At 51.2% G+C, this 115343-nt stretch carries 110 protein-coding genes, 1 tRNA gene and 3 pseudogenes; 53 read left to right on the forward strand and 61 right to left on the reverse strand.

What is annotated here, in order from left to right:
* The first annotated feature begins 269 nt into the window (after window positions 1-269).
* Window positions 270-950 carry a hypothetical protein gene (locus tag NDI45_RS08300; protein WP_348247030.1) on the forward strand — a complete coding sequence of 227 codons (681 nt, stop codon included), beginning with the start codon at window positions 270-272 and terminating at the stop codon, window positions 948-950.
* The gene (locus NDI45_RS08305) at window positions 947-2152 is read left to right on the forward strand and encodes a choice-of-anchor Q domain-containing protein (protein WP_348247031.1); all 1206 of its coding nucleotides are present in this window, start codon (window positions 947-949) and stop codon (window positions 2150-2152) included. Before NDI45_RS08300 ends, NDI45_RS08305 begins: the two co-directional genes overlap by 4 nt.
* A gap of 200 nt (window positions 2153-2352) precedes the next feature.
* Here NDI45_RS08305 and NDI45_RS08310 read toward each other — a convergent pair whose 3' ends face one another.
* The 4 genes from NDI45_RS08310 to NDI45_RS08325 form a co-directional block, all read right to left on the reverse strand.
* Window positions 2353-2490, reverse strand: a complete 138-nt coding sequence (locus tag NDI45_RS08310) for a photosystem II reaction center protein K (RefSeq protein WP_036531950.1) — start codon at window positions 2488-2490, stop codon at window positions 2353-2355.
* A 112-nt stretch (window positions 2491-2602) separates the two neighbouring features.
* Window positions 2603-3076 (reverse strand): hypothetical protein, encoded by a 474-nt coding sequence (locus NDI45_RS08315; protein ID WP_190793037.1) that lies wholly within the window; start codon window positions 3074-3076, stop codon window positions 2603-2605.
* 150 nt (window positions 3077-3226) lie between these two features.
* Window positions 3227-3409 carry a hypothetical protein gene (locus tag NDI45_RS08320; RefSeq protein WP_190793036.1) on the reverse strand — a complete coding sequence of 61 codons (183 nt, stop codon included), beginning with the start codon at window positions 3407-3409 and terminating at the stop codon, window positions 3227-3229.
* Window positions 3410-3446: 37 nt separating this feature from the next.
* The gene (locus NDI45_RS08325; RefSeq protein ID WP_190793035.1) at window positions 3447-4529 is read right to left on the reverse strand and encodes a PIN/TRAM domain-containing protein; all 1083 of its coding nucleotides are present in this window, start codon (window positions 4527-4529) and stop codon (window positions 3447-3449) included.
* Window positions 4530-4797: 268 nt separating this feature from the next.
* On the opposite strand from NDI45_RS08325, the gene hemW reads away from it, so the two are divergent.
* Window positions 4798-6018 (forward strand): radical SAM family heme chaperone HemW, encoded by a 1221-nt coding sequence (gene hemW, locus NDI45_RS08330; RefSeq protein ID WP_348247149.1) that lies wholly within the window; start codon window positions 4798-4800, stop codon window positions 6016-6018.
* 194 nt (window positions 6019-6212) lie between these two features.
* On the opposite strand, the gene ctpB is transcribed toward hemW, so the two are convergent.
* Window positions 6213-7547 carry a carboxyl-terminal processing protease CtpB gene (gene ctpB / locus NDI45_RS08335; RefSeq protein WP_190793034.1) on the reverse strand — a complete coding sequence of 445 codons (1335 nt, stop codon included), beginning with the start codon at window positions 7545-7547 and terminating at the stop codon, window positions 6213-6215.
* 511 nt (window positions 7548-8058) lie between these two features.
* Window positions 8059-8958 carry a heterocyst differentiation master regulator HetR gene (gene hetR / locus NDI45_RS08340; protein WP_190793033.1) on the reverse strand — a complete coding sequence of 300 codons (900 nt, stop codon included), beginning with the start codon at window positions 8956-8958 and terminating at the stop codon, window positions 8059-8061.
* Between the two features lie 1047 nt (window positions 8959-10005).
* Here hetR and NDI45_RS08345 point away from each other — a divergent pair.
* Entirely contained in the window at window positions 10006-11412 is a 1407-nt protein-coding gene (locus NDI45_RS08345; protein ID WP_348247150.1) for an IctB family putative bicarbonate transporter, read from the forward strand.
* 130 nt (window positions 11413-11542) lie between these two features.
* Here the strand turns inward: NDI45_RS08345 and NDI45_RS08350 are convergent, their stop codons facing one another.
* Together NDI45_RS08350 and NDI45_RS08355 are read right to left on the reverse strand one after the other, a co-directional pair.
* Complete coding sequence (locus tag NDI45_RS08350; RefSeq protein ID WP_348247032.1) at window positions 11543-12940, reverse strand: TldD/PmbA family protein; 1398 nt, start codon at window positions 12938-12940, stop codon at window positions 11543-11545.
* A gap of 71 nt (window positions 12941-13011) precedes the next feature.
* Window positions 13012-13320, reverse strand: coding sequence for an NIL domain-containing protein (locus tag NDI45_RS08355; RefSeq protein WP_190792016.1), 309 nt, complete (start codon window positions 13318-13320; stop codon window positions 13012-13014).
* A 438-nt stretch (window positions 13321-13758) separates the two neighbouring features.
* Here NDI45_RS08355 and NDI45_RS08360 point away from each other — a divergent pair, with 438 nt between their 5' ends.
* Entirely contained in the window at window positions 13759-14331 is a 573-nt protein-coding gene (locus tag NDI45_RS08360; protein ID WP_190792017.1) for a hypothetical protein, read from the forward strand.
* On the opposite strand, the gene NDI45_RS08365 is transcribed toward NDI45_RS08360, so the two are convergent.
* The 3 genes from NDI45_RS08365 to NDI45_RS08375 all read right to left on the reverse strand — a co-directional run bounded on the left by NDI45_RS08365 (window position 14309) and on the right by NDI45_RS08375 (window position 16271).
* The gene (locus tag NDI45_RS08365) at window positions 14309-15475 is read right to left on the reverse strand and encodes an extracellular solute-binding protein (RefSeq protein ID WP_348247033.1); all 1167 of its coding nucleotides are present in this window, start codon (window positions 15473-15475) and stop codon (window positions 14309-14311) included. The genes NDI45_RS08360 and NDI45_RS08365 overlap by 23 nt on opposite strands.
* A 64-nt stretch (window positions 15476-15539) precedes the next feature.
* A complete protein-coding gene (locus NDI45_RS08370; protein WP_242067339.1) occupies window positions 15540-15722 on the reverse strand; it encodes a hypothetical protein in 183 nt (60 codons plus the stop codon).
* On the reverse strand, window positions 15723-16271 hold the full coding sequence (locus NDI45_RS08375; protein ID WP_348247034.1) for a phycobiliprotein lyase: 549 nt from the start codon (window positions 16269-16271) through the stop codon (window positions 15723-15725).
* 227 nt (window positions 16272-16498) lie between these two features.
* Between NDI45_RS08375 and NDI45_RS08380 the strand changes: the two genes are divergently transcribed.
* A complete protein-coding gene (locus tag NDI45_RS08380) occupies window positions 16499-16876 on the forward strand; it encodes a hypothetical protein (RefSeq protein WP_190792019.1) in 378 nt (125 codons plus the stop codon).
* Window positions 16877-16999: 123 nt separating this feature from the next.
* On the opposite strand, the gene cobT is transcribed toward NDI45_RS08380, so the two are convergent.
* From cobT to NDI45_RS08400, 4 genes are all read right to left on the reverse strand, one after another.
* Entirely contained in the window at window positions 17000-18133 is a 1134-nt protein-coding gene (gene cobT, locus NDI45_RS08385; RefSeq protein WP_190792020.1) for a nicotinate mononucleotide-dependent phosphoribosyltransferase CobT, read from the reverse strand.
* 2 nt (window positions 18134-18135) lie between these two features.
* Window positions 18136-18963 carry a DUF2232 domain-containing protein gene (locus NDI45_RS08390; protein WP_190792021.1) on the reverse strand — a complete coding sequence of 276 codons (828 nt, stop codon included), beginning with the start codon at window positions 18961-18963 and terminating at the stop codon, window positions 18136-18138.
* Window positions 18964-19073: 110 nt separating this feature from the next.
* The gene (locus NDI45_RS08395; RefSeq protein ID WP_348247035.1) at window positions 19074-19226 is read right to left on the reverse strand and encodes a hypothetical protein; all 153 of its coding nucleotides are present in this window, start codon (window positions 19224-19226) and stop codon (window positions 19074-19076) included.
* 235 nt (window positions 19227-19461) lie between these two features.
* Window positions 19462-19794, reverse strand: a complete 333-nt coding sequence (locus tag NDI45_RS08400; protein ID WP_190792023.1) for a hypothetical protein — start codon at window positions 19792-19794, stop codon at window positions 19462-19464.
* Window positions 19795-19884: 90 nt separating this feature from the next.
* Here NDI45_RS08400 and aat point away from each other — a divergent pair, with 90 nt between their 5' ends.
* Both aat and yidD read left to right on the forward strand, forming a co-directional pair.
* Window positions 19885-20463 carry a leucyl/phenylalanyl-tRNA--protein transferase gene (gene aat / locus NDI45_RS08405; RefSeq protein WP_190792024.1) on the forward strand — a complete coding sequence of 193 codons (579 nt, stop codon included), beginning with the start codon at window positions 19885-19887 and terminating at the stop codon, window positions 20461-20463.
* Window positions 20464-20577: 114 nt separating this feature from the next.
* The gene (gene yidD / locus NDI45_RS08410; protein WP_190792025.1) at window positions 20578-20808 is read left to right on the forward strand and encodes a membrane protein insertion efficiency factor YidD; all 231 of its coding nucleotides are present in this window, start codon (window positions 20578-20580) and stop codon (window positions 20806-20808) included.
* 60 nt (window positions 20809-20868) lie between these two features.
* On the opposite strand, the gene NDI45_RS08415 is transcribed toward yidD, so the two are convergent.
* The 3 genes from NDI45_RS08415 to NDI45_RS08425 all read right to left on the reverse strand — a co-directional run bounded on the left by NDI45_RS08415 (window position 20869) and on the right by NDI45_RS08425 (window position 24663).
* Window positions 20869-22626: an ABC transporter ATP-binding protein gene (locus tag NDI45_RS08415; RefSeq protein WP_348247036.1), complete on the reverse strand. Its 1758-nt coding sequence runs from the start codon at window positions 22624-22626 to the stop codon at window positions 20869-20871.
* Window positions 22627-22710: 84 nt separating this feature from the next.
* Entirely contained in the window at window positions 22711-23790 is a 1080-nt protein-coding gene (locus NDI45_RS08420) for an ElyC/SanA/YdcF family protein (RefSeq protein ID WP_190792027.1), read from the reverse strand.
* A gap of 195 nt (window positions 23791-23985) precedes the next feature.
* Window positions 23986-24663, reverse strand: a complete 678-nt coding sequence (locus NDI45_RS08425; RefSeq protein ID WP_190792028.1) for a sugar transferase — start codon at window positions 24661-24663, stop codon at window positions 23986-23988.
* Between the two features lie 497 nt (window positions 24664-25160).
* On the opposite strand from NDI45_RS08425, the gene cobN reads away from it, so the two are divergent.
* A complete protein-coding gene (gene cobN / locus NDI45_RS08430; protein ID WP_348247037.1) occupies window positions 25161-29027 on the forward strand; it encodes a cobaltochelatase subunit CobN in 3867 nt (1288 codons plus the stop codon).
* 91 nt (window positions 29028-29118) lie between these two features.
* Here the strand turns inward: cobN and NDI45_RS08435 are convergent, their stop codons facing one another.
* From NDI45_RS08435 to NDI45_RS08485, 11 genes are all read right to left on the reverse strand, one after another.
* Window positions 29119-29844: a rhomboid family intramembrane serine protease gene (locus NDI45_RS08435; RefSeq protein ID WP_348247038.1), complete on the reverse strand. Its 726-nt coding sequence runs from the start codon at window positions 29842-29844 to the stop codon at window positions 29119-29121.
* A gap of 403 nt (window positions 29845-30247) precedes the next feature.
* Entirely contained in the window at window positions 30248-30631 is a 384-nt protein-coding gene (petE, locus tag NDI45_RS08440) for a plastocyanin (RefSeq protein ID WP_190792030.1), read from the reverse strand.
* A gap of 68 nt (window positions 30632-30699) precedes the next feature.
* Entirely contained in the window at window positions 30700-31263 is a 564-nt protein-coding gene (gene psbV2, locus NDI45_RS08445) for a photosystem II cytochrome PsbV2 (RefSeq protein WP_348247039.1), read from the reverse strand.
* Window positions 31264-31406: 143 nt separating this feature from the next.
* Window positions 31407-31898 (reverse strand): photosystem II cytochrome c-550, encoded by a 492-nt coding sequence (psbV, locus tag NDI45_RS08450; protein WP_190792991.1) that lies wholly within the window; start codon window positions 31896-31898, stop codon window positions 31407-31409.
* Between the two features lie 270 nt (window positions 31899-32168).
* Complete coding sequence (locus tag NDI45_RS08455; RefSeq protein ID WP_348247040.1) at window positions 32169-32579, reverse strand: DUF202 domain-containing protein; 411 nt, start codon at window positions 32577-32579, stop codon at window positions 32169-32171.
* A gap of 22 nt (window positions 32580-32601) precedes the next feature.
* On the reverse strand, window positions 32602-33093 hold the full coding sequence (locus NDI45_RS08460) for a YajQ family cyclic di-GMP-binding protein (RefSeq protein WP_190792989.1): 492 nt from the start codon (window positions 33091-33093) through the stop codon (window positions 32602-32604).
* 159 nt (window positions 33094-33252) lie between these two features.
* Window positions 33253-33675: an MAPEG family protein gene (locus tag NDI45_RS08465; protein ID WP_190792988.1), complete on the reverse strand. Its 423-nt coding sequence runs from the start codon at window positions 33673-33675 to the stop codon at window positions 33253-33255.
* A gap of 91 nt (window positions 33676-33766) precedes the next feature.
* On the reverse strand, window positions 33767-34270 hold the full coding sequence (locus NDI45_RS08470) for a DNA recombination-mediator protein A (RefSeq protein ID WP_348247041.1): 504 nt from the start codon (window positions 34268-34270) through the stop codon (window positions 33767-33769).
* 134 nt (window positions 34271-34404) lie between these two features.
* Window positions 34405-35088 (reverse strand): FHA domain-containing protein, encoded by a 684-nt coding sequence (locus tag NDI45_RS08475; RefSeq protein ID WP_348247042.1) that lies wholly within the window; start codon window positions 35086-35088, stop codon window positions 34405-34407.
* A 503-nt stretch (window positions 35089-35591) separates the two neighbouring features.
* A complete protein-coding gene (locus NDI45_RS08480; protein ID WP_190792985.1) occupies window positions 35592-36467 on the reverse strand; it encodes an alpha/beta hydrolase in 876 nt (291 codons plus the stop codon).
* 93 nt (window positions 36468-36560) lie between these two features.
* Complete coding sequence (locus NDI45_RS08485; RefSeq protein ID WP_242067436.1) at window positions 36561-37502, reverse strand: ABC transporter ATP-binding protein; 942 nt, start codon at window positions 37500-37502, stop codon at window positions 36561-36563.
* Between the two features lie 160 nt (window positions 37503-37662).
* Between NDI45_RS08485 and NDI45_RS08490 the strand changes: the two genes are divergently transcribed.
* Window positions 37663-37851 (forward strand): hypothetical protein, encoded by a 189-nt coding sequence (locus NDI45_RS08490; RefSeq protein ID WP_348247043.1) that lies wholly within the window; start codon window positions 37663-37665, stop codon window positions 37849-37851.
* A 120-nt stretch (window positions 37852-37971) separates the two neighbouring features.
* On the opposite strand, the gene NDI45_RS08495 is transcribed toward NDI45_RS08490, so the two are convergent.
* Window positions 37972-38217, reverse strand: coding sequence for a hypothetical protein (locus NDI45_RS08495; RefSeq protein ID WP_190792982.1), 246 nt, complete (start codon window positions 38215-38217; stop codon window positions 37972-37974).
* Window positions 38218-38453: 236 nt separating this feature from the next.
* Between NDI45_RS08495 and NDI45_RS08500 the strand changes: the two genes are divergently transcribed.
* The 5 genes from NDI45_RS08500 (at window position 38454) to NDI45_RS08520 (ending at window position 42004) form a co-directional block, all read left to right on the forward strand.
* Window positions 38454-39467: an NAD(P)H-dependent glycerol-3-phosphate dehydrogenase gene (locus NDI45_RS08500; protein ID WP_190792981.1), complete on the forward strand. Its 1014-nt coding sequence runs from the start codon at window positions 38454-38456 to the stop codon at window positions 39465-39467.
* Window positions 39468-39553: 86 nt separating this feature from the next.
* Entirely contained in the window at window positions 39554-40261 is a 708-nt protein-coding gene (gene trmD, locus NDI45_RS08505) for a tRNA (guanosine(37)-N1)-methyltransferase TrmD (RefSeq protein WP_348247044.1), read from the forward strand.
* A gap of 138 nt (window positions 40262-40399) precedes the next feature.
* Complete coding sequence (ndhC, locus tag NDI45_RS08510; RefSeq protein WP_190792992.1) at window positions 40400-40762, forward strand: photosynthetic/respiratory NAD(P)H-quinone oxidoreductase subunit C; 363 nt, start codon at window positions 40400-40402, stop codon at window positions 40760-40762.
* Window positions 40753-41484 carry an NADH dehydrogenase subunit K gene (locus NDI45_RS08515; protein ID WP_190792979.1) on the forward strand — a complete coding sequence of 244 codons (732 nt, stop codon included), beginning with the start codon at window positions 40753-40755 and terminating at the stop codon, window positions 41482-41484. The genes ndhC and NDI45_RS08515 overlap by 10 nt, the downstream gene beginning before the upstream one ends.
* Window positions 41477-42004 (forward strand): NAD(P)H-quinone oxidoreductase subunit J, encoded by a 528-nt coding sequence (locus NDI45_RS08520; protein WP_348247045.1) that lies wholly within the window; start codon window positions 41477-41479, stop codon window positions 42002-42004. Before NDI45_RS08515 ends, NDI45_RS08520 begins: the two co-directional genes overlap by 8 nt.
* 208 nt (window positions 42005-42212) lie before the next feature.
* On the opposite strand, the gene NDI45_RS08525 is transcribed toward NDI45_RS08520, so the two are convergent.
* From NDI45_RS08525 to sufR, 3 genes are all read right to left on the reverse strand, one after another.
* Window positions 42213-44174 carry a calcium-binding protein gene (locus NDI45_RS08525; protein ID WP_348247046.1) on the reverse strand — a complete coding sequence of 654 codons (1962 nt, stop codon included), beginning with the start codon at window positions 44172-44174 and terminating at the stop codon, window positions 42213-42215.
* Window positions 44175-44396: 222 nt separating this feature from the next.
* Window positions 44397-44804, reverse strand: coding sequence for a hypothetical protein (locus NDI45_RS08530; protein ID WP_190792976.1), 408 nt, complete (start codon window positions 44802-44804; stop codon window positions 44397-44399).
* Between the two features lie 17 nt (window positions 44805-44821).
* Window positions 44822-45472, reverse strand: a complete 651-nt coding sequence (sufR, locus tag NDI45_RS08535; protein WP_348247047.1) for an iron-sulfur cluster biosynthesis transcriptional regulator SufR — start codon at window positions 45470-45472, stop codon at window positions 44822-44824.
* Window positions 45473-45718: 246 nt separating this feature from the next.
* Here sufR and NDI45_RS08540 point away from each other — a divergent pair, with 246 nt between their 5' ends.
* The 8 genes from NDI45_RS08540 to NDI45_RS08575 all read left to right on the forward strand — a co-directional run bounded on the left by NDI45_RS08540 (window position 45719) and on the right by NDI45_RS08575 (window position 53685).
* Window positions 45719-46081 carry a ferredoxin-thioredoxin reductase catalytic domain-containing protein gene (locus NDI45_RS08540; protein ID WP_190792974.1) on the forward strand — a complete coding sequence of 121 codons (363 nt, stop codon included), beginning with the start codon at window positions 45719-45721 and terminating at the stop codon, window positions 46079-46081.
* A gap of 91 nt (window positions 46082-46172) precedes the next feature.
* The gene (gene sufB / locus NDI45_RS08545; protein ID WP_190792973.1) at window positions 46173-47609 is read left to right on the forward strand and encodes a Fe-S cluster assembly protein SufB; all 1437 of its coding nucleotides are present in this window, start codon (window positions 46173-46175) and stop codon (window positions 47607-47609) included.
* Window positions 47610-47915: 306 nt separating this feature from the next.
* Window positions 47916-48203 (forward strand): hypothetical protein, encoded by a 288-nt coding sequence (locus tag NDI45_RS08550; RefSeq protein WP_348247048.1) that lies wholly within the window; start codon window positions 47916-47918, stop codon window positions 48201-48203.
* 15 nt (window positions 48204-48218) lie between these two features.
* Window positions 48219-49001 carry a Fe-S cluster assembly ATPase SufC gene (sufC, locus tag NDI45_RS08555; protein ID WP_348247049.1) on the forward strand — a complete coding sequence of 261 codons (783 nt, stop codon included), beginning with the start codon at window positions 48219-48221 and terminating at the stop codon, window positions 48999-49001.
* Window positions 49002-49004: 3 nt separating this feature from the next.
* Window positions 49005-50360, forward strand: coding sequence for a Fe-S cluster assembly protein SufD (gene sufD / locus NDI45_RS08560; protein ID WP_190790289.1), 1356 nt, complete (start codon window positions 49005-49007; stop codon window positions 50358-50360).
* Between the two features lie 53 nt (window positions 50361-50413).
* Window positions 50414-51676, forward strand: a complete 1263-nt coding sequence (locus tag NDI45_RS08565) for a SufS family cysteine desulfurase (RefSeq protein ID WP_190790290.1) — start codon at window positions 50414-50416, stop codon at window positions 51674-51676.
* Between the two features lie 179 nt (window positions 51677-51855).
* Entirely contained in the window at window positions 51856-52260 is a 405-nt protein-coding gene (locus NDI45_RS08570) for a YkvA family protein (RefSeq protein ID WP_190790291.1), read from the forward strand.
* A 276-nt stretch (window positions 52261-52536) separates the two neighbouring features.
* Window positions 52537-53685: a spermidine/putrescine ABC transporter substrate-binding protein gene (locus NDI45_RS08575; RefSeq protein WP_348247050.1), complete on the forward strand. Its 1149-nt coding sequence runs from the start codon at window positions 52537-52539 to the stop codon at window positions 53683-53685.
* Between the two features lie 78 nt (window positions 53686-53763).
* Here the strand turns inward: NDI45_RS08575 and NDI45_RS08580 are convergent, their stop codons facing one another.
* Window positions 53764-54228 (reverse strand): DUF2996 domain-containing protein, encoded by a 465-nt coding sequence (locus NDI45_RS08580; protein ID WP_348247051.1) that lies wholly within the window; start codon window positions 54226-54228, stop codon window positions 53764-53766.
* Window positions 54229-54577: 349 nt separating this feature from the next.
* On the opposite strand from NDI45_RS08580, the gene NDI45_RS08585 reads away from it, so the two are divergent.
* Window positions 54578-55612, forward strand: coding sequence for a two-component regulator propeller domain-containing protein (locus tag NDI45_RS08585; RefSeq protein WP_348247052.1), 1035 nt, complete (start codon window positions 54578-54580; stop codon window positions 55610-55612).
* Between the two features lie 36 nt (window positions 55613-55648).
* On the opposite strand, the gene rimM is transcribed toward NDI45_RS08585, so the two are convergent.
* Together rimM and NDI45_RS08595 are read right to left on the reverse strand one after the other, a co-directional pair.
* Window positions 55649-56248 carry a ribosome maturation factor RimM gene (gene rimM, locus NDI45_RS08590; protein WP_348247053.1) on the reverse strand — a complete coding sequence of 200 codons (600 nt, stop codon included), beginning with the start codon at window positions 56246-56248 and terminating at the stop codon, window positions 55649-55651.
* Between the two features lie 301 nt (window positions 56249-56549).
* On the reverse strand, window positions 56550-58136 hold the full coding sequence (locus NDI45_RS08595; protein ID WP_190790296.1) for a glucose-6-phosphate isomerase: 1587 nt from the start codon (window positions 58134-58136) through the stop codon (window positions 56550-56552).
* Window positions 58137-58748: 612 nt separating this feature from the next.
* Between NDI45_RS08595 and NDI45_RS08600 the strand changes: the two genes are divergently transcribed.
* Window positions 58749-59435, forward strand: coding sequence for a hypothetical protein (locus NDI45_RS08600; protein WP_348247054.1), 687 nt, complete (start codon window positions 58749-58751; stop codon window positions 59433-59435).
* Between the two features lie 369 nt (window positions 59436-59804).
* Window positions 59805-60173, forward strand: a complete 369-nt coding sequence (locus NDI45_RS08605; protein ID WP_348247055.1) for a hypothetical protein — start codon at window positions 59805-59807, stop codon at window positions 60171-60173.
* A 121-nt stretch (window positions 60174-60294) separates the two neighbouring features.
* Here the strand turns inward: NDI45_RS08605 and metH are convergent, their stop codons facing one another.
* From metH to NDI45_RS08630, 5 genes are all read right to left on the reverse strand, one after another.
* On the reverse strand, window positions 60295-63927 hold the full coding sequence (gene metH / locus NDI45_RS08610) for a methionine synthase (RefSeq protein ID WP_348247056.1): 3633 nt from the start codon (window positions 63925-63927) through the stop codon (window positions 60295-60297).
* A 252-nt stretch (window positions 63928-64179) separates the two neighbouring features.
* Entirely contained in the window at window positions 64180-64437 is a 258-nt protein-coding gene (locus tag NDI45_RS08615) for a peptidoglycan-binding domain-containing protein (RefSeq protein ID WP_190793256.1), read from the reverse strand.
* Window positions 64438-64802: 365 nt separating this feature from the next.
* Entirely contained in the window at window positions 64803-65060 is a 258-nt protein-coding gene (locus NDI45_RS08620; RefSeq protein WP_348247057.1) for a peptidoglycan-binding domain-containing protein, read from the reverse strand.
* Window positions 65061-65311: 251 nt separating this feature from the next.
* On the reverse strand, window positions 65312-66094 hold the full coding sequence (locus NDI45_RS08625; protein ID WP_348247058.1) for a tryptophan-rich sensory protein: 783 nt from the start codon (window positions 66092-66094) through the stop codon (window positions 65312-65314).
* 137 nt (window positions 66095-66231) lie between these two features.
* Window positions 66232-66657, reverse strand: coding sequence for an HHL1-like protein (locus NDI45_RS08630; RefSeq protein ID WP_190793259.1), 426 nt, complete (start codon window positions 66655-66657; stop codon window positions 66232-66234).
* Between the two features lie 311 nt (window positions 66658-66968).
* Between NDI45_RS08630 and NDI45_RS08635 the strand changes: the two genes are divergently transcribed.
* A tRNA-Pro gene (locus tag NDI45_RS08635) sits at window positions 66969-67042 on the forward strand.
* A 127-nt stretch (window positions 67043-67169) separates the two neighbouring features.
* Here the strand turns inward: NDI45_RS08635 and NDI45_RS08640 are convergent.
* Entirely contained in the window at window positions 67170-67727 is a 558-nt protein-coding gene (locus tag NDI45_RS08640) for an SseB family protein (RefSeq protein ID WP_348247059.1), read from the reverse strand.
* 211 nt (window positions 67728-67938) lie between these two features.
* Here NDI45_RS08640 and NDI45_RS08645 point away from each other — a divergent pair, with 211 nt between their 5' ends.
* The gene (locus NDI45_RS08645; RefSeq protein ID WP_190793261.1) at window positions 67939-68460 is read left to right on the forward strand and encodes a photosystem I assembly protein Ycf3; all 522 of its coding nucleotides are present in this window, start codon (window positions 67939-67941) and stop codon (window positions 68458-68460) included.
* Between the two features lie 46 nt (window positions 68461-68506).
* Entirely contained in the window at window positions 68507-68812 is a 306-nt protein-coding gene (gene gatC, locus NDI45_RS08650; RefSeq protein ID WP_190793264.1) for an Asp-tRNA(Asn)/Glu-tRNA(Gln) amidotransferase subunit GatC, read from the forward strand.
* Between the two features lie 17 nt (window positions 68813-68829).
* Here the strand turns inward: gatC and NDI45_RS08655 are convergent, their stop codons facing one another.
* Entirely contained in the window at window positions 68830-69609 is a 780-nt protein-coding gene (locus tag NDI45_RS08655; protein WP_348247060.1) for an ABC transporter permease subunit, read from the reverse strand.
* A 313-nt stretch (window positions 69610-69922) separates the two neighbouring features.
* Here NDI45_RS08655 and NDI45_RS08660 point away from each other — a divergent pair, with 313 nt between their 5' ends.
* Complete coding sequence (locus tag NDI45_RS08660) at window positions 69923-72457, forward strand: response regulator (protein ID WP_348247061.1); 2535 nt, start codon at window positions 69923-69925, stop codon at window positions 72455-72457.
* 168 nt (window positions 72458-72625) lie between these two features.
* Here NDI45_RS08660 and uvrA read toward each other — a convergent pair whose 3' ends face one another.
* Window positions 72626-75670, reverse strand: coding sequence for an excinuclease ABC subunit UvrA (gene uvrA / locus NDI45_RS08665; RefSeq protein WP_348247062.1), 3045 nt, complete (start codon window positions 75668-75670; stop codon window positions 72626-72628).
* 400 nt (window positions 75671-76070) lie between these two features.
* Between uvrA and NDI45_RS08670 the strand changes: the two genes are divergently transcribed.
* Window positions 76071-76973 carry an ion channel gene (locus NDI45_RS08670; RefSeq protein WP_348247063.1) on the forward strand — a complete coding sequence of 301 codons (903 nt, stop codon included), beginning with the start codon at window positions 76071-76073 and terminating at the stop codon, window positions 76971-76973.
* A gap of 34 nt (window positions 76974-77007) precedes the next feature.
* Here the strand turns inward: NDI45_RS08670 and NDI45_RS08675 are convergent, their stop codons facing one another.
* Window positions 77008-77745, reverse strand: coding sequence for a DUF928 domain-containing protein (locus NDI45_RS08675; protein WP_348247064.1), 738 nt, complete (start codon window positions 77743-77745; stop codon window positions 77008-77010).
* A gap of 261 nt (window positions 77746-78006) precedes the next feature.
* Here NDI45_RS08675 and NDI45_RS08680 point away from each other — a divergent pair.
* Together NDI45_RS08680 and NDI45_RS08685 are read left to right on the forward strand one after the other, a co-directional pair.
* A pseudogene (locus NDI45_RS08680) lies at window positions 78007-78099 on the forward strand (Uma2 family endonuclease); the annotation flags it as partial.
* A gap of 66 nt (window positions 78100-78165) precedes the next feature.
* The gene (locus NDI45_RS08685) at window positions 78166-78426 is read left to right on the forward strand and encodes a hypothetical protein (protein WP_190789926.1); all 261 of its coding nucleotides are present in this window, start codon (window positions 78166-78168) and stop codon (window positions 78424-78426) included.
* Between the two features lie 188 nt (window positions 78427-78614).
* Here the strand turns inward: NDI45_RS08685 and NDI45_RS08690 are convergent, their stop codons facing one another.
* The 3 genes from NDI45_RS08690 to NDI45_RS08700 all read right to left on the reverse strand — a co-directional run bounded on the left by NDI45_RS08690 (window position 78615) and on the right by NDI45_RS08700 (window position 81771).
* The gene (locus tag NDI45_RS08690; RefSeq protein WP_348247065.1) at window positions 78615-79259 is read right to left on the reverse strand and encodes a calcium-binding protein; all 645 of its coding nucleotides are present in this window, start codon (window positions 79257-79259) and stop codon (window positions 78615-78617) included.
* Window positions 79260-79357: 98 nt separating this feature from the next.
* Window positions 79358-81235: an ArsA family ATPase gene (locus NDI45_RS08695; RefSeq protein ID WP_348247066.1), complete on the reverse strand. Its 1878-nt coding sequence runs from the start codon at window positions 81233-81235 to the stop codon at window positions 79358-79360.
* A 119-nt stretch (window positions 81236-81354) separates the two neighbouring features.
* Window positions 81355-81771 carry a S1 RNA-binding domain-containing protein gene (locus tag NDI45_RS08700; protein WP_348247067.1) on the reverse strand — a complete coding sequence of 139 codons (417 nt, stop codon included), beginning with the start codon at window positions 81769-81771 and terminating at the stop codon, window positions 81355-81357.
* Between the two features lie 291 nt (window positions 81772-82062).
* Here NDI45_RS08700 and NDI45_RS08705 point away from each other — a divergent pair, with 291 nt between their 5' ends.
* The 7 genes from NDI45_RS08705 to NDI45_RS08735 all read left to right on the forward strand — a co-directional run bounded on the left by NDI45_RS08705 (window position 82063) and on the right by NDI45_RS08735 (window position 88554).
* Complete coding sequence (locus NDI45_RS08705; protein ID WP_348247068.1) at window positions 82063-83907, forward strand: AAA family ATPase; 1845 nt, start codon at window positions 82063-82065, stop codon at window positions 83905-83907.
* Window positions 83908-83914: 7 nt separating this feature from the next.
* A complete protein-coding gene (locus NDI45_RS08710; RefSeq protein WP_348247069.1) occupies window positions 83915-84172 on the forward strand; it encodes a hypothetical protein in 258 nt (85 codons plus the stop codon).
* A gap of 644 nt (window positions 84173-84816) precedes the next feature.
* Window positions 84817-85035: a gas vesicle structural protein GvpA gene (gvpA, locus tag NDI45_RS08715; protein ID WP_190503885.1), complete on the forward strand. Its 219-nt coding sequence runs from the start codon at window positions 84817-84819 to the stop codon at window positions 85033-85035.
* Window positions 85036-85156: 121 nt separating this feature from the next.
* Complete coding sequence (locus tag NDI45_RS08720) at window positions 85157-86215, forward strand: hypothetical protein (protein ID WP_348247070.1); 1059 nt, start codon at window positions 85157-85159, stop codon at window positions 86213-86215.
* Between the two features lie 107 nt (window positions 86216-86322).
* Window positions 86323-87576 (forward strand): gas vesicle protein GvpN, encoded by a 1254-nt coding sequence (gene gvpN, locus NDI45_RS08725; protein ID WP_348247151.1) that lies wholly within the window; start codon window positions 86323-86325, stop codon window positions 87574-87576.
* On the forward strand, window positions 87573-87944 hold the full coding sequence (locus NDI45_RS08730) for a gas vesicle protein (RefSeq protein WP_348247071.1): 372 nt from the start codon (window positions 87573-87575) through the stop codon (window positions 87942-87944). The genes gvpN and NDI45_RS08730 overlap by 4 nt, the downstream gene beginning before the upstream one ends.
* Window positions 87945-88065: 121 nt before the next feature.
* Window positions 88066-88554, forward strand: coding sequence for a gas vesicle protein K (locus NDI45_RS08735; protein WP_348247072.1), 489 nt, complete (start codon window positions 88066-88068; stop codon window positions 88552-88554).
* Between the two features lie 77 nt (window positions 88555-88631).
* Here NDI45_RS08735 and NDI45_RS08740 read toward each other — a convergent pair whose 3' ends face one another.
* Window positions 88632-88757: a hypothetical protein gene (locus tag NDI45_RS08740; RefSeq protein ID WP_348247073.1), complete on the reverse strand. Its 126-nt coding sequence runs from the start codon at window positions 88755-88757 to the stop codon at window positions 88632-88634.
* Window positions 88758-88784: 27 nt separating this feature from the next.
* Here NDI45_RS08740 and NDI45_RS08745 point away from each other — a divergent pair, with 27 nt between their 5' ends.
* Window positions 88785-89519 carry a GvpL/GvpF family gas vesicle protein gene (locus tag NDI45_RS08745; protein WP_348247074.1) on the forward strand — a complete coding sequence of 245 codons (735 nt, stop codon included), beginning with the start codon at window positions 88785-88787 and terminating at the stop codon, window positions 89517-89519.
* Between the two features lie 21 nt (window positions 89520-89540).
* Window positions 89541-89804, forward strand: a complete 264-nt coding sequence (locus NDI45_RS08750; protein ID WP_190790200.1) for a gas vesicle protein GvpG — start codon at window positions 89541-89543, stop codon at window positions 89802-89804.
* Here the strand turns inward: NDI45_RS08750 and psb29 are convergent.
* The 3 genes from psb29 to NDI45_RS08765 all read right to left on the reverse strand — a co-directional run bounded on the left by psb29 (window position 89789) and on the right by NDI45_RS08765 (window position 92279).
* Complete coding sequence (gene psb29, locus NDI45_RS08755; protein WP_348247075.1) at window positions 89789-90499, reverse strand: photosystem II biogenesis protein Psp29; 711 nt, start codon at window positions 90497-90499, stop codon at window positions 89789-89791. The genes NDI45_RS08750 and psb29 overlap by 16 nt on opposite strands.
* Window positions 90500-90643: 144 nt before the next feature.
* A complete protein-coding gene (gene argB, locus NDI45_RS08760; RefSeq protein WP_190790202.1) occupies window positions 90644-91537 on the reverse strand; it encodes an acetylglutamate kinase in 894 nt (297 codons plus the stop codon).
* A 175-nt stretch (window positions 91538-91712) separates the two neighbouring features.
* Entirely contained in the window at window positions 91713-92279 is a 567-nt protein-coding gene (locus NDI45_RS08765) for a shikimate kinase (RefSeq protein ID WP_348247076.1), read from the reverse strand.
* A 320-nt stretch (window positions 92280-92599) separates the two neighbouring features.
* On the opposite strand from NDI45_RS08765, the pseudogene NDI45_RS08770 reads away from it, so the two are divergent.
* Together NDI45_RS08770 and NDI45_RS08775 are read left to right on the forward strand one after the other, a co-directional pair.
* Window positions 92600-92830 (forward strand): annotated as a pseudogene (locus tag NDI45_RS08770) (DUF433 domain-containing protein).
* A pseudogene (locus NDI45_RS08775) lies at window positions 92827-93158 on the forward strand (DUF5615 family PIN-like protein). The pseudogenes NDI45_RS08770 and NDI45_RS08775 overlap by 4 nt, the downstream one beginning before the upstream one ends.
* 267 nt (window positions 93159-93425) lie before the next feature.
* Here NDI45_RS08775 and NDI45_RS08780 read toward each other — a convergent pair.
* The 4 genes from NDI45_RS08780 to NDI45_RS08795 form a co-directional block, all read right to left on the reverse strand.
* Window positions 93426-94682, reverse strand: a complete 1257-nt coding sequence (locus NDI45_RS08780; RefSeq protein ID WP_348247077.1) for a CBASS cGAMP synthase — start codon at window positions 94680-94682, stop codon at window positions 93426-93428.
* A 4-nt stretch (window positions 94683-94686) separates the two neighbouring features.
* Entirely contained in the window at window positions 94687-95709 is a 1023-nt protein-coding gene (locus tag NDI45_RS08785) for a CBASS cGAMP-activated phospholipase (RefSeq protein ID WP_348247078.1), read from the reverse strand.
* Window positions 95710-96312: 603 nt separating this feature from the next.
* Complete coding sequence (gene recQ, locus NDI45_RS08790; protein ID WP_348247079.1) at window positions 96313-98175, reverse strand: DNA helicase RecQ; 1863 nt, start codon at window positions 98173-98175, stop codon at window positions 96313-96315.
* A gap of 143 nt (window positions 98176-98318) precedes the next feature.
* Entirely contained in the window at window positions 98319-99317 is a 999-nt protein-coding gene (locus NDI45_RS08795) for a glutathione S-transferase family protein (protein ID WP_348247080.1), read from the reverse strand.
* 180 nt (window positions 99318-99497) lie between these two features.
* Between NDI45_RS08795 and NDI45_RS08800 the strand changes: the two genes are divergently transcribed.
* The 3 genes from NDI45_RS08800 to NDI45_RS08810 all read left to right on the forward strand — a co-directional run bounded on the left by NDI45_RS08800 (window position 99498) and on the right by NDI45_RS08810 (window position 101507).
* A complete protein-coding gene (locus NDI45_RS08800) occupies window positions 99498-99776 on the forward strand; it encodes an HU family DNA-binding protein (RefSeq protein WP_190792848.1) in 279 nt (92 codons plus the stop codon).
* Window positions 99777-100166: 390 nt separating this feature from the next.
* Window positions 100167-100835, forward strand: coding sequence for an AAA family ATPase (locus tag NDI45_RS08805; RefSeq protein ID WP_348247081.1), 669 nt, complete (start codon window positions 100167-100169; stop codon window positions 100833-100835).
* Between the two features lie 75 nt (window positions 100836-100910).
* A complete protein-coding gene (locus tag NDI45_RS08810; RefSeq protein ID WP_348247082.1) occupies window positions 100911-101507 on the forward strand; it encodes a pentapeptide repeat-containing protein in 597 nt (198 codons plus the stop codon).
* Window positions 101508-101551: 44 nt separating this feature from the next.
* On the opposite strand, the gene NDI45_RS08815 is transcribed toward NDI45_RS08810, so the two are convergent.
* The 4 genes from NDI45_RS08815 to NDI45_RS08830 form a co-directional block, all read right to left on the reverse strand.
* Window positions 101552-103015, reverse strand: a complete 1464-nt coding sequence (locus NDI45_RS08815; protein WP_348247083.1) for a glycoside hydrolase family 13 protein — start codon at window positions 103013-103015, stop codon at window positions 101552-101554.
* 102 nt (window positions 103016-103117) lie between these two features.
* A complete protein-coding gene (locus NDI45_RS08820) occupies window positions 103118-103774 on the reverse strand; it encodes a Crp/Fnr family transcriptional regulator (protein ID WP_190792852.1) in 657 nt (218 codons plus the stop codon).
* Between the two features lie 656 nt (window positions 103775-104430).
* Window positions 104431-104886 carry a GNAT family N-acetyltransferase gene (locus NDI45_RS08825; protein WP_348247084.1) on the reverse strand — a complete coding sequence of 152 codons (456 nt, stop codon included), beginning with the start codon at window positions 104884-104886 and terminating at the stop codon, window positions 104431-104433.
* 118 nt (window positions 104887-105004) lie between these two features.
* Complete coding sequence (locus NDI45_RS08830) at window positions 105005-106588, reverse strand: anthranilate synthase component I family protein (protein WP_348247085.1); 1584 nt, start codon at window positions 106586-106588, stop codon at window positions 105005-105007.
* Window positions 106589-107210: 622 nt separating this feature from the next.
* Between NDI45_RS08830 and NDI45_RS08835 the strand changes: the two genes are divergently transcribed.
* The 3 genes from NDI45_RS08835 (at window position 107211) to NDI45_RS08845 (ending at window position 110874) form a co-directional block, all read left to right on the forward strand.
* A complete protein-coding gene (locus NDI45_RS08835; protein ID WP_190792855.1) occupies window positions 107211-107447 on the forward strand; it encodes a hypothetical protein in 237 nt (78 codons plus the stop codon).
* Window positions 107448-108274: 827 nt separating this feature from the next.
* A complete protein-coding gene (locus tag NDI45_RS08840) occupies window positions 108275-109513 on the forward strand; it encodes an aminotransferase class I/II-fold pyridoxal phosphate-dependent enzyme (protein WP_348247086.1) in 1239 nt (412 codons plus the stop codon).
* Window positions 109514-109569: 56 nt separating this feature from the next.
* Window positions 109570-110874, forward strand: a complete 1305-nt coding sequence (locus NDI45_RS08845; RefSeq protein ID WP_190790059.1) for a glycosyltransferase — start codon at window positions 109570-109572, stop codon at window positions 110872-110874.
* 259 nt (window positions 110875-111133) lie between these two features.
* On the opposite strand, the gene NDI45_RS08850 is transcribed toward NDI45_RS08845, so the two are convergent.
* Window positions 111134-113185 carry an elongation factor G gene (locus NDI45_RS08850; RefSeq protein WP_348247087.1) on the reverse strand — a complete coding sequence of 684 codons (2052 nt, stop codon included), beginning with the start codon at window positions 113183-113185 and terminating at the stop codon, window positions 111134-111136.
* A 348-nt stretch (window positions 113186-113533) separates the two neighbouring features.
* Here NDI45_RS08850 and NDI45_RS08855 point away from each other — a divergent pair, with 348 nt between their 5' ends.
* From NDI45_RS08855 to NDI45_RS08865, 3 genes are all read left to right on the forward strand, one after another.
* A complete protein-coding gene (locus NDI45_RS08855; RefSeq protein ID WP_348247088.1) occupies window positions 113534-114301 on the forward strand; it encodes a hypothetical protein in 768 nt (255 codons plus the stop codon).
* A gap of 44 nt (window positions 114302-114345) precedes the next feature.
* Window positions 114346-114984 (forward strand): imidazoleglycerol-phosphate dehydratase HisB, encoded by a 639-nt coding sequence (gene hisB / locus NDI45_RS08860; RefSeq protein WP_348247089.1) that lies wholly within the window; start codon window positions 114346-114348, stop codon window positions 114982-114984.
* 114 nt (window positions 114985-115098) lie between these two features.
* On the forward strand, window positions 115099-115263 hold the full coding sequence (locus tag NDI45_RS08865) for a metallothionein (protein WP_190790063.1): 165 nt from the start codon (window positions 115099-115101) through the stop codon (window positions 115261-115263).
* Window positions 115264-115343 lie beyond the last annotated feature (80 nt).

The following is a 115343-nucleotide window of genomic DNA, read 5'->3' on the forward strand; positions in this document are numbered from 1 at the left end:
CGTTTGACTGCCTCGATTGCTTTAGTGCGGAGGTCGTAGCTGTAGGGGGCGGACATGAGCATTTCCCAACTCTCTTCTAGCCTCTATGTTACTGTCCTATCTCTGTTGCGTAGGGCTATACAATTCAGTTTGCTGCAAATTTAGCGAACCAAACCATTACCTTAACGAGCGGACAGATTGAAATTGCTGCCGGAAAAAATATCACGATCGACGGCTCCACGGCTGCCGGATTGACCATTAGCGGCAACAACAGCTCCCGTATCTTTTGGGTGAAATCCAACCAGGACTTTCCCACAACCATCACGTTTAAAAACTTGTCGCTGGTCAACGGCTATACTGCCGAAAACGGCGGCGCGATTCGGGGAGAGCACAAAGCTAATCTCACCGTTGAGAGTGTCAAGTTCCAAAACAACGTGGCAGACAAAGGGGGTGGGGCAATTTATAGTGCCTGGGAAAATCAGCTTACGGTCAACAGCTCTCAATTCAACGGCAACAAAGCTACTGCGGGAAATGATGAGCGCGGTGCAGGGGCGATCGCTTTTGTGAGTTCGGGAAATTTCACGGTTCGTAACAGCAGCTTTACCAACAATCAGGGCATTAACGGCGGGGCAATCAATAGTTTGAATGGTAAGCTGACGATCGAAAACTCCCGCTTTGTCAACAACAGCACACTAGCAGCCCAGTACGACGCCGGAAAAGAGAATCCAACCCTGCGGGGTTATGGCGGTGCGATTTACACCGATCGCGCCAGCAGCACAAACGAGCCATCGGGAAGAATCCGCATTAGCGGCACGCTCTTTGAGGGCAACAAAGGCAAAGCAGAAGGCGGCGCAGCCTATCTCTATACAGGTACACAGGACAGCATCGAGATTCATCCAGCACTTTCAAAAACAACGAGGTTCAGGCACTCGCTCAGGGCAATAGCGGCAATGGCGGTGGACTGGCGGTGATAAGCAATTCGCCCAACCAGGGATTAACGATCGCCCAAACCGCATTTGTGAACAACACGGCATCGAGCCAGGGCGGCGGAATGTGGCTGATGGGCGCACCTGCAACGATCCTCAACAGCACCTTTTCCGGCAATCAAGCCCCTGGAACCGTACCCGGCAAAGTCGTGGGTACAGATTACTATCCGCTCGGCGGTGCGATGGCTCTCTACAGCGATGCCAAGCTGATCAATACCACGATCGCCCACAATCAGGCAGGCTGGGTCGGTGGTGGCATCAGTGTTGCTGGCGGCTCCAAAGTCTCATTGCAAGACACAATCCTGTACAAAAACACGGCAGCCAACGGCGGCAACCCTTGGGGCATTCAGCAGCACAGCAGCGGTACACTCACTGATTACGGCGGTAACATTCAATTCCCCCCCGAGAAAGACAACAAAAACGCCACCACTGCAATCACGATCGCCGATCCGATGCTGGGCACCCTGCAAGACAACGGCGGCGGCATTCTGACTTATGCGCTGTTGCCCGGAAGTCCTGCGATTAACAAGGGAGTGGGAACAGGCACACCTACCCTGGATCAGCGAGGCTTTACCCGCGCCGATGGCTCGATCGATGCAGGCGCATTTGAGTTTGGGGCAACGGCTCCAGCAACTCCTCCAGGAACTGAAACCCCGATCGCAGGCAGCACAGACAACGATGTTCTGACGGGCAGCAGTATTAATGACTGGCTCAGAGGAGGAATGGGATCTGATCTGCTCACGGGTGGCGGCGGAGCCGATCGCTTTATTTATGCGGGCGCAACCCGACGCGAGGCTTTGTCAGGCTCCCGGCTGCGAAACCCCGATCGAATTCTGGATTTTAATGCGATTCAAGGCGATCGACTTCAGTTGGACTATGACAATAATCTGGCAACGATCGATCGTCCGCGTAGCGCGTTTAATGCCGGAAAAGTGCGAGGTGAAAATTTACGCGCAGGCGTGCAGGCAGCTTTTCAGGACAAAAATCACCAACGTAAGGGCAATCAAGCTCTACGGGCAAATGAAGCGGTGGTGTTCCAATGGCGCAAGCAGACTTTCTTGACAGTGAATGACAACGAACGCAGGTTTGCTCCCAATCAGGACATGATCATTAACGTGACCGGACTGCAAATGATCGGACAAGATGCCAGCGCAGGGGTTCTGAAGGTGAGCTCCTATTTTGTCTAGCGTTAATTCCAGTCCCTATTCTGCTGCTTCTGAGGGGAAAACCAAGCCCCTTTTCAGTCTCAAAGTTTCCGAAAGTTGACCGTATTGAGGGGCAGAACCTTTCATCCGCCCCAAGCAGCCTCTTTAATATCAAAAAGGACACCTCTTAATGAAGTGTCCTAATTTTTATTTCGTTTTTATTGAATTGTGAAACGAGATTCTTATCTAAAACCGACGGCTGCCTGCCATACAAACGCCAGCAGCAGGAAGAACACCGGAATCACAGGCAGAACGTCTACGAGCGGATCAAAGATCGCGTAGGCTTCGGGTAATTTTGCTAAGAGCAATGCCGCTTCCATGAATCAGTCTACCTCTCCAACACAAATTTCATAATTGTTGGGTATCTTAACACGATCGCCGCTCCAATTCATCCGCAGTGACAAATCTAATTATCAGAGAATCTGATTTGCTTTAGGGCAGCAAAAAGCCTGATCCGGCTCGGCGAATAAAGTAGCGAGAAGTTTCTTCATTGGGCGAGCGATAAAGCATCAGAAAGTTGCCGTTGTTCAGCGTATAAAGTCGATAAACGCCCTGCGCGGGAGTAAGCTGCTGCTCTCTAGGAATCCCTGCATTCTCCGGGAAATAGCCACCTCGCGCCACAATGCGATAGCCGCTGAGAATATTGGTGGCAGCATTGAAAACTGCCTGAAAATCTCCGTCAAAATTCGGATCGTTTTGCAAATCTGCTAGCATCCCCGACGAGAAATTCAAATCACTCTGAGAAGCCCAATCGGTCAAGCGAAACAAAGGCAAAATCCCGCTCCGAACTTCAGTTTGAGCAAAGCTGGCTCTACTGAGTGTAAGCAGCAAAGCAGTTGCTATGACAAGCTGCACTGACCCTTTCCGAGCGAAATTTCTGATCAGTTTGAATTGACGATCGCCCATAGCTAACCTGTGATTAAAATGCTTCTAAATTTAATTGACAGGACTTTATCACAATTTCAGGAAGGGGTGGGAAAGCCTAGGGAGATGAGGAGAGCAAGGGGAGTAATCTGCTAGCTCTTGCTGGAGGCATTGAATGAGCTGTAGGAGTGGTTAGCGGGGTTTATGGGCTTTCCAGGTTCCGCCATATGCATAGTAGGGATTGTTTTGGCTTACGGAGGGATAGCATCGATCGCAGACAAAAATCCACTGCTCTGAGGCATCTACCTTTACGCGATAGAGGACTTCGGCAGGCTCCTGACAGCGATCGCAGGGTTTAATTCGCACCCGTGCCATAAAATTACTTTTTGCGGTTATTTCAGGAGCGGTTATTTCAGGAAATGACGGTCGAATTTTGAGGACGGGCAAAAATCATGCGTCCGGCGGAAGTTTGCAGTGAACCTGTGACGACGACCGCTAATTCACCGCCAATGTAGCTGCCGCCTTCTTCGACCACCACCATTGTGCCGTCATCCAGGTAGCCGACGCCCTGAGCGGGTTCTTTGCCCTGCTTGAGAATCTTCAGGTCAATCTGGTCGCCGGGAAGGTAGGCAGGGCGCATTGCCTGAGCCAGATCGTTAATATTTAGCACGTTGACTTTTTGCAGACTCGCGACTTTGTTGAGGTTGTAGTCGTTCGTCAGCAATGTGCCATTAATGTCCTGTGCCAAACGCACCAGCTTTGCATCGACGGTAGAAACATCATCGTAGTCAGCGGGGTGAATGATAATGCGTTCCGGGTATGCTTCTTGAATCTGATTGAGAATATCTAAGCCTCGCCGTCCCCGCACCCGCTTTTGATCGTTCGAGGCATCGGCAATTTGCTGAAGTTCTTGCAGAACAAACCTCGGTACGAGCAACTGTCCTTCTAGAAATCCGGTTGCCAGGATATCTTCGATTCTCCCGTCGATAATGCAGCTTGTATCAAGAATTTTGCTCGTTGCCGGCTTGAGCGTTCCCTCCGCAACCAGCATCGACTCGACGCTATTAGGATTAATGAGCCGCAGCAGGGTTCGACCGTGGATATCTGCCAGATTGATGCCAGAAAAGGCAAACAGCACGCTTCCCAAAACGGCAGCAAGCGGCTTGATAAAGGCAAACTCTCGTGGAATCGGCAGCAGAAAAATGGGAGCCAGCATCAGGTTCGCGACCAGCAGCCCTAGCACCAAGCCGACCGATCGACTCAGCAAGCGATCGACGGGCATCTCGCGAATTTGCCGTTCGACCCGTCGATAGGCAGTTTGCGCCACAATGCCGATCGCCAAACCAATCAGCGCACCAAATCCGCCCGTGACTGAACTCAGCCCCTCTAGGCTCGTCACCTGTGCCAAAGCATCGTTTGGCAGGAAGTCAACGCTATAAAAGCCAATTCCTGCCCCTGCTATGATGAAAGATATAATGATAATTGCGTCAAGCATGACAATAATCCAAAGTAGGATTAGGTGCAGACTTCGTTAGGAATCAGAATAGCATCGGCAGGGATTTTTCGCTGGACGCAGTTGCCCCGATCGCGCAGAAACGCAAGCTTCAGGCAGTTGCAGAATAACTCACTAAAATTCCAGTGATTCAATTACATGATTCAATTGCGAAGCTAACTTTAATTCCGTACGACCTCATTATATCTTTTTCGCTTTGTCAGCATTTTTGAATTCCTTGAGCCTGAGCTGCGATCGTTCAATTTCTCCTATTGCGGCATCGCCTCTGACTGAGACGGTAACAGCCGCATATCTTCATATTCCGTTCTGCCGCCGCCGCTGCTACTACTGTGATTTTGCCGTGTCGATCGTGGGCGATCAGCCACCGCTGGCTCGAAGCGGAGCAAGTTCCCAATACGGCACCATTACTGCCTATCTCGAAGGGCTGCTGCAAGAAATTCGCGCTACACCTGCCAGAGGAAATCCACTGCAAACGGTTTTCTTGGGCGGCGGCACACCTTCTCTATTGACCGCTCAGCAAGTTGAGCAAATTCTAAGCACGATCGATCGTCAGTTTGGCATCGTACCAAACGCCGAAATCTCGATGGAGATTGACCCGGACACCTTCGATCGCGAAAAGCTGCAAGGCTATCTTGCCGCTGGTATGAATCGCTTTAGTCTGGGAGTGCAGGCATTTCAACCCGAACTGCTTGCTGCCTGCGGTCGCACCCACACGCGAGAAGATATTGATCGGGCAGTAGAATGGCTGCATCAGCTCAATGTGCAAAACTTTAGCCTCGATCTGATTTCTGGGCTGCCTCATCAAACGCTGGAACACTGGCAGGACACTTTGCAGACTGCGATCGACTTCAATCCTGCCCATATCTCGGTGTACGACCTGACCGTTGAACCGGGAACTGCCTTCGATCGTTGGTACGAAGCAGGCAGCAAGCCTCTGCCGAGCGATGAAGCCACTGCACAAATGTATCGCTTGACTCAGCAAACGCTTACCCACGCAGGCTACGAACACTACGAAATCTCAAACTACGCGCGATCGGGCTTTCAGTGTCGGCATAACCGCGTCTATTGGGAAAATCGCCCCTACTACGGCTTTGGCATGGGAGCTGCTAGCTATCTTAACCTGAAACGGTTTACCCGACCGCGGAAGCGCACTCAATACCATCAGTGGGTCTCAGAATATGTTGCCAGCGGTGGGTCGATCGATTGCTTGACCACGCCGCCAACCGAGATTTTGCTGGATACCCTGATGGTGGGCTTGCGTCTAGCCGAGGGCATCAGTTTAACGGCATTAGGCGATCGATTTGGGCAGGAGGCAATCGAGCAGATTCTTGCCTGTTTGAATCCTCACCAGCAGCGCGGCTGGGTTGAAATTACCAATGGTGATCGCACATCGCGAATTCGGCTTTCTGATCCAGAAGGATTTCTGTTCTCGAATGTGATTTTGTCCGATTTATTTGAGTCGTTGAGTTAAACAGCAAAATCAGGACTGACTTTGATCGCGAGAACAGAGACCGATCGATTAAGCCAGCCCTACGGACTTTGTCCTGAGCGACACGGTTCTAAACTGCACAGATAAACCCACCCCGACCTGCGATCGCCCTTCCAGGAGGAAATAAAGAGCGAGGCTGAGGCTGGGATGGGTCGCATGACGTTAATTCAATTGTCCTAATTCAAACGCCTCGTTTGCTCTTGCCCTAAACTCACCGACGGCTGCACAACACGCGACGGAAGCCGGGTTTGAGCGATCGTGGGTCGCAGCACATTCACTGCCTGAGCATACTGGGGATCAGCGTTCGTGCCGACCAACGACAGATTACGGGCAAGCGTTTGCTGCTGCTGCTCATTGAGGCTAACTTCAACATTCGGCGTGATTCCTCGCTGGCTGATATCCGTGCCGCCCGGGGTGTAGTAGTGAGCCACGGTCACCGCCAAACCGGAGCCGTCGGACAGCGAATGCACGGCTTGAACCAGAGCTTTGCCAAAGGTGCGCGTACCCACAATAACGGCTCTCTGGTTGTCCATCAGCGCGCCCGTAACGATTTCGCTAGAGCTTGCCGAGTTGCCATCGACCAGGACTGCCAGCGGAAGCTGGGTCAGAGCAGTGTGATTTGCCATAATCTGATCGCTGTTGCCGTGACGATCGACCGTTCGCACGATCGCGCCGCCATCGAGCCACATCCGCGAGATTTCGACGCTGGCATGCAGCAGTCCACCAGGGTTGCCGCGCAGATCCAGCACAAATCCGTTGACGTTCTTTGACAGCAAATCCTCGATCGCTTTTTTCATTTGATCGGGTGCATGACTGCTAAACTCGGTCAGGCGAATATAGCCAATGCGCTGATTGCCTTCCTGACGCAGCTCGTGGGCAACGTTGGGCAGCTCGATGCGGGCGCGGGTCAGGGGCAGGTCAAAGGCAGCCCGGCTCTCCCGTTCAATTCGCAGAGTGATGCGAGTTCCCGCTTCTCCTTTGATGAGCTCTGAAGCAGTTTCGACGCTCATGCCCGTGGTCGATCGCCCATCGATCGCCAGGATTCGATCGCCTGTCTGAATTCCGGCTGCACTGGCAGGAGAGTTGGCAAGGGGTTCAACCACTGTTAAGGCTTTCGTTTCCTCGTGCAGTTGCAGGCGCAAACCCACGCCGGACAGTTCACCGGAGGTTTGGCTAGTGAGTGTCTGATATTGTTTTGGGTCAAGAAAGCGAGTGTAGGGATCGTTGAGCTGCTCTAATGCCTCTCGCAGTGCAGCGTAGGCAGCTTCGGGCGAGGTATAGTCGCGGCTGAGCAAATCCTGACGGACTGCCTGCCAGTTCACTCGGTTAAACGTGGTATCGACATATTCGCGATCGACGATTTGCCAGGCTTCATCTAAAACGGCTTTGGGATTGTTTTGAAAAGCGGCTTGGGCAGTAGAGTAAAGCGGAGAGAGAACAGTGACTACGGCAAGCGTGCCTCCAAAGCAAACACCTTGCAGAAGGCGGGAAAGGCAAGGGAGATCATTCATAGAAATGTAGACCCAGAAGACGGAAAACGATACCAGCAGCTAACCCACTCGGCTCAGACTGGGGACAGTCGGGTTAAGAAAGGGTCAGATCAGATTGTCTAACAGTAATTTCGAATGGGATCAGATGGGAGTAGAGGAGATACAGAAACGTATCGCTCCAAATCATCATGACCGCAGAAGCAAATTCCTTCCTACAAATGTTGCAAAGCTTAAGCACTCACATTCCGTAGCCTTAGAGCAACCAGCCTTGGAAGTAGCGGATCAGCACACCACAATCATGATGCATCCAAATTACGAACCGAGTTGATGCCCCTGAGACCATTCAGTCAATTCAGTTAATCAGTTAGGTCGATTCACCCCCAGCTAAGGAGGGTCTAAATTCTTCCTCGCTAGTTTAGCAAAGGTCAAACTGACGATCACAAGGATCTCAGAACATTTCTAGCTCAAGTTGTTCCTGCATGCGCAACACGATCTGAAGCAGAGTCTACCGCTTTAATGCGGCTCAATGCGGCTACTCGACTTTTGCCCCGGCAATCATTTGCAGAACAAACGGCTCGCCGCCTGCCTGATGGTAGCGATCTGCCCACTGGCGAATGACTTCGTCTAGCTCAGTCAGTGCCTGCTCCAGGCGATCGGGCGGAATGTCTAGCTCTTCTAAAATTCTGGCGACCCCTGGCTGACGGTCTGCCCAGTCTCGCATCATTTGGAAGAAGCGGGCAGTGTCTTCCACCATGATGTAAGTGCGTTCTTCCTCATCAGCGGGAGTATAGGAAGAGCGGGTCAGGGCGTAAAAGGGCATTCCCCAGGGCGAGTCAATGCGTGTGACGGTCCCAGAGTAAAGCAATCGCCGCTTAATGTGTTCTGCCAGAGCTTCGCTAAGCGGCATTCGTCCGTGGGGCGGCACGTCTTCCTGGGAACGCAGATGGAGAAATTCGATGATCTCCATAAGCTGGAACGAGTTGACCAACTGAGCATCTGGCAAGTTTGGCGGCAGCTTTTCCTCGATCTGTCGCTTCTCCTCGCTAGAAAGACCACCGCCGGGAACTCGCGATCGTCCCGGTTGCCAGGGGTATTGTTCCAGCCAAATGTAGGGAAACTGGATGAGGTAGCGTGGCTCCTGAGAACCCAGCATTTTGAGCAGTTTCCCCTCGGTCAGGGCTTGCCTGACTTCTTCGACAATGACCTTGACTCGCTTTGGCTCAATGTGGTGGAGGTGTCCTGTCATTCGCAGGTTTTCGTCCTGCTCCAGATAGGTCATATAAATCGCGCACTTTGCAGCGGTTGCTGCCGCATCCAGGAAGGCTCCGTGTCGGTGTCCTCCGGTTCGCATTGCGCTAAACGCTAAATAGAGCATGATCTGATCGATCGCACTTGGACTAAGACGTTTGATCAGATCGGTATCGTTCGTCATCTTTTGGGTAAGGTATCGAGCAAGAGGATACGTAGAGGGAAAACGAGAGGCTTCGCTGGGGTCATCTCGGTGTAGCCGTAATCTGGCACACTTTATTTCAGCTCTGCTGCTATTAATTTATCAAGAACGAATTTACGCGTCTATTTGGGCAAGACTAAACCATTTTAGAAGACACTGGTACTTTTTACTGTTCTGTAAATCTGTGGAATTATCGCTGCAATAGCTGAATGCTATGTATCTTGCCAGCAAATTTGCTGCCACAATACCCGAATTGATGGTCTTGCTCAAAAATTTACAATTAATTTTACTTTTTCTAGGGAATTGATGAAGCAACACGCTAAACAATTTAAACCAATCTGTCACTTTCGATTAAAGCAAATGCTCCAAATCAACTGCTCTAATCAAGAGTGCCTTAAACAGCACGATGAACAGATAGTTTTAGCGTCCGCTACCTCGATGGTCGCCTTCGAGGCATGTTGCCATCAATTCTGTTTGATGCAAATCCTTGCTTTGAATGAAGCCCTTTTCAGCGTAAGGAATGCCAGGTTGACCGGTAAGCAGCAAAGAGGATTCTACAAAACTGGCTGCTACAACAAAACCAATCGAAACAAGGAGCGAGGATGTCAACATGAGAGACTTTAGATGAGCGTTTCTAATCCCAAATACGTCCCCTATGTCCATCGGTCAGGAAAGTTCGATCGACTTTATACAAGATTGAATTCTGCTTTGGTCTGCTTGAGATAAAAGAAAATTTTTCAGTATTCCCACAACAGGCAAAATTATCACGCGACTCAACAAAGCGATGCATTTTAAGGCAGTCGGACAGCGATCGATGGCAGAACGGAGGACGGCAAAACGGGCAGAGATGAGCCAAATCGCTTTGTATTCGATTGTGTCTGATTGTGCTCGATCGGAATGAGTGTTCGATCGCAAGGGAATGAGAAATCCTACAGTTGCTTTTGCAAAAGAGCGACTTTTAAGGATAATGGCGGGGAGATGTTTTATCGGGGAAATCACCCAGAAGTAGCCGTGCAACTTCCAAGTCCCATCTATTCCGTTTGGCAACAGATCACCCTGGTCAGACTACCCTTAACCCAGTGGAGCCGATCGAGCTATGCCCATTCCCCGATCGGCAGTTTGCGACGCTGGCGCGATGGAAGCTGGCTGTTGCAGTGGGCAGAACCGATCGGCGGGCTACTAGCAGCCGTGATCTATGGTTTGGCTCCTTTTCTATCAACCAGCATTATTGGCGTGCTGCTGATTGCCTGTGCGGGCTACTGGGGGCTGCTGACGCTTTCAGACAATGCGGAATCAGGATCTGGACTCACGCCAATTCACCTCCTGGTTTTGCTGTATTGGGCAGTCGTAACCATCGCGACGGCTCTCTCTCCAGTGCGAACTGCGGCGATCGAAGGCTGGACAAAGCTAACGCTGTACCTGGTTTTGTTTGCGCTGCTGGCACGGGTGCTGCGATCGGCGCGAGTGCGATCGGCGTTGATTGCCATTTATTTATTAACTGCCCTGGTTGTGAGCATTGCTGGCTTGCGGCAGTGGTTTTTCGGCGCAGATGAACTGGCAACCTGGGTTGACCCGGAATCGACTCTAGCGGGTACGACGCGAGTTTATAGCTATCTGGGAAATCCGAATCTGCTAGCTGCCTACCTACTTCCTGCGGTAATTTTTAGTGCGGCAGCCGTTTTTGCCTGGAAGCGGTGGACACCGAAATTGCTGGCACTGCTGATGTGGGGCATTCATTCTGCCTGTCTGGTGCTGACCTTTAGCCGGGGTGGATGGATTGGCTTTGTGATTGCTAGCTTTGCGCTGCTGGTGCTGCTGATTCACTGGTTTAGCGTCTACCTGCCGCGCTTTTGGCGACGTTGGGCACTGCCGATCGTCCTGGGGGCATTTGCCGTTCTGGTTACGCTTGCCGTAATCGTGGTTGATCCGCTGCGCGATCGGGTGATGAGTATATTTGTTGGGCGAGAAGACAGCAGCAATAACTTTCGGATTAACGTCTGGACTGCCGTGATCCGCATGATCAAGGATTATCCGGTGCTGGGGATCGGTCCCGGCAACGATGCGTTTAACCGAGTGTATCCGCGCTATCAGGAGACTGGATTCACAGCTCTCAGTGCCTATTCGGTGTTCCTCGAACTTGCAGTGGAAGGCGGATTTCTAGGGCTGGGGTGTTTTCTGTGGCTACTGCTGGTGACGTTGAATCAGGGATGGCTCCAGCTTCAAAAGCTTAGACAGTCTGCCAATCGGGAAGGCTTCTGGCTGATTGCGGCTCTGGCAACGATGGTGGGAATGCTGGCACACGGACTGGTGGATACGGTCTGGTATCGTCCGCAGGTGAGTACGCTGTGGTGGCTAATGGTGGCGATCGTAGCAAGCTATTACCCATTTTCTCAGCCCGTTGATGCGGCAGAAGGTTCTAAGGTAGATTCGCAGTGAGTTGGCGGGGTCGGTTCAAGGGATAAAGCTGTGGGACTGAAGTGGGGATTCGAAAATAAGGTGGGGATTCGAAAATAAGGACGGTTCGCGAACCGCCCCTACTGAATCTCCTTCTGGCTAAGCAATAGGCTTACTCAGCTTCGCCGCCCACTACGACATCACGAATTCGCAGGCTCGGACCACCACAGCCGACGGGTAAGCCGCTTTGTCCGCCCTTGCCGCAGCCGCCCGATTCATCCCAGTAGAAGTCATCGCCGATCGCCTCAATGTCTGCCAGCGTAGTGAACACATTGCCGGAGAGATTGACATCACGCACGGGTTCTGCAAGTTTGCCGTTCCGGATCATCCAGGCTTCCCCAGCAGCAAAGGTAAACATTTCGCCGTTGGTCATGCCGCCGAGCCAGTTGCGGGCATAAACGCCTTCCTCGATGCCGTCAAACAAGCGACCGACCGGAGTACTCCCGCGTGCGATCCAGGTGTTGGTCATTCGGACGATCGGCGGGAAGTGGTAGCTAAGGCAGCGTGCGTTTCCGGTGGGGGTTTCGCCGAGCTTGCCTGCGGTCTCGCGGGAGTGAAGCCTTCCAGACAGGATGCCGTCCTGAATAAGCTGGGTAGTAGTGGCAGGTACGCCTTCGTCGTCGTAGAAATAGCTGCCGCGATGCCCTTCTGGAGCTGCCCCGTCAAAAATTTGCAGATCACGCGGACCAAATCGCCGCCCAACAGTCATGACTTCCATCAGATCTGGATTTTCGTAGATCATGTCTGCCTCGGACAAATGCCCAAAGGCTTCGTGGACAAACAAGCCCGACAGGATGGGATCAATCACGACTGTATAGGTGTTGCCTTTGACCGGAGGCAGGACCAGCGCATCGACAGCGCGTTGGGCAGCACTTTGCACCTGTTGGTCGAGTTGCTCTAGATCTTCATAAGCTTTACGCGATCCAGTGGTTTCTCGTCCGGTTTGGACAGTTTCGCCGTTGCGGGCAGTGGCGGCAAAGCGCATTTCCAGATCAACCCAGGATTGCTCGATCATCGTGCCGTCGGAGGTGGCAAGAATAATGCGCTGAGCACTGTCCCCGTATCGAACTGAGGTTGTCGCGATGCGAGCGTCCACACTTCTCAGAATGTCAGCATAGTGGCTACACAGAGCTTTCTTTTGCACAAGGGGAATCTGGCGGGGGTCGGTTCCGGTAAGCGGCAGTTGGCGCACGTCTTGAATTGCCCCGACCGGAGCCAGCAGGGTTTCTTCGTCGCCCACCAGACGAGCAGCGGCGATCGCTTCTTCGATTCGGTCTTTAAGACTAGAGAGGCGATTAAAGCTGGCAAACCCCCAACCGCCTTTGTAGCAGGCACGAACCTGACCACCGATTGAGATGCCTTCACTTAGCGTTTCTATGCGGTTGCCGCGCAGGAGAATGTCGGTTCCTTCTGCTTCTTCGAGCCGAATCGCCAGGTAATCGACCTGCGATCGATAGCGCGCCATGAGATCAGCGAGCAGATTTTTTGCATCAGCCAGTTGGGTAGCCATAGGGATTCCGCGATCGAGACTGTTTCTATTTTGTCTCAGCGGGGCACGAGTTGTTGTCAGGAACGATCAGGCTACCAGCCATCCTCGTTGTTGTCGTGCCAGATCTCAAGATCGAGGTCGTTGAGATACATCAGCGCACTCTCAATCTGGATACTGGGTCCATGCAGTTCCAGGTCAAACCAGCCGTCCTCACGGGCGTTTGCGCCAAGTAGGGCTGCCCGGATGTTGATGGTTAAGCCGTGCTGGGTAATCAGGTTAGAGATGATTGGCTCTTGCTGATAGCGTTTTGGAATGCGAAGCCGAATTCGAGTCTGGGCGTTTTGGCGATCGTCGGGGCTAGAGACAGCGTGGGGAGAACTGAAGGGTTTGAGTGAGGTCATGGCTTTTCAGAAAGGTAAAGGAGTTGCGATCAGAGGTTTAGGATTAATTTGAGGAAAAATTTAATCTACGATAAACCGGTCGGCTTACGAGACTTAATTTAGTGTAGTCGGGATGGAACGATTTTTCTAGGGGGCGATCATTGGATCAAGGCTGGAGTGAGAAAATACTGGAGGTTAGCCAGTGGGAGTAAGGTCTTGCAGGAGCCGGAGGAAAAGGCGCTCGTTCGCTCTCCCCGAATTCAGCAAACGACTGTGTCCCCCAAACCCTTCCAGAAGCCGATTGCATGACGAGAGGCTGGAGGTTGTGGGAGGTGTGAAGTCACTAGAGACCCAGGATTAGAGACCCAAGAAATTTTAATTAGTGATTACTTTGGAATTGGAAAATTGGCGAATTTAGGTACTGGGCAAGAGGTTTAAGGAATGCTGAGGAATAGGGCAATGGGTATCAGGCCGCAATGGAAGACAAGTTTCTTCTATGGGGTCGTTAGCTTGATGCTAGGCACAGGGCTGCTAGGTGGCAGGGCGATCGCGGTGGATGATGAGACCGTGCTGCTGCTGACCGATCCGCTGGAGATTCAGTCTCTCAACTTGCCGGAGGAACGGCAGCAGTTAATCAATCAGGGAGTGGTTACGCCGGAAACGATTTCCCAGACCGGGCTGACGGTTCCGAGCCTGTGGTGGGCGCAGCAGCAGTATGGGGGAAATTTACTGGAATATTGGTTTGCGTTTCCGGGAAGGGAGGATGTGCCGCCGAGGGTGGATCTGCTGGTGAATCAGCAGGTTTGGAACAATACGGATTACCTGGCACAGTATGGTTTTTTGTTGCGGTTTGGGCGGGTGTCAGAAGAGTTTGGCTACAGTACGCGGGTGTTTAATGGTCGGGGGGAATTGCTGGGGGCGTATATCTGTCCGAGCAATGCTCCGACCTGTCGAATTTTTCTTTCGCCTGCGACTCCCAATGCGTTTCTGAATCCGCTCGCGCCTCTGATCACCCCTGCAACCTCACCTTAGTCCAGAGCTGGCGATACTGCTCGATCGTCCGATCGGGTAAGGGCAGCAGAAATTCGCTTTTGTCCAGACTGTTCTGGGGCGGCAACAGGGTTTGATTTTGGCGCAGGGCTTCGGGCAGGGCAGATCGATCGCTTTTCAGCAATACAGGCGAGGCTGCCAGACTCAAGAGCGAAAGCTGCTCTGCAACCTGGGGCTGCCAGAAAAAGCTAATCCACTGGTTTTCGAGGGTTTGGCGGCTGGAGCCGGCGGCTGCGGTTGCGGGACGAACCCACAGGTCTGCGGTCAAAATCGTGCCGCTGGGGGGAACAACTGCGCGAATTCGTCGATCGCGCTTTGCCATTCGCAGAATTTCGCTGGACCAGCCGATCGCAACCCAGGTATCGCCCAGCAGGAGCGGCTGTAGATAATTAGTGGAGCCGTAGAACTTGACTTGCTGATGAAGAGCGTTGAGTTCTGCTTCAAGGGAGGGGACGGCATTGAGGTCGTCGCGATTGATCGATTGCCCCAGTTTCTTGAGCGTCAGTCCAATTACGGCGCGGGCACTGTCGGGCAGAGAGATTTTTCTGCGTAGCTCCGATCGCCACAGGTCCTGCCAGTCTTGAGGAGTCCAGCCCAGTCGTTCAAATTCCTGATGGCGGTAAGCAATCATCAGGGTTCCGGCTCGGTAGGGAGCTGCCCAGATTTCGCCATTGGGGGTAGGCTGTCCCTGGCGATCGCGCCGGACAAAGGCTTGCCAGGGGTCTGGTAAAGATTGAAAGTCAGTGAGATTGGCAGTTTGAATGGGTTGAATCAATCCTTGCTGAATTGCGCTCGTTAGCCACGCATCGCCCAGCGTTACCAGGTCAGCAACCGGGACGGTTCGGCGGCTATTCACAAATGGGAGTCCAGCAGTAGGTTGCTCCGATGTGGCTTGCGGCTTCCAAGTTTGCAGCAGCTTAAACAGGTCGGCAAGCTGACTGGTGGGCAGCAATTTGAGATTTTTGTCGCGGGCAACCTGCCGCTGAAACGCTTTAAGCAGTTCTGCCGGAATAGAGTTTTCGAGGAGCCTGACGCGCAGATCGGCGTTGGTTGCGGGGCTGCATCCGGTGAGAGAATAGCTGACTGCCAGGGTTCCGGCGGCGATGAGGAGCGATCGGCGGTTCATGAAAGGGGGTAAAGGAATAAGGGGGTGAGGTTGTCTTTACTGTTGTCTTCTATTGTCTTCTTTACTATTGTCTATTGTGCCGATCGCAATGAATGGATTGAGCAATGGAAAGTGGGTTTAAGGCTGCTTGTGTTCCATACCGAACGAATCCAACCAGGCTGACCACAGACGCAGGGATTTGATCGTCTTCGGGTCGCTGGTAGGTGACGATCGTTCGCAGGCGCAGATCAGGGCGGATGAATCGCATTTAGATCAACGGCGATCGGCTTTTGTAGTAGGTCGTCATTTCTAGCGTTTGGCGGGTGGGCTGATAAGTGAAGCGTCCGGCGATCGCTCCTGGCTGATAGTAGCCCTGGTCGCGCAGATAAAATCCCTGAATCATTTCTCCTGCCGGATCGAGCGGAACCTGGGCAGCTACAGGCAGAGGCATGGGCTTCACGGCTTTGGGCTGGGTCAGCACGAACTCGTCGGGCATAAACAAAGCTTTTAGACTCATCGCAACTTCTTCGCCCGTTTCGGAGCGAGTCGCAAACGAAATCGCAAAGCCAAACCAGCTCAGCGGACTTTGCAGAAGGCGATCGAGCGCAATTTGAATTCCAGAAAAACTTTGTTCGGCAACTTGACCGGGCTGAGCCGGTGATCTGATTAAAATTCGCTGTTTTTCGGATTGATCAAGCGTATCGGCGCGAAATTCAGTATAAGAGCGTTCAACTTCACCTGTTAAGACAGAGTGATACGTTCTTTCAGTCTGCCAAGTACCTGCACAGGCAGTAAAAAAGTCTTGGAAGCTGAGCATTGAGGCATCAAGCGAAAAGATATTTAGATCAAATCAGGTTGACCATTTTCCTGCAAGTTGCACTGGAAATAATATTCCTCAAGAGTCTTTTAGTTTGTAATGCAAAATCTTCCCCTCCAGAATAAATCAGAAGTTGTCAAAACGTTAAATGATTCAGGAATCTTGCTTAATTGAACTATTCATTCCCTAAGATGTAAGCACGTTTAAGAAATAAGGCAGATTGTCAGATGGATTTACTCCAGGAACAGGTAGCGACACTACATCTCAAGATTGACGCTACCCAGGACATTGTTGAGCAGTTAAGCCATCAGACTGCTGAGATTTTAACCACGCTCAAAGGGGTGTTAGAAAATCGGAATCAGTTTCTCCAAGGCAGTGGAAACGGTTCACGATCGTTTTATTCCAACCGATTGGTGCTGGAGAACAGTATTGAACAGCACAAAGATGTTTTGGAAGATGTGAGCTATTCAGATTCTGAAGCGCGTTCTAGCGATCGAACCCTTTCGACAGAGATGCAAATTCAGCGCCTGACCGCCCAACTGACCGCCGCTTATAATCGCATTGCTGCCCTCGAAGAACAGCTTTTATCCAAGCGAGTTCACTAGGCCGGAGCGACAAATTTCAGCTTATTTTTCAGTCACGTTGCAGTAGTTCTTCATTAGAGAAACTCTTATCTAGCATTCGCTTTTACGAAGATTGCGGCGAAGGCGAGTTCACCCGTGGAATTTCTAGCCGAAACTTTCTATCGATCGCTGTTCATCCATCAAAAATTCGATCGTTTCCAGCAGTTGATGCTGGCTCCAGTTTGCAAATAAATGGGCAGCAATGGCACAGCCTCCGGCTCCCACGCCTTCCTTGACGTATCCCTGCTCGTAGATTCGCAGTTGAGCATAGCGAGAATTGGCAAAGCTTAAACTCGTCGCCAGCAAAGGAGCTTCTAGCAAAGCAGCTAACCCCACTGTATCTCCGGTTGGATCTTCAGCCACCCAGCGCGTTGTACCCACCACCACCTGTTCTGGCTGCCAGAAGAGGTTTTCGGCAAGGGCAATCGATTGGGTTAGCGCGTACACGGCAAGCATCTGTGTCCCCCCTGCGAGCAACACCCCACAGGTCCGGCTGGCTGCGATCGTCATTCCCGCCACGACAATTTGCATCGGGTCGCCCAACCCAGCAATGACCGCAAACGGGTGAATCAAGGGAGCCGGGGAAGTTAAGGGAGTTGAGGAAGTCGAAGTTTTCCAGCGATCGAGTCCCTGCTGCACGATCGCCCATTTTTGTGGGTGATTACAGGTGGAATGGCTACTGTTAATTTTTCCCTCGGCTTGCCAGCCCAAGCCTGTTAGAACTGCCAGAGCTGTTGTGGTGCCGCCTACCACGCATTCGCCCAGAATCAGGTAGCCTGCAGGATTTTGTGCTGCCAGCTTCTCTCCCCAGCGCAGCCCTTGCTGAAACAAATGCTGAACGACAGCCCGATCGATCGCCCTCCCAGTTGTCAAACACCGGGCAGGCATTCCCCCTAAATCGATTGCCGGAACCGTTGGCGGCTTGGGCAGTCCCGCATTCAAGATCAGGGTCGGAATCTGAAGCTTTGCCACGATCGCACGAGTAATCAATGTTGGCGAAGCCCCAGCAACCAGCGGCGGCAAGGGAAACTTGGGCTGAGCCTGCACTCCGTGATATAGAAATTCTGCATCAGCGATCGCTGTAAACTGCCGATCGTCTGGTGTTGCTCCCGCCGCCGAGATCCCCGGAATTAGCCCCGTCTCTGTAAAGCCCAGCACGCAGGCGAACTGAGGAAGTTTTCTTTTGTGGCGATCGATCCAGGCTTGGGTTTGACTCAGTTGGGTGTAGAGGCGGAGCATGCTTACTCTTCGTCCATAATCACCTGTACCCAGTGCGGCGGGTCGGGAATCGGGTTATTCAGTCGTTTCAGCAGTAGCCATGCCGCCAGATGCACGGTGAAGAGATAGACTAGATCGCTCAGTAGCACGATCGCGATCGTGGCAATTTGCACGACGGTTACATTGGTTTGGCTCAGCACATCAATGCCCACAAAGCCCCAATTGACCAGGCGGGTGAGCACGATCTGGATTAAATCCGTAATGCGATTGGTGAGATAAGTCCACAGATCTTCGCCCAAAAACACCGAGAGAATTGCTAACCGGAAAAAGAAGCCAAACATGGCGATGATCGTGCCGATCGCGATCGAGGGCAGCCAGGGAGAACCGCGTCGCCACATTGCCCCAAGCTGCACGCCCAGAAACGCATAAGGTACACAAAACAAAATGCTGAGATATGGACCCATCAGCACCGACAGCAGCAGCCCAGAAACCACCGCCGACATCCACGAAGCCCGGAATCCCCATCGCAGATAGGCAAGGGCGATCGGCAGCGGAAACAAAATCCGCATCCAGGGTCCGATGCTGAGGTAATAGCTCACTAGCCACATTAAACTCGCAGTGCTGGCAAGAAATGCTGTCTCGACCATCACCAGCGTGGGGGTCATGACTCGGATCGGCTGATCTGGCGTTGGGGCATTGGCAGCAGGCGAATCTCGATCGATCGTCAGGCTGGCTTCGACTTCGGCAAATTCCCGTTCCAGGTCGTCTGCCGACGAATGAGGAGAATTTGACCCACTGGAAATTTGATTGCCTTTGGGGTCTGCCGGGTTGCCTGCTAAAGAGTCACTCATGCCGTACCAGAAGAGATCGCTGATCTACTCTATCGTTTCTCCCGGTCGATGCGGAGCAGTTCCCTTTTCTGGAGCGATCGCCTTTCCCAGCGACCTGAGGCTGCGCTTTCTCAGTTTGAGTTTCGGGTGGACTGCCGCAAAAGATCGCGAATGTCGCGCAGATAGAGTTTGATGCTCCTGAGCGTATCGATGAACCACAGCAGCAGAAAAATCTGGAGCAAAACCAGGATTAGCGCAAACCAGCCAAATCCAACGTTTACCATTGCAGCTTTAGTCCTACTTGTGACCTTACTTAAAAGAGCGGATTTGAAAGAGCGATCGTTCTAAATTCCTGGTAAGTATTGTAGAAGCTGAGATCTTCCCCAGTTCCCCTCCCAGAAGGAAAGAACCAAACTCAACTGCTCACGAAGGAAAACTGAACCACTCAAAGCTCCTTTTGGGGTTTAGGAAGATCTAAACGAGAGCAAGCCACTCCTGGGTGAGCCTTGAATTCCCGTCCTAGCCCTGCCCGCAGCAGCGATCGATTCCTAAACTATCAAGCAGCAAATCGCTAACCGCATTGGCAACTGCAAACTCACTGTAGAAACTCCGGGAAAAGTCAAATCCTTGCATTTCGGTGACGATCGCAATCACCAGCGATCCCACATCGTTTTCCCCTTCCATGCGCTGGCGCACAAACACCTGGGCTGCTCTCGCCGCAATTTGATGATTCACCGCTTCCGGCAAAAATTCTTCATCCAGCCAGCGATGCAAAGACGCTTTCAGCCATTCACCCTCCTGCTCAGCATTGCTTGCGGGCGGCAGTGTCACGGGTGGGATTGGTTCAGCCATCGTCGCTTCCCTCACTCGCAAATCGATATGTTTATCCTACCTTCCTGGGTTATCGTACGTTGAGATCATCCTAAAGCGAAGCGTCGGGTTATGACTCGCTATGACATTGACTCAATTGTGGCTGGCTATGCTCAGGGCTATTTCTTGATGGCAGACGAGCAGGGCAATCTCGACTGGTACAGTAGCCGCAAGCGGGCACTGATTCCCCTAGATGAACAGTTTCGCTACCCCCGATCGCTTCAACGCGTCCTTAACCAAAATCGCTTTACCGTTGCGGTCGATCGTGCCTTTGCAGAAGTCGTCGAAGGCTGCGCCGATCGTGAAACCACCTGGATCTCTGGCGAACTTCAGCAAATTTATGAGGAACTGCACCAGGCAGGCTGGGCACACAGCTTTGAAACCTGGCAGGGTAACGAATTGGCAGGCGGAATCCTGGGACTGGTAATCGGCGGAGCCTTTATCGGCGAATCCATGTTTTACCGCATTCCCGAAGGCTCAAAAGTAGCGATGGTGAAATTAGTGGAACGGCTTCGATCGCGCCAGTTCACTTTATTTGATGCTCAGATGACGAACCCTCATTTAGAACGATTTGGAGCGTATTTAATTGGCGATCGAGAATACAAAAACTTGCTGAATCGGGCACTCCAGCAGCCTTGCTCGCTGATATAGCCTTTTTCAGGCAGATGAAGTACAGAGAAGGGGGGTGCAGGAGCTGTGTCCCCACCCCCTCGTACCTTAATAGAGGGGAAAGCTGTATAGAGTTGACTGAAATAAACTAAAGATATGAAGCAAGTTTTGATCTGGCTCATTCAGGCATATCGCCTTTTAATTTCACCCCTGTTTCCGCCCTCCTGCCGCTTTCAGCCGACCTGTTCACAATATGGCATTGAGGCAATTCAGCGATTTGGCGCAATTAAGGGAAGCTGGCTCACCGTGCGGCGAATCTTGCGTTGTCACCCGTTTCATCCGGGCGGCTACGATCCGGTTCCGCCTAAACAGGTGCTAGAAGAATGAGAGTTTGGCTACAGGGTTGCAATATTCCTTCTTGTAAAGTCTGTCGCCCAGTTTAAGCGGCTAGCTTGCCTGCACTTCCCGCAATTCGTGCTGATCCCAGAGCTGGCGATAAAGTCCTGAATGAGCGATTAACTCAGAATGGCTACCTGCCTGCACAATTCGCCCGTGATCCATCACTAGAATCCGATCGGCAGTCGCAGCCGCAGAGAGCTGGTGAGAGATAAACAGCACCGTTTTGCGGCGAGTTCCCTCGGAGAGGTTGTGCAGAATTGCAGTGGCAGTCTGGTTGTCTACGCTGGAAAGGGCATCGTCCAAAATCAGCACGGGCGCGTCGGTGAGTAGAGCTCTGGCTAACGCAGTTCGTTGTCGCTGACCACCAGAAAGGGTAATGCCGCGTTCGCCCACGATCGTCTCGTACTGCTGCGGAAAGTTGAGAATTTCGGTATGGATTTGTGCCTGTTTTGCCGCGTATTCCACCTCAGGCTGTTCGCTCACGGGATCACCATAGCGAATGTTGTTTTGAATCGTAGTGCTGAACAAGAAACTTTCCTGCGGCACATAGGCGATCGCCGATCGCAAATCCTGCAAACGAATCTGTGTGATATCGTGCCCGTCGAGGAAAAGCTGACCGGGTTCAATCTCCAGCAGGCGCGGAATTGCGTTGGCTAGGGTACTTTTACCTGAACCGATCGACCCTACGATCGCCACCGTCTCGCCCGGACGAATCAGGAACTTCACGCGATCGAGCGCAGGCTGTTTTGCCCCACCATAGGTGTAGCTCAGTTCTTCTGCCCGCAGTTCTCCCCGGACTTCCGATCGTTTTAGCCCGATCGCATCAGGAACATCATGGATTCGGGGTGCGGTGGAGAGGATGGTTTCGAGACGATCGATACTGACTTCCCCGCGCTGAAATGCCGTAATCGTAAAGCCCAGCAGAGCTGTGGGAAAGACGAGCCGTTCTGCAAACAGTAACAACGCCACAAAGTCCCCGACGGACAGCGTATTGTTGCCGATCGCCCCAATGCCCAGCGACAGCAGTGCCAACTGACTCACACTTGCCAATCCTCGCAGCAGGGGAAACAGGGTGTTTTGCGTTTTGGAAAGCCGTAGATTTGCCCGCAACAGCTCATGGTTTAGCTGACGAAAAGCGCGTCGCTCGTTGTCTTCTTGGGCATAGATCTTGATCAGGGCAATGCCGCTCATGTCTTCCTGAATCAGGTCACTCAGGCTTGCGGTTTCCTGCTGCACGTTCATTTGGTAGTTTCGCAGTCGCTGGCTAAATAGCTGCACCAACGCCAGAATCAACGGATACACGGCAACTGCCACCAGCGTCAACCGAACGTTGATCGACAGCATCGCGGGCAGGGTCAGCGCGTAAGCCAGGATAATATTCACCGTACTCAGCACCGCAAAACCCACCAGACGGCGAATATTATCAACATCGCTCGTCGCACGGCTAATCAGATCTCCGGGGGTATTGATGGCAAAATAGCTCGGTTCCAGTCCCAACAAATGGCGAAAAATTTGCTGCTTCAGGTCAAACTCTACCTGTCGCCCCACGCCAAACAGCAAAATCCGCGACGACATCCGCGCCAGCCACATAATTGACGAAAGCAGCAGCACCAGCAGCGAATAATAGATGACGCGATCGAAATTAAAATTCTGCTGAAGCTCATCCAGCCCATCGCGAATCAGCAGCGGAATCTGCACCGACAGCCAGTTCACAACGACCAACGAAGCAATCCCGATCGCCGCACCTTTCCAGTGGGGGCGCATGTAGGACAGCAGTTTTTTGAAGCGGGAACGGGAGTCAGCCATAGTTACGGAAGCCAGATAAGTCAGCACCCAGCAGAGCAGCGAGCATCACTCACAGTCTATCGTTTTGATTCCTTTTTCCGCAGCTTAAACGGTCAGGGGGTCAGCCAGCCAACCTCTGAGGAAGTAATAAATTGTTGCCAGGTATTCATCCACCACCCGCGTCGTAATCACCAACGCCTCTGCACTAGGGATAATATCGGTGACGGCGGCAAACTGAAGTCCGCGCTGAATCTGAAACACATAAAAATCAGTCGGTCGAGGAATGACGCTAAAGTTGAGCCGGGTAAAAGTCGAGGCAGTTCGCCGGATCGAGAGGGTAGGAGCCACCAGGACGATCGGAACCCGACCTGCCGTGGCAGGAGCCGGAACCGGACTGGCATTGTTATCGCAAACCGCAAATAGCCGACAGTTCCCATTCCCGGCAGTTGTGGTCAAAATATTGCGAGCGGCTTCTGCACTGCTGCGCGGATCAACCCCATTGCGATCGATCTGAATCCGATCGTTGGGCACACCATTCGCCGTCAACAGTGCCCGGATGCTCTGATCGCTGTTAACCGCTTCGTTATTGCCGTCAATGCTGCTGACGATCACCAGTGGGGTGTTGCCCCGTGCCACGCGAGTTCCATAAAGCTGAGCCGCATAAAGTAGCCGCGACTGAAGATTAACGCTCAAACCGCCTGTGGTGTTGCTGATCTGGGTCCGAATTCGCGAAGACGGGTCAGAGGGCAATGCCCCATCGCCCAGTACGACGATCGCCTGCCCTTCCTGAGGATTGGATGCCTCCTGACGCTGCACTGCCTCTAGCACGGTTCGCTGCTCGGTTTGAGCCGTGAGCAGGTATGCCGTCAGCGGCAAGCTAAAGATCAGCAAAATCAAGAAAGCGGCAAGCACCTGTCCTCCATCCACCGACTTTAAGCCCTTTCGCATTGCCGCACCCAGCAGCACCAGCGATAGCCCCAACGGTCGCAGGAAAAAGGCAATAAACGACCACAAAATCCCAACCGTGCGATTGGTCGGCTGTAGAAACGCCAGCACCAGCAGCAGCACCAGCACAATCCCGCCCAACCAGGTGAGATAGCGACGATCGATAAAATTTTGCAGAACGTAGCGAACGATAAAAAAGATGGCAGTCAGGAGCAGCAGTTGCGTAATCAGTTCAAACATGGGCTTTGTTATCGCGGCAGAGCATAACCAAGTGGAGCGAATCGAGTGGGGAGTTCCCCGCTGGGGGTAATCGAATTGAGACCTGCTCTAATGTACTCAAACTCGGTACAAACGGTTAAAAAAAAGCCCCTACCAAACGGCAAGGGCTATCACTTCCTGGAAAACGTAGTGAGAACTCAAAATCAAGAATCTGGACTAATATGCGCCCGATCGATTCAGAATGACGGCGATCGTCTGGAAAATTAACTGCAAGTCATAGAGCGGATGCCAGCGTTGCTGATAGCGCAGATCCAGCTCAACAATCTGTTCAAAGTCCTTAATGGCAGAACGTCCACTGACCTGCCACTCTCCGGTTAGCCCTGGTTTAACGTTGAGCCTCAGCCAGTGCCGATCAGCATAGCGGCTGACTTCATCGCGGGTCGGCGGACGGGTTCCAACCAGGCTCATATCGCCCATCAGTACATTCCAGAACTGGGGAAACTCATCCAGGCTGGTCTTTCGCAGAAATTGCCCAACACGAGTAATCCGAGGGTCTTGCTCGTTCTTAAAGATAAGCCCCTTTGCTTCGTTTTGAACCAGGGCTTTGAGTTGATCGGCGTTTTGCACCATCGATCGAAACTTGAGCAGCGTAAACGTCTTGCCCCGTAAGCCAAATCGCTCCTGCCGAAAGAAAATTGGTCCAGGGCTGTCTAGCTTGATGACCACGGCGATCGGAATAAACATCAAGGCGAGCAGGAGTAGCCCGACGATCGCCCCCACAATATCGATCATGCGCTTAATGACTGAAGAGGCAGAGGGGTGAGGAGCCTGAACTTGCAGCCCTATAGGAAGGGAAATAGAGTGCCCTGCTTGCTGAATCACGGAGTCAGTCATGCTTAGAAGCCCGTACAATGTCTAGGTGAGTGACGAGGGAAGTGGCTAGGAGAAGTGTCTAGGACAAAACGACTACCATTTTATTCCTGAAGTATAAAATCGCGGCATATCAAGCATCGAGGGAAATTCGCTTCTTTGCAAAAGCTTTTTAGTTCTGTAGAAATACTGAATGATCCCTAGAGTTTTGTGAAGCTGAGATGAAGACAGCAGATGTTGGTTCTCTTTTTTATATTTTCTACCGATGAAATTTTAATTTCGGTGGATTGGCTTACAGCGACTTACCCGGTTGCTGCATCAAAAGTCACAGTATTGGTCCTGAAAACGTCTTGAAAACCACACTCATCTGCAAACTAAAAGAATAGGGACTTTTTAGAAATAGTAATGCCACTTCATATCCCGCTACGAGCAGCACGTAGGCGAGGAATAGATCGAGCAATCGGGCAATTCAGAAAAGCAGATTAGAAAAGTTTGTTCACAAAAAAGTTGAAGGGCTTTGTATGCACCGTTTGGCAACTCAGCCAGGAGGCTGGACTCCAGAGACGGAAGGAGTTATTTTTATCGAGCAGTCGCCTGCGCCACTCGTGTACCTGACCGCGGCTGATACCGATATTCAGGTGCTTGCTGCGGCAACTTCTCAGCTTTCCGAAGGGTTTCCGGCAATTCGGGCAGTGAATCTGCTTCAGCTTCAGCAGCATTTGACGATCGACACCTATGCAGAACAGGTCTTGTCTCAGGCAAAGGCGATCGTGCTGCGCTTGCTGGGGGGACGATCGTACTGGTCTTATGGGCTGGAGGTGGTCAAGCAAACAGTACAGGAAACAGGAGCCATGCTGTTTGTGCTGCCTGGGGATGATAAACCCGACCCAGAGCTGTGCAGCCATTCAACGGCTTCGCTGGTGGCGGTCGATCGACTCTGGCGATACTTCACCGAAGGCGGCGTAGAAAATATGGTCAACGCGCTCAAATTTCTGGCGGATACTGCTTGCCAGACCGATTATCAGCCCGACCTGCCGCGATCGATTCCGCGAGTCGGACGCTATCCTTTTCCGCTGCCTCAGCCCCTTGCCCTGGATGCCCCAAAAGCCGGAATTCTCTTTTATCGTGCCCATTATCTCGCAGGCAACATTGCCCCGATCGATGCGCTTTGTCAGGCGTTAAGCGATCGAGGTTTAGAACCTGTGCCCCTGTTTGTTTCTTCGCTGCGGGATGGCGAGGTGCAGGCAGAGCTACTGAACTGGTTTCAGGACCAGTGCCCGATTCAGGTTTTGCTGAATGCAACAAGCTTTTCCCTTGCTCGTCTGGAAGCCGAAACGCCTAAGGTTGAGCTATGGCAGTGTCTTGATGTCCCGGTGTTGCAGGTAATTCTCAGCAGCGGCACACAGGCCCAGTGGATCGAGCAAACTCGCGGACTCTCTCCTCGCGATATGGCGATGAATGTGGCTCTGCCTGAAGTCGATGGGCGGATTATTACTCGTGCCGTGTCATTTAAAGCGGTTGAGGCACGCCATCCCATCCTGGAAACCGATGTGGTGGGCTATCAGCCGCTAGCCGATCGCATTCAGTTTGTGGCAGACCTGGCAATGAATTGGGTGCGTTTACGCCAAACCCCTGTAATCGATCGCCGTATCGCGTTAATCCTGGCAAACTATCCCACCCGCGATGGCAGACTGGCCAATGGCGTTGGGCTGGACACGCCTCAAAGCTGCGTTGAAATCCTCAAAGCTCTCCAGCAGCAGGGCTACTGGGTTGAAAATCTACCCCAATCTGGGGACGAGCTGATCGCGCTGTTGACCCAAACGGTAACGAACGACCCAGAGGGACAACTCCTGCGTCCAGTGCGCCAATCCCTAACCCTGCCCCAATACAATCGCTTTTTTCAATCGCTGCCGCATCCTGTACAGCAAGGCATCACCGATCGCTGGAATTGTCCTACGGCGGAACTGTCTCAACGGGGTCTAACAGATTCCCCGAATTCCCCCGAAACCGCCTTTCCGATCGCTGGAGTGCAGTTGGGTAAAGTCTTTGTCGGAGTGCAGCCTGCCAGAGGCTATGATCTGGAGCCATCGCTCAACTATCACGCCCCCGACCTAGAGCCGCCCCACGCCTATCTCGCCTTTTATGAGTGGCTGCGTCAGCAGTTTGGCGCACAGGCGATCGTTCATGTAGGTAAGCACGGCAATCTCGAATGGCTTCCGGGCAAGGGAACGGCTCTTTCTGCCTCCTGCTATCCTGAAGCAGTGTTTGGCGCGATGCCCCACCTGTATCCGTTTATCGTGAATGATCCGGGCGAAGGTGCTCAAGCAAAACGCCGATCGCAAGCTGTCATTCTCGATCACCTCACCCCGCCCCTGACCCGCGCTGAACTTTATGGCGGGCTTCAACAGCTTGAAACGCTGATGGATGAATATTACGAAGCGCAAAGCCTCGATCCGTCCCGTTTATCGCTGATCCGCGATCGAATTCTCACGCTGATCGACCAGACAAATTTAGACCGGGATCTCGCACTGCGATTGGGCACTCAAACCCCCTCTGCTGACGATCGTTTCACCGAACTCCTCACCCGAATCGACGGCTACCTCTGCGAACTTAAAGAAGCGCAAATTCGCGACGGGCTGCATATTTTCGGCAGTTGTCCTCAAGGGCGACAGCTGCGGGATTTGATTGTGTCGATCGCCCGCCATCCCGGACGCGATCGAATTGGACTGACTCGTGCCATTGCTCAGGATTGGGAGCTACCCTTTGATCCGCTCACGGCAGATCCAGCAATTTTAATAGAATCTCTTAATCATCAAAGTCCACTAGCATTAAGCCCTTCAGGGGGATGCTCAACGCTGTCTAACTCAACGATTCATCCCCCGATTCAGCAACGCCAAAATTCTTGCGAGTGGCGCACCATCGGCGATGCGATCGAAGCTCTGGAAACAGCGGCGGCAGCGTTGATCGAATCTCTATTACAATCCGTCCCCATTTCCGCCAATCTGCCCGCCACGCAAACAGAACTGCACTGGATTACCAAAACTCTGCTGCCTGCCCTGAAACAAACCGATCGCGAAATCACGCATCTGCTCCATGGGCTATCGGGCGGCTATGTGCCGAGCGGAGCATCGGGCGCACCGACACGCGGGCGTCCTGAAGTGTTGCCCACCGGACGCAATTTCTACTCGGTCGATATTCGCGCCATTCCCACCATGACGGCTTGGGATGTGGGACGCAAAGCAGCAGAAACGCTAATCGAGCAATACACCCAGGAACAGGGCGAATATCCGCGCACGCTGGCTCTCTCGATCTGGGGCACGTCCACAATGCGAACCGGGGGCGATGACTTTGCCGAAGCATTGGCGTTGCTAGGCGTACAGCCGGTCTGGGAAGGAGCTTCAGGGCGTGTGATTGATTTCGAGATTTTGCCGCTGTCGGTGCTAGGTCGTCCCAGAGTGGATGTAACGCTGCGGATCTCTGGCTTTTTCCGCGATGCCTTCCCGAATCTAATTGATCTGTTTCAGCAGGCGATCGTTGCTGTCGCAGCCCTGGAGGAATCCCCAGAGCAAAATCCGCTTGCTGCCCAGGTTCAGCAGGACGCTCAAAACGGGTTGCAAACCGGACTTTCGATGGAACAGGCGATCGATCGCGCTCACTACCGCATCTTTGGCTCAAAACCGGGAGCTTATGGAGCCGGACTGCAAGGCTTAATCGATGCCCAAAACTGGACGGACGATCGTGACCTGGCGCAGGCTTACCTGAACTGGAGCAGCTACGCCTACACCGGAAAAACTGAAAGCTTTGCGCCCGAAGCGTTTGAGCAGCGACTCCGTCAGATGCAAATCGTGCTGCACAACCAAGACAACCGCGAACACGATCTGCTCGATTCCGATGACTATTATCAGTTTCAGGGGGGCCTGACGGCAGCAGTGCGAACCCTATCAGGCAGCAATCCGACCGTTTATTTTGGCGATCATGCCCTGCCCGAAAATCCGAAAGTGCGTCGTCTGGAAGCCGAAATTGCCAGAGTCTATCGATCGCGGGTCGTTAATCCCAAATGGATCGCGGGCGTGATGCGGCACGGCTATAAAGGCGCGTTTGAAATGGCAGCCACGGTCGATTATTTGTTTGCCTATGATGCAACGGCGCATTGCGTCCAGGACTATATGTATCAGGGCATTGCCGAGGCGTACTTATTTGACCCGACCGTGCAGGCTTTTATTCAGCAAAAAAATCCCTGGGCACTGCGTGATATGGCAGAACGGTTACTCGAAGCCAACCAACGCGGGCTCTGGCAGGAGGCTGATTCCAAAACATTAGAACAGCTTCGATCGCTGGTCCATGAAACAGAAGGGACGATCGAAGCTCTGAGTTCAACAGGTTTCTGAGTTCAATTGCCACCCTACAGAACTGGTTTCAAAGTCCCCCAGGATCTGGGGATTTAGGAAGCAATGTAAAAAGCTTTGTTACTCTTCAACCCTAAACATTCGGCGTATTGACTCCAGGAGCCGCAGGTCTAGAAAACAGTCCAAAAATCGGACCCAGAACTGCACCAAACACAAAACCGCCTGCGTGTGCCCAGTACGCCACGCCGCCCCCTTGCATGCCGACCATTGATGGAGCGTCCAGACTTGCTACCCCATAAAGAGCCTGCTGCACAAACCAAAAACCCAGGAACAGAATTGCCGGAATGCGGAAGGTGGTAATAAACAGGAAAATCGGCACCAGCGTCAGAATTCGCACCTGCGGGAACCGCAAAATATAGGCGCCCATGACTCCGGCGATCGCCCCACTCGCCCCCAGCGACGGCACATCCGATCCGGCTGAGAAATACCACTGCGCTAAAGCGGCCAGTGCCCCACACAGCAAGTAAAAGATCAGGAACCGCGTATGCCCCATCTGGTCTTCGACGTTGTTGCCAAACACCCAGAGGTAAAGCATATTACCGCCGACATGCAGCAGTCCCGCGTGCAAAAACTGGGAGCTAAACAGGGTCGTAATCTCTTGCAGCAGCGAAATCTGGGGGTTGCCCTGCAACGCTGCCGAAAACTGAACCGGAACCACTGCCCAAGTGCGGAAAAAGCCCTCCAACACAGGTCCAGGTAAACTAATTTCGTATAGAAAGATCAAAATATTGAGGGCAATCAGCCCATAGGTCACGTATGGGGTAACGCGAACCGGATTTTCATCACGAAGGGGAACCACAGCAGTTGCTCTTAGTAAGGATATATTTTGTGCAAGCAGAGCATACCGCGATCGATCGCTCCCTTGCGTCTGACTCACGATAGGTTTCACCAAAGGAAATTCCTGGCTTCTCCTTACCGCGAATCCTAAGCATGAGCTTTAAATTTCTCAAATAAATAAGCTTCAATAATGAGCTTTAACGGGCGACAGAGATCAAAATAAAGCCAAAAAATACAAGACAAGGAACCTAGCTGATGTGAGACAGATGCCCCGACAGTAGCAGCCAAATTCCTTGTCTTCGCAGGTGTCCAGATTTCTAAACTCAGAGAGCAAAGAACCAAACGATAAGCCGATCGGAGAGTATCAAGCAGAAAATGCAGATAAAGCAGCCCAAACAAGGGGCATCACTCAATCTGGCAGCTATTTACTCAACCACGACCGTGCCAGCCATACCTGCACCCCGGTGAGGAGCGCAATAGTATTTGTAGGTTCCGGGCTCGTCAAAGGTGACTTCATAGGATTCGCCCGGAGAGAACATGAGCTGGTCGTGCGACTTAGCCGCCTGTGCCTTATCTTCAAACACCACGTTATGCGGAGGCAACTTGTTATTCTGCCATTTCACGGTGTCACCCGCTTTGATGGTCAGGGTAGAAGGCTGAAATGCCAGCATTCCATTGTCAGCACCCATTTTGACCGTGTAGGTTTCAGCAGAAGCAGGCGAGACAGCCAGCAGAAACGTGCAAACAACCAACGCGATCGAACAAAGGGTGAGACTTAAACTCCGCGAAACAAAGGAAAACAGTTTCATGAGTAACCTCTGGAGGTTTAAGTTGAACTCAGTCTTATCACTCAAATTTTATCTTGAAAGATCACCGTTCATAACGATAAATTGCCCCAGCCTGGAGCTTTTTGAGCCGCTCGAAGCAAAAATGCTGCTAAATCCTCGGTCTGCTTGGTCGAAAGCCACGACTCTGGAACCTCGCGACAATACAGGCTTTCCTCACTGCCGTCATAAGTCATCGGCTGCCGCAGAAAAGCAACCAGACTCTCAATGTTGTCCCGTGGTGGCATTGCTCCCTTCAGCGCCTCCAGCGTCAGCGGCACGGTCGGGTCAGGCAAAGTTGCACCGCCCACATGACAGTTTTTGCAGTTCTCCTCAAAAAAACGCTTGCCCGCTGACAACTGCTCTGCCGAAAACTCGCGGCGATTTCCCTCAGCATTATTAGGGAGGGCGATCGGTTCTTTGGCATCCAGATAGCGCAGCACATAGGCATCAATTCCTGCCGCTTCTGCCGGTGGAGAACCCAGGAAAGCAGCGAATACGATGGCAAATACGATGTGGAGTAAAGCGATCGTCATGCCAAACGCACTCAGGCAAGTTTGCCAACCGCGAAGAATTCGCCTGATTTGAGCCACTCGACCAAAAACCTGACAAAACACGGAACGTCCTCCTGGGAATTAGCCCTCAACCCTTTTCTTTAATAAAGTGCAGCGCAACGCACTGGCAAAAATCCAAAAAACAAGGGGCAGGCAATGCCCGACCCCAAAACTCCTCTCATTCAGAGAGTGCTTAAAAAAACAGTTTAGTAATAGATTTTGCCGCCGCCCCACTTCTCGCCAACTACTTTTGGCTGAAGCAGAATATGTCCAGCGATCGCAACCAGGTCATCTTCGGTCAGATTTCGCATCTTTGGAAAGATGTCCGTGCTCTTCGTGCTGGGGTGAATCTCAGAGATGTCAGACTGCCCATCGTAGGTCGTGGGGTTGTGCATATAGTCCACCAGTGCCTCTAGATTGTCCCGACGAGGATTCGCCAGCGCAAGGGATTCTGGGTCAAGTCCAACGTTGGGGTCAGTCTTGGTTACGCCACCCACATGGCACTGACCACAGGCATAGTTAAACAACCGCTTGCCTTCAGAGACTTGCTCCAGGCTCAGGGTCTTTGTATCGCCCTGGTCATTTAGGGAAATGGTACGGGTTGCTTTATCCAGTTCAGCCGCAGTTGCGCCTCCGACAAACAGTTGAAAAGCCAGGAAGACCGTCACTGCAACAACCCAGATGTATCTTTTAAACATGGTTCTCCTTAAGAGTGCGTCCTTCGTTATCGGGTTTGATAAAAGTTCAACACAGCGAGACTCAATCTGCTTCAAGTCCATACACGGGAAGCCACAAACCCTAACGCTTGCTCTGCGCCGACCGATCAGGATTGAGCTAGCTCATTCAATATCATGCCACTGTTTGACGCTTTCCCAAAGACTGATGACGATAGACTTTCATCCATCTGCTGCTGGAAGATTTACCTCCGAAAAATAGAGTTGCTTTTCGATCGCACTCCGTAGGATGTTTTAGATTCCTGTCCGGCTCCTCCGCTTGCAGGGGGCTGCCACAGCACAAAGGGCAAGCTGTAGTCCGCCAATGAGCAGCATCACCAGGGTTGTAATCCAGATAATCCAGCGATTGGGCTGATAGTTACCCCGCTCGATCTGGCGAAATGTCCGGTTATAGCTCCATGCTGCCAGCACAATCATCACCATGCCTGCCAGCACCAGCACTAGTCCAATCGTTTGGGAGCTAATGGGATTACGCGGCAGTGTAGTTTGAGTTACGCCCTCGTGAAGCTCGCGCAAGAATAGCCCAAAGCGGGCGATCGCTAATCCAAAACTAATCAAGGCGATCGAAGTCCGAACCCAGGCAAGAAAAGTACGCTCGTTTGCCTGATGCTCACGCTGACGATCGACGCGGAATGGTTGACTCACAAATTCCTACTATTAGGACAGATTAGCGATAGTTCGTGAACTGTAGCGCTACCGGATAATCTTCCTGCTTAAGCCGCTGAATTACTTCTTGCAGATCGTCTTTTGCTTTGGCGGTGACTCGCACCGCATCGCCCTGAATCGACGGCTGCACTTTCTTAAACTCATCTCGAATCAGCTTAGAAATCTGCTTGGTCAGCTCAGAGCTAATGCCTTTCCGCAGTTTGATTTCCTGCTTCACCCGGTTTCCTCCAGCAGATTCCACCTTGCCGTAGTCAAAAATTTTCAGCGACAAATTCCGCTTCGCTGCTTTCGTATGCAGAATCGTGTGAACGGCTTGCAGGGTAAAGTCGCTGTCGGTATTCACCACGATCGACTCTGCACCCAGCTCTAGCGTCGTTTTCGTGTCTTTTAAGTCGTAGCGAGTATCGATTTCTCGTTTGGTTTGATCGACCGCGTTCACGAGTTCCTGGCGATCGAAATCACTTACTACATCAAAGGAATACGTAGAAGCCATGAGTCAAAAGAACAATAAAAAACCACAATCTGAGCAAAATAATTTAGGCAACGACTTCTTGCCGAATTTTGGCTTAGCAGAGATTTGGTCGAGCCATTCCAAAACTTAAGTCTAATTCATAAATTTGCTGAGTCTACCGATCGCTCTGCCAACTCAGCCCTAAGGCGCAGCCTGCTGCAAGCTCAGCCCCATCAGCGTTGCGATTGCCAGCGTTCCGACGCCAAACATCAGCGATCGCAGAATCGGCACATTTAAAATGTAAAACGGCGAGTAGAGCGATCGAGCCACCACATAGCTGATTGCGGCCCCGGTTGCCCAGACCGATTCTACCTGAGTCACGACTGCCATCAGTGCCCCCGCCGCAAACAGCATAAATGACTCAAACGAATTCTCATGTGCCCAAGTCGCCCGTTTCGCATAGTTCGGCAGCTTATCAAACAAGGCACGCGGATTTGCCATATCGAAACCTGCCTGCACTCGCCCATAGGCAACCACCAAAAACGGCACATAGATGAGGACAGCGGTGATCGCAATGCAAAGCAAAAGCGTATATCGCACAGGCAGGGCTTGCAGCACAGGCATAAGCTCGAATCAAAGGATAGTTATTTTTTCTATAGTGAGGGAAGTGAGACTTCGTTCTACTTTCACCAGAACTGCTTTCACTCAAAGCGGCTTAGTCAAAATAGAAAAGCGTCACCAGTTTGCGCTGTTCTTCCGCATCGCTGCACGTTTTTAGCAGTGTATGACTGTCGTGAAACGCAAAGCAAATTAACTGCTGACAGCGCGAAATAATTTCCTGATTACAAATCGCACTCGCCTCGCCAAGCGGGAGATGATCGTTAACAGGGTTCGCGACGAGATGAATCACCTGCTCTAGCTGTTCTCGCGATTCACGCGGCTGCTTATCTAGGCTCTGCGGCAGAATAACCGTTAGCAGATTAGGGTCGGCTCGCATTGCCCCCCGAATTGCAGCAGAGTTTGTTCCTGTTGCCCCTGAGGTGAGGAGATGATTCCCTGATAGCACCAGAGCATAGCTCATTAACTCAATCAGGTTTTGATGGGTAATCGGAACGTGGCGAGAGCCGAGTAATGCAATCCGCTTTGAGCCAGTTTGCTGAATCGCAGCTAGCTCCTGCAAGAATTCATCAACTTTAGGAATATCGATAGATTGACTCAAAAGACGTATCTTGACAAACAACCTCGATATTCTAGCAGGTGTCAGTAATTTTCAAAATTAGGACAACTACAGAAACCCAGTCAAAAGCCACAGGCTTAGACCAGCCTCCTGAATCAGCCAGGTTTGCTTTTTGGTTAGCCCGACGATCGCCTAAAAGTAAAAGTTTCCTCCAGTGGATTACTGCTTGGCGAACACTCCGATTCAGCTTGAACTGCCCTTACCAGCGGCGTCGAATTTGTAACCGAAAACGCGCTGTGGGCGATCGAAGCAGGCTGTTGTGATGAAGAGATATCAGACGTGAGAACTTCAGCAGACGCACACAGAAAAAAGATAAAGCTAATACTGCCTAAACGGACCCGATCGCCATCATTGAGAAGAACAGGCTGACGAATTGGTTCACCGTTGACAAATGTTCCATTTCTGCTGCCTAGATCGGTTAAGTAAAAGCCCTTCTGCGCCACATACTCGATCGCCGCATGAGCACGAGAAAGCTGCCGATCAGCAATTGGAATTGCCGACTGCTGGGGACTCCGACCAATTCGCCACTGATGTTCGGGCTGAAGCAGGGCTTGGGTTTTGCCCAGAAGATTGGTCACAAGATGCGGCTGACCCAGCACTACTCCTTGAACGTAGGGCAGCTTTACACTTCCCAAAGCTCTGCTCGTTTCAAGACTAAGAATATCGTCTAGCAGTTCTCGGCGGTATTCATACAGCCTGCAAAACACCTGATACAGCCCTAACTTTTGCTGTAAATCACTATCCTCATAAGTGTCCATAAACTCGGAGCTATAGGACATCCATTGATGTGAGCTGACCATAGCGTGACAGGTAATATGAATGAATAGAATGGAAAAAAGCCAGAGATTTTGCGAATTAAGAGAATCAGCAGCTAAACAGAATGCCGATTTGCGGATTGGTCGCTTTGCCTTAAGGAACAGACGAAGACAAATCGCGGATCAGCAAAATACTAGATTCAGCACAATTGCAGCACACTGACAGCCTTCACTTAACTCTAGTAAAAACTGACTCCAGTGAGAAGTGCTGCAAAGCTTGAAACCTGATAGATTGCAGCAGATGATATTCACCCATTGCCTTAGATTACCCATTTTTCTAGATTAGGAGTTTCAGCGATCGATTCAGAACCGCGAAATTACTGGACGTTAATAATAGTAACGAATTTATGAAGAAATCCAGGCGCAGGGCGAGCAAGCTGCACCAATCTGCCTGAACCGCTCAAGCCTTATTCTTTCCGGCAAACGCCTTATCCTGGCAAGCTTGCTGAAGCTGGAGCGGTTGCTTCGCAGTTCCCCGAAGGGGTTAATCATTCCTGAAGAAAATCGAGCAGTTCGCGGTTTACGGTTTGTGGGGCTTCCTGCTGAATCCAGTGCCCACAGTGCGAGAGAAACTTAAGCTTGATTGGAGCCGTCACCAGCCGTTCAATGCCTTCGGTCAGCTTTTCACTAAACAGGAAATCATCTTCACCCCACAAAATCAGGGTTGGAGCAGAAATCGGGGTTGGGGCATGGCTCCATTGATTCCACCAGGTTTGCGGCGAAAACAGGTGACGATAGTGATTCAAAACGGCTGTCAGCGCACCGGGTTTTTCCAGCGCAGCCTGGTAGAGATCGGTATCCTGGCTGGTAAACGCGCTCTTACGCACCGCCTGACCCTGAAACAGGTTTTTGACAATCGACTTCAGATTAGAGCGAATAAACCATTCGGGCAGCGTGGGAATTTGCAGTGCCAGCAGATACCAGCTTCGGCGAATTTGATCGGCATTGCCAACCAATTCCTGCACAAACCGCTGGGGATGAGGTGCATTGAGTACCGCTAGTCGTTGCGTCAAATTGGGAAAGCGATGGGCAAAATGCCAGGCGATCGTGCCGCCCCAGCTATGTCCGACCACATGAGCACTGCGATAGCCAAGGTTTTCAATCAAGCCACGAATATCAGCCGTCAGCGTATCGAGATCGTATCCGGTCGCTGGCTTATCAGAGTCATTGCAGCCGCGCAGATCAGGCACGACAACCTTAAAGTGTTTTGCCAGTGCCGGAATCTGATGCCGCCAGGAATACCAGAACTCTGGAAACCCGTGCAGCAGAATTACCAGATCTCCTTCGCCCTGCGTCACACAGTGAAGGCGAATATTATTAGTCTCGACAAAAGCGTGCTGCCATCCTGATTCGATCGCAGTCATAGGAGGAGAATTTGACCTGAAGAATTGGTATGTAATTGGTATCTATAGATACGCTAGCACGAAAAACTTGTGTCTACAGATACATCCCGATTTCTACTGACTGGTGTAAATTCCGCGTTTGCGAAGCTGCTGCACAAAGAATTCTTCCAGCGAAGGACGCGCCAGATTCATGCTGATCAGATCTGCCTGCATCAGCTTCAGGCTCGCCAAAAAATCCTGTGGGTCGCCGCGTAGGTGTCCCAGCCAATTGCCTTCGACCAGTTCGACATCGGGCAACCACTGCCGCAGAATTTCTGGATTGCCGTCGCGCACCCGAACCTGGTATAGATCGGCGTTTCCGAGCAGCTCCTGAAGTGAACCGATACAGAGCAGTTCCCCTCGTGCCAGAATCGCAACTCGATCGCAAATTTTCTCCACATCCGAGAGAATATGACTGTTAAAGAAGATGGTTTTTCCCTGCGACTTGAGAGAAAGAATAATTTCACGAATCTGATAGCGTCCCAGCGGATCGAGTCCTGACATTGGCTCATCCAGAAACACCACTTCTGGATCATTAATTAACGCCTGCGCCATCCCGACCCGCTGCAACATTCCCTTGGAATAATGGCGCAACTGTTTTTTTCGCGCTGAGGACTGCGCCAAGCCCACTAGATCGAGCAGTTGTGGAATGCGCTGACGCTGCACGGATTTAGGAATGCGAAACAGACCCGCCGCATATTCCAGAAATTCCCATCCGGTTAGATAGTCATAAAAGTAAGCGTTTTCCGGCAAATAGCCAACGCGCTGCTTGGCGGATCGATCGCCCAGCGGTTTGCCCAGCAGTTGCCCCGTGCCCGAAGTCGGACGAATAATGCCCAGCAGCGTTTTTAGCAGCGTGGTTTTGCCCGCGCCGTTTTGCCCCAGCAGCCCAAAGGTTTCGCCCCGAAAGACCTGTAGCGAACAGTCTTGCAGCGTCACCACCTTTTGATTCAGCCAGAACCCGGTGCGATAAACCTTTCTGAGGGCGATCGTTTCGACAACAGCAGAACGATCCATCTCGCTGAATGCAGATTCAGTAGGTTGAACAGTCGATTCAAAAACAACAGACATGGGATTATTGCGGCATCTCTCCTGAGGTTGCCCCTATTTTGCCCGCTTTTATGTCAGTCTAGAGCATACCCAGGTCAAGAAATATTGAGAATCCAGTGAGGGCAGTATGGATCGATCGAAGCTTGTTGCCATTATTACGGGCGTAATTGCTCTAATGATCAGCATTGCCTATTTGTTGCTGGTGCAGTTCCTCGATTTTCGTGGCGAGATGGTTCCGGCTCCGCTGGATATGTCTGCGTTGCTAACTCCAGACTGTTATTTGTCATTTTTGTCATTTCCTGTTCGTCCTTTGTAAGTAGCCGATTAGCCCATCGTTTCCAAGCAGCCGACTATAAACAGTCCACTACAAGCAGCCGATGCCAGGGACGAATAACCAACCACAGCACTCACGCATGCTCTAATTTTGTCTACCGACTTAATTGCAGTCTGAGGGCAGATAAAACTCGCTCAAATGCAGTACCACTTCGCCAAAGTCAGGAACCCAGGCAACCCACTCCTCAGCTGAAGCCTGACAAAGCAGCATTGCCTCATCGTGGCTAAACAGACTCAAGGATTTCGTCAGCCGCACCCAGGTTGAAGGCGCAAAATCTGTGGGGAAATTAGGCTGATGATAGAGAGAAAGGGGAATTTCAGCGATCGCACATTCCAGATTGGGATTCATAAAATTGCCCCCGATTCAACCATGCAATAAAACTTCTGTATTCAATGCTACAAAATTTTAGCGGCGGATTGTGGAATGTTTTATATCTTTACTCGGGTTGGCTTATCGTTTTGTCCATTCTTTTGTCAGACATCCGATGGAATTCGGGAAAGAGACTGGTAGGATGCAAAGGGCGATGGAGTGCCAACCTTCAGACATTTCTTTAGAGACTTCAGTAAATTTTTCAATGACTTCATATGGAGCATGAAGCTGCTTCTTCTGCCATTTCTGTTGTCGCCCCTGGCTTAGATTCAAGTTCTGAGGGCATCCGTTCCACCGTCAAGGTCACTATCCTGGGCGCGGGAGTTTGGGGCAGGGCGCTATCAACGCTGGTGGCTCAAAAAGGGTATCCGGTTCAGCTCTGGTCGCGCCAGGGAAAACTCAGCTTGCCAGAAGCCGTCTCAGAGGCAAAGGTAATCATCTCCGCAGTTTCGATGAAGGGAATTCCAGAGACGATCGCTCGTTTAAAGTCTCTTACCCTGCCTTCCGATGCAGTCCTGGTGAGTGCGACAAAAGGCTTGGATCCCGCAACCCGGCAAACTGCTTCTCAGCTCTGGCAAACCGCTTTTCCAGATCATTCGATCGTCGTGCTTTCCGGTCCCAATCTGTCTGAAGAGATCCAACAGGGATTGCCTGCCGCAACAGTGGTTGCTAGCGAGAATGCATCGGCGGCGCAGCAGGTGCAGATTATCTTTTCGTCTGATCGTTTTCGGGTGTACACCAATGATGATCCGCTAGGGACTGAACTGGGTGGCACGCTAAAAAATGTCATTGCGATCGCGGCTGGGGTTTGTGATGGTTTGAAGCTGGGCACAAATGCGCGATCGGCACTGATTACGCGGGCACTGGCAGAGCTAATTCGGGTGGGCGTACATCTGGGAGCGAAACCAGAAACATTTTTTGGTTTATCTGGATTAGGCGACTTGCTGGCAACCTGTACGAGTGCGCTGAGCCGCAACTATCGCGTGGGCTATGGGCTGGCGCAGGGCAAATCGCTGGCGAACATTCTGGATGAAATCCACAGCACTGCTGAAGGAGTGAATACGGCGAACGTGTTGATAGATCTAGCCGATCGCGAACGAATTGCTGTTCCCGTGTCTTATCAAGTGTATTTGCTGCTGAACGGCAAGATCACACCTCAGCAGGCGATCGTCGCGCTGATGGAACGCGATTTGAAATCGGAGACAGTCAATATTCAGGGCACAATTTAACTGTTTAACTATGAGTTGAATTTTGAGTCGGTTCGCCGCTCGTTGCCCAAGCTACACTTTTTAAGGCAGTTCATTCGATCGTCCCTGTGCGCTTCGATATCATTACTCTCTTTCCTGATTTTTTTGCTTCGCCGCTTTGCTCTGGCTTATTGGGTAAGGCATTGGCGAAGCAAATTGCGTCTGTGCATTTAACGAATCCGCGTGATTTTACGACCGATAAGCACCACAAGGTCGATGATGAACCCTACGGTGGCGGCGTGGGAATGCTGATGAAGCCAGAGCCAATTTTTGCGGCGATCGAGTCTTTGCCCGTGCTGCCCCGACGAGAGGTGATTTTGCTGACGCCTCAGGGCGAAACGATGAATCAGAAAATGTTTCAGTCGTTTGCCGCGAACTGTGATCAGCTCGTGTTTGTCTGCGGACATTACGAAGGCGTGGATGAGCGAGTGCTGCATCTAGTGACGCGGGAAGTGTCGCTCGGGGATTTTGTGCTGACTTGCGGCGAGATTCCTGCCCTCACTTTACTCAATGGCGTAATTCGCCTATTGCCGGGAACGGTAGGCAAAGAAGAATCACTAAAGCTGGAAAGCTTTGAAGCCGGGCTGCTCGATTATCCGCAATATACCCGTCCGGCAGAGTTTCGCGGCTGGAAGGTTCCTGAGGTTCTGCTGTCGGGGAATCATCAGGCGATCGACCAGTGGCGCAAACAGCAGCAAATTGAGCGAACCCGCGATCGTCGCCCTGACCTTTGGGAGAAGTGGCAGGCAGAAAAAGAACAAGGGGCAGATCCCTAGTTCGAAACAAAACCCTAAACAAAACATAATCCACGTCATAACGGCTTTCGATTGCCCCACGCCGCTAGCGGCGTTTTCTACAATGTAAAAAGCAGGTAACATTAATTGAGTTACCCTAACAAAGCGGCGAGAATCATCGTGTTTGTCCTCAACGGCTACGAATATTTCCTCGGCTTTCTGCTGATCTGTGGTCTTGTACCCGTCCTGGCGATCGGCACCTCCTACATCGTTGCACCCAAGCGCAAAGGGGTTGAACGACGCACCACGTACGAATCAGGCATGGAGCCGATCGGTGCAGCCTGGATTCAGTTCAACATTCGCTACTATATGTTCGCGCTGGTGTTCGTAATCTTCGATGTTGAAACGGTTTTTCTGTATCCCTGGGCAGTCGCCTTCAGTCAGCTCGGACTCCTCGCCTTTGTTGAAGCCCTGATCTTCATTGCAATTCTGGTCGTTGCTCTCGTGTATGCCTGGCGCAAAGGAGCCCTCGAATGGTCATGATTCCTTCTCCAGAAAATTCGGCTGCCCAACTGCTCAACCCGGTGGGACAGTCTGAAGTCACCCAAGCTCTTTCTGAAAACGTCATTCTCACCACCGTTGAGGATCTGCACAACTGGGCACGTCTTTCCAGTTTGTGGCCTATGCTGTACGGCACAGCTTGCTGCTTTATTGAATTTGCCGCGCTGATCGGTTCCCGCTTCGACTTCGATCGCTTTGGTCTGGTGCCGCGTTCCAGCCCTCGTCAGGCAGATTTGATCATCACCGCAGGCACAATCACGATGAAAATGGCTCCGGCTCTGGTGCGCCTGTATGAGCAGATGCCTGACCCGAAATATGTAATCGCAATGGGAGCCTGCACGATTACGGGTGGAATGTTTAGCACCGATTCGCCTTCTGCCGTCCGTGGAGTTGACAAGCTGATTCCGGTGGATGTTTATATTCCGGGTTGCCCGCCCCGCCCTGAGGCAATTATTGATGCGATCGTCAAATTGCGGAAAAAGATTGCAAATGAAGGACTCGCCGATCGGACGCAGGCTGCTCAAACGCACCGCTTTTACAGCGTTTCCCATAAAATGAAGCCTGCATCTGAAATCCACACCGGAAAATATCTCCAGGCTGAAACTCGTCAGGCTCCGCCTAAGGAACTGATGGAAGCAATGGGAATGCCAATTCCGACTGCGCTTGAAGCAGCAACTCAACCGGAGGAAGTAAGCCGTGGCTGAAGAAAACCAAACTGAACAAACCGAACAAACTACGCAAATCGTTGAAGCCGGGAAAATCTCGCGCTGGTTGACCGAAAACGGATTCGATCATGAAGTAATGGAACCCGATCGGGCTGGCGTTGAAGTCGTTAGGGTCGATCGCGAATTCCTGCTGCCGTTTTGCACTGCGCTATATGCCTACGGATTCAACTATCTGCGCTGTCAGTGCGGCTATGATACTGGACCAGGCGGTGAGCTGGTGAGCGTCTACGACCTAACCAAGCTGAGCGACAATGCCGATCGCCCTGAGGAAATTCGGGTCAAGGTATTCGTCCCCCGTGAAGATCCGCGCGTGCCCTCAGTGTACTGGGTCTGGAAAGCCGCAGACTGGCAGGAACGGGAAACCTACGACATGTACGGCATTGTTTATGAAGGACACCCTGACCTGAAGCGACTGCTGATGCCAGAGGACTGGGTTGGCTTTCCGCTCCGCAAGGACTACATTTCGCCAGACTTTTACGAGCTGCAAGACGCTTACTAACCTGCCTTCAAATCAGATTCAAACACGATCGAGTGGGTTTAATCGCCCACTTTTTTATTGCTGCCCTCACCCTAAATTCCTCTCCCAGAGCTGTCTACCTTGTATGCCTGCGTTCTATCAGCGTTCTAGGGTTTGCAGCCCTTCTAAATTCCCTAATTCAGGAGGACTTTGAACATGGGATCAGGCTCGGTGCCTCTAGAATTAGCACTCAGGAAATCAGCGTGAAATCGCTAGCAGTTAATAGTCCGTGATTAGCCTTCTTCAATGAATTTGCGTCGGTCAGCCTGGCAAAATGTCCGCCTGTGCCAAATCCGGCTGCTCCCCGATTTGCGTTATAGAACAGTCGATCGCTGCGGCTGTTATAAACGATCGCCGCCCGACTCCGTGCTGCTTGGCGATCGGTATTCACAACTTCAAAGCCCTTCTGGATAAACTGGCGACGGGACACTTTGCTCAGTGCGGTAAAAGTTGTGGTATCAAGAACAATTTTGTCCTGTCGGTGCGTGAAGCCCTGGATTTGATCCACTCCTGCAACTGCCCGATCGAACTTTGCATCGGTATTAAACAGATAAGAATCTCTGCCCCTACCGCCATTGAGAATGTCGCTGCCCGCATCCCCAGAGAGGCGATCGGCTCCCTGCCCCCCGGTTAAGCTATCGTCACCAAAGCCGCCGAACAGAAGGTCATCGCCCATGTCTCCCAGCAGCACATCATTGCTACCCTCGCCATAAAGCGTGTCGCTATCAGAGTTGCCATTAAGCCAATCGTTTCCCTCGCCTGCATAGATTGTGTCGTTGCCTGTATCACCACTTAGCGTATCGTCGCCCAGTTCGCCGAATAGTCGATCGTTTCCGGCACCAGCGTTTAGCAGGTCATTGCCATCTGCTGCGAAGAGCTGATCGTCGCCTGCGCCCCCGTCGAGCTGATCGTTCCCGCCTTCGCCAAACAGTTCGTCGTTGCCCTCTCCCCCCAGCAGGCGATCGTCTTCACTACCTGCAAACAGCTTGTCGTTTCCGGCATCCCCGTTGAGCAGGTCGCTGCCAAACTCACCAAACAGCTCATCATCACCATTTCCGCCGTTGAGCGTGTCGTTGCCCTGGCTGCCGAACAGCTTGTCGCCATCATCTCCCCCAGACAGCTCATCGTTGCCGTCCTCACCAAACAGCATATCTTGCCCCGCCCCGCCGAGGATCTGGTCGTCTCCTGCACTGCCAAACAGTTCATCGTTACCTGAACCACCCTCCAGCGTATCGTTGCCTGAGTTGCCGTTTAAGAAATCATTTCCTTCATCGCCAGAAAGCCGATCGTCGCCCTCGCCACCCAACAGGCGATCGTTGCCCAACTGCCCAAACATCGAGTCGTTATCGCTATCGCCATAAAGCAAGTCGTCGTCTTCGTTGCCATTGAGCACATCTTGACCGTCGCCGCCGTACAGCTCATCATTGCCCGTCCCTGCTGATAAGGTATCGTTTCCCTTCTCGCCATAGAGCTTGTCTGCGCCCGCATCACCGCTCAGTTCATCATTGCCATCGCCGCCATAGAGCTTATCAATTCCTGCACTGCCAGCAAGCACATCATTACCGTTTTCGCCTTGCAGTTCATCGTCACCATCGCCGCCAGAAATACTGTCATTGCCCTCACCACCAAAGGCAGTGTCGATTCCTGCCCCCCCTGTGATCACGTCATCGCCTGACCCACCACTGAGAAAATCATTGCCGTCATCCCCGTTCAGCGTGTCGTTTCCGTCTACGCCGTACAGCTCATCATCTCCAGTGCCGCCGCTGAGAAAATCATTGCCCCCTGCGCCCATGATTCCTTGATCACTGCCGCCATACAGCTTGTCGTTACCTGCTCCCCCTAAAAGCGAATCGTCCCCAACCTCGCCATAGAGCAAATCATCCCCATCGCCGCCATTCAGCGAATCATTACCTACCCCACCAAACAGCTCATCGGCTTCTGTACCACCAGAGAGGGTGTCATCGCCCGCATCGCCGAACAGCTCATCCCTGCCCGCATCGCCCTGAATTCGATCGTTGTCCAGTCCGCCGAAAATTTGGTCATCCCCATCAGCACCAGAAAGATTGTCGTTACCGGCTTCGCCAAAGATTCTGTTTGTTTCAGCCGTTCCGACTAGCGTGTCGTCTCCCGGTGTCCCGTAAAAATCAGCCACTACTTTTGCCCCATACCATCTCGCAACTTCTTGCGGCAGTACATCCTGATCGATCCGACGGCAACTTGCAACAGCAGTACTATCCTCAAAGCTCTAGCTCTGAAGATAAGCAAAACACCGTTTGCCGCTCTACTTGACCATCCTAACGATCGACTCCTGCGATTCAGGTGAAGGAGGGCTATAGTTCAAACGATGGGGAATAAAGGAACGGTGAAATTATTTCTAAGCAGGATTGTTGCCCTGGCTCATGCGAAGCTTTGCCTCTTTCTCAAACCACTGCACCACCTGGGGAACGGTTAAGGATTCGATCGCCGTTCCAGCTTCGGCGGCTATCTGCCGCAGCGGCTTCAGGGAAGATAGCATGATGCGCGAGAAGAAAGTGAGAAACGAGCCGTCGCTATCAACTGCCTCCTGGATCGCGTCGTCTTGAGCAATCCAGTCTTCAATCTGTTCAGGCGTGACGGATTCGACCGACTGTCCTGTGCTTTCGGTAATTTTCTTCAGCGTTCGCAGCGAGTAGAGTGCCACCCGCGTCACAAACTTGTCCTGGGTGGTGAGCAAAGCGCGATCGACCTCGGTGACTTCTTCGACGGTGAGGAATTCGATCGGGGCTGGCTGGGAACTAAACATGAAGTCGTTTCCTTAAATTACTTCTCCTGGATTAAATAGCCGCAGCGATGCTCGCCGTTGACGATCCAGTGGGTTCGCTCGACTTTGCTACCCTCCAGCGCAAGCTGAAACATTTCTAGCTCATGCCCGCAGACGCTCGGGAAGGACTCAGCGATTTGAGAAATCGCGCAGTTGTACTCGGTAATCACATAGCGGGGAGCAGCATTCTTCTCGTCAGGCTGAGCATAGTGCCACTCTGCCATATAGCCTTCTGCCTGCCGCAATTCCACCAGTTTTGCCACTCGCTCTTGCAGCGAACCTTGCCCCACGCGATCGCGATACTCCAGTGCTTTGCGCTCCCACTGTTTCCGCAAAATTTTGCTGACCTGCTCTTTGCCCACTGTTTCCGCCAGGGTATCCAGCAGCGAGACGGCAAATTCTCCGTAGCGCTCGGGCAACTGATCCCGTCCCTTATGGCTGAGCTGATATTGATAGTTGGGGCGACCCATCCCTGCCGGGATTACCTGATGCTCGATCAGTCCTTCATCTTCCAGATCCTTCAGGTGTTTGCGGATTGCTTGGGGACTAATGCTAAGATGTTCAGCCAATTCTTGAGCAGTGGCTTGTCCCTGCTTTAATAGATGATGCAGGATATCCTGCTTGGTCGAGGGTTGCTGCGCGGCTGTCATCGGTTTCCCCGTGATCCTCAGCGATCGGTCAGGACTGATTTACTTTTTGTCCGAAAACAAATTGTCAAAGACAAAGCTGCCAAAAGACATCCTGAGTGGCAGCAACATGTCAAGGAAACAAAATGTAAAAAAAGTCCTGCTTGACTTTGACAACTTTCTTGTTGCTAAAGTAGTTTACAATAGAGATAAGCAACTCAGAGGTTGTTTTAATTATAGAAGCTATCTGTTGTTCTGTCGCCCCTTCCTATGAGTACAACCGCGAACCCCAACCAGGCATCGGACAAGAACCTCGAGCTGATGAGGAGTTTTTCCGAGAGTTACGCCAAGCGAACTGGAACTTACTTCTGTGTTGACCCAGGCGTAACTGCTGTGGTCATTGAAGGGTTAGCCAAACACAAAGATGAGCTGGGTGCGCCGCTCTGTCCCTGTCGCCACTACGAAGACAAAGAGGCAGAAGCCGCCGCTGCTTTTTGGAACTGTCCCTGTGTGCCCATGCGTGAACGCAAAGAATGCCACTGTATGCTGTTCCTCACGCCGGATAACGATTTCGCCGGACAGCAGCAGGAGATCTCGATCGACGAGATTCGCAAAGTTACTGATCAGTATTAATCAGCATTAATCAGCCGGCTGGAACTACGGTTTCAGTTTCAATCTTGAATTGCCGCTCCACCTTGAGAACCTGAGAGAAAGAGAACAACCGATGACAGCATCCGTCCAATCCCTGGTTAATCAACCCTATAAGTACGGCTTCGTCACTGAGATTGAGTCCGACACGATTCCGCCTGGGCTTAGCGAAGACGTGATTCGTCTCATCTCTGCCAAAAAGAATGAGCCGGAGTTCATGCTGGAGTTTCGCCTCAAGGCGTATCGGCAGTGGCTCAAAATGAAGGAGCCGAACTGGGCAGAAGTCGGCTATCCGGCGATCGATTACCAGAGTATCATTTACTACTCTGCGCCTAAGCAGCAAGAGAAGAAGAAAAGCCTGGAAGAAGTCGATCCCATCCTGCTGGAAACTTTCGAGAAGCTGGGTATCCCCCTTTCAGAGCAGAAGCGGCTTTCTAACGTCGCCGTAGACGCGATTTTTGACAGCGTTTCTGTCGCCACCACCTTCCGCGAGAAGCTTGCCAAAGAGGGCGTGATCTTCTGCTCAATTTCCGAGGCAATGCACGACTACCCCGATCTAGTGCAGAAGTACCTGGGCAGCGTCGTTCCGGTTGCCGACAACTATTTTGCTGCGCTTAACGCCGCAGTCTTTACCGATGGCTCGTTCGTCTATATTCCGAAGGGTGTTCGCTGCCCGATGGAGCTTTCGACCTACTTCCGCATCAACAACGGTGAGTCAGGTCAGTTCGAGCGGACGCTGATCGTCGCTGAAGAAGGCAGCCATGTCAGCTATCTAGAAGGCTGCACTGCTCCCATGTTTGACACAAATCAGCTTCATGCGGCTGTGGTTGAACTGGTTGCGCTAGATAATGCCGAAATCAAATATTCCACAGTGCAGAACTGGTACGCCGGAGACGAGAACGGCAAAGGCGGTATCTACAACTTCGTGACGAAGCGCGGTCTTTGCCAGGGCAAGAACTCTAAAATCTCCTGGACACAGGTAGAGACGGGTTCTGCCATTACCTGGAAGTATCCGAGCTGTGTGCTGGTGGGCGATAACTCGGTGGGAGAGTTCTACTCCGTTGCGCTGACGAACCACAAGCAGCAGGCAGATACGGGCACGAAGATGGTGCATATCGGCAAGAATACCCGCAGCACGATCGTCTCTAAGGGCATCTCCGCAGGCTATTCCAAGAACAGCTATCGCGGCTTAGTCAAGATTGGCCCGAAAGCAGAAGGGGCACGTAACTACTCCCAGTGCGACTCAATGCTAATTGGCGATCGAGCAGGTGCGAATACCTTCCCCTACATCCAGGTGCAGAACAACACTGCTAAGGTAGAGCATGAAGCTTCGACCTCGAAGATTGGGGAAGACCAGTTGTTTTACTTCCGGCAGCGCGGCATTTCCCTGGAGGACGCGATCTCGATGATGATTAGCGGCTTCTGCAAAGATGTGTTTAATCAGTTGCCGATGGAGTTTGCGGTGGAAGCTGATCGTCTGTTGGCACTGAAGCTGGAGAACAGCGTGGGTTAAGTCAAGTTGCCAGCATTGGTTAGTATCACTGGTGCTGGCTTGTCCCCGAAATCCCTTGAAGGTAGGGGAATTTGAAATAAGGATTCTGAGGGTGAGACGGTTACAGAAAGCTACGACAGTTTCCGCCTTTGCTCGAAAAAACTGTTCTACTTTCGATTCTTAGTCCGATGCGATTTCTCGCGAATTTTCATCTGTCCCCCTTTCCTATTTAGGACAGAACAATCGGTTGAAATTAGTGCTGAAGCTGAGGAAATAAAGATTCGAGAACAGCTAGATGTCCAGCTGCTGCGAGAAGGCTTTTGGGGGATGGCGATCGAGTCTAAAAAGGTTGCGTTTTCGATGGAAGCGGGATTTGCTCAACTGCTAGCGTATAGGCTGGCAAACCCTCAGCGGAAAACCCCATTGTTTGGCATGATTGCCACTGGCAGCCCCTTTGCTTTTGTCAAGCTTGTGCAGGAAGAATGCCTGAAGTATGCGATCGCTGATCAGTTTGGCATTTCGAATCGAGTGAAGGGGCTGTACGACGTATTCAGAATCATGAAGCGGATTGGAAATTTATTGGCCCACACAGGGACATCTTTAATAGGCACGTAGAGAGGAAATCGATCGGTGATCAGTGAAAACAGCGAAGTCATTTTAACCGTCCGGGATTTGACCGCAGAAGTGGACGGAACTCCCATTTTGAAAGGGGTGAATCTGGAGATTCGAGCGGGAGAAATCCATGCGATTATGGGTCCGAATGGCTCTGGAAAGAGTACGCTTTCTAAGATTCTGGCTGGACATCCCGCCTATGAAGTGACGGGCGGCGAGGTGCTTTATAAGGGCGAGAATTTGCTGGAAGTGGAAGCGGAAGAAAGGGCGCGATCGGGCTTATTTCTGGCGTTCCAGTATCCGCTCGAAATCCCGGGGGTCAGTAATCTTGACTTCCTGAGAGTGGCGTACAACTCCAAGCGCAAACACGAAGGCGGCGAAGAACTGGATGCATTTGACTTTGATGAGCTGGTGCGCGAAAGGCTGAGCCTGGTAAAAATGGATGCTGCTTTCTTGAATCGCAGCGTCAACGAAGGTTTTTCGGGCGGTGAAAAGAAGCGCAACGAAATTCTGCAAATGGCACTGCTAGAGCCGACGCTGGCAGTTCTGGATGAAACCGATTCCGGTCTTGACGTGGATGCACTGCGAATTGTGGCAGATGGGGTCAATCAGCTCTCGAAGCCCGATAACTCAATGCTGGTGATCACCCACTATCAGCGATTGCTCAACTACATCGTGCCAGACTACGTGCATATCATGGCGATCGGCAAAATTCTTCGCACAGGTGGCAAAGATCTGGCGCTGGAAGTCGAAGCGCGTGGCTACGACTGGGTGCTGGAAGAAGCGGCAACAGGAGTTTAATCGATGAGTATTCAAGTTTCTTCTGTGCCAGAACAAACTGGGGTCAGCAATGCGGCTCAGCAGCGCCTCGATTTTGCCAATCACTTGATTGAACTGACAAAGCAATCTCTTTCAGGCGGCTGGCTGCAATCGTTGCGCGCTCGTGCTTTAGCCCTTATCCAGGAGCAGTCCTTCCCGACGACAAAGGACGAAGAGTGGCGGTTTACGGATTTGTCGGAACTGGTGAAGCTGCGGTTTGAGCAGATCGATCGCCGTTCCGCCGTCAATGTCGATGCTGTAACCCAATTTGCGCTGGTAGAAGAAAGCACTCGGCTGGTGTTTGTCAACGGAATGTATGCGCCGGAGCTTTCGACAATCCTGCCCTCCAATGGATTGACCGTCACCAATTTGTCGGCACTGTCTGAGACTCAGCGTGAATCGTTGCAGAACTATCTGGGACAGCAGCCTGGATCAGAAGAACTGTTTACGGCTCTGAATACGGCAGGGATCAGCGATGCTGCTGTGATTAAAGCCGCGAAAAATCAGGCGATCGACGCTCCCGTTCACTTACTCTTTGTTTCCACGACCCGCAGTACGCCTACCTTCATTCAGCCTCGTGTCCTGGTGATTGCAGAGCCAAATAGCGAGTTGACGATCGTGGAAGAGTATGTGTCGATCGGGGAGGAGCAATCCTTCACCAATAGCGTTACGGAAATCTTCCTGGCAGAGAACGCGCAGATCAGTCACACTAGAATTCAGAGGGAAAGTTTAGCCGCATTCCACATCGGCAAGACTGCTGTTTCCCAGGCACGTACTGCTCGCTACACCTGTAATGCGATCGACCTAGGCGGCAAGCTGTCGCGGCATCATCTGGAGATTTACCAGACGGGCGAGCAAACCGAGACGAATTTGAATGGACTGACCTTTATCAGCGGCGAGCAGCTCAGCGATACCCACAGCACGATTGCCCTCACCCAGCCCTACGGCACAACCCGACAACTTCACAAATGTATCGTCGATGACCGGGCACATGCCGTCTTTAACGGTAAGGTATTCGTACCGCAGGCAGCACAGCAGACCGATGCCGGACAGCTCAACCGCAATTTATTGCTCTCTTCCAAAGCGCGAGTTGATACCAAACCTCAGCTAGAGATCGTGGCAGACAATGTGAAGTGTACCCACGGCGCGACGGTCAGCCAGCTTGACGATGACGAAATTTTCTATCTGCGGAGTCGGGGCATTGATGCGGCAAGTGCCGAGCGTTTGTTAGTTTATGCCTTTGCCTACGAAGTGATCGATCGGGTTCCCGTTGAATCCCTCAAGCAATCCCTGATTGCGTTTGCGAAAAACTATCACAGCCGTCCCTGCGGCATTCGCTAATCTATCTTTTCTCTCCTTCTTTTCCTATCACCAGATCCTTACCCGAACCAGCCATGACCCTTGCACAAGAGATAACCCTAGCTGCTAGCGTGCGATCGGACTTTCCTATCCTGTCGCAGAAAGTTCACGACAAGCCTCTAGTTTATCTTGACAATGCGGCAACCTCTCAGAAGCCGATCGCCGTCCTGGATGCGCTGCGATCCTATTACGAGAACGACAATGCCAACGTGCATCGCGGTGTGCATACCTTAAGCGCACGGGCGACAGATGCTTACGAGGGGGCAAGGGACAAGGTAGCGGCGTTTGTGAATGCAGCTTCGCGTCAGGAGATTGTCTATACGCGCAACGCGAGCGAAGCGATCAACCTGGTCGCTTATGCCTGGGGCAATGCAAATCTTCAGCGCGGCGACGAGATTATCCTCACTGTGATGGAGCACCACAGCAATTTGATTCCCTGGCAGCTTTTGGCACAGCGGACGGGTGCGGTTCTTAAGTTTGTAGAGCTGACCGAGACGCAGGAGTTTGACCTGGATCACTACAAATCACTGCTTTCGGACAAGACCAAGTTGGTATCCGTCGTTCACGTCTCGAACACATTGGGCAGCATTGCTCCTGTGAAGGAGATTGTGGCGTTGGCACATCAGTACGGCGCCAAGGTGCTGATCGATGCCTGCCAGAGTGCGCCCCACATGAGGCTGGATGTGCAGGACATCGGCTGCGACTGGCTGGTGGCTTCCGGGCATAAGATGTGTGCTCCGACCGGAATTGGCTTTCTCTACGGCAAGCTAGACATTCTGCGATCGATGCCTCCCTTCCTGGGCGGCGGCGAGATGATTGCCGATGTATTTCTCGATCATTCCACCTATGCCGATCTGCCTCACAAGTTCGAGGCGGGTACGCCTGCCATTGCCGAAGCGATCGGGCTGGGTGCAGCCGTAGATTACCTCACGGCGATCGGCATGGACAGAATTGCGTCCTACGAGCATGAGTTGACCGCCTACCTGTGGCAGCAGATCGGTCAGATCCCCGAAGCAACAACCTATGGACCTAAGCCAAATGCTCAGGCAAATAATCGCGCTGCGCTGGCTTCGTTCACTACGGGTTCGGTTCACCCGCACGATCTGTCTACCATTCTTGATCAGGCAGGCATTGCAATTCGTGCCGGGCACCACTGCACACAGCCGCTTCACCGTCACCTTGGCGCACAGTCTACCGCACGGGCAAGCCTGTACTTCTACAACACTAAAGCTGAAGTAGATGCCTTTATCAAGTCGCTGAAAGAGGCGATCGACTTTTTCGGCAGCATCTTCGGCTAAGTTCACCCAGCATTCTGATAAATTGGATTTCCTCAAGGTGCATTCGTCGTCTCTTCACAGGGGCGGCGTTTTTTTTAGCGTCTGTTGTCCTGCTTCAGTTGGAAACTAGCCTGAATTCGCTTCACACAATCAGAACTTGACACGTTAAATTGAGAAAATCATTGCTAGAAAAAAGAAAGATGGCAGGCAAAAACAATCAGTATTCGGAGCAGAATTTTTGGAGCAAGCTCAAGGGTGCGGCGATCGTTGCTGGACGAGAAGTTGTTGAAAAAGCGTTGACACTGTTTTACGCAGCCCAGCGACCTGAAACTCCCCTTTGGGCGAAAATGACGATTTATTCTGCACTGGCCTACCTTATTTTGCCTGCTGATGCAATTCCCGATTTTCTGCCCATCTCTGGATATGCAGATGACTTAGGTACACTGGCAGCGGCACTGAGCGCAGTGGCAATGTGCATTACGCCAGACGTGAAGAACCAAGCCCGCCAGCAGGTGAAGCAGTGGTTTAGGGACAATGAGTCGCAAACCGAAGCAGAACCGATGCCGACTGCGGATGATACGCCTCGTGAGATTGCGATCGACTAAGCGAGAGCAGAGTTTTGCGGTTTCAATGCTTTTTTATCCCTAAAATTACCCAAAGAACGGTTAAATCAATTCAAATTGAAACTAAGGCAGGTTTGAGATCAGGAGCAATTTACTGCTCCATTTTCTATGAAATAAAAACTTTAACGAATCTCAATTCACTGGCTCTATTTCCTGCTAAGAGAAATCAATAATTGTGCTGAATGAACTATCCTTCCCGCAATAGTTTTGTACTTTAAAAATCTCACTGCTTTCATCAATACAAATAGGAATACCTCCATGACTAGCGACAAGCCGCGATCGATAGTTGGACGATCAACCCGGCGGCGGTTTTTGCAATTTTCAGCAACAGCACTCTCGACGATCGCCCTTTCAAACTGTGCACGATCGATCCAGGGCGGAGGAACTGCCTCTGATTCTGACGCGGCTCCGGCAGCCAGTGGCGGTTCAGGAGATGCTAAAACGCTCTACATTTACACCTGGGGCGACTACAGCAATCCTGATTTTTTCAAGCGATTTACTGACAAAACGGGCATTGAAGTCGTTGTCGATGTTTATGACTCAAACGAAACAATGCTTGCCAAAATTCAGGCAGGGGGCGGAGCGCAGTACAGCATTATTTACCCGTCTGATTACATGGTGCGGCAAATGATCGAGATGAATTTGCTCACTAAGCTAGATCCAAGCAAAATTCAGGGGGTGAACGGACTCATGGATCGCTGGCAGAGTCCGCCCTATGATCCGGGCAACGCGCATAGCATTCCCTATTGCTGGGGCACAACGGGGATTCTCTACAACAGTGAAATTGTGAAGACCCCGCCGCAGGACTGGAATTTCTTTTGGGACAACAAAGAGGCGTTGGCAGGAAAAATCACCCTGCTTGACGACGTACGGGAAACGATGGGCGCGACGCTCAAATCCCTCGGCTACTCCTACAACGCCACCAATCCAAAGCAAATCGAAGCCGCTTACCAGAAACTGCTGGAACTGAAGCCGTCGATCGCTGCCTTTCGCACCTTTGGCTGGGAAGACCAGCTGATTAGTGGTGATCTGGCTGCCTGCATGACCTACTCGACCTTTGGCAACCTGCTGCCCAAGGATAACCCCCAACTGGCATACGTCATTCCCGACAGCGGCACTTCTGTGTGGACTGATACGGTTGCAATTCCTGCCTCTGCTCCAAATCTGGATGCTGCCTACGCCTGGATCAACTACGTGCTAGAACCGGAAAATGCAATTTATGGGGTTGAGCAAATGAACGTGATTACCCCCAATAAGATTGCTTTTGATAAGCTTCCCACACAGATTAAGAGCGATGCGAAGCGATATCCTACGCAGCAGCTCCTGTCGATTTCTGATGGGATTGCCCCCGTTGGAAAGGCACTCGACCTCTACGACAAATATTGGAACGACCTGAAGAGCGCCTAGAGATTTTCGTGCCAAGATTGGCTAGATATCAAAAAGGGGCGAAAGCCCCCTTGTTTTTTGTCAAATTTGTCTCAGTTTTTAGTTACGGACAAGCCACTTCTGCCCATTGAGACGCTGAATAGCGTAGAGCAGCATCAAGTCGAGCGTGACTCTGCGTTCGTCGATCATAAACGATTCCAGAGTACTGGGCGGCGCACTGCTATCAGAACAGCAGAAATACTTGGGAGCCTGAATGTCTTCTTTGGAAAAGATAAAGAAGAACTGACGACGATCGCTTTGCCATTGCCCGATTACCTGCCACAAGGGAGTATCCTCGAAGCCTCTAATGGGCAGTTTGCGCTGCTCAAATTTCAGGTCTACATCCTGAATGCCAATTTTACCGAGTGCCTGCTGCAAACCCGGTAAGAAATGCTGCGAGATGAGCTCTTGAAAGGGCTTGTCCTCCAAGGCAGGAGGCTTTTCCTTTTTGGGGGCTTTTGCGGGTTTTGCCGCCGCATCGGGCGTCTGTGCATCAGGAGCGGGGGGAGTTGTTTCGTCTGCCATCGCTAAACTCGCTATAAATCTGATTTTTACGACGGGTTAACTCAATTCGGGTTGAGGAATTGGCTGAACCACCTTTGCTACTTTGCTGTTGACGGATGGCTACCGCGATCGGCTGCCTGTGTTCATCTATGTTTAGTGTATATTAAGCGGTTTCACCTCCCGATATCCAGGCAACGGGAGAAGCTGTTTCAAGGTTCTGCCCGATCAGCTTCGATCGCCTCGCCGTTTCCCAAAGTCCCAACTGACCAGTATCGTCTATACGAACCAGTTTCAAAAAAACAGGGTATGCTATTGCTCAGCTTCAGCGTCCCTGTAGTTTTGACCTTCACTCGATCGGGTTATCGTCGCCATGACCTTTTTTGCTTGTCGCCGTCACATCGCCCAGACTGCTGGTGTTCTGGTGTTGGGATGGAGTGCAGCAGCAGGAATCCATCTGGAAACTCAGCCGCCTGCTTTTTCTGCCGCTAACCTTGCCCAGGCTCAACCTACTCCTCCTAGCATTGCATCTCAAGACGATCGCGTTTCGGCACTTCAGCTAGATGCAACGGGTAGCCTGTGGATCGGGTCATGGCAGGGACTCGCTCGAATTAATCCCAATACGGGACGGGTTCAGGCACGGGTGAGTTTACCGGATCAAACGATCGGCGCAATGGCACTCGATCGCGTGGGGCGGCTGTGGGTCGGAACCTATCGCGGGCTGCATCGGGTTGAGCCACGTACGAATGAGATTACGGCGCAAAATTTTACCCTGCCCTCAAATCGGATTCTGGCATTGCAGATCGATCGACGCGGTTTTTTATGGGTGGGTACAGACAACGGACTGGCAATGATCAGTCCCGATGAAGGGCTGTTGATGACCACTTATCGAGAACTGCCGGGAAATAGCGGCAATGTGCTGAGTCTAGATGCTGAGGGTCAGCTCTGGGTCGGCACGGCTGAGGGCTTGGTGCAAATCAACACCGCTAGCGCAGCCCCGATCGCCCGCATTCGAGATCTTCCCGGTCAGGCAGTCCAGACACTGACCCTGGGATCAGACAATAACCTCTGGGTCGGCACACCAGAAGGCTTGCTGGTGGTTGATCCCAAGCAGCGAGCGGTCTTACGTTCGGTCACGCCTTTTCGCGGACAGGAAGTCACCGTTGCTCAGTTCGATCGACTGGGGCGGCTGTGGGTCGGCACAAACAATGGCTTATTTCAAGTGAATCCGTTTAATGGGGCGATCGTGACTCAAGTGGCAGGGCTGCCCTCTAGCCGCATTGTGTCGCTGGCAGCGGATGCAGGCAATAAGATTTGGGTCGGAACTCGCCAAGGACTGGGATGGGTAAGCCTTACGACCGGACGGGCAAGACCCGCTTTTGTCTTTTCGCGGCAGTCTTCGCCCTGAGCTTCACGACAAGCTTTACGACAAGCTTCAAAGGCTTTACTTCAAATCAAGCAAACCCGGAGGCGGAACGATCTCCACTCGACGCTGAACCAGATCGACGATCGGCACAATCTCTTTGACAAACGGGATCAAAACTGTTTTCGCTGACTCCTTTGCCTTGGCAAGCTGCTTGATCGTCCCGTCTGCTCCTGCCTGATGTGCTCCTGCCTGATAAAGTTCAACTTCCAGCAAATCATTGCCTGCCGGAATCACATCCTTGATTCGTCCGATCGCCTGCTGGGTCGCCTGATCGATCACTTCCAGATCCAGCAGATCCGGCACATGAAATTCATCTTCTTCGAGATGAGGACGATCGGTGCTGGGAATCAGCAGGCGGCAGTCGTAGAGCTGTTCTGCCTGAGCGCGCTCGACAATGCCCTTGAGCTGGAGGACATATAGGCCTTTTCCAGCGAGATAGCGTCCTGAAATTAGCTCGATCACTTCCGGCTCTGTTTTACCGGGGCGCAGCATCCAGCGTTTTCCCGGTTCCTCAAATCGCTCTGGGAAGTCCGAGTTGGGGTAGACGCGCACCTCCCCTTTTAGCCCTTGAGCCGCGACGATTTTGCCGATTTCTAACCATTCATCTGCGATCGCCATTGCCACTTCACCTAAAAAACGATGGACATTGGATCAAATTGGCTCTAAGAAAATGTTTGAATCGTCCTGCCTGTAATCCAAACCGCCCTCCAAGCCAGCTCTGGGGAAAACCGAGTCCTCCTGAGGCTGCTCAAAGTCCCTCATTGGGAATTGAGAGGGCGATGTAGAAGATTTGCAACTCCTCAAACATTCTTCAGGGCAATGTTTCTTGGGAAACTGCCAATCGATCGACTATCCATCGTCCATTGTCGCTGATAGAACGTTTTTTCTACGCTTGTTTTACGCGATCGGCGGATCAAAACTATTTCAGCCCGATCATCAGGCTCGATGGCTTGCTCAAGTCCCCGCTCAGGCTAACTCCCCGATTGTTTACCGACAGGTGGCGGGCGATTTTGTAGAGGGACTCGATGCGATCGCTGGCTCCAATCTTGTCTGCCAGGGTAGTGAGGGCGATTGGCTGTCCGGCTTCGCTCAGGGTTTGCATCATGCTGCGCTGGAGATCGAGGATGGCAGCGGCGGCTTTCTTACCGGCTTCGACTCCAGGCTGGTGATAAGCGTTGACGTTGACCAGCGAACCGTAGAAGCTGACGGTGCGTTCATAAAGGGCGATCAGTGCGCCCACCATCCGGGCATCCACATAAGGCACAGTGATGGTAATAGAGTCGCGCTGATTTTCGTAGAGTGCCTGTCTTGTCCCCTGAAGCAGACCGGAGAGGAAATCGCCTGAGGTAACCCCCGGTTCGACTTCGATCGAAGAACCCGATCGATCGTGCAGCACTTCAATAAAGGTGACAAAGAAATTGTTTACGCCTTCCCGAAGCTGCTGGACATAAGCATGCTGGTCTGTTGAGCCTTTGTTGCCGTAAACAGCGATGCCCTGATAAACCTTGTTGCCGTCTAAGTCGGTTTCCTTACCCAGCGACTCCATGACCAACTGCTGCAAATAGCGCGAGAACAGCAGCAAGCTGTCTTTGTAGGGCAAAATCACCATATCCTTCTCGCCCTTTCCGTTTCCGGCGGCATACCAGGCAAACGACAGCAGTGCAGAAGGATTTTTTCGCAAATCGGGTACACGGGTTGCGGCATCCATTTCTTTCGCGCCTGTCAGCATCGCGTCGATATCAATGCCCTGAAGTGCAGCCGGAAGCAGACCGACCGCCGACATTTCGGAGGTGCGACCGCCAACCCAGTCATGCATCGGGAAGATATCAATCCAGCCTTCTGATTTCGCCAGCTTTTCAAAGTTGCTGCCGATTCCGGTAACGGCGACGGCGTGTTGAGCAAAGTTGAGTCCCTGCTGCTCGTAGGCGCGCTTGACTTCAAGCATTCCGTTTCGGGTTTCGGGCGTGCCGCCGGATTTTGATGTGGCGATTACCAGGGTTGAGGCAAGCCGATCTTTTAGCGTTGCCAGGGTGCGATCGATCCCTGCTGGGTCGGTGTTGTCGATAAAGTGAATCTGCATCGGCGCATTGACCGAACTCAATGCCTCAGACACAAACTGCGGCCCCAGTGCCGATCCCCCGATCCCGATCGATAGCACATCGGTAAACTTTGCGGCATCGGTCGGACGAATTTCGCCCTGGTGAACGCGATCGGCAAAGGCATGAATGCGCTGGAGCGTCTCCACAATGTCGTGCTTCAGTTCGGGGGTGGGAGCAAGGTCGGGGTCGCGCAGCCAGTAGTGCCCCACCATACGGTTCTCGTCTGGATTGGCAATCGCCCCGCCTTCGAGCGCAGCAATATCGCGAAAAGCTTTCTCAAATTTCGGCTCCATCATGGACAGGAAGGAATCGTCAAACCGAATCCGGCTAATGTCCACATACAGACCCAGCCCTGAGTGGAAGTACAGCCAGTCCTGATATCGTTGCCAAAGCGTTGCGGCATCCATAGTCTCTTCTGCTTCTAGGTCACTTACTTCTCCCCAATAGTGTACCGACCGTTCCGCAGGAAAGAATCTGAATTTTGTGTGAGGTTACGCTGATAAAAATTAGCGGCAGATAGACGCTCGATCGCCAAACTGATACAAAAAGAGCGCAAAGTCAGCCTTTCAAGCAATCTCAGATTCATGCAATTAAATCTTCTTTAAGCAACATTGATATCTAGAAATACAATTTTCAGCATTGAGAGAGCAAAATTCTGCAAAAAGGTAGAGATGTATGAAAACATTTTTGGATTGCAAGTCATAGAAATTTCACAATTGCTCTTCCTAACCACAACGAATTTCCTATCTGAGGAGAGAGTCGCTCGAATTTTAGATATGACACGCTAAATAGAAATACGATCGAATTCAAATCAATTCGTTTAAACCAACGTTTAAGCCAATAAACTCAGGAACGAAGCGAGTTTATACCAAAGCACCAGTTTTTAAGGTAGAGCATTACTCTTGGTTTTGCATCTGTTTTGACGAACAGGTTCTGTTTGTTCGTTCCGATTGGCTACGTTCTGATTGTCGATAAAAGTAAACGATTATACTGTCGCTTAATTGCCCTCCTACAGACTCATGAGCAATCAAATTTCACTTCAAGCCAACAAACTCTGGCAGCTTATCTCCGCTCCCACTACGGCTGCAATCTACAAGCAAGCCCTTTCTGTTACCTGGACTATTTTGCAAGAAACCGGAAAGCTCGCCTGGTTGGTGTTCTGTCTGGTGCTGGTTACCCTCGATTGGTTCTGGAATAACTCCATTCGTCTGGGTCGCCAAACTCGCGCCTGGTTCGATCGCTTCGATCGCACAAACGACGTAGCGGCTACCGAGATGGGACAAGAAATTATGTCTTCGCTAAAGTCCAACTTTAACTCTCTGGTGACAACAGCAAGAAACCAGCTTGGAGTTTCCAGCCAGCTTAGTAGCGATACCGGAAGCGATGCCGGAAGTGCGATCGTTCCTGCTGCCAGCGCAGAAATTGCCCCAATCTCTACCGTTTCGCCGATGAAGAGATACGAAGCAGCAAGCGAAGATGAGCCTGTGGTATTAAGCAGTGGCTTTATGGCAAACACTCAAGGTAGCGCGGCTGAAAATCCTTCGAACAGCAACGAAGCAAATAGCAGTGAAACGATCGAAACCAACGCTGAACCTGAAACGGTTGCAGTAAGAGCAGTTTCCCCCAAACAAAAAGAGAGGGTTGGGGAAGATGAGGAAGTTGAACAATCTGCCCTGAAAGAGCCGAATCCTTCAGTGAATAGCTAGTGCGATTTGGAAAATCAAGCCTGAAGGAATACAAGCAACTTTCACGAATGGCTTTTAGTTGATGGATTCCTTAAGGGGTGGGCTAGACTCACCCTTTTTCTTTTCATTAACTCATCGCATGTCTCTCCTTCTGATAGATTGAAATCGAGCGATGATTCCTCTCCTGGCAGAGTAGCAAACCGTCTCTATTCTCTAAATTAATATTAGTTTTATTTAATTAGTTGACTGAGTGTGATTCGGGAAACGCAATCCCTAACCGATCGTTTTAGAAAAGAAGCAGCGGCTATTTCAAGTCGCTAAACAGCACTGATTTAAGAGCGGCTTATTTCCATTCTTTGACCCTTACAAGCTAATCGCAGGAGTTTCCTTATGGCAGGTTCTAATCCGATTTCTTCTCACTCACAGCGCAATTACTCTGAAGCTGGAGTAACAGCCCGGCGATCGCATTCCACGACTGAAACCGCGATCAGCGACACGATTACCACACGACGAGCAACGGCAGACGAAATCGCTTTTCGGGATGGCTTTGTGCAGGGACGCGAACAGGAACGACGCATTCAGCAGCACAGTCAGCGGAGAATGCAGCATTTATATGCTCATCAAGGCATGGTAGGCGGTCTGCTAACAGGCATTTTGATGACCCTTACCGTCGGATCTATCGCCACAATGCTGGCAGTGTTTTCGCCCCAATGGGAAATCCATACCCCGCAGAGCAGCACCACCCAAACCATCCGCTAGCGGCGATCGGGCGGGGACTGCTCCCTTAAAACTGCTCATTTAAACCATCGGCTGAAACCCGCGTTCAGGCTGCGGAATGAGAGGATGAGCTTAAACGGTGAGCTGAAACAGCGGACGAACACTACGCGCTGAAATATTTTGCAGCCGGGTGGTAAGCGACGATCGCTGTCGTAGACTGCTCTGGGTAAAGCTGTTCGCTCTCGTCCATGTGTAGACCAATTTGCTTTGCGTCCAGCAGCTCCAGCAGCATGTGCTGATCCTGAATATTAGGACAAGCCGGGTAGCCAAAGCTGTAGCGGGAGCCGCGATATCGCTGTGCCAGAATGTCTCGAATGCTGCTAGGTTCTTCTGCACCCAAGCCCAGTTCACGACGAATGCGGGCGTGAGTCCATTCTGCTAGAGCTTCTGCCACCTGCACCGCCAACCCGTGGAAGTAAAGGTAGTCGGTGTACTGATTCGCCTCAAACAGCTTTTTGGCAAATTCGGTCGCTACTTCGCCTACAGTCACAGCCTGCATCGGGAAAACGTCATATCGCGTTGCCCCTTCCTGAGGCAAGAAGAAATCGGCAATGCAGAGCCGTCGCAGCGATCGTTGGCGCGGGAAGTGAAAGGTTGCAAGCGGTTCTTGCTGATCTGGACTCGTACTGCCGATCGTTGGATCGTACAAATGCAGCGAGTTACCTTCCGCTAAACAAGGGAAATAGCCGTAAACTACCTGGGGCTGGAGCAGTTTCTCGTCCTGAATTCGCTGCTTCCACTGCTCCAAAATCGGATAGACCTTTGCTGCCAGGAATGCATCATACTCCTCGCGGGTCTGCTCCTTGGGCTTGCGGAACTGCCACTGTCCGGCGATCAGGGCCTGCAAGTCCAGATAGGCAAACACTTCTTCTAATGGCAAATCTTGGGGCTGAAAAATCTTTGTGCCCCAGAAAGGCGGCGTGGGGCGATCGATCGCGACTTCCACCGCATCCGATCGGCGAGTATCAACCGCTGCGGCTTCGGTCTGGACTACCTCGCTGGAGGTTTCTGCGATCGGCCGATGTCCGTTCGTTTCAGTGACGCGTTCTTCGTTCAAGAATCCTTTGAGGTCATCCCACTCGCTCGCCGCTTTTGCAGGCATGAGCTTATCCATAAAGTGCAAATCAGCAAAGGCATCTTTGCCATAAATCACCCGACCGCGATAAACGTTCTGGCAATCTTCGTGAACAAACTTAGGCGTGAGTGCTGCACCGCCAAGAATGACCGGAACCGTGATCCCGCGATCGTTAAATACCTCCAGATTCTCTTTCATAAAGGCAGTGGATTTCACCAGCAGACCGCTCATCGCAATGCAGTCCGCACCGTGTTGCTGATAGGCTTCGATGATGTTCTCGACAGGCTGCTTAATGCCCAGGTTAATTACCTTATAGCCGTTGTTAGTGAGAATAATATCAACCAGGTTTTTGCCGATATCATGCACGTCGCCCTTCACCGTAGCGATCAGGAAAACCCCTTTGTGGCTATTGCCCGATTCCTGCTTTTCCATGTGGGGTTCCAGGAAGGCGACCGCCGATTTCATGGTTTCCGCCGATTGCAGCACAAAAGGCAACTGCATTTGACCAGAGCCAAACAAATCACCCACCACCTTCATACCATCCAGCAAAAAGGTGTTGATAATTTCCAACGGCGGGTATTTCTGCATTGCCTCCGCCAGAGCTGTTTCTAAGCCGATGCGTTCGCCGTCGATAATGTGCTGCTTCAGGCGTTCTTCGATCGGCAGATTTGCCACATCACTGCGCGATCGAGTCTCTTTGGTAGAAACCCCTTCAAATAGCGTCGTCAGTTCCGTGAGCGGATCGTAAATGCAGACATCCCCTTCAAACTGCCGCTCGTCATAGATCAAATGACGGCAGACTTGCTGATAGCGATCGTCAATCTTGGCAACGGGCAAAATTTTCGCCGCGCTAATAATTGCCCCATCCATACCTGCCGCAACCGCCTCATGCAAAAACATCGAGTTCAGCACAATTCGCGCTGCGGGACTCAAGCCAAACGAGATATTCGACACGCCCAGCAAGATATGCACGCCCGGCAGGTTTTGCCGAATCATCTGAATCGCTTCGATCGTCGCTTTGCCGTTTGCCCGGTCTTCCTCAATACCAGTTGAGATCGGCAACGCCAGCGGATCATAGAAAATTTCGTGGGCAGGAATGCCATACTCCAACGCGTCCCGGTACGCCCGTTGAGCGATCGCAAATTTCTTCTCAGCCGATCGCGCCATGCCGTCTTCGTCGATCATCCCTACGACCACGCCTGCCCCGTATTCCTTGGCAAGCTCCAGCACCTTAAAAAATCGCTCGTCGCCGTCCTCGTAGTTCGTGGAGTTAAGCAGACATTTGCCGCCCGCCACTTTTAAGCCTGCCTCCATTTTTTGCCACTCGGTCGAGTCTAGCATCAGGGGCAGATTCACATTCGTCACCAACCGGGAAACAACTTCCCGCATATCGTGTACCCCGTCGCGTCCCACATAGTCCACGTTCACATCCAGGACGTGCGCTCCTTCTTTCACCTGCGATCGTGCGAGCGAAACCAATCCATCCCAGTCTTCCGCGTTGAGCAGATCTCGGCATTTCTTCGAGCCGCTGGCGTTGAGCCGTTCGCCGATAATGAGAAACGAATTGTCCTGGTCATAAGGCTGGGTGGAATAAATCGAAGCCGCTGCCGGAATATAGTCCAACGCGGGACGCGGATCGGTTTCTGCGGTTTGCACGAGTCCTCGAACCGATCGCGCTCTGGGCGTCAGGGTCGCCGCAATTTCAGCAAGCTGCTGGATGTGTTCAGGTTTTGTGCCGCAGCAGCCGCCAATCACCTGCACGCCCAGATCTTCGACAAAGCGAGTCAGAGCTAGCCGCAGTTCCATTGGGGTTAGCTTGTAGTGGGCGTGTCCACCGACGTTTTCGGGAATGCCTGCGTTGGGAATACAGGAAATCACAAACGGCGAATGCTGCGACAAATACTTGATATGCTCTGCCATGCGATCCGGTCCAGTCGCGCAGTTCAGCCCCAGAATGTCGATCGGGTAAGGCTCCAGAATCGACAGCATCGCCGCCACATCCGACCCGACCAGCATCGTGCCTGTGGTTTCCACTGTCACCGACACCATCAGCGGACGACGACTGCCCTTTTTCGCAAAAATTTCCTCGATGCCGTTCAGCGCGGCTTTAATTTGCAGCACATCCTGACAAGTTTCCACAATAAACAAATCGACTCCACCGTCATATAGCCCCTCTGCCTGCTCTGCAAAAGAAGCCTTCATCGTGTCGTAGTCGATGTGTCCCAGCGTCGGCAGTTTGGTTGTGGGTCCGATCGATCCCGCCACAAATCGCGGCTTTTCGGGAGTCGAAAATTCTGCTGCACACTGTTTGGCAAGCTGAGCCGCTTTCAAATTCATCTCATGCGCCTGGTCTGCCAAATCGTACTCTGCCAGGACGATCGAGGTTGCACCAAAGGTATCGGTTTCGATCACGTCTGCTCCGGCTGCCAGAAAATCGCGATGCACCTTTGCCACCGCTTCTGGTTTGGTCAGAATCAGATACTCGTTGCATCCTTCGTAAGCAGCCCCGCCGAAGTCCTCTGCGGTCAGGTTTTGCACCTGAAGATTGGTTCCCATCGCGCCATCAAACACGATAATCGGGCGATCGGGACTGTGGAGCCGTGCAAGGAAAGGATGGATCGTAGACTGAGCAGAGGTAGACTGAGCAGAGATTGTAACCATGTCTAGCAGGAGTACGGTATCTACTAGATTATCAATCTCTTCCCGTTCTGCAAATTTGACCTGCAGGCTGGGGGAGCATATCGAGCAATTTCTTTCTGCTCTATGCTGTGCTGGGCGGGGATTCAACCCACCCAAGCCAAGTTTCCTGGCAAGCTGGACGTAGCCAACGAAAAAGAGAGGACGCTGGCATTAAACCAGATATCCTCCCTGTTGATGTGTGATGAGATGAGTAATTAGAGAGCGAATTCGTGCTTAGGGACGCTGGGTGCCTGCCGGATAGGTCAGCTTATCCCACGTTGCAGATCCAACAATTCCGTCTTTAACAGCTACGTTCTGATCCTTCTGAAATTGCACAACAGCCGCCTGAGTTTTAGCTCCAAATTGTCCATCGACTGCGCCGACGATCGAGGGATATCCATACAGAACGAGAAGACGCTGAAGTAGAGCAACGGCGGGACCGCGAGAGCCGTTTTGTAGCGTGGGAAGTTGTGCCGTTACGCTTTGAACCATGAGAAGTCTCCTTTCACAAAAGTGGTAATTCAGTAATTGAAATGAGTCTGTTTTGTATCGGTTTGATGCATCAACCTGAAGATAGATACAAGCTCAAACTCGCTCTTCCCGGAATTTCACTGATGCATTTTTTGATTTTCTATTTTCTTTAGATTTCATTAGGATGGATTCGCTTTTTAAGAAGAAGTTTTTGCGATCGATCGCGCTATAGGCTACTTCTTAGTAACAGAAATATTCATCAAAAAACAACAAACAAAAAGAGAGAATATCGGCATAAAAACCAGATACTCTCCCTCTTGATTCGCTAATAAAATGAGTGATCAGGGAACAACCCTATTGGTCTGAATCTATCTAAATTTATTTACCTATGGACGCTGAGTGCCTGCGGGGTAGGTCAACTTGTCCCACGTTGCTGGTCCAACGATTCCGTCTTTAACGGCTACGTTCTGATCCTTCTGAAATTGCACAACTGCCGCCTGAACTTTGGCTCCAAATTGTCCGTCTACTTTGCCGACGAGCGAAGTATATCCATACAGAATGAGAAGACGCTGAAGCAAGGCAACGACGGGACCAGAAGAGCCGTTTTTCAGGGTAGGAAGCTGTGATGAAGCACTCTGAACCATGAGAATTTCCTTCGTGAAGATATTGATTGATTGGAATGACCCTAGTTTGTAGAGGCTTTTTTACCAATCTGAAGAGGGATACAAACTCAAATCTATCCTTTCCCGAATTCTACTGATTAATTGATTCGATTTAATTCATCTTCTTCCTACTTTCTATTCTTAATAGGGAAAGCAGGAGGGAAATCTTAAGAGGGAAATCAATAGTCAAATCGCTGAGAAGGAGGCTAGCTCATGGCTCAAACAATAAATCTTTACTGAGAAGCCCGATGCGACCACCGAACACCCATTAGTACCAACAGCCCGATCGCCAGAACGATCGCCGTCACTGAAACCGAAGCAATCGCTGCCTGCCGAACTGCCACTGCCACCAGTGCCCACACAATCACCCCCGGAAAGGAGAAATCTCGGCGCGTCAGTAAAACCCAGCCTGCCAGCCCTGCCGCCACGATCGCCAGCCCGATCGCCCACACCTCCGATGCAACGCCGCCCCCGTTCCAGCCCGAAGCATCAAGCGCGGAAGCGACATTCACGATCGTCGCCACACTAATCCAGCCCAGGTAAATTCCAAAGGGCAGGTGAGCCGACCATTTCTCCTGTCGTGATACGGGACGCAGTCCCACCCCTAGCCAGCGATAGCTTGCAATCAGGGGAATCAGAATCGCCAGCATCGCTATCACCGACAGCCAGAACTGCCCCCCCAAAAACAGGTAAACCCAGATTGCCTGTGCCACACAAGCCACAATCAGCGCATAGTCTACACGCCGCAACACCGGATTTTGCCGCTGATCTGACCGAAGCTGATAAAAGCCAAAGGCAATTAGCCCCAGGTAAATCAAACCCCAGATGGCAAAGGCATAGTTGGCAGGCAAAATTCGCAGATCGGCGAACTGAGTATTCGCGACCTCACCAATCGTTTGTCCGGCAGGCGGAATGATATTTGAAAGCGCATTGACCCCGATCGAGCCAAAAATCGCTGCAACGGTCAGAATTTGGCGCAGGCGATCGGAGGACGAGTGAGAAGTAGAGGAATTCATAGAACGGCAGACCTTCCCGCAAGAACCGTAATACGTCTTATCGTAGGAGTTCTTTCAGGAAGGACGGCTCTATCAGCATTCAGACATTCCTCGGACTTGCTGTACTTCATCAAGCGGATTCTGAGAAGAGGCAGATCCTACCGCTTGAATAGGCCTGTAATTCGATTCGTCACTTGAGCCAGAGCAGACTGAATTCCCCCAGCAACGCTCGACTGAGACTTCTGAGCGACCTGAATCGGCTCATCCTTAAACGCCTTCAGCCGATAGCCATACTCAAGCTGATCCCGATTTTTCTTCAGCACCGGATACAGCCGAAAAGCTCCCTGAACTAGCTCTTCCTGGTTAGCAAACACTGCCTGGTCGATCTGGCTGGAACGCTTTACCGAAATGACTCCCACCGGATACCAGTTTTTCTTGCCCTCAATCCGAATGTAAATCTCATACTCTGGCAGTCCGTCCTCCTTCATTTTGTCGTATTGCTGCGCGGCTGCGGTGCGTTGAGCCGATCGCTTTGAGACTTTGGGCTGGGGTTTAGGAGTTCCAAATCCGAGATTGCTAGCCATAGAGTTTTGATTGCAACGCTTAATCAGTAAAAGAAGAACTATGAAAAACGAACCGTGAAAGAAAAACAGAAAGCGATCCGAGTAAAACCGATCGGAGATTAATAAAAGTTTACAGCTTTTCTCAGGATCCTTGGTCGAGTTATCTCAACCTGATGCAGATTACTTCCTTCTCCGGTGATTCCAGAACCGTCAACTCTAAATCCCCCGGCACTCAGGGTTCTAAAACGGTGAGCCGCCTGTGCTTTAGAGATTTTTCGATCGCTTCGTTGCAGTGATACCCGTTTTGCCATAGGATAGAAAAAGTATGACTACGGGATGTAGCGCAGCTTGGTAGCGCACTTCGTTCGGGACGAAGGGGTCGTAGGTTCAAATCCTATCATCCCGATTACTCAAATCGGTTGCGCAGCTTGATTCTGTAAAGGATGAGCTGTCAACCGAGTTTTTGTATGCTGATTTCTTGATTCGCTTTCTGGAAGGGTGGTTGGGTATGATTTGAGGTGCTGCATTGCCCCCTAAATCCCCGTCGCTTTAGCAGAATCCAGTTCAGCCAGGCTTTTGGGTGATCCCAAGAAAGTAGGCGTAATGCCGCCTTTGCACCGCCACAAACGATGTGAAGCCGTTTCTCCATCAGGATGATGCGAAGCTGTTTCCTCGGCGGGGCGATCGGGCAGGAGTTCGATCGTCATTTGCTGAATTGCCTCGAGCGGCAGCAGAAAGTTTTCAGCATCCAGATTGAAGCAGAGACTCGAAACGCGATCGGCTTCTGCCAGTCCGCCACCCCAGATCCACATCAGGCAGTAGGTCACAGAAATAATCATCACCGGACTCTCGAAACCAGGCGTATAGAAATCGCTTTGTTCTGCCCATCGCTGCGCCCGCTCTGCATCGGTAAAGGCTGGCAGAAGGGAAGTGCCGTCACTCAGTTCCAGAATTAAAGGCTGCTCGACAGTCTCAGGATCGTGCAGAAAGCACCAGGTTTCTAGCGCGAACAGCTCGAAAAAAAGCTCGTTGACTGCTGCCTCAACCTGAGTTGATCGCGCCTGCCGCGCCAGTGCATCAAAGTTTGCCAATTTGCCGCCCTGTGAACGTTAATTCTTTTCGTTCTTCTATAGCCTATCGAGCGAGAAGCAGGTTGGTAAAAATTCCTCACTTGTCAATCCCGTTTAAGCGATCGACGGGCTATTCTAAGGAAGGAGTTTGCTGGGTTGACGCAACTTCAGGTTTCGATTCAGATCCCTGCTCCAATTGCCCTATTAATCGTTGATCGAACGCTCTACAGCTATGCCCAGATCTCAACGCAACGATAACTTTATTGATAAAACCTTTACCGTCATGGCAGACATGATCCTCAAAATGCTGCCAGCAAACCAGAAGGCAAAAGAAGCATTTGTTTATTACCGGGATGGAATGTCTGCCCAGGCAGATGGCGAGTATGCGGAAGCGTTATCCAACTACGAAGAGGCACTCAGACTCGAAGAAGACCCCTACGATCGCAGCTTTGTTCTTTACAACATGGGCTTGATCTACGCCAGCAACGGTGATCATCAGCGTGCCCTGGAACTTTACGAAGAAGCTCTCGAACTCACCCCCAAAATGCCCCAGGCGTTAAACAACGTTGCGGTGATTTATCACTATCTGGGCGAACAGGCGCAGGAAGCAGGACAAGCGGACGAAGCCGACAAATACTTCGACCAGGCAGCCGAATACTGGCAGCGGGCAATTCGCGTTGCGCCCAACAACTACATCGAAGCGCAGAACTGGCTAAAAACCACTGGACGTTCCAAAATCGATGTATTCTTTTAGGTCTGACCTTTCTGTTTCCCGAATCACGTTCAAAGAGTGACCTATGCTGATCGATCGCGACCAGGTTCGTAAAGTTGCCCATCTTGCCCGTTTGGAACTTACGGAAGCCGAAGAGGAACAGTTCACAACGCAGCTCAGCAGCATTCTGGAATATTTCCAGCAGTTGAGCGAGCTGGATACGGATACCGTCGAGCCAACCACCCGGGCGATCGATGTCAGCAATGTGACACGCATCGATCAGCTTCAGCCTTATCCTGAGCGCGAGTTGATTATGGAGAACGCGCCGGAGCGAGAAGACTCGATGCAGGGGGAATTCTTCAAAGTGCCGCAAATTATGGGCGGCGGCGAGTAGTCCGCGAAATCGATCGCTTAAAATTCTCGTCGCGAGAAGATGAAAGTGGCGATCGTTAATAAAACAATTGTGTAGAGCAGTCCATAGGCAAGGTGGGCTGCTAATTCGTTTGCAGGCGGCAGAGCAGCGATGCCATAAACTGCGTCATTTTTTAGATTGAGCCGCGACAGATCTGGCAGGGCGAGATATAGCCCATTAATGATGCGGCGCAGATTTGGGTCGGTGGAAATTGTGCCCAGCGTCACGAGATCGCGACTAAAGTGACCCATCAGGTAAACGGCGATCGTCAGCAGCGTTGCCAGCAGCGAACTGGTGAAGACTCCGAAGAGAATGGCGGCGGCGGCAATTAGCGATAGCTCTAGAAACTGAAACAGCCCAGACAGCAGCAAACTCTCGATCGGAACCGAAATTCGCAAAAGCATCAGCGTCACCAGATAGATCGCCATCATTGCGATTACTAGAACTGCCAGCACCGCCGAAATTCCCCAGTGCTTACCGACGATAAATTCGGCGCGGCTAATTGGCTTAGCAACCATTACAAAAACGGTGCGCTTTTCAATTTCTTTGTTGACCAATCCAGTACCGACAAAGATGGCAATCAGCAATCCCAGCAGACCGATCGCCGCTAGCCCAATATCGGGAATGATTTTATTTTCCGTGCTAGCAGCCACCGCAGGAACCAACAGCGTTACGGCAGCCATCGCTACCGCAAAAAAGCCAATCAGGTAAAGCACCCGATCGCGAATTACTTCTCGAAAGACATTGGCGGCAATCACCAGAGTGCGGCTGGGGTTCATAAAAATCTCGCTGGAAAAAGCAGACTCAGAAGACAGAGTTGAGGATGAGAGCAGGTCGGTAAACCTGTTTCCTCTGCGATTATTCCCTAAATTAGGACGGATTGAGTACGGCTATGTACAAACCTTCTTACAGGGACATGATGGTTTGCTGGGCTACGGTGGGCTTTCTAAGGGGATGAACCTTCAAAGCTGCTGCTTCTGAAAGCCCGGATTTCTTGCAAGCCCAAATTGCGCGGATGGTATGAGCCGCTTCGATTAGCCCCTGAACAAGACAAAGTTTAACTAGACTGATACGTGGGTGTTCGTCCTTGTCATGAAGATTCTGCTGGTCGAAACGGATACAAAGCTTAATCAAGAATTTGTCCACATTCTGACTCAACAAAACTTTGATCTGAGTGTGGCGATCGATCCGGAAACGGCGAAAGAAAGACTGCACCAGACCCATTTTGATCTGGTTGTGCTGTGTGGAGAGCGACTCTGCCCCGCAGGATTAGAGCTAGTGGAGCAGGTGCATCGATCTGCCGATCCTGCGATCGTCTTGCTGCTGTTGCCGTCCCCATCTCCTACAGTGAAACTGATTCAACCGGCAAACCCAGCCAATGGCAAGTGGAGCGAGCCAGAACGCCGACAGTTTGCGAACCCACAAGAGTTGCTGGATTGCGTTGAAAGTTCCCGCCTGACGTTAGCCGCTTCCTCAGCAACTGTGCCCTTGGCGGAAGGTTCGGCTTCGTATTACCCGACCGTTCCTCCCAGTTCGGCTCCTGCTCCGCTTCAAATGGCAATGCAGCAGATTTGGACTCAGTCGCGATTCATGAGCTATGAGCGAATTAAGTCTCTGGCCGCAACTCAGCGACAACTAAAACAGGGGGCAACTCAAGTCATTCAACCGATGCTCCAAACGGCGCACAAGCTGGTTGGCTCCCTTGGAACTTTTGGCTTTCAAGACGCATCCCAGATTGCTTGCAGCATCGAAAAGCTGCTGATTTCCTATTCTGAAATTCCAGCAACTGATACGGCTGAGTGTTTGTCCCAGATCGACGGCTTAATTGAGGATCTGCAGGCGGAACTGGTTGATCGAGATGAGCAGCTTGGACTGCCTGCGATCGGGACGACGGCTGATCCTGCTCCTGCCGCTCCTGCTTTTGCGGGTCTTGCTCCTGCGAATCTTGCTTCTGTTGCTCAGCCGATCCTGCTAGTGATTGACGGCGATCGAGAGCTGACCGACAGCTTATTACAAGAAGCCATTGCCTGGAAAATGCGGGTTGTGGTGGCTGCAACGATCGAACAGGGACGAGCGCAGATTCAGCAGGAGCGTCCAGCGGCTGTGCTGCTTGACCCAACGCTACCCGGAATACCGGAAGCCCTGTTGGCAGAATTGGCGGCGGCAGATGATCCAATTCCCGTTTTGATCTTTTCCCTCAAAGACCGATCGATCGAGCGGGTGAATGCGCTGCGGCTCGGTGGACAACTGTTTTTGCCCAAGTCAGCCACGCCCGGACAGATTTTTCGCGCCGTGACCGAGGTGCTTCAGCCTCCGGAACCGCTTCATGCGAAAGTGCTGGCAGTCGATGACGATCCGCAAATTTTGCTCTCGCTGCGTGCCCTGCTGGAGCCAGAGGGAATTCAGCTCACCTGCTTGAGCGACTCGACTCAGTTTTGGGAAACGCTGCGATCGGTTCAGCCCGATCTGGTGATTTTTGATTTGAGGATGCCGCAGATTAGCGGGTTAGATCTATGTCAGTCCGTCCGGCATGACTTTCAGTGGAACTGGCTGCCTGTCATTTTTTTGACCACGAGCAGCGATCGCGAAACGATTCAGCAAGTCTTTCGGGCTGGGGCAGATGACTATGTGACAAAGCCGATCGTGCCTGAGGAACTGCTGCTGCGGGTTCTCAATCGGCTCAAACGCAGCCGCTTGTTGCGCGATCGAGCAGAAATTGACGAGCTAACGGGCGTTGCCAATCGCCAGCACTCAACGAAAACCCTGACACAGCTCATTCAGTTCGCGACCGATTTTCAACAGCCCTTTTGTCTGGCAATCCTCGATTTGGATCATTTCAAGCAGATCAACGATCGCTACGGGCACGCGCAGGGCGATCGAATTTTGCATCAGTTCGGGCAGTTTTTGCAGCAAAAGTTTCGTAGCGGAGATCTGGTAGCACGCTGGGGCGGCGAAGAGTTTGTTGTGGGGATGTACGGCATTAGCAGTGAAGACAGCATCGATCGTCTGGCCAATATGCTGGAAGAATGGCAGGCGCAGACGATTACCAGCCTGACCGGAGAGCTGCTGAAAGTGAGCTTTAGTGCAGGGTTGGCGCAGTTTCCAGCAGATGGAACCGCTTTGCAGGTGCTTTACCGAGCGGCTGATGCGGCACTCTATCGGGCAAAGCGGGGCGGACGCAGTCGAATTGTAGCCAGTCACTGGCAATCGACCCGCAGCCCTGCAACTCCGGGAAAAGTGGCTGAAGTTCCAATCCGAGCTTCGGTTGCTGTCGTGCATCCCAACCTGGAATTTGCTCAAAGCTTGCGGCGATCGTTTGAGATTCGAGGCTACAGTATGCAGTGGCTTCAGAGCGGTGAGGCGGCGATCGAGCATTTGCAGAATCCTACGTTTAGCCTTCCTGGGGTTCCCACGCTGATGCTGCTGGCTGAGCAAACCACTGATTGGGATGGTTTAACCGTTCTGCGGCAGCTCAAAGCCGAGGTCAAAAACCGGATGCAGATTATCTTGCTGCTCGATCAGTCTGCCCTGCTTGAAGAGGCTCAAGCCCTGAGCGTTGCGGATGTGCTGCTGATGCCCTGCTCGGTTACGGTGATCCTTCAGCGATTGCGGCAGCTGATTCGATAGAGACCGTCTCGAAGGGTTGTTTAACGGGTATCTGAGGTGCGACATCGCCCCCCCTAAATGAGTCAACTCTGGGGGACTTTGAACGTAGGCGTAATTCGCTCAGTTCTCCCAGAATTGGGGATTAGGGGGGCAAGTCGGAGAGTCTACAAACCGTGCTGCACACAAACGCTAAGCCGTTGCTCTCGCCGAAGGATGCTGCGCCAGCACCTTTTTGAGGTATTGCCCTGTGTACGATCGCGGGTTTTGCGCGACTTCTTCGGGAGTGCCTGCGGCGATGAGTTCACCGCCCCGGTTGCCGCCTTCTGGACCCAAATCGATTACCCAGTCGGAGCAGCGAATAACATCCAGGTTGTGTTCGATGACAACGATCGAATTCCCCATATCTGCCAGGCGCTGCAGCACGTCCAGCAGCTTGTGAACGTCGTAGAAAGAAAGCCCGGTCGTCGGCTCGTCGATCAAATACAGGGTTTTGCCTGTGGCGCGGCGCGACAGTTCAGACGCCAGCTTGAGTCGTTGAGCTTCTCCACCGGACAATGTAGGAGCCGTTTGACCCAGCCGCACATAGCCCAACCCGACATCCACCATTGTTTGCAGCCGGGCATTGAGCTTGGGGATGTTTTCAAACAGGGGGAGGGCTTCCTCGGCAGTCATGTTCAGCACGTCGGCGATCGTAAATCCCTTGTATTTCACCTGAAGCGTTTCCCGGTTGTAGCGTGCCCCTTTGCAGACATCGCACTGTACATACACATCCGGCAGGAAGTTCATCTCGATCACGTTCACGCCCTGACCGCTGCAAGCCTCACAGCGTCCACCTTTGACGTTAAACGAAAACTGTCCCGGCTTATAGCCCCGCGCTTTTGCCTCGATCGTTTCTGCAAACAAATCACGAATGCAGTCGAAAATGCCCGTGTAGGTGGCAGGGTTCGATCGCGGCGTGCGTCCGATCGGCGATTGGTCGATCACGATCGCTTTATCAAGCGCATTCAGTCCTTTGATTTCTTGAAGCTCCTTGGGAAAGGGCACTTTTTGACCAAAGTGGTGTTGCAGTGCCGGGTAAAGCAGCTCGTTAATCAGCGTTGATTTGCCAGAACCGGATACGCCCGTAATACACACCAGTCTACCCAGAGGAATTTCGATGTCCAGATGGCGCAGGTTATTGCGGTGAGCATTTTTAAGAAGCAGCGATCGACCGTTCCCCGGTCGGCGTTCCACAGGCGTTTCGATTCCTCTGCGTCCCGACAGATAGGCTCCGGTGAGCGAAGCTTCTGCCGTCAGTAAGTCATTGAGCTCTCCCTGTGCGACGACTGAGCCGCCGTGAATTCCCGCACCCGGCCCAATATCCACCAGATGATCGGCAGCGCGAATTGTGTCTTCGTCGTGTTCCACCACAATTAGTGTATTGCCCAGGTCGCGGAGTTTGACCAAGGTGTTAAGCAGGCGATCGTTGTCGCGCTGGTGCAGTCCGATACTGGGTTCATCCAGCACGTATAATACTCCCGTCAGTCCTGCACCGATCTGCGTAGCTAAGCGAATGCGCTGTGCTTCTCCCCCAGAAAGCGTCATTGCTGTGCGATCGAGGGTGAGATAGTCTAGCCCCACATCGAGCAGAAACTGCAGCCGCGCTTTGATTTCTCGCAGCACCAGATCACCAATTTGTGCCTGACGGGGGGTAAGGTGCATCTGGGTAACGCGATCGAGACTGTCCCGCACCGAAACGCTGGTCAGTTCTTTGATTCGATACTGTCCCACCCGAACGTTTAATGCTTCCGGCTTAAGGCGATTGCCGCCGCAAACTTCGCAGGGCTGATCGATCAGATATTGCTCTAGCTTTTGCTTGTACAGGTCAGAGGTGGATTCCTTGTACTGGCGATCAAGCATCGGAATGATGCCTTCAAAGCGGCGATGATAGCCCTTGTTGTCGCGATAGCGCGAGTCCGCCTCAATGTAAATTTTCTCCTCAGAACCGTGCAACAACACCTGCTGCTGCTCTCGCGTGAGCTGGTTCCAGGGGGTCTGGATCTCGAAGCCAAATGCCTGCCCCACACTGTACAGCAGCGAAAAGTAGTAGGTATTATCTTTCTCTGACCAGGGTGCAACGGCAGCGTAGACGGGCAGCTTCGGATCGGGCACAACCAGATCGGGCGAAAAGGTTCGCAGCGTTCCCAGTCCGTGACAGTGGGGGCAGGCTCCGTAGGGCGAGTTAAAAGAGAACAGGCGAGGCGAGAGTTCTTCCATCACCGCGCCATGTTCGGGACAGGCGAAGTTTTCTGAAAAGACCAGATCGACGGATTTAGGCGAGTCCTCTTCAGATTTGCCGTAGCGCCCCGCAGGTTCGGCTGCCATCGAAGGAAGCACGGCAAGCTGCAAATCAGGATTGGTCGGCAGCGCAATCACTTTGTTTTCGTCTGAGAAGACCTCCACGATCGCCACTCCTTCCGATCGCTTCAAACAAGTCGAGAGCGAATCCACCAAGCGTTCCTGAATGCCGTCTTTTTTGACAAGGCGATCGACCACGATTTCGACATCGTGAAACTGATTTTTCTCCAGCTCAATATTGTCCGACAATTCCCGCACTTCGCCGTCAACCCGCACCCGGACAAAGCCCTCAGCCGCCAGCCCCGACAGCAGTTTTTTGTGGGTTCCCTTTTTGCCGCGCACGACCGGAGCCAGAATTTGAAATCGGGTGCGATCGGGCAGTTCCATAATTCGATCGACCATTTGATCAATCGTTTGGGGCACAATCGATCGATCGCAGTGGGGACAGTGGGGTTCGCCTGCCCGTCCGTAGAGCAAACGCAAATAGTCATAGATTTCTGTTACCGTGCCCACGGTCGATCGCGGGTTGTGAGAAGTGGATTTCTGGTCGATCGAAATCGCAGGACTCAAGCCTTCGATCGCGTCTACGTCAGGCTTGTCCACCTGTCCTAAAAACTGCCGGGCATAGGCACTGAGCGATTCGACATAACGACGCTGCCCTTCAGCAAAGATTGTGTCAAACGCCAGCGAAGACTTGCCCGATCCCGAAACGCCTGTAAACACAATTAATCGATCGCGGGGCAGTTCCAGATCAATATTCTTCAAATTGTGCTGCCGTGCCCCCCGAATCCGAATCGTATCCTGTAGGTCTGCGATCGAATCTGAAAGTGACTGACTTCCTTGAAGAGGAGCAACCGCAGCAGGCAGACGATCGGCGGGGTCAACGCGCTGAATCATAGGAAGGGAAGCAGGGGGAGATAGGGGGCAGAGGGGGAAACGAAAAGGGCGAAACTCGAAAGATGAGACAGACGTAACCTAGGGCGACGAATCTTAATAATTCTACCGTTTGTCCCTAAATTCTGCCGAGAGCAAGATTGATAGAATCGTACAACCCCTTATGTTAGCGCGATCGTTTGTCTTAGTACATTTGCCTTATACATTGTTCGACTTAACTTTGCTCGACGGGATATTTGCAAAGCCGAGATTGTGTCCCGAACCGTCCCCCAAAGTTAACTGGTTTGTTGACTCAGGGGTCTGCTTATTTAGAGGGCCCATTTAGAGGGCCCAGTAGCACCTTCACCACGTCTCAAATCACTGCTTTGCCGCTCCGCCCAACTGCCCCTTCGCCCCGTTCCCCATGAATCGCAAACTGCTCACTCAGGCTGTTGCCCGTTTACCGATCGTTCGCGTCAGAGTGCAGGATGGACGCTTTCAAGTCTTGGGCAGCAATCGCTGGTACTCCTACTGGCGTGACCCGTATCATCTGCTGCTGACGATTCCCTGGCACGGCTTTGGGCTGTTAACCGTGCTGTTGTATGTATTAACCAACGCACTGTTTGCCCTGCTGTATCTGCTGGGGGGAGATGGCATTGCCAATGCGCGACCCGGTTCGTTTAGCGACGCATTTTTCTTTAGCGTCCAGACGCTTGCCTCGATCGGCTATGGGGCAATGCACCCGCAATCTCTGTATGCCAACTGGATCGTAACCATTGAGGCAATCGTCAGCATTTTGGGAATTGCCCTGCTCACCGGACTGGCATTTGCCCGATTTTCTCGTCCGACGGCGCGAGTCATGTTCAGTCAGGTTGCGGTCGTTGCGCCCCATGAAGGAATCCCAACGCTGATGTTTCGTGCTGCCAATCGCCGCCGCAATCTCATTTTGGAAGCCCAGATGCGGGTCTATTTGATGCGAGATGAAATTACCGCCGAGGGCAATTCGATGCGCCGCTTTTACGATCTGCCCCTGCTTCGTAGCCAAACGCCAAGCTTTACCCTGAGCTGGACTGCGATGCACGCGCTCGATCCCAACAGCCCTCTGTACGCGGCCACGACCGAATCACTTCGTCAGTCTAGAGCAACGATCGCCGTTTCCCTGAACGGGCTTGATGAAACTGTGTCTCAAACCATGCACGCCCGCCACAACTACGCTCCGCAAGACATTTTGTGGAACAGTCGCTTTGTTGATATCTTTCATGAGTCGTCTGAAGGACACCGCTACATCGACTATCGCGATTTTCACAAAGCGATGCCGATCGAATAGAGGGAAGATTTCTCTCCCCTGGTTTCTTGGCGGCTCAGTATTGGTTCAGTACTGTTGGTTCAGCAATAAACGGCTGGTCAGCAAAGGCTTCTAAGCCCACAGATTCCAGCAGAGTGTTCCATCGCTCCTTTAAGAGCTGGCTGGGCTGCGTTTCAGCCGAACTGGGCGATTGCTTTAAGTCTGCCAGGGTTGCGATCGCGTCGTACCAAATGCCTGCTGCCGCATATGCCGTCGATCGATCAACCACAGGAACCTGCGCCAGTTTAGCCGCCAAATCTGGAGTTAGTGCCTGACGCTGCACCCAGCCTCGCGTGAGCAAATCCCCCGATCGATCATCGGCATTGCAAATAATCGAGAAGTACCATTGATAATCTTTGCCAATCGTGAGAGGAGGTACAGTCCCATCGATGGGCAGGCTGACTTGCAGAATTCCCGGCGTTTTGGGCAGGGCGATCGTCGTTTCATAAACGGTTTGGTTGCCGTCCATCAGCACAAATTCTGCGGTCGTGGCATTCGTTTGAGGCACATACCAGAAGAAAGTCGGGTGTTCCTGTACCGTTAGGCCAAAGTTTTGACTCGGAATCAGCGCGGTCAGGGTGGGCTGGGTCAAAGCGCATCCGCCTCTGGTGCCACCGCCTTCTCGCCGTCCGGGTAAGCCGCGATCGGGCGGAACATATTGGGCAAGTACAACAGTTGCCATTGAAGAGAGAATGCCAGTCGTTAGCAGCAGGGCGATCGTAGATTGGGCAAAACGACGCAGGGGGCGAATCATGCGGCTCCTGATAGAGAGACGAGTTAACAATTTAGGGGAACTTACTCATTACTTCACTGCTGCTGCTCTACAGTCCGCAGAAATTAATGCTTTTGTGATGCAATACCTGTAAATTTCTGGTATGTTCCTTGCGGTTCTACGATCGATTGCAAAGCCGTTTTGTTCCCATTTCTTTCTAGAATGTTTGCTTTTTGAAGGGGTGGAAACAGAAACGCGAAACTGTGAAAGCACCCTAATATCACAAGGGTTGAAGACGCTGAGGTGCTGAAAGATGGAGATGTGCTGACGGTTCCAGAGCTGTTACCTGGCTGGGAACTTCCTGTCTCTGAAATTTGGGCACCTGAATTTGAATGAGATGAATCGCACTTCGGGAATTATTTTTACGATCAGCGAGTCTGGCAAACTTCAAAATTGAGCATTATGACGAACGACCCAATTCAAGCCAATCGATTCAAGCGAGAACTTCACGAGTATTACGTTGATATCGTGTGGGGCTTTGTATGCAGTGACGGGCATATTGCCGGACGTATGGCTTCAGGTGCTCCAGGTGCTATTGATCCAACAGAGCCATGGCAACCCCTTGCAGAGGAATACCGTAAGCGGGGTTTCAACACTAGAGCGGCGATCGCGGCTGATATGAAGCGAAGATGGGCAGAAGCCGACTCAGCAGACGAAGAATGAAATTGAGCTAAAGGATAAAGGCTGTGCGGGGGTGCTTCACACAACCGTTTTACGCAATCCATACAAGCAGGCGAATCCAATTACTGAATTCAAGCTCTGTCTAAAAATAGCCACCCCTGCGCCAGAATGCCCTATTTTAACCGAAAGCGATCAAGCAACAGCGATCAAGCAAAAGTGATCAGGGATTTCTAAACGATCGTGAAATCGCTGCCCGTAATGGTGTTTGCCTGCACTCCAGTCAGAATTGCAAGCGGATCGCGACCTGCCCGAATGATTGTGCTATTCCCCCGCGAAACGATTGTCAAATCGCGGAAGCGCAACCCATCCTCTAACCCGATTAGATCCTGACGGTTGGCAAAGTCTGTAATTCGATCGCGTCCACCCCGACGGCGAATCACAAAAACATCTGTGTCGCTGCCGCCCGTGAGCGTGTCTCTGCCGATGCCGCCATTGAGCTGATCCTCGCCACTGCCGCCAAATAGCCGATCGCTGTCTTCATCGCCCCGCAGCCGATCGTCACCGCTGCTGCCGTCAAGCCGATCGCGCCCCGTTCCGCCGATTAAGTCATCATCGTTTTCGCCACCTACAAGCTGATCGTCACCGCTGCTACCTAGCAGTTCATCGTCGCCATCTTCGCCGTAGAGTTCATCGTCACCATCTTCGCCGTCAATCTCATCATCCCCGTCGCGACCATAGATCTCGTCATCGCTGTCGTTTCCGTCAATCTCATCACCTCTATCTGAGCCAATGATTTCGTCATCGTTGGGTCTGAAGAAATAATCATTGTCGTAGTAATCGCCAAAAAGAAAGCCGAACCCCAGTCCGATCGCCATGATTCCTCCTTCCAGGCTTCAAAGCAAGAACCTGAAATAAACCAAATCAACCTAAGACCGAAACCTAGAACAAAACCTAAAACAAAACAAAACCTAACCTAAAACAATAAGTCTGCGGCTGCCTCAATTTGGGCAGAGGGTCTAAGTCCCCGTGATAACGGACGTAAACGCACGATCGTTTGTTCCCGAAATTCTGCCGAAATCGACTGCCCCATTTCAAACCGATTATGGACGATGTATCGCTGGCAAACACCCTGCTGGAGGAGGGATTGGGTTAGCCGTTCTGCTTCTGCGACGATCGCCGACTGTGCCTGCACTACGCCGATAAATTCAGTATGGGCAGGATTTTTGAGCTGCTTTTGTGCCTGCATGACGCGCTGCCGTAAATGGCGAAGCCGCCCAATCAGTTCCGTGTGTCCAGCGATGTCCTGATACTTGATCCACAGCTTAAAAATCCAGGCAAGCCAATCCCCCAACGCAGCAGGCATTTCCAGAAAGCGCAGCAAATGCCCAGTCGGAGCGGTATCCAGAATAATTAAATCTTGCTGGTTCTGCTCTAGTTGCTCAATCACCATCAGCAGCGACAGCATTTCATCGATTCCTGGCAACGCCTGACTCACAATCTGCCGCCATGCCTCAGGACCGTAGGCAATCTTCAGCGAATCTGCTTTTGTATCCCCGCTCATCATCTCTGCCAGTTCCCACAGGTATTCCTCCCGAAAGCGATCGAGTATCCGATGCGCGTTAACTTCTTGAGCCGTGAGATTGCCAGCCAGCAATACCGGATCATGGCCCAGCAGGGTTCCAAATGCATCCCCCAGCGAATGCGCCGGATCGATCGAAATCACGCGAATTTGTCGATCGGGATGCCGCACTGCCATGGCCCAGCCGATCGCCGCTGAAATTGTCGTTTTTCCGACTCCCCCTTTCCCACCAACCAAAATCAGCCGTTTTCCTTCTGCCACAAAATCGCTCAAACCGGGCGAGAGTTTTTCAGGTGATTCGATCGACCTTACTGGATCTGCAGGAACAGCCATTGATTGAGGAGTTTTTACTTGAGAAATCAGGTGATCCAAGGCTGCACTACCGATCGGCTCCTGAGGCTGAACCGGAATCGCTAGCACCGGATAAGGATTAGCAAGGTCGATAAATTTCTCCAAAAGTTTCTGCTGTTCCTGCAAGCCGTTCAGATCGTTTCCGGCAGAACGGTCTGAAATCTGGTTTACAATCATTCCGCCGATTGGCATTTGAAGCAGCTGCAATGCCTGGATAAATCGCTGAGTTTCTAAATAGCTCATCAGTTCTGGAATCGCGACGATCGCACACCCTGTCACTGCTGGATTTTGCAAAAGATGTCGTCCTGCAGTCAGGTCTGCCTGCATCTCGTGCAAAAAGCGATCGGCTTCATCGTCGTCACACCGTCCGGTAAAGCTCTGGGCGATGTAGCGGTGCTTCTCCTGAAACAAGCCCATCGCAGACAGCAAATTATCCAGAAAATCCATCAGGCTAAACAAATTCAGCGTATGACCGGTCGGAGCCATATCCACCACCACGCGATCGGCTTCCTGCTCCCGCAAAATTCGCTGAATCTCTAAAATGCCCATCAGCTCATCGACACCGGGCCAGCTCAAACTCCAGACCGGAGACAAATCCTCGCCCTGTACAAAACTCCCCCGCTCCACCAATAGCTCCAGAATGCTGCCATATTTTTCCTTAAAGCCTTGCAGCAGCTTTTCCGCATCCAGTGCCCGTACCCGAAGATTCAGCAAATCCTCGACTATCCCTGGTTCATCTCCCACCTCAGTTTGCAGCACATCCCCCAGCGAATGCGCCGGATCGGTAGACAGCAGTAGCACCCGCTCACCAGGAAACTGCCGCGCCCACCGACGTGCAAACCCACAGGAAAAAGTTGTCTTTCCGACTCCTCCTTTCCCGCTCACCAGAACCAGACGCAGCGAATCAAAATAGTGCAGCATGGCGATCGACTTTAACAGGGGTGATTTTTTAGAACTCCTGCTAAAAGTCTTCCCCTAATTAATTCTCACGAACATCCACGCTGGCTCACCGCAAATAACCTTTACGATCAGAGCGCATTTTAAAGTTGCTCTGCTAACTTCTCACAGCTCTCCAGATTGACTCGTGCCCTCTGTAAATTTATTTCTGCAATCGTTACTTTTACAGAATCATTTGCTTTAAAAACTTGTTTCAGATTGTCGATTTGTTGAGCAATTTTTGAGCGATGCAGTAAAGCATATATGCCATCAATATTAATCCATATTCCATAAGGCTTAACGACATGCACCCTACCATTCACAATTTGACCTACCTGAAACTGACGTAATTTGTTTAAGGTAAAACTTTGAATCAGTTCTATCTCAAGCGGCTTAAAATTACTCAATCTCTCTTTTGAATCTAAAATCTTTAAAGAAAGTTCTTGCCCGACTACTAGCTCCTCTTTGCATCTATCAACGTCGTTAACGGCTCCTCGCAATCCCCCAACTTCAACTAGCACGCTATACCATTGTCTTCTCCAGGATCTCTAGATGTAACGTTCCATCTTCAGCCTGCAATTCGGAAAGCGACCCAATTCAAAGCTCATAGCGCACTGGCTTAAGAGAACCTGGGATAGAGCAAATCGATCGGTGTAGGCTGGCTAATTGATCAGGTTCAAGCTACCGCAACCTTTAACCGAAGCTGTCTAGCTCCATTATTGTCTCAGTTGAAAAAAGCAGTGAGCGTTTCTCGATCGCCCTGGGATTACTAAAGACTGAATCACTTCATCCCATCTATCGGCAGATCCGCCATGAGCGAACTGTTTAAGGGCTTCGAGCAACTGCTAGAGCTTGCCAAAGCCCTGGAAGAAAAAATCGAGAAGGGCGAAATCAAAACTGATGTTCAGATCAACGCCCGTCCGCTCAGCAGCATTCCGCGTCAGGGCAGTATTCCCCGCACGGATATCGGCACGAGTCGCATTAAGCGAAATTCACCTGCACCGAATTCGTCTGCCAGTGCTGCGGCTGCTCCGGGTGATGACGCAACTGACGACAGCCTGACGGCTCCGACTGGCACAACCTCCTCCCTGAAAGACGTGGGTGGCTTGGGCGAAGTGCTGCAAGAGCTGCGCGAACTGGTTGAAATTCCGCTGCGGCGACCGGATCTGTTAGCAAAACTGGGACTCGAACCTCCCAAAGGCGTGCTGCTTGTCGGACCTCCCGGAACCGGAAAAACCTTGACAGCACGTGTCCTGGCAGAAGAACTGGGGGTCAACTACATCGCGATCGTCGGTCCTGAAGTGATCGGCAAATACTACGGCGAAGCAGAATCTCGGCTGCGAAGCCTGTTCGAGAAAGCGGGCAAGTCGTCTCCCTGCCTGGTGTTTATCGATGAAATTGACAGCCTCGCGCCCGATCGCAGCAAGGTCGAAGGCGAAGTTGAAAAACGGCTGGTAGCGCAATTGTTAAGCCTGATGGATGGCTTTGCCAAAACCCCCGGCGTGATCGTGCTAGCGGCAACCAATCATCCCAATCATCTTGATCCGGCACTGCGTCGTCCCGGTCGATTCGATCGCGAAGTGCAGTTCCGAGTGCCCAATCGTGAAGGTCGCCTGGAAATCCTCCAGATCTTAACTCGCGAGATGCCGCTAGAGGCGTCTGTCGATTTGACGGCGATCGCAGACTTGGGAGTAGGCATGGTGGGAGCCGACCTCAAAGCCATTTGTCAAAAAGCCGCCTATACCGCACTGCGCCGTCAGGTTCCCAGCCTTAAAGCTGCCATTCCCGAAACAATGACCGTGACTCAGGCTGATTTTCTTCAAGCAATCAAGGAGATTAAGCCTTCGGTACTGCGATCGGTCGAGGTCGAATCGCCACAGATTACCTGGGATGAAATCGGCGGACTGGAAACGGTGAAGCAAACCCTGCAAGAATCAGTTGAGGGCGCACTGCTGTACCCGGAACTCTACCAGCAAACCAGAGCCACTGCACCACGCGGAATTCTGCTCTGGGGACCACCTGGAACAGGCAAAACCCTTTTAGCCAAAGCAGTTGCGGCTCAGGCACGTGCTAATTTTATTGCAGTCAATGGACCCGAACTGCTCAGTAAATGGGTAGGTGCTGCCGAGCAAGCCGTTCGCGAACTGTTTACCAAAGCGCGTCAGGCGGCTCCCTGTGTCGTATTTGTGGATGAGATCGATACCCTGGCTCCGGCACGGGGAAAGTTTTCGGGTGATTCTGGGGTGAGCGATCGCGTCGTCGGTCAACTTCTCACCGAACTGGATGGAATGCAGGAATGCCCCAATGTGCTGCTGATTGGCGCAACCAACCGCCCCGATGCCCTCGATCCCGCAATGCTGAGAGCGGGACGCTTTGATTTGCAGATCAAGATCGATTTACCGGATCTAAATAGCCGTTTGGCGATCCTCCAGGTTCACAACGCCGATCGCCCCCTGGAAAACATCAATCTCGAAGCCTGGGCAGCGCAAACCGAAGGCTGGAACGGGGCAGATCTGGCACTGTTAAGTAACCAAGCCGCGCTAGAAGCAATCCGTCGCCATCGATCGCGGGGGCAAGCTGATCCCGCCACGATTCGCATTACTGAGGCTGAATTTGCCGCTGCTTACGAGTTGTTAATGAATCAACGTCAGCGTTAAGAAATCAATGATTGAACAAAACATGGATGCACGTCAGCAAGCTCTGCAATTTCTGATTGCCAATTTTGTTGCTCAGGGACATCCTGTCCAATACGCTCAGCACATGGCAACAGCAACCATTTTTCAAGCCGATCTCGAACTTCGCAATGCTCAAATGGCAAGTCTTCTAAGCTGGCTTCAGCAAACCCATTCTGATGTTTATCAAGAGGCGATCGTCGTGGTCGAAAACACTCGTAAACAGTTCGAGCAACGTGTTAGACAGTAATTGATTAAGTCGAATTGATAAACAGAGAAAATAGCTCTTTCAATGCCTTTGCATGGCAAAGAGAAGCCCAATCAGTGCTGCAATCAATGTGGCAATTAATGCGGCGAAATGAAAGAGTTCAAATCCTCCGAATGGCAACCATTGAATTATCCAGCCCAGTTCAAGCTACAAGCCTTTCGTGAGAAAGGTTACAGAAGAACGTAGAGCAGTAAAATTCCACTCATTCACCAGGAGAAATTCAGCGATTTTCTCAGGGCTAAAGCCAGGAATCGTAAAAGTCCTAGAACGGGAAATATAACGAAATAAATAAAGAACCAGTAGCCCGCTCTATTGGGATTTGGAGGCGACAAAAATCAGGCTAGATAAAGTGCGCCGTCAATTCCAATGCTAAATAGAATCAGTGAACGAGATAGCTTATTTAGCATTGGCTTGCAAGAGAAATCTTAACAATAAATACTCGTAATTCTACGGAAATTATTTAAAGAGGCTTTATCTTTTCAGCATTTATCCCGTAACCTTCACAGCATCAAATTCCTATCTTGATAAACATACGCTAACTGACAACTTTTCAAACAACCGTTGCAGAACAGCGATACCGTTACACGATCGTTTTACAACCCTACAACCGATAAAGGTGGATTGCTATGGCAGTTGAAAAAGTGAATTCCTCGTCTAGCTTGGCTGAAGTCGTCGATCGCATTCTCGACAAAGGCATTGTTGTCGATGCCTGGGTGCGGGTTTCGCTAGTCGGCATTGAACTGCTGGCAATTGAAGCGCGTGTCGTCATTGCCTCGGTGGAAACCTATCTGAAGTATGCAGAAGCTGTGGGTCTCACCGCTCAAGCTGCGGTTCCTTCTGCCTAACCGCTGTCTCATCAACAGGCGGATCATCGAGCTGGACTGAGTGAGACAGGAATCGCTCTGCTTGCTCAGTCTTGCCCCCGCATCTCACATTCCTAGCTCGTACTTCCTACAGGAGGATTTCGTGACTTCCCTCAAAGAAATCTGGCAAGCGCAACGCCAGCAACGTCAGCAGGAAACGCTACATCGACAGCAGCAGGTTCGCACTACGCTGGCGCAGTTTTCCCAGCAACGGCAGCGGCAGGCAGACCAGCTTCGGGAAGAGCTTCGAGCATTTCAGCAGCAGCTTCAGCAGGACACCCAGGTATTGATTGCTGAGCAATCTGCCGATCGCACCACCATGTCCCAAGAGCTTTTTCAAACCCTGGACGAGTTTCAGCAGCAGCTTAGTGCCACTGTTGCCGTTATGCAGCAGCAGGTAAGCAACCGAATGCAGGTAATCCAGGCAGAAACCACCGCCATTCGATTAGACACGCAGCAACTTTTGCAAACCCACCAGCAGCAGCGTTGCCAAAACCAGCTTCAGGTAATGCAAAATCTGGCAGAGTTTGTGGAACGAATGCGAGGCGAGGTCGAAGCAGACCTGAGTGAACTGGAAGCAATGCGGTACGATCGCGCCTATCAGCTTCAGCAAAGTCTGAGACAAAGCCACGAGCAGCGCAAAGCGGACATGAAGCGGTTGTTTGACCAGCTTGCCGCCTTTCGGTCTGAACTGACTGCTTATTGTGCCGAGATTCGTCAGCAGGTTTGGGGCAGCTCTCAACCAGCAAGCATTTCTCAGCCCACTCCGCCGCAGCTCAAAACGCAATTTGCTTCACGACCCGCAGGACAAACTTCAGGACAACTTCCAGAACGATCGGCAACACGACCCTCAGCACGACCTCCAGCACGATTAGTCGCACGAGTACGATCGCCACAGCCTGAGAAATCAAAGGCTATTCCAGGCAGTTCTCCGCGTAAGGCAACTTCTGTAACCCAGACTAAACCACCGATCGCAAAACCGAATCTGACCCAGCTCGAACAAACCATCTTCAATCATTTAACGCGAGTTCAGCAGACGACCCTGGCAGAGGTTGAATCTACTTTTGCCCTGAATCGTTTTGCCGCTGTTGATGCGCTTCGATCGCTCATCAAAAAGGGCTGCATTGTTCAGCGCGACCATGTTTATCGCATTCAGCAGTAAGTTCGAGCTCCATTCAAGCTTCAGTTCAAGTTCCAATTCAAGTTCAAGTTCCAATTCAAGCCCCACTTCAAAATTTATTCAAGTGCATGCCAATGGAAACAAAGCCCGTGCCCACCATCCTTCGTGCTAGCCCCCGCCGCTTTGTCAGCACCCCTGCCGTAGAGCGCGTAGCAATGCGAGCCCTGCGCTATCTTCAGTCGGGCTTTTCAGTGCATCTGCGCGGACCTGCCGGAACCGGAAAGACTACCCTCGCCCTGCATCTGGCTGACCTGCTAGCCCGTCCAATGATGCTAGTCTTTGGCGATGACGAGTTCAAAACCTCAGATCTAATCGGCAATCAGTCGGGTTACACGCGCAAAAAGGTGGTGGATAACTTTATTCACAGCGTGGTCAAGGTCGAAGACGAACTGCGGCAAAACTGGGTCGATTCACGGCTGACGATGGCTTGCCGAGAAGGATTTACGCTGGTGTACGACGAGTTCAATCGCTCTCGTCCCGAAGTGAACAACGTGCTGCTGTCTGCCCTGGAGGAAAAACTGTTGGTGCTGCCGCCCTTGCACGGTCGCAGCGACTATATTCGGGTGCATCCTGATTTTCGTGCCATTTTTACCTCGAATCCTGAGGAATACTGCGGGGTGCATGCGACACAGGATGCGCTGCTCGATCGCCTCATCACGATCAATATGCCGGAGCCAGATGAGTTAACGCAGCAGGAAATTGTGGTTCAGAAAACTCAGATTGACCGCGATAGTGCCACGCTGATTGTGCAGCTCGTGAAGGCATTCCGCAAGAAAACCGGAGCCGAGAAGTCTTCAGGACTGCGATCGGGCTTAATTCTGGCAAAGGTCTGTCAAGAACACAGTATTCTTGTTATCCCGGAAAATCCTGACTTCCGCGATATCTGTGAGGATGTTTTGCTATCGCGAACAGGACTGCCGCTGGAAGAAGCAAGCCAGCTTTTGTGGGAAGTGTTTAATGAGCAAATTGTCGCTTTTGCGATGCAGCAACAGGTGGCAAGCTTTGTACCCCAGGCGCGCGTTATTCCAAGACTGCAAAAGGCACAGGTTCCTGTCACTGCAGTGAAGTCGCTCGAAGACCTGGAGCTAGACACCGAATTAGAAACGTTGAGTGAACTAATCCAAGCACCCGCGCTGAAATCTCCTGATCTTGACTTTACTGATCTGGAATCTCAGCCTCTAGACACGGAGCTGGAATTCCTGCACGGGGAACCGATCGATCAAGAGCCGGAGCAAGAATCTGCTCTAGAAGCACCTGCGCTAAATGCACCACCGCATCCGATACAGGAATCGCTTATCAAGCTGCTGGAGATGTCTGAGTTGTCAGAGGATGATTTGCCATGACGCTAACCGACTCTCGATCGCTACACAGCAGCGTTTCTTCAGGCGGAATCGCCCCCACGAATCGCTCGTTTCAGAGTGCTACATCCGGCTCCAGTTTGGCAGATGTGCTGGAGCGGGTCTTAGATAAAGGGGTTGTGATTGCCGGAGACATTACTGTTTCCGTCGGTGCGACAGAACTGCTGAGCATCCGCATCCGCCTGCTCATTTCATCGATTGATAAGGCAAAAGAGATCGGCATTAACTGGTGGGAAAATAACTCGTTTCTCAGTGCCCAATCTCACTCCTTGCTGGAGGCAAATCAGCAGCTTCAAGTACGAATCGACAGTCTGGAACAAGAACTGCGATCGCTCAAAGCTGCACAATCCTGAGCGGTGATCTGAACGGTAGCAGATGTCCTGCATCGCCCCTTAAATCCCCCAGCTTTGGGAAACTTTAGGCAACTTTGAGAACCCTAAAGTGCCTGCCGCCTGCCCCCCTCATCGCACTACCATGCCCCCCTCCCCTACAGACTGCTCTCTCGCTGCTGTTCAGCGCACTGAAAGTCAGACTACTCATCCTAGTAAACCGGCAAATGCAGGATTGGCTCCGCTGCTGCTAACCCTGATCGAGCTGATCCGTCAACTCATGGAAGCGCAGGTCATCCGTCGGATGGAAGCCGAAGCCCTCAGCGATCAGGATTTAGAACGGGCAGCAGACAGCTTGCAAAAACTTGAAGCCCAGGTCGTGCAGCTCTGCGAAATTTTTGAAATCGACCCGGCAGATCTCAACGTTGATCTAGGAGAAATTGGAACGCTGCTGCCTGCTAACGGCTACTATCCTGGCAAAACTTCTGCGAAGCCAACCGTTCTGGAACTCCTCGATCGTCTGCTGCATACCGGAGTTGTGCTGGAGGGCGATCTGGATTTGGGACTGGCACAACTTAATCTGATTCATGCCAAACTGCGGCTTGTCCTCACTTCCCGACCGATTATTCCATAGGGAAAGTTATTCCGTAGGGAAAGCGATTTTGCATCGCGTGAGCGGTTAAGGAAAACAGGGAATGCTAAGTCCCAGATTCAATCCATGGTGGAGTCGGTGTCCTGACCGGAAGTAGAGGAGATGCCCATCCACAGAAATTGCCGCTGATTGAATTCACATTCCTCGCTCCGTCGCTGCTCTCCTAAATGGCTGAGCTTCACCAATCGTCATCCTAGTTAAATTGAAATCCAATGTCACACGGTCTTTACTTATACGGAATCTTTCCTTCCCCCGGTCCAAAGGATCTGGGTCTGGAAGGCTTAGACAAGCAGCCCGTTCAGGCTCAAGTGGTCGATGAATTTGTCTTTCTTTATTCCGAAGCGCAGCAGGAACGCTACCTGGCGAGCCGCCGCAATCTGCTCGGACATGAGCGAGTCCTGGAGCAGGCAATGGAGCAGGGCTATCAGACCCTTTTGCCGCTTCAGTTTGGGTTAATTATTCAGGACTGGGAGCGCGTCCAGCAGCAGTTGCTTGTGCCGAAGGGTGAAGTATTGAAGCAGCTTTTGCACAAACTAGAGGGACGACGAGAAGTGAGCGTCAAGGTGGTCTGGGATGCCGCTCGCGAACTGGAAGCACTCATGCAGGAAAACGCCATCCTCCGTGACCAGCGTGACCAACTCGAAGGCAAATCGCTCAGCATGGATGAGGTGGTGCGAATCGGGCAGGCGATCGAGCGGGCGATGAATGACCGCAAGCAGGCGATCATTGAAACGTTTCGGCAGAGGCTAAACGGGCGGGCGCTCGAGACGGTTGAAAACGACTCCCTCATGGAAGGCATGATTTACAACGCGGCTTATTTGATTCCGTGGGAGCAGGAAGCAGAGTTTTGCGAACAGGTCGAAGTTCTCGATCAAGCGTTTGAGAATCGGCTTCGCATCCGCTACAACAGCTTTACCGCTCCGTTTAACTTTGCTCAGTTACGCTAGTTGCGCCTGGAGGATTCCCTGATGTTTTTTGACTTACTGCTGACTCCGATCACTGCCCCGATTGCCGGAATCGGCTGGATCGGCGAAAAGATTCTAGAGCAAGCCAGCCCAGAACTCGACCAGAAAGAAAATTTGAGCAAGCGACTACTCGCGCTTCAGCTTGCCTTTGATATGGGCGACATCGGCGAAGAAGACTTTGAAGCTCAGGAAGAAGTGCTGCTGCTGGCAATTCAAGCTCTAGAAGACGAGGCAAAGCAAGACGAAGCAGATCAGGCCGTTTCCTGAGAATCGGTGGGGGCTGTCACCGCATCCTTTGCCTTTGCCCGCTCTTCTTTCTTTTTGCGATCGGCTTTGAGGACGTCGGCAAGGACGATTTGCGCCTGCGCCATTTTCTCCAGATTGCTGCGATAAAGCTCCAGGTCTTTTTGCACCTTATCAGTGGAAAAATGCATCGCTTCAGCAAGGGTTTGCAGCAGTTCATTTCGCTGCTTTTCGTCCTTGACCAGTTCCGGGTTCATGGTTTCCAGCAGCGTGTATAAACCGATCGCAAAAGGACGGTTGTATTTAAACTTGGGATTAGCTGCAACGGCTTTCAAATGACCTATAATGCCGCCCGCTTCCGTAGAGGATATATTTTTTGCCTGGTTCAGAAAATCGTTAAACGACAGCGAAGCCGCTTCTGACTGAAGCTGAGCCGCATCATGGCGATATCGCTGTGGGTCATCCTGCAACGATTGACAAAGGGCATTAAAAATCGAGTCTTTGTCGCCTTCAGGACGATAGCCCTGCATAAAGCGATCGAACGATGTAACGACACCAAGGGCATAAATGGGATCGTAGCTGAAATCAGTATTCGCCGACAGCAGGTGCATTTCTACCATCAGCTCATCAACAACCCGCCGATAGATTGAGTTAATCGGGCGCGTATGCAGCGTGTAAAACGCTCTTTTAGTATCGGAAACGGTGCGGACGTTATTCACAAGCCAATTCTAGAAATAGACCTCACTCATTATCCCATATTCCCTTTAGACTGGGCTGACGCTGATCCCGATAATTCAGATGCAGTCCTTCAGATGCAGTCCTTCGGATGCGGCATTCGGCGCGGGATAGTTCTTGGTCTAGGGCTAATAGCAAAAATCGGAGGCAACAATCATTGTCCCGGTTCCTTCATCCGTAAAGATTTCTAGCAGCAGCGCATGAGGCAAACGACCGTCAATAATGTGGGCAGCTTTCACGCCTTGCGCCAGCGATCGAACGCAGCAGTTCACTTTGGGAATCATGCCGCCGGAGACAATGCCCGCCTCAATTAAGTGACGCGCTTCCTGAATATCGACTTTTGAAATGAGCGTACTGGCATCTTTGTAGTCTCGGAGAATGCCGGAGGTGTCCGTCATCAAAATCAGCTTTTCAGCTCCCAGTGCCGCAGCAAGCTCGCCTGCAACCGTATCCGCATTGATGTTGTATGCCTGCCCCTTCTCGTCGGCTGCCACGCTGGAAATGATCGGAATATAGCCATTTTGCACCAGCGAGTTGATCAGCTTTACATCGATCGAATTCACTTCCCCCACAAATCCAATGCCCGTATCGCCCTGCGGACGCGCCCGAATCAGGTTGCCGTCTTTGCCGCATAGCCCGACTGCCACACCACCTGCCTGCTGAATCAGCGCGACCAGTTCTTTGTTGACCCGCCCGACCAGCACCATTTCAACCACATCCATTGTGGCAGCATCGGTAACGCGCAGCCCATTCTTAAATTGAGGCTCAATCCCAAGCTTATCCAGCCAGGAGTTGATTTCGGGTCCGCCCCCGTGCACAACAACCGGACGCAAGCCGACACAGGATAGAAAGACAATGTCGCGAATCACCGTCTCTTTGAGGCTTCCGTCTTTCATCGCTGCGCCGCCATACTTCACGACGATCGTGCGCCCGGTAAACTGCTGGATGTAGGGCAGTGCTTCACTCAGAACCCGAACGCGGGTAGCTTCTTCTCTTTGAATGTATTCTTGGTCGAGCGTCATGGAGCAAAAACGAGTTCAAGGAATTGCATTAATGCAGTGTATCAGGCAGGGGTCGGCAGGATGGTGTTCTGTTATGCGATCGATAAGTTTAGGGGAGCTGGGGAGATGAGATAGAGGATGGGATGAGGGAGGTTAGAAATCTTTGTGTTTTCTTGTGAATGAATGATTAATTTAGTTAATTGAGATCGGCGATCGACTGGTCGGGCTTGAGCACGGAGGGAATGTTCATCAGAATGCGGTTTGCAATGGCTTGAGGGGATTCTTCGGACGTGATAGAAATCTGTAGATCGGCTTGCTGGTAGAGAGGTTGGCGGGCTTCCAGGATAGTTTGTAGCCGGGCGAGGAGATCTGCGGTTTGGAGCAGGGGGCGAGTTGTGTCTGATTTGAGGCGATCGAACAGGGTCGCAACCGGGACATCGAGCCAAATAATCACGCCGTGCTGCAAATAGCTCCAGTTCGATCGCTCCAGCACAATGCCGCCACCCGTAGCAATCACTAGGCGACGATAGGTGGAAAGTTCTGCCAAAACCTGGGTTTCGAGCTGCCGGAAAGCGGGTTCTCCCTGAGTCGCAAACAGGTCTGAAACTGATTGTCCGGTTGCCTGCTCTACAACGGAATCAGTATCAAAAAACTGATAGCCCAAGGCAGCGGCAAGCTGCTGTCCGATCGTGGTTTTGCCTGCGCCCATCATGCCGATGAGATAGAGATTGATGCCTTTAAGTCGATCGATCAGGGAAGTCATGGGAAGGGGGAGAGCAACGGACTTCAATGATCATAGACTGTTGGGAGCGATCGAACGTGACAGCTTAGCCTAAAGCATCGGATACAGGAAAACTTAGCGCGTTTTTTGCACAAGTCGCAGTTATGTCATTTTTAATAGAACATTGATGGGACGATCGCTCGTTGCGAGTATGTGTACGATCGAGGCAATTAGCTCTGAGTAACGCCCAAGCTCAATGGCGGTAAGCAACTAGGCATCTCCACCGAGACCCCGGTTCCGTCCATCTCAGCGCAGTGTTATCCTGCTCTAGACTTAGATGTAGACATAACAACTCTGGTATTATGAGCTACCGCGACATCATTACCATTGAACCTGATAAATGTGGAGGTAGACCCTGCATTCGTCGAATGCGGATCACAGTTTACGATGTTCTTGGTTAGCTAGCTGCTGGAATGTCTACTGCTGAAATTATTGATGGCTTCCCAGAACTCACAGAAACAGACATTAAAGCTTGTCTAGAGTTTGCAACTGATCGCGATCATCGTTTAGTTGCCTCAGTGAGTGCTGCTTGAACCTACTCTTTGAGCAAAGTTTGAGCCGAAAATTGGTAGCTCGGCTGGGTGATGTTTTCCCTAATGCCAGTCATGTCCAGTTTTACGATTTAGCAGAGAAAACCGATACAGAGATTTAGGGGTTTGCTAAATTAAACGATTTCTGCATTGTGACCCAAGATGCAAACTTTGCAGAAAGAAGTCTATTGTACGGTTCTCCGCCAAAAGTAGTTTGGCTAAGGTGTGGAAATGTACCTACCCATCAAGTTGAAGCTCTCATCCGTCTAGGCAGGAAGCAATTCAAGAGTTTCTGAAGAAGCCTACTTTTCATTGCTTAGAGCTACACTAATTCATTTCATTGAAGTGGTGAGTTTATGATTGCAACGTACCTTAGAAGCTTGGCAATCACACTGTAAAGCTAGATTAGCGAATCAAAGCATAACGACCCTGTTCACCCGCCGCTAGCAACTTTTCGGACTCAACTAACTTTTTACGAGCGGCACGCAACAAGATTATTATACTACTGCGCCACGTTAATATAAGTAAGGTGATTCTAGATTGAGTATTCCAGGACAAAACAAAATAGTATTTCACTTAACAGTTAGTAATAGCTATACTAATCCGAAATTGGCACATCAATTCTAGACCGTGCTACACAAACATCATCTTTAATGATATAACATTCCACAAAATGCGATCCATAAAAATCACTTGATTCAATTCTTTGATGATTTCCACCATCGTTTAAAATTTGCCCTCGAATTTGATTTCTTCTTATTGCTTCCTTGCCAACATTACGAATCTTCCATTTGACTTGGAATGGCTTTGGTACGTTACAGTCTTCAATATAAAATTTCAAGGTGTTATTCCGAAGCAAAGGCAATTTATTGAAAATCATCTGAATTAGTGAATGAGTTCTAAATCCTTCTTGTGAAACCAGGCAATCTATTTTCAATCCATATTGAATATTAACTTGATGATAATCTTCAATGAATTCTTCAGATTCAAAGGGAAATCGATCCTTCCCAAAATGAGATTGCCAAGCTTTACAAGCATTCTTTTGGCTTGACTTATCACTCAAAGCTTTTTCAGCGGATTGAATGAAACTGCCAAGCTGTCCTAAAAAGTAATCCTTTTTAGTCTTACTATAATCTTCTAATAAGTTTTCATTGATAGGAGTTGTCGGACGGTAGCAGGCAAAATTTAGTGCCAATTGACTCTTAATACTGACTAAAGTTTGGTAAAAGGCTACATCATCTCTTTCATCAAAAACAATATTATTAGCAGCTAAAATCGAGAAGATTAACCCACTTGGTAAATCACCTTTTCTGTAATCACTCCATGCCTTTAGATAACGCACAATTCGCTTTAGCTGACCATCTTCATCAACTTTGCCATTAAACCATTTAATAAATTCTCTGGGATCACTTTTAATCCATCCCTGTCCTTTATGTGCCAAATATGGAGTTTGACCTTCTATAAGGTAATAAATGGGAAGATCAAGATGATATTGTCTAGCGTAAACAAGTCTGACACAAGTTTGTTTATCAATAGGTTTTTGTTTCGTATGCCCATCTACAGCTTCACAGATCCAACGATGAAAAGTGCTAATACTTTGAAGTGGTTCTACCTCCACTTTAAAGTAGATACCATCATCAATGTCGAACTCTCTATCAAGTGGTTCAATAATAGTGTTCATCATAAATGAACCCTGTCCATGAAACTTTGGAGAAAAGCCGTTCTGCTTATCTTGAAAATACTTTCTGATTTTGTCGCGAACAGCATCACGGGATTTACGTAATGTCTTTTTGTAATTAGATTCCAAGGCGATAGCAGCGTTAAAATCTAGAAATAATTTATGACAGTTTGCCACGCCTTCACCTGATTGTGTATCGCTTATAGTCTCTGAAAAAGTCGGAAATCTCTGGTTTTCTACCCCAGTGATACGCCTGATCATTCCCCATTTGAGACATTAAGTTTAGTGCTTCACTCGAAGTGTTATCCATATTAATGATTCGCGCTTGTTCTGGAGATAAAGGTGCGCCAGGAATACGCACATAATCAAATGGAGAATCGCAATGCTGCGCTAGAGTTTCTACAAAGTAACCTGTAAGATATGCCTGTCCCTCAAAAAACGTAGCAATCAAATCTTTATTCCAGTCGATAACCGAACGATGATGTTTAGTAACGAATCGTCTACCAGGATTTGGTTCCAGAGAACCAATAGACATCACCATTAACTTCTGAAATTTTTTGCCACTGCCGACGAAGTACCGAAGTGCTTCCACTACTCCAACTAGAGTTGGATTATTTGCATAAATTCCACCATCAATAAATTGTTTGCGATCATAAGTATCAACAGTAACGATGGGAAGATATGCAGGTGCTGCACTTGTTGCAAGAGCAATATCAACATATTTCGTTTTACCATCTCTGCACAGATTACCTTCACTATGATCGTACTTAAAAATAAAGGGTCTACCATCAGTTAAAGAAAACGCAGGGATACATAGTAAACAGCGAGAGTCTGCAAGGGTACGCTCCCCAAACATCTCTTCTAATGCTCTTCTTAATTCGCTGTTATCATACTTGCTTCGGAGGAAAATTTGTCGAAGCGAACTTAGAAAGCTATTTCGCTGTGGAAAAATTTGCTTGCCTCGCTTATAGTACAAATTGCTAATTAATCCAACCGGAATATTAAGAGACAGACCTAAAGCAATTAAGCCTCCCGTTGAGGTGCCACAAATTAGATCAAAATAATCAGCAATATGACAGTTAAATCTATCCTCAAAATGCTCTAAAATCTTGGCTGCATATAAACCTTTAATTCCTCCCCCATCTATTGATAGAACCTTAAATGTTTGTAATTCGGAAGCATTAGAGGAAGGAGAATGAGCCATGTTTAGACAATGGGTTGTTTAAAGCAGAAAATTCTAGGAATAGTGCGAATACTTAGCTTGAAGGCTATGTATGTGTATATTAAGGAAATTTTAGCGGCTGTTTAAGCATGCGTGTAGCAGTTAAATGGTAGAGATAACTGTACACATTTTATAAAAATACAGAACTAACAACTAGCCAAGGCTTCTCATCAGAGGCTCAGGGCAACCTAATGTTAATTGTCAACAAGAACTTTTCATTTACAATCCCAACAATAAATCGGGGTAGTATAACAATTTAATGGGCAGAGCTATGCTACCGAATTTCTTTAACTAGTACTTCCGTATTATTGAAGTTGTATTTGAGACACAGGTACTTAGAGTCAGGGTATGGAATCACCACTGCGTCCCAAGAAGTTGCTCGATCAGGTGTGTGACGCGATCCGGGTTAAACACTACTCCTATCGCATGGAAGAAACCTATATTCATTGGATTCGACGGTAATATCCTATTTCACAACATACGTCACTCGATCGAAATGGGAACAGCAGAAATTGAGCAGTTTCTCAGCGATCGGGCAATTCAGGCACGGGTTGCTATCGTGGCTCGAACCCAGGCATTGAGTGCTTAATCATCTGCGGGTGCGGATTGAACAGAATCGTACTGCTGGCAAAAATCTTCGATCGCTTTCACAAAGCGGGGTCCGTAATGGGTAAGTTTATGGGTTCCCACGCCGGAGATTTGGGCGAAGTCGGTGAGGGATTGGGGCTGGGATTGTGCCATCAGGCGCAGGCTGGAATCGGGGAAGACCACATAGGGCGGAACGGCTTGCTCGTCGGCGATCTGTTTGCGGAGGGCACGCAGGTGTTCAAAGAGCTGCTCTGCTTTGAGACGTTTTGGTGAGTCGGGACGATCGCCTTCGTCAGTTCGCTTAGGAATCGCCACAAAAACCGATCGCTGCTTGCGAAGGACTTCCCAGCTTTGCGGGTTGAGCTTAAGAACAGAGTAGCCGTCGCTGGTTTCACTCACTAAGCCCTGATGCAGGAGCGATCGTCCGAGTATTCTCCAGGCGTCTGTGCTGCGGTTTTTGCCAATGCCGTAGGTGGAAAGCTGGTCGTGCTGGTTTTGCAAAATGCGCTTATCTTTGGAGCCGCGTAGCACATCAATAATATAGGTCATGCCGAATCTTTCCTGGCATCGCGCCACGCAGGAGAGAAACTTTTGCGCCTCGATCGTCCAGTCTTCGAGCGGTTTGGGCTGAAGGCAGTTATCGCAGTTGCGGCAATTTCCTTCAAAGCGTTCGCCAAAATAGCTGAGCTGAATGCGGCGGCGGCAGTCGGTTCCTTCGGCATAGTCCACCACCTGACGAAGCTGCTGACGGGCGATTTGCTGCTCGTTGGGGTCAGGCTTCTGGTCGATCAAATAATCGATCGTCTTTAAGTCGCCGTAGCTAAAGAAAAGAATGCAGTGGGCAGGTTCTCCATCTCGTCCGGCGCGTCCCGATTCCTGGTAATAGCCTTCCAGATTGCGGGGCAGATCATAGTGAATCACAAACCGCACATCCGGCTTATTAATGCCCATGCCAAAGGCGATCGTCGCGACCATAATTCGCACATCGTCCCGGATGAAGCGGGTTTGATTCGTAGCGCGATCGGTGTCCGGCATCCCGGCGTGATAGGCAAGGGCAGCAATGCCGTCCTGCTGAAGGCGATAGGTGAGTTCGTCTACTTTTTTGCGGCTGAGGCAGTAGATAATGCCCGACCCAGAATTTTGGCGCACGAGCTGCAATAGTTCGGCGTAGGCGTTTTTCTGCTTGGAGCGAATCTCGTAGCTCAGGTTTTGCCGATTAAAGCTGGCAATATGGACGATCGGCTGCCGCAAATCAAGCTGCTCGATAATATCTTGCCGGACGCGCTCGGTTGCCGTTGCCGTCAGTGCCAGCATGGAAACTTCGGGAAACTGCGATCGCACTGAAACAAGCTGACGATACTCCGGGCGAAAGTCATGTCCCCACTCGGAGACGCAGTGAGCTTCGTCGATTGCAAATCCAGCAATGCCGATCGTGCTGTGAATTTGATCAAGAAAGAGAAGAAACTGTTCGCTCAGCAATCGTTCGGGAGCCACATAAAGCAGTTTCGTTTCGCCCCGCAAAATTTGGGCTGCCCGCGATCGGACTTCGAGGGGACTGACGGTGCTGTTGAGAAACGTTGCGCCGATCCCGTTATCGCAGAGGGACTGCACCTGATCCTGCATCAGCGCAATCAGGGGCGAAACCACGATCGTCACCCCTTGTTTGAGCAGAGCCGGAAGTTGAAAACAAAGCGATTTACCGCCGCCCGTCGGCATTACGACTAGCAAATCCTGCCCTTCCAGCACCGCCTCGATCACGTCCCGCTGTCCCGGACGGAAGCGATCGTAGCCAAAGAAATGCTTGAGTGCCTGTTCCAAGGAAGAGAATTCAGCCGGAGTCGGGGAGAGCGCAGCCGTCATGCTAGGAGCAGATGTACTAAACGGATTCCCCCTAGTTTAGGGGGTTTGGCGAATTCTGCCAATACGAGGTTTGGGGGATGGGGAGAGAGAGTAAATGGGTGAAGAGGGAAATAAGATAGGAGGGTGGGCGGGGGAGCCGTGTTTTAACCCAGGGAGCCAAAGCCGACCGCAAGCGCATCAAATTGACGATCGCGATCGTGGGGAGTTTCAAAGTCAATAATTGGTCCTTTTGGAACGATGCCGCTGGGATTGACCTTGGGGTGGCTGCGATAGTAGTGCTGCTTGATGTGGTCGAGGTTGCAGGTTTCTTTCACGCCGGGATGCTGGTAGATGTCGCGCACATAGCCCCAGAGATTGGGGTAGTCTACAATGCGGCGCAGGTTGCACTTGAAATGCACATAGTAAACCGGATCAAAGCGCAGCAGGGTCGTGAACAGACAGACATCTGCCTCTGTGAGGCGATTACCGCAGAGGTAACGCTGGCGACCGAGCAGGTCTTCGTAATAGTTCAGCGCGTCAAACAGTTCAGTGACGGCTTCGTCGTAGGCTTCCTGGGTGGTGGCGAATCCCGAGCGATAGACGCCATTGTTGATGGGTTGATAGATCGCGTCGATCGTCTCATCAATTTCAGTATGCAGATCTGCTGGATAGAGATCGATCGGGCTATTGGTGACTTCGTTAAATTCGGTGTCGAGCATCCGAATGATATCGCGAGATTCATTGTTGACGATCGTGCCCGTCTGCTTATCCCAGAGCACAGGAACGGTGACTCGTCCGGTGTAGTGGGAATCGACTTTGGTATACACTTCCCAAAGATAGCGGGCATGATTGATCGAATCAGGAATCACGCCGGGCGCGTCGGTAAATTCCCAGCTATTTTCGCCCATCACAGGATTGACGATCGACACGGAGATCGCGTTCGTTAATCCCTTCAGTTCGCGGACGATCAGCGTTCGCTGTGCCCAGGGGCAAGCTAGGGAAACGTAGAGGTGATAGCGTCCTGACTCGGCTTTAAAGCCGCTCGATCCGTCTGCGGTGATTCGATCGCGAAAAGTCGTATCTGGGCGCATGAACCGTCCCTTTTTATCTTCTTGCTCGCGCTCTGAAACCCATTTGCCATCAATCAACATTCCCAGTCCCATCTTGGCTTTCTCCCGATCGCTTATTTCTTCTACCTTAAAACGTTCGCCAGTAGCCGCTCCCAATCTTTTAAGATAAATCTACTAATTGGAAGATTTTTTTGCATAAAACCGCTTAAACCATCTGCCGCTTTGAAATGCCTGTGATAGAATTCCGGCAAAGTATTTGGGGTTTGAAAAATCATGAATAAAGGCGAATTAGTGGATAAAGTTGCAGAGAAAGCGGATGTTACTAAAAAGCAAGCAGATGCAATTCTGTCTGCGGTTTTGGAAGTAATCATGGAAGCGGTTTCCGAAGAGGAGAAAGTTACGCTAGTCGGGTTTGGTTCTTTTGAAGCGCGGAAGCGTCAGGCAAGAGAAGGACGCAATCCCAAAACGGGCGAAGCCATGACCATTCCAGAGACGACTGTGCCTGTGTTTTCTGCCGGAAAATTGTTTCGCGACAAGCTGGGAGGCGAATAAACGCGGATTCGTGCTGAGCGTGGGTGATTTTAAGCTCACGCTTTTTGCCTTGCCTGGGCTAATCAGCCAATAAAAAACCTCCAAAACTGGAGGTTAAACTTCTGCCACAAGCAGATGAGTTAGCATCACGAGAATTAATGTAAGCCCTGAGTGTGACAGACGTATGACGACGGTATCGCGAACGTTTCTCAGTTGTTGACTGGATTACTTTGTAAGAATATGACGCTGTCGAACACGCTCTCGGAGCAACGGCTTTGCCTCGACCCTTGCTTGGGTTAAACCGATCGCCCCACCCCTGGAATCAGGTTTCGTCACTGGAATACAGCCCGGAATGCAGTACAGTGAGGATTGCTTAACGTTTTAACAGTTCAATACGAGGCTGGAAACGGTATGTCAGTTGTTGCATTTGTGAATCAGAAAGGGGGCTGTGCAAAATCCACCACCTCAGTTCATTTTGCCTACTGGCTCTTTCACCAGCAGCGTAAAGTGATGCTGATTGATGCAGACGCACAGCGATCGAGTTCGATCTGGTTGGAAACGTTGGAAGATCCGATTCCGTTTCAGGTGATTCAAACCGCCGATGAGCTGCTGGCGCGAATTCCTGAGTATGCCGATCGCTATGATTACATTGTCGTGGATGGTCCTGCCGGATTGTCGAATGCGACCAGGAGCATTGTCTTGACGGCGGATTTGGCGGTGATTCCCTGTCAGCCAACAGGCGTTGATTTACGATCGGCTTCGGATGCGATCGAGCTAATTCGTCAAGCACAGGCAGTGCGAAACGAGTTGCCCCAGGCGGCGGTCTTTGTGTCGCGGGCAGTCAAAGGAACCCGGCTTAAAGATGAAGCAATGGCAGTTTTGAACAATATCGGGGTTCCGATTCTGAACACGGTGATTCATCAGCGACAAACGGTTGCCGATACCTTTGGTCAGGCAGCAACGGTTTGGGAACTGCTGGGTAAAGCCTCGGTTGAAGCTGCCGAAGAGTTCGATCGCCTGTTTCGCGAAATGATGACGCTGTTGCCGCGATCGTCTAAAAATGCGGTGACTCCTAAATAAGCTGTTCTATAAGTTCTGCAAGCTGTTCTAAAAGCTGTCTCACAATAATTCTAAAAGCTGTCTCACAATAAACCGATGGCAGACCTGACCCGACAGCAGCTCATTCTGGCACTGGTGGCAATTCCTCACTCGGCAAACCTGGCGGGGGTGGATCTCTCAGACCTTACATTGGCGGGACTCTGCTTGAGCAAAGCCAATCTCTGCCGCGCGAATCTCCAGTTTACCGATCTGCAGGAGGCGGATCTCAGCAGGGCATCCCTGATTAAGGCTCAAATCTCGCAAGCCATCCTGCGCGATGCCAACCTGAATGAGGCAGACTTGACGGAGGTCAATCTAGAATATGCCGACCTGACCAATGCCCTGCTGCAAGGTGCCTGCCTGATGTCTGCAAAGATGCAGAACGCTGTTTTGGCAAAGGTCAACCTGGAGCGAGCGATTCTGTTGAGCGTCATTCTAGACGAAGCCGACTTACAAAATGCCAATCTAAACTACTGCAATTTGCAGGGCGCAAGTTTACGCAATGCCAATCTGCGGGGAGCCAGCCTGGTGAACGCGAACCTGAACGGAGCCGACCTGAGCGGCGCATATCTGGAAAACGCTGACCTCACCCAGGTGAATTTGAGCAATGTCATCCTTGAAGATGTTCACTTTGAGGGCGCAATTTTCCGATAAGCGGTGGGGGAATGAGGGGGCAGTTCAGGTTGCTAAGCCCAATATCAGCCCAAAACAACTCCCGATCGCCCGGGTAGCTCCAGCGTCAGCGTTTCGCCTACCCAGTGCGCTTCGCCTAATCCATACAGCAGTTCGGCAGGATGGCGAGATAACTGGCTGCCAATTCCCTCCAGGCTGAGCTTTTCAGGGGAAGTTCCTGTATTCACCGCCACGATCAGCACTTCGCCGCTGCCAATGCGGGCAAAGGCATAGGTCATTCCTTCTGCGCCTAGAATTTGATAGTTTCCTGTACGAAGGGCAGGGTGAGCATGACGCAGGGCGATGAGCTGACGATGGCAGGTGAGCAGAGCCAGGTTCCAGTTTGCCTCCAGCGGAAAGCCGCGCCGCGAATCGGGGTCGAGTCCGCCCGGTAGCCCCACTTCGTCACCGTAGTAGATGCTGGGCGCACCGGGAAAGGTCATGAGCAGTAGAGTTGCCAGTTGTACGCTGTCTTCGTCGCCGCTTGCCATGCTGAGCAGCCTCGCCGTATCGTGACTTGCCAGCAGATTAAGCTGCGCGAGCTGAATTTCCCACGGATAAAGCTTCAGCAATCGCTGCATTTTTGCCGCATACTGAGCCGCGTCGATCGCCGGGAAGGGTTCATAGTCCCGGTCTTTTGCCATTTCGGGCAAAACGCGATCTCCTGCGACAAACGCGATCGTCGGTCCGGTAAACAGGTAGTTCATCACACCGTCAAACTGCGTGCCGTCGAGCCACTGCCGCGAATCCCCCCAGACTTCGCCCACAATGTAGGCTTCAGGATTGATTGCTTTGATGCGATCGCGAAACTCCTGCCAAAAGCCCGGTTCTTGAATGCAAAAGGGCACATCTAGCCGCCAGCCGTCGATGCCCGATCGCACCCAGTATTCGCCAATTTCCATAATGTATTCGCGCACCTGCGGATTGGCGTGATTAAACTCTGGCAACGCCCGATTGCCCGCCCAGCCCACGTAGTTTGCCGAATGCTCTCCGTTATAGGGCGACAGGGGCCAGCCCTGAATTTTGAACCAGTTCAGCCAGGGCGAATGGGGTCCGTTTTCCAGGATGTCGTGAAAGAAGAAAAAGCCGCGACTGGCATGGTTAAACACCCCGTCCAGCACCACTTTAATGCCACGATTGTGAGCCGCCTCCAGCATTTGAAAAAAAGCCGGATTGCCGCCCAAAATTGGATCGACCTGATAGTAATCGTGGGTGTGATAGCGGTGATTACTGGCGGATTGGAAGATCGGCGTGAAGTAAATTGCCGTCACTCCCAGCCCTTGTAGATAGTCAAGCTGGTTTGTCACCCCCCACAGATTACCACCCTTATAGCCTTGCAGCGACGGCGGCGACTCCCATCCCTCAAACTGAATATCAACCAGATCGGGATTGTCGGGTCTGGCTCCTCGCGCAAAGCGATCGGGGAAAATCTGATAAAAAATTGCGTGCTTCACCCAGTCGGGAGTCTTCACAGGGGGTTTGCCGTCCATTCTTGCTGCTCCGTCCGCCTTTTTTGCCTAAGCTAGCGGCATTTCCGCTGCCTGACTACAGCCTTTTTGTAGATAAAAAGGATGACGCGAAGCAGTTCCTCCCTATGAGGGAATCGAGCCAGGCACTACGACTACGTGTTCCGGGAGAATAATATGGCGGTTACTGTCCACAATGAGCCAACCTTCTTCTTGTAGTTGACTAAGAAGCCGGGTGACCGTCACTCGCGTTGTGCCGATCGCATTTGCAAGCTGCTGATGGGTTAATCGCACCGTGAGCCGTGTTCCTTCCGGGACGGGTTGCCCCACTTCCTGCTTCAGCAAAATCAACAGATGCCGCAGCCGCTCCTCAACTCGCCGATAGCCTACCATCGAGAGAATCGCTTCTGTTTGCTGCAATCGTCGCGCCAGATGGCGAAAGATACCCTGTGCCAGAGCAGGAGACTGCTCAACCTCAGACCAGCGCAGGCGCATGATATCGACATCAGTCAGGGCAGCGGCTTGATAGGGACGAATGATGGCTAAAGGCAAGCCAAAAGGCATCGACGGACAAGCCAGCCCCAGCAGTGCTTCTTCGCCCGTGTCATAAAGGGTTCCAAGCTGCACTACGCCCCGACAAACCACCAGGATTTCATCGGGCTGCATCCGAATGGGCTGTCCGCTGCGGTAGGGCTGTAAGCTGCGCCCCCGGTAAACCTCTTCGAGAAGCTGGCGCAAATCGGGCAGAGGCGTAATTTCGAGGGCGGTGGAGGCTTGAAACATAGTAGTTACGGCGTAACATCTAAGCACAAGCCTAGAGGGACAGCCTCAAGAGGAGGTAATCCCCAGATTAGCAGTTCACTATATTTAGATTGAGAAAAGGTTAAGCTTTTGCCGGGTCGCAACCGAACAACTCACAAGTCAAACGACCCTGAGTTCTGCGGCTTGTTTGCAGCGCAATTTTTCGCTTTGTAGCCTTATTAAATCAGAATTAGATCAATCTGGATGTATTGCAGCTATCACAGGAGCAATACCGGAGTGAAACAGGCTTAAACTCAGCATCGTTTGTTAAGGGGAATGTCCTGCCTGCCTTGCCTACTTTTGTATTGTGGGTGACATACCTGGAGAAGGGGCTTGATTGCCGTGATCGTTCACGAATCCCAAATGCCCTAGAAGGAGCATTACGCTGAGCAGAGCAAAAATCTGGAGGGATTTTTCGACCTTAATGAAGCTGCTGAGAAACTTGTCCATCGGAATCCTTTCAGCCTTGTTGCGATCGCATGATCTGACATCACAACCTCGCTCAGCCTATGTTTTCGCAAAAGCTGCTGCGCTATAAACTTTGTGGTGTGAACCTACGCTCATTCTAAACACAGGCATCATTGCAAGATATTCAGCAAGTACGCCAATTTTGAGGAGTGAATCCTGAGAAACGAATCCTAGAGCTTTTTCGTCATAAACACGTTGTTGGGGTCATCGATGTAATCAGCGAAGGGGCCTCGGTACTCAAACCCGTATCGGGTGTACAAGGCTCGGGCTGGAGCAAACTCAGGAAAAGACCCCGTTTCTAGATTCAGGCGATCGTAGCCACGCCGTTTAGCTTCCTGGATAATGTGTTCCAGAATTTTAGAGGCGACCCCTTTGCGACGATGAATGTTGGCAGTTCGCATTGATTTAATTTCACCGCTCCTTGGATCTAGCTCTTTCAGTGCCCCGCACCCCAGCAGTTCATTGCCCTCCCAGGCTGCCCAGAAGGTAATGTCGGGCGATCGCAATGCTTCTAAATCCAGTGCATGAACGCTTTCAGGCGGCGTAATCTCATACATATTTTCGAGATGTTCCCGTAGCAAGTCAGCGATCGCTTTCCCAGTCAGGTCATCTTCACGAATTTCCAACTGCCTAATTTCCTGCTTTTTTGAAGGTTCTGCTAAAGAAGGGACTGACAAAATTCTGCGTTTGGAGCGACGTTTGGTGAGCCGATCGCAGACTGTCTATGAAAAACCTAGAATAAACCTACCGAAGACAGCGAATTGCCTCTAGCATTCCCCGCGCTTTGTTTAGCGTCTCCTCGTATTCTTTTTCTGGCTCTGAATCTGCGACCATTCCTGCACCTGCCTGCACCGTCACCCGATGCCCACCTTCTGGCTGACTGCGAACCACCATTGTACGAATCGCGATCGCTGTATTGAGCTGCCCCTCGAAGTCATAGTAGCCGTATGCACCGGAATACACGCTCCGGCGACAGGGTTCCAGATCGTGAATAATTTCCATTGCGCGAATTTTGGGCGCACCACTCACCGTTCCTGCGGGGAAACAGGCTTTGAGTAGTTCCCATGCGGTCTTGCCAGGAGCGAGCCTGCCCAGGACATTGCTAACGATGTGCATCACGTGGGAATAGCGTTCGATCAGCATCAGTTCATCCACGCTCACCGTGCCGCTGGCACACACTCGCCCCAGATCATTCCGTCCCAGATCCACCAGCATGACGTGTTCCGCAATTTCCTTCGGGTCTTGCAGCAAATCGTCTGCTAGAGCAGTATCTTCTGCCGTGGTTTTGCCTCTGGGTCGAGTTCCGGCGATCGGGCGAACAGTTGCCACCATTGCCGCCGTCCCGTTGGTGGGATCAGTGGTGGAAGCAATCGACGAATCCCGCTCTGCCTTCACCATCACTTCTGGGCTGGAACCGATAATCTGCCAGTCCTGGAAATGGAAATAGGCCATGTAGGGCGAAGGATTAATCAAACGCAGCGATCGATACAGCGAAAACGGATCGCCTACGTAGTGAGCAGACAACCGCTGAGAAATCACGACCTGAAAAATATCGCCCGCGCGAATGTGGTTCTTTGCCTGCTCAACGCTGTTACAGAACTGCTCCTTAGTGAAATTACTGCTGTAGTCGAGCGGAGCCTGATTGGATGCCGCTCCACCAGGGGCAGATCTTGCCTGGGGCGAAGTCCACTGCAAAATCGTATCCCGCTTACTCAGGGGCAACTGAAGCTTTTCCACAAGTTGAGACACTCGATCGCACGCCTTTTGATAGGCCTGTTTCAGATCTGTTTGAGGATCACGCAGATCTGCATAGGCGATCGCCCAGATCTTGCGCTGCACCTGATCAAAAATCAGCAAATGGTCGATCTGCATCCAGAGTCCGTCTGGCAAATCACCTTCCTGAGGCGGATACACCGGAACACGCGGCTCGATCCAGTGAATCAGCTCATAGCCCCAAAAGCCAAATAGCCCCCCAATTCCCGGCGGCAACTGCGGCAGCGTCACCGGCTGGTAAGGTTCCAGACAGGAAGACAGAGCAGCAAAGGGGTCGCCCTTAAAATCGCGGATTGACCCATCCCGGTAAGTTTGGGTCGTTTGATTGCCCCTTGCCTCCAGAATCCAGAGCGGATCACAGCCCAGCAAGCTATATCGCCCGATGCGATCGCCCCCCTCTACCGACTCTAGTAAAAAGCTGTAGGGTTGTCCGGCGCAGACTTTGTACCAGGCAGAAACCGGAGTATCCAGATCGGCGACCCATTCCTGATACACAGGAACAAAGTTGCCCTGCTGAGCCAGCGCAGCGAATTGCTCAAAATCTGGAAACGTCATGCCCCTATCCGTGAATCGACGAAAGTGCCTTATAGTCTATCATTCCTGTTGCCTATTCCTGGTTCACTCCGTTGTTTCACCCGATCGTAGGATGAAAGATCATTTAAACATCAGGGAATATTAATAATCAGAGCAAGATCACTGCCACAACCTGTTAAATTCGTTTACACTATCAGAGGGCAGGATCAAGAGATCTTAAAGTAGGTTTCTATCTTCCGCCTCAACCCATGGATAGATTAGCCTAAGTCGATTAGGCTAAGAATAGGGTAAGACTCGTAGCAACACAAACTGCCAAGGTAAAAATAGCTTTAAGGAGAGTTTAAGCTGGTTGGGTTAAGGGCATATTCTTTACTGTCATGTGTTGCAGTAAGCAGTTGATTCTTAACTAAGCAAGCAGCATTTTGAGAAACATTTTGCCGGAAATAGCAGGTCTTATCCTGTAGCCTATGAGAGAGATAGCTTCAGAGTTCAAAGCAAGTTCTCAACAGAGTTTACTCGCTCCATCTCACTGCCTCACTGCGATTGCAGTACTCCTCAGAAATCGTTGCTTTGACTGCTCAACAAATTTCCTCTCTTGTTCTCCATTACAAAAAACACCAGCTTCACCAGGAGACATCACTCAATGAAGGATTTCGTTCTCAACGCACCGAATGAAAATCGCTACACCTACTTCGTGGCGTACTACGGTAAAGAGTTCCAAAAGCAGACAGCTGTTCTCAACATCCAGCACGACTTTACCGACTCTGTTCAAGACCTCCACGTCAAAATCCGTTCCCGCATTGCTGACCTGCTCGGCAACGACACCCCCTCCTGCTACCACATCCTGGCACTGGCAACTCCTCAAGCCATTCCGGTGTAGGGCGATCGATAACCGAATTTAATCACTGAATTAGTTTAAAGAGGCATTGAGTTCTAAAAAAAGACTCAGTGCCTTTTTACGATTTTCAAGTCTGAGAAAGCTCGGCTTGTAATCCAATGAAATTCTTTCAGCGATCGATTAAATCTGCAAACTAGTTGATACTTTGCATCAAAAAAGCTGAATCGCAACTGGGAGAGTTAGCAGGAAAAGCAACAGTGGCGAATATTGTTTTGGGAATGCCTGGTCGGCGAGAGACTATGGCTGTATTTGATACTTAAGATTGGAACATTACGAATTTAAACATTACAAATTTATGTCATGTTTACATCATGAGAATGTTTATGAAGATTGAATCAACTTAAGACAGGCTGAAATCAGTGAATTTGCGGAACTGGTACTCTTTGCTTATGGGAAAAAATCGTAGCGTTTGCTACGCCGAGTGCAGTTTTATCAGAGCATTTTTCCTTAATTAATCTCTTTAGCAATGAAGTTTTGATGCTCTCTAAGCATCATTGGAGCTTTCACGGATATTGCCTTGGCACATCTTCCTGAAGCTTCGGATATCGCTTATGGCGTTGAAACCAGTATCTATTGCAGTTCGATCCGCCACAGTTTTGTTCTCTCTGTTCTTCCTGCTTGATATAGCCTCCACTCTTTGAGAATCGCCACAGTTTTGTTCTCTCTGTTCTTCCTGCTTGATATAGTCTCCACTCTTTAAGAATTGTGTCCAGTGAGAATTGTGTCCAGAATGATGTGACGCAGTTCTAAAGTTGCCTTTCCCTGATAGTTCTCTATTCGTTTCATAAACTATTGGTTGAAGGAAAATAATGGTTATTAATCTACAAACTTCTTCTGAATTGCAAGTCCGTGATCTAGCAATTTTCGGGGGTTCTCCAACCTTCAAAGAAAAGCTGCATGTCGGTCGTCCCAATATTGGCAGTCGCGATCGATTGATGACTCGAATTAACGACATTCTCGATCGCAAATGGCTGTCAAACAACGGTCAATATGTGCAGGAGTTTGAGCAGCAACTTGCAGCGTTTACAGGGGCAAAGCACTGTATTGCAACGTGCAACGGTACAGTCGCATTAGAAATCATGATCCGCGCACTGGAGCTCAAAGGCGAGGTCATTGTGCCCTCTTTCACTTTTGTTGCGACACCCCATGCGCTGCAATGGCAGGAGATTACTCCCGTTTTCTGTGATGTTGATCCACAAACCCACAACATTGATCCCAACCAGATCGATCGCCTGATTACTCCTCGAACGACAGGCATCCTGGGGGTTCATGTTTGGGGGCGTCCTTGCCCGATCGAAGCCCTCACTGAGATCGCTCAGCGTCACGATCTGAAGCTGGCTTTTGATGCTTCCCATGCGCTGGGGTGTTCATATCAAGGCACGATGATCGGCAATTTTGGTGAAGCCGAAGTGTTCAGCTTCCATGCCACTAAGTTCCTCAATACCTTTGAAGGAGGTGCAGTCGTCACCAACAACGACCAGCTTGCCAAGAAGATTCGTCTGATGAAGAATTTTGGGTTTGGTGCAGGTTACGACAACGTGACCTACATTGGCACCAATGGCAAGATGAACGAGCTATCTGCAGCGATGGGCGTTACAGGTCTCGAAAGCATCCGTGAATTCATCGAGGTCAACTATAAAAACTATCAGCAGTACAAGGTCAACCTTGAGAACCTTCCGGGAATTCAACTTATTGCTTATGACAGTGCTGAAAAGAACAACTATCAGTACGTTGTCGTTGAAGTGGATGAACAGGAAGCAGGCATTAGCCGTGATCAAATCGTGCAAATTCTACACGCCGAAAACGTGCTGGCTCGTCGCTATTTCTATCCGGGATGTCATCAAATGGAACCCTATCGTTCCTACTTCCCCAATGCCGGACTGCTGCTGCCCAAAACTGAGAAATTAACCCAAAAGGTCTTTTCCTTACCCACTGGAACCGCAATGAAATTTCACGACATCGACCAGATCTGCCAAATTATTCGCTTAGCGGTTTACGAAAGCCAGAGAATCCAAAGGCTGATGTCAGGAAAACTGCTCAACCCTTAACCGTTTTCCTGTTTCCGCCGCGTTTCCTCCAGTCAACATTCATCTCCAAAACTCCAATGCACTCCAACCGATTACGAGTTTTGCTGCTCGCTGATGATTGCAATCCTGAATGGCACTCTTTACCCGCCTTAGCCTACACCTATGCGTGTTCTCTGGCAGAATACGCGGATGTCGTCATGGTGACTCAGATCCGAAATCAGCCCAACATTGAGAAGGTGGGAATGGGCAAAGCAGAAGTGGTCTATATCGACACTGAGCGGCTTGCTGCCCCCCTCTACAAACTGGCATCGTTTCTGAGTGGCAATCCCAATACGGCGATGACCTTGAAGGTTGCCTTCAGCTATCCCAGCTACCTGGCTTTTGAATGGGCAGTTTGGCAAAGATTTCGGGATGAACTCAATCATGGACAGTTTGATCTAGTTCATCGTCTCAGTCCTATGTCTCCGACGATTCCCAGCCCGATCGCCCAATGGATCTCAGTTCCGTTTGTGATTGGGCCTTTGAACGGCGGCTTGCCCTGGCCCACTCAGTTCAAAGAAGAGATGCACCGGGAAAAAGAATGGATGAACTATGTGCGTCAAGCGCATCGCTGGCTTCCTTTTTATCGATCGACCTATGCTAATGCCGCAGCGATTCTAGCCGCCTACGACCATACGGTTGCGCAAGTCCCGGATAATGCAAAAGCCAGAACTTTTAATTTTCCCGAAGGAGGGGTTGACCCAGAAGCCTTTCCGCTTCCGACCCGGCAAAAAAACGATCGCATGACGATTCTGTTTGTCGGCAGGCTGGTTCCCTTTAAGCTACCGGAAGTCGTGGTTCGCAGTTTTGTGGCTAGCCCGATTTTGCAACAGCACAAGCTTGTGATTGTGGGAGATGGACCCGAACTCCCTCGGCTGCAACAAATGGTCGAACAAGCGAATTTATCCGAATGCGTTGAGTTTACCGGAACCATTTCTCAGGCACAGGTCGGAGAGCTAATGCGCCAGTCTGACATTTTTGCTTTTCCCTCGATTCGTGAGCAGGGTGGAGGCGTGCTGACTTTAGCAGCGATGTCAGGCATGACCTGTGTGGTAGTGGATTACGGTGGTCCTGCAAAACGAGTGCAGGCAGGCTGTGGCGTAAAAGTTCCGTTAGGCGATCTAAGCCAAATTACTCAGAGCTTTACTCAGGAACTAGAGAAATTGGTTCAAGATCCAGAGCGAGTAATCGGAATGGGAATTGCCGCTCGCCGTTTTACCTGTGCCCACTACTCCTGGGATGTGAAGGCAAGAAAAACGATCGAAATCTACGAGTGGGTACTGGGACGCCGCCAAGTAAAACCAGATTTCTGGGAAGAGTCACCCCTTTCAACCGTAGTCTAAAAGCAGGCATTGCCAAATCGCAGAACCCGCAGACAGCGTAGGACGTATTCGCGCGGCGTAACGCATCAACGGCAGAGAATAACGCATCAGGTCGATTACTTCTGAGGGGGAAGTGTTCCTTACTGCTTGACCTCTACCCATCTGATATCCATTATCCATCTGAGCAAATCCTCAGCCCCGATTTCTTCCTGCACCGTAATGCAAAAAAGGGCGAACCGAGATTCGCCCCATTCAACGTTACGAAGACAGGAGAGATCTCCTAACCATGACCATTACTATTGCCTGAGCCATTTCCCGATTTAGAAACGAGCCGCTCAGCCACTTTTTCGGGAACTTCCTGCAAGTGGTCAAACTGCCAGCGGAATGAGCCAATGCCCATGGTAAGCGATCGCAGTTCCACGATCAGGTTTTGCATTTCTGCCTGGGGAATGTGCGCCTGCACTTCGTCCCAGCCGTTCCAGTTGGGTTTCGCTTCGTAGCCCAGAACTTGGCCGCGCCGACCGTTGATCAGCCGCAGCACGTTTGCCGTAAAGGTATTGGGAACCGAAATCCTGACGGCAAGGATTGGCTCCAGCAGGCTTGGTTCACATTTCATCATGCCTTCCTGCATTGCCAGACGTGCGGCTTGCTTAAAGGCTTGCTCGGAACTGTCTACCGCGTGATAGGAGCCATTGATCAGCGTGACTGCCACATCCACCACCGGGAAACCTAGCGGACCGTGGCTGAGGAATTCGCGCACGCCCATCTCAACGCCCGGAATGTATTGACGCGGAACCACACCGCCCACGATCTTTTCATCGAAGTTAAAGCCTGTGCCGCGTGGAAGTGGCTTGATATCGATATAAACATCGCCAAATTGCCCATGTCCGCCCGATTGTCGTTTGTAACGTCCGTGGATATTATTTGCGACTTTGCGAATCGTTTCCTTGTAGGGAACCTGGGGCAGGTGGGTGGTCATGGGCAGACCGTATTTCCGACGCAGGCGATCGAGCGCGACCTGAAGGTGAATTTCGCCCTGTCCCCACAAAATTACTTCATGGGTATCGCCGTGCTGTTCCCAGTGGAGTGATCGATCTTCTTCCAGCAATTTCGTCAGGGCAGAACTGAGCTTCACTTCGTCGCTGCGTTTTTCAGAGACAATTGCCAGGGCATAAACGGGTTCGAGGCGATCGGCAATGGGGAGGGGCTTGACGCTGGCATCAGTGCTCAGGGTGTCTCCGGTCTTGATGCCTTCCATGCGTCCCAGAGCGACGATCGATCCGGCGGGAGCTTCCTGTAGCGTTTGCTGCTGCTGTCCGGTGAGGCGATAAATGCCGCCTACGCGCACCCCGTTGAGAGCGATGCCGTCTGTAATCTTGCCCTGCCAAACTCGGACGAGCGAGAGTTTGCCGCCCTGAGCGGTGCAGTAGGTTTTGAGTACCTGGGCGATCGGGTTTTTCGCGTTGAGCTGCAAGCCGCGCCGTTCTGCTGCGGTATCGGGTTCAGGGGCTTCGCGCAGCAGGGTTTCCAGCAAAGGACGCACACCAAAATCCTGTTCGGCAATGCCTACCAGCACGGGCACGATCAAATCTGCGCCTAGCTCCATCTTCAGATCCTTGAGGATCTCTTCCTGCGGGGGTTCGATGTCTTCGAGCAGTTCTTCCAGCAGGTGATCGTCAAAGTCTGCCAGCGTTTCCAGCATTTCAGCGCGAGCCGCGTGTTCTTGTTCTCTCAAGTCTTCCGGCAGCGGAATCGGGTCAGCCGGTGCACCGGGATGATATTGGTATGCTTGCTCGGTGATTAAATCGATAAATCCAGTGATCGTTTCTCCCTGTCCGATGGGGTATTGATGCGGAACCAGTGGACGGCTTGAAACGGATTTGAGTGCCTGCAAAATGTCAGCAAAACTCGCATGGGCGCGATCCATTTTGTTGACAAAAACCAGGTGAGGAATTTCCCAATCGTCTAGAAATTGAAACAGCGGAGCCAGTGTTAAAACGCGATTGCAGTCTGGTTCACACACTACGATCGCCGCATCAACTCCAATTAGGGCATCGTAGGTTTCCTGAGCGAATTCAACCGAACCGGGGCAATCAATAAACGTAAAAGAAATGCCGCCATATTCTGTGCTGGCAGCATTGGTTTCAACAGACATCTGGCGATCGCGGGCTTCTTGAGAAGCATCTCCAACGGTATTTTTATCTGCAATCCTGCCTTTACGCGACGTTGCGCCTGTCACCCACAAAAGGCTTTCCAGCAGAGAGGTTTTACCGCTAAGATACGGTCCCACGATCGCCACGTTTCGTGAGCCAGATAAAACTTTTTCGCTCATGATATTCATCCTTTTTTCAATTCGGAATGAACGGCAAAAGGGTAGCAGCCCATCCGTTATGCTGCTCATTGAAGAGATGGAGCGATCAGCATTCTGGAAAAGCAATCAGCCGTTGAAGAGGAATCGAAACGTGCAGATTTTGTAGGGGTGAAAAGGAGCTGATGGCGAACAATGGAATGCTAAAAGCTAACCGTTAAAAGTTAATCCCAATTACCTTAGTTTTAGATTACCTTGCGTATTCGCTGGATGCGATCGTCGGTTAGGAAAATTTATGACAATACGGTTTTGTTACGGTCATTTACACTCTGCAAAGTAATCGCTTGCAATTCGCTTTGTCAAAATAAAGAGATGGAGCGATTACCCACCCTTCTGATTCCTGCTTCTCTCGCGTCGCTTAAATCCTCTCTTGATGAGACGATCGCCCGCCTCAAACAAACTACGCCGCCAATGGGCCATCACATCAAACCGCCCAAAGGACGATCGGAGTCTCAGTTTGAGCGCGATCTTTGGCAATATTTCCCTGGCAAAATCCATACCGGGGTACAGATGCTGCGATCGGGCTACGATCAGCCTTATGTGCCCGATTTTGCCTATATTGATCCAGCGATAGGGCTGCATATCGACATTGAGATTGACGAACCCTACACCCGCGAACTTCAGCCCTTGCACTATTTCGGCTGTCCTAAAGATGCCATTCGCAATCAGGCATTTCTCGACTGGGGCTGGGTTGTGATTCGGTTCAGCGAGCGTCAGGCGGTCAAAGCTCCCGCAAGCTGCTGTAAGACGATCGCCAGCGTGATTGCCGAACTCACCGGAGACAGTTCTGTGATGAATGCTTTCCGTCAGGTTCCGACCCTAAAGCCCGATCGTCGCTGGACCGAAGCCGAAGCTCAGCAAATGGCGATTCAGGGCGATCGCGATGCCTATTTCAAACCTGCCAATGTCACCGAACTAAAACCCAAACGAAAGCGCAAAAAATCCCAGACGCAGGAAGCACGATTGATGCTCACCTCAGGCTTCACATTTTATTGTCCGGAGTGCGGTGAGGGTCCGATCCGCTGGCAGGGGCATTATGTTTGCTGTCCGAATTGCCTCTACAATGCGTTTGTGCTGTAGAGACATTTCATAATAGGGATACTGTTGTCTTTGTTCAGATTCTCATGCAGATTCGTGATTCGATCGCTCCCGCTTCCCTTAATTTAGACCTTCCGGCTCGAACTGCAACCGTGCGGCGCGTGACGGGCGAAACCGATGTGCAGGTTAGCCTCAATCTCGACGGCTCCGGGCAGTGCAGCGCGAAAACGGGTGTGCCGTTTCTGGATCACATGCTGCATCAGATTGCCTCTCATGGGCTGATCGATCTGGACATCCAGGCAACAGGTGATCTGCACATTGACGATCACCATACCAATGAGGATGTTGGCATTACGCTGGGTCAAGCATTGCACAAGGCATTGGGCGATCGAAAAGGCATTGTCCGTTTTGGTCACTTTGTCGCGCCGCTCGATGAGGCCTTGATTCAGGTTGCGCTAGATTTTTCCGGTCGTCCTCACCTTAGCTATGGCTTAGAGATTCCGACTCAGCGGGTTGGAACCTATGATACGCAATTGGTGCGCGAGTTTTTTGTGGCGATCGTCAATCATGCTCAAATGACTCTGCATATTCGACAGCTCGACGGGATGAATTCGCACCACATTATCGAAGCGACGTTTAAGGCATTTGCGCGGGCAACCCGGATGGCGATCGAAGTAGACTCTCGGCGATCGAACCTGATTCCCAGCTCGAAGGGCGTGCTGTAGGCAAAAATAGGCATCGAAAAGAGGCATCGTTTAGCCTGAAGTCGATGTGAACTTAATATCTGAATACCTGTTCAGATGTTAGGATAAATACAGAATCTTATTTGAGGGAAAACTATGACGACCGTAACTCAAATGAAATGTGCTTGCGATTCCTGCCTGTGCGTTGTGTCGATCGAAGATGCAATCCAGAAAGATGGGAAGGCTTATTGCAGCGATGCTTGTGCGAATGGGCATCAGGGTGGACAAGCGGGCTGTGGTCATTCTGGCTGCGGCTGCTAAAATCAGTGCATTCAGCAAGGTTTCGTCTTGCTGACTAAGCGTTAAACTGACCTGTCGTTTTCCTCAAACGGCGACAAACC

The sequence above is a fragment of the Leptolyngbya sp. GB1-A1 genome (genome assembly GCF_039962475.1).
Lineage (GTDB): Bacteria > Cyanobacteriota > Cyanobacteriia > Elainellales > Elainellaceae > Leptolyngbya_A.

Coding starts and splice junctions, on each gene's coding strand:
- NDI45_RS08310 (WP_036531950.1), bottom strand. CDS start 2,490: ATGGAAGCGGCATTGCTCTTAGCAAAATTACCCGAAGCCTACGCGATC.
- NDI45_RS08315 (WP_190793037.1), bottom strand. CDS start 3,076: ATGGGCGATCGTCAATTCAAACTGATCAGAAATTTCGCTCGGAAAGGG.
- NDI45_RS08320 (WP_190793036.1), bottom strand. CDS start 3,409: ATGGCACGGGTGCGAATTAAACCCTGCGATCGCTGTCAGGAGCCTGCC.
- NDI45_RS08325 (WP_190793035.1), bottom strand. CDS start 4,529: ATGCTTGACGCAATTATCATTATATCTTTCATCATAGCAGGGGCAGGA.
- ctpB (WP_190793034.1), bottom strand. CDS start 7,547: ATGAATGATCTCCCTTGCCTTTCCCGCCTTCTGCAAGGTGTTTGCTTT.
- hetR (WP_190793033.1), bottom strand. CDS start 8,958: ATGACGAACGATACCGATCTGATCAAACGTCTTAGTCCAAGTGCGATC.
- NDI45_RS08350 (WP_348247032.1), bottom strand. CDS start 12,940: ATGGCTACCCAACTGGCTGATGCAAAAAATCTGCTCGCTGATCTCATG.
- NDI45_RS08355 (WP_190792016.1), bottom strand. CDS start 13,320: ATGACCTCACTCAAACCCTTCAGTTCTCCCCACGCTGTCTCTAGCCCC.
- NDI45_RS08360 (WP_190792017.1), top strand. CDS start 13,759: ATGGGTATCAGGCCGCAATGGAAGACAAGTTTCTTCTATGGGGTCGTT.
- NDI45_RS08365 (WP_348247033.1), bottom strand. CDS start 15,475: ATGAACCGCCGATCGCTCCTCATCGCCGCCGGAACCCTGGCAGTCAGC.
- NDI45_RS08370 (WP_242067339.1), bottom strand. CDS start 15,722: ATGCGATTCATCCGCCCTGATCTGCGCCTGCGAACGATCGTCACCTAC.
- NDI45_RS08375 (WP_348247034.1), bottom strand. CDS start 16,271: ATGCTCAGCTTCCAAGACTTTTTTACTGCCTGTGCAGGTACTTGGCAG.
- NDI45_RS08380 (WP_190792019.1), top strand. CDS start 16,499: ATGGATTTACTCCAGGAACAGGTAGCGACACTACATCTCAAGATTGAC.
- cobT (WP_190792020.1), bottom strand. CDS start 18,133: ATGCTCCGCCTCTACACCCAACTGAGTCAAACCCAAGCCTGGATCGAT.
- NDI45_RS08390 (WP_190792021.1), bottom strand. CDS start 18,963: ATGAGTGACTCTTTAGCAGGCAACCCGGCAGACCCCAAAGGCAATCAA.
- NDI45_RS08395 (WP_348247035.1), bottom strand. CDS start 19,226: ATGGTAAACGTTGGATTTGGCTGGTTTGCGCTAATCCTGGTTTTGCTC.
- NDI45_RS08400 (WP_190792023.1), bottom strand. CDS start 19,794: ATGGCTGAACCAATCCCACCCGTGACACTGCCGCCCGCAAGCAATGCT.
- aat (WP_190792024.1), top strand. CDS start 19,885: ATGACTCGCTATGACATTGACTCAATTGTGGCTGGCTATGCTCAGGGC.
- yidD (WP_190792025.1), top strand. CDS start 20,578: ATGAAGCAAGTTTTGATCTGGCTCATTCAGGCATATCGCCTTTTAATT.
- NDI45_RS08415 (WP_348247036.1), bottom strand. CDS start 22,626: ATGGCTGACTCCCGTTCCCGCTTCAAAAAACTGCTGTCCTACATGCGC.
- NDI45_RS08420 (WP_190792027.1), bottom strand. CDS start 23,790: ATGTTTGAACTGATTACGCAACTGCTGCTCCTGACTGCCATCTTTTTT.
- NDI45_RS08425 (WP_190792028.1), bottom strand. CDS start 24,663: ATGACTGACTCCGTGATTCAGCAAGCAGGGCACTCTATTTCCCTTCCT.
- cobN (WP_348247037.1), top strand. CDS start 25,161: ATGCACCGTTTGGCAACTCAGCCAGGAGGCTGGACTCCAGAGACGGAA.
- petE (WP_190792030.1), bottom strand. CDS start 30,631: ATGAAACTGTTTTCCTTTGTTTCGCGGAGTTTAAGTCTCACCCTTTGT.
- psbV (WP_190792991.1), bottom strand. CDS start 31,898: ATGTTTAAAAGATACATCTGGGTTGTTGCAGTGACGGTCTTCCTGGCT.
- NDI45_RS08460 (WP_190792989.1), bottom strand. CDS start 33,093: ATGGCTTCTACGTATTCCTTTGATGTAGTAAGTGATTTCGATCGCCAG.
- NDI45_RS08465 (WP_190792988.1), bottom strand. CDS start 33,675: ATGCCTGTGCTGCAAGCCCTGCCTGTGCGATATACGCTTTTGCTTTGC.
- NDI45_RS08475 (WP_348247042.1), bottom strand. CDS start 35,088: ATGGTCAGCTCACATCAATGGATGTCCTATAGCTCCGAGTTTATGGAC.
- NDI45_RS08480 (WP_190792985.1), bottom strand. CDS start 36,467: ATGACTGCGATCGAATCAGGATGGCAGCACGCTTTTGTCGAGACTAAT.
- NDI45_RS08485 (WP_242067436.1), bottom strand. CDS start 37,502: ATGGATCGTTCTGCTGTTGTCGAAACGATCGCCCTCAGAAAGGTTTAT.
- NDI45_RS08490 (WP_348247043.1), top strand. CDS start 37,663: ATGGATCGATCGAAGCTTGTTGCCATTATTACGGGCGTAATTGCTCTA.
- NDI45_RS08495 (WP_190792982.1), bottom strand. CDS start 38,217: ATGAATCCCAATCTGGAATGTGCGATCGCTGAAATTCCCCTTTCTCTC.
- NDI45_RS08500 (WP_190792981.1), top strand. CDS start 38,454: ATGGAGCATGAAGCTGCTTCTTCTGCCATTTCTGTTGTCGCCCCTGGC.
- NDI45_RS08515 (WP_190792979.1), top strand. CDS start 40,753: ATGGTCATGATTCCTTCTCCAGAAAATTCGGCTGCCCAACTGCTCAAC.
- NDI45_RS08530 (WP_190792976.1), bottom strand. CDS start 44,804: ATGTTTAGTTCCCAGCCAGCCCCGATCGAATTCCTCACCGTCGAAGAA.
- sufR (WP_348247047.1), bottom strand. CDS start 45,472: ATGACAGCCGCGCAGCAACCCTCGACCAAGCAGGATATCCTGCATCAT.
- NDI45_RS08540 (WP_190792974.1), top strand. CDS start 45,719: ATGAGTACAACCGCGAACCCCAACCAGGCATCGGACAAGAACCTCGAG.
- sufB (WP_190792973.1), top strand. CDS start 46,173: ATGACAGCATCCGTCCAATCCCTGGTTAATCAACCCTATAAGTACGGC.
- NDI45_RS08550 (WP_348247048.1), top strand. CDS start 47,916: ATGGCGATCGAGTCTAAAAAGGTTGCGTTTTCGATGGAAGCGGGATTT.
- sufD (WP_190790289.1), top strand. CDS start 49,005: ATGAGTATTCAAGTTTCTTCTGTGCCAGAACAAACTGGGGTCAGCAAT.
- NDI45_RS08565 (WP_190790290.1), top strand. CDS start 50,414: ATGACCCTTGCACAAGAGATAACCCTAGCTGCTAGCGTGCGATCGGAC.
- NDI45_RS08570 (WP_190790291.1), top strand. CDS start 51,856: ATGGCAGGCAAAAACAATCAGTATTCGGAGCAGAATTTTTGGAGCAAG.
- NDI45_RS08575 (WP_348247050.1), top strand. CDS start 52,537: ATGACTAGCGACAAGCCGCGATCGATAGTTGGACGATCAACCCGGCGG.
- NDI45_RS08580 (WP_348247051.1), bottom strand. CDS start 54,228: ATGGCAGACGAAACAACTCCCCCCGCTCCTGATGCACAGACGCCCGAT.
- NDI45_RS08585 (WP_348247052.1), top strand. CDS start 54,578: ATGACCTTTTTTGCTTGTCGCCGTCACATCGCCCAGACTGCTGGTGTT.
- rimM (WP_348247053.1), bottom strand. CDS start 56,248: ATGGCGATCGCAGATGAATGGTTAGAAATCGGCAAAATCGTCGCGGCT.
- NDI45_RS08595 (WP_190790296.1), bottom strand. CDS start 58,136: ATGGATGCCGCAACGCTTTGGCAACGATATCAGGACTGGCTGTACTTC.
- NDI45_RS08600 (WP_348247054.1), top strand. CDS start 58,749: ATGAGCAATCAAATTTCACTTCAAGCCAACAAACTCTGGCAGCTTATC.
- NDI45_RS08605 (WP_348247055.1), top strand. CDS start 59,805: ATGGCAGGTTCTAATCCGATTTCTTCTCACTCACAGCGCAATTACTCT.
- metH (WP_348247056.1), bottom strand. CDS start 63,927: ATGGTTACAATCTCTGCTCAGTCTACCTCTGCTCAGTCTACGATCCAT.
- NDI45_RS08615 (WP_190793256.1), bottom strand. CDS start 64,437: ATGGTTCAAAGCGTAACGGCACAACTTCCCACGCTACAAAACGGCTCT.
- NDI45_RS08620 (WP_348247057.1), bottom strand. CDS start 65,060: ATGGTTCAGAGTGCTTCATCACAGCTTCCTACCCTGAAAAACGGCTCT.
- NDI45_RS08625 (WP_348247058.1), bottom strand. CDS start 66,094: ATGAATTCCTCTACTTCTCACTCGTCCTCCGATCGCCTGCGCCAAATT.
- NDI45_RS08630 (WP_190793259.1), bottom strand. CDS start 66,657: ATGGCTAGCAATCTCGGATTTGGAACTCCTAAACCCCAGCCCAAAGTC.
- NDI45_RS08645 (WP_190793261.1), top strand. CDS start 67,939: ATGCCCAGATCTCAACGCAACGATAACTTTATTGATAAAACCTTTACC.
- NDI45_RS08655 (WP_348247060.1), bottom strand. CDS start 69,609: ATGAACCCCAGCCGCACTCTGGTGATTGCCGCCAATGTCTTTCGAGAA.
- NDI45_RS08660 (WP_348247061.1), top strand. CDS start 69,923: ATGAAGATTCTGCTGGTCGAAACGGATACAAAGCTTAATCAAGAATTT.
- uvrA (WP_348247062.1), bottom strand. CDS start 75,670: ATGATTCAGCGCGTTGACCCCGCCGATCGTCTGCCTGCTGCGGTTGCT.
- NDI45_RS08670 (WP_348247063.1), top strand. CDS start 76,071: ATGAATCGCAAACTGCTCACTCAGGCTGTTGCCCGTTTACCGATCGTT.
- NDI45_RS08675 (WP_348247064.1), bottom strand. CDS start 77,745: ATGATTCGCCCCCTGCGTCGTTTTGCCCAATCTACGATCGCCCTGCTG.
- NDI45_RS08685 (WP_190789926.1), top strand. CDS start 78,166: ATGACGAACGACCCAATTCAAGCCAATCGATTCAAGCGAGAACTTCAC.
- NDI45_RS08690 (WP_348247065.1), bottom strand. CDS start 79,259: ATGGCGATCGGACTGGGGTTCGGCTTTCTTTTTGGCGATTACTACGAC.
- NDI45_RS08695 (WP_348247066.1), bottom strand. CDS start 81,235: ATGCTGCACTATTTTGATTCGCTGCGTCTGGTTCTGGTGAGCGGGAAA.
- NDI45_RS08705 (WP_348247068.1), top strand. CDS start 82,063: ATGAGCGAACTGTTTAAGGGCTTCGAGCAACTGCTAGAGCTTGCCAAA.
- NDI45_RS08710 (WP_348247069.1), top strand. CDS start 83,915: ATGATTGAACAAAACATGGATGCACGTCAGCAAGCTCTGCAATTTCTG.
- gvpA (WP_190503885.1), top strand. CDS start 84,817: ATGGCAGTTGAAAAAGTGAATTCCTCGTCTAGCTTGGCTGAAGTCGTC.
- NDI45_RS08730 (WP_348247071.1), top strand. CDS start 87,573: ATGACGCTAACCGACTCTCGATCGCTACACAGCAGCGTTTCTTCAGGC.
- NDI45_RS08735 (WP_348247072.1), top strand. CDS start 88,066: ATGCCCCCCTCCCCTACAGACTGCTCTCTCGCTGCTGTTCAGCGCACT.
- NDI45_RS08745 (WP_348247074.1), top strand. CDS start 88,785: ATGTCACACGGTCTTTACTTATACGGAATCTTTCCTTCCCCCGGTCCA.
- NDI45_RS08750 (WP_190790200.1), top strand. CDS start 89,541: ATGTTTTTTGACTTACTGCTGACTCCGATCACTGCCCCGATTGCCGGA.
- argB (WP_190790202.1), bottom strand. CDS start 91,537: ATGACGCTCGACCAAGAATACATTCAAAGAGAAGAAGCTACCCGCGTT.
- NDI45_RS08765 (WP_348247076.1), bottom strand. CDS start 92,279: ATGACTTCCCTGATCGATCGACTTAAAGGCATCAATCTCTATCTCATC.
- NDI45_RS08785 (WP_348247078.1), bottom strand. CDS start 95,709: ATGGCTCATTCTCCTTCCTCTAATGCTTCCGAATTACAAACATTTAAG.
- recQ (WP_348247079.1), bottom strand. CDS start 98,175: ATGACGGCTGCGCTCTCCCCGACTCCGGCTGAATTCTCTTCCTTGGAA.
- NDI45_RS08795 (WP_348247080.1), bottom strand. CDS start 99,317: ATGGGACTGGGAATGTTGATTGATGGCAAATGGGTTTCAGAGCGCGAG.
- NDI45_RS08800 (WP_190792848.1), top strand. CDS start 99,498: ATGAATAAAGGCGAATTAGTGGATAAAGTTGCAGAGAAAGCGGATGTT.
- NDI45_RS08805 (WP_348247081.1), top strand. CDS start 100,167: ATGTCAGTTGTTGCATTTGTGAATCAGAAAGGGGGCTGTGCAAAATCC.
- NDI45_RS08810 (WP_348247082.1), top strand. CDS start 100,911: ATGGCAGACCTGACCCGACAGCAGCTCATTCTGGCACTGGTGGCAATT.
- NDI45_RS08815 (WP_348247083.1), bottom strand. CDS start 103,015: ATGGACGGCAAACCCCCTGTGAAGACTCCCGACTGGGTGAAGCACGCA.
- NDI45_RS08820 (WP_190792852.1), bottom strand. CDS start 103,774: ATGTTTCAAGCCTCCACCGCCCTCGAAATTACGCCTCTGCCCGATTTG.
- NDI45_RS08830 (WP_348247085.1), bottom strand. CDS start 106,588: ATGACGTTTCCAGATTTTGAGCAATTCGCTGCGCTGGCTCAGCAGGGC.
- NDI45_RS08835 (WP_190792855.1), top strand. CDS start 107,211: ATGAAGGATTTCGTTCTCAACGCACCGAATGAAAATCGCTACACCTAC.
- NDI45_RS08840 (WP_348247086.1), top strand. CDS start 108,275: ATGGTTATTAATCTACAAACTTCTTCTGAATTGCAAGTCCGTGATCTA.
- NDI45_RS08845 (WP_190790059.1), top strand. CDS start 109,570: ATGCACTCCAACCGATTACGAGTTTTGCTGCTCGCTGATGATTGCAAT.
- NDI45_RS08850 (WP_348247087.1), bottom strand. CDS start 113,185: ATGAGCGAAAAAGTTTTATCTGGCTCACGAAACGTGGCGATCGTGGGA.
- NDI45_RS08855 (WP_348247088.1), top strand. CDS start 113,534: ATGGAGCGATTACCCACCCTTCTGATTCCTGCTTCTCTCGCGTCGCTT.
- hisB (WP_348247089.1), top strand. CDS start 114,346: ATGCAGATTCGTGATTCGATCGCTCCCGCTTCCCTTAATTTAGACCTT.
- NDI45_RS08865 (WP_190790063.1), top strand. CDS start 115,099: ATGACGACCGTAACTCAAATGAAATGTGCTTGCGATTCCTGCCTGTGC.